Consider the following 111532-nt stretch of genomic DNA (forward strand, 5'->3'; position numbering starts at 1 on the left):
ATAGTTCCTCCGGCAACGTCGGATTCCGGGTCGCTGCCGACGTCTGACCCGCGCGGAACGTCGGTGGGCCGTACTCAGTGGGTGAGGACGACCTTGACGACGGTGATGACCGCCGCTACGGCCGCCACCCCGACCCCGGATGCGATTGTGCGCCACGACACCTTGCTCGACTGCAATCGCTCGACCACGAGTCCGAGGAACCCGATTCGGACGATGATGATGGCAGCCGCGCACAGTTGGGCGCCGGGTGGATCGAACAGGGCGATCACCTCGAACGACCCGATCACCAGGATGATGAACGGCAGTGTGCCCGAGGTGATGATGGGCAGCGCGTCTCGGAGGGCCGCCGGCACGTCCATCTTCGATGGCTCCGGGCCTTCCGTCTCGCCCGGTCGCCGGGCCGTGATCCCATGGGACAACCATTCGGCGAAGACGTGCGCGAAGAACGTCGACACCGTGGTCCCCAGCACGAGCCACGCCGCCTGTCGCTCCTCGACCGCGTGCGTTTCGGAGACCACCACCACCGACAGAACGAGGATGTTGCCGTACGCAAACGCCGACACCCTGCGCGCGGCGCGTTCCGGCGACAACAGCCTTCCACCCTCTCGCCTGGTCAGGGCGGTCAAGAATCCGGGTTCTCTCACGATCTCTGGTCCCTTGTCGTTCGAGTGTTCCGGCGGCGGCCATGGTGGACTCGCCCTGGTGAATGCCGACTCATCGTACAAAGCCTGCGTCGATGCGGGCACCTTTTCTCCCTGGGTATCCGTATCATCGCGGCATGGATCCCGGCGCCGCCAGCGAAGCACTCTCCGCCGAGCGCGCCGCTGCCTCGGAGTTGATCGAGACGATGTCGGTGCGGCTGCGGTCGGTGGTCGAGGCCGGGGCAGGGGAGAGCTCTGACGACGAGCACGATCCGGAAGGATCGACCCTGGCATTCGAGCGCGGTCAACTGGTCGCACAGATCGAGAGATCGAAGGCGTTGGTACTCGACATCGATGCCGCACTGGTCCGCGTCGATCGCGGAACCTACGGCATCTGTGAACGGTGCGGCAACGACATCGCCGACGCTCGGTTGGAGGCTCTTCCCGCGGCGCGGTTGTGCATCACCTGCGCTTCGTCGGCAGACTCGTCGCGCCGCTGGGGGATACGCTGAGACCGGCGTTGCGCCGGGCCAATCATTCGTGAAGACGGGGATCATGAACACATTTCAGAAGTTCGCAGCTGTGGTGAACACAGGTGTCGGAGTCATCGCGCGTATTCCGGTGCTCGACAAGATCATCGGCAAGACGATCGCCACCATCACCTACACCGGCCGCAAGTCGGGCAAGACCTTCTCCATTCCGGTCGCATACAAGCGTTCCGGGGACGAGGTGATCATCGGGGTGGCGATGGCAGACAAGAAGACCTGGTGGCGCAACTTCTCCGGCGACGGTGCTCCGATCTCGATCGAGCTCGACGGCGTCGAGCGCGCGGGCCACGGCGTCAGTCGCCGCAATGACCAAGGCCAGGTGTCGGTGAAGGTGACACTGACCCCGTTGGTTTGAGGAAACTCTTACCCCCCAGGTAATCGCTGACCCCAGGGTCGGCGGTGCAGCCTGGTCTCATGGACGACAGAGTGCACAAGATCGAACAAGTCCCCGGCCAACCCGCGATGCTGCGACACGCTTTCGCCGCCGCAGCCGCCGGGCGCATCGCGTGGGGTGTGGCCGCCTTGGTGTCGCCGGGTGCAAACCTGCGCGCCGCCGGGGTCTCGGAGTTGCAGACGCCGGAGGTTGCCTATCTGACGAGGGTCTTCGGAGCCCGTGCACTGGCCATCGGAGTCGGCTACCTCACCGGAGGTCCACCGGCACGGGCTCAGTGGCAGCGACTCGGTGCACTGGTCGATTCTCTCGACACGGTCAGCGGGCTCAATGCGCTGCGGACCATTGACGATGCACCACGTCGACGCGCGGCCGCGCTGCTGGTGGCGATCACCGGCGCCTATGCGGCACTCGGGATTGCCGGTTCGGTCCACGGGTTGGTGTCCGAACGCCCCTGAAAACTGACATATAGGCGGGCTCCGAGGGAGATCTACCCTCGGAGCCAAGCTATTTGCCGGTTTTCAGGGCCTGCTCAATCGAACGTGCAACCGGTGACCGGTGTGCCGGCGAAGCGGTCCATCAGATAGCCGATGACCTCGTTGGTGGCGAGGCCATCCATGACCTCGGGGCCGAAGTGGTTGGGGAGCACCAGACCCGGCCCGACCGGGGGTAATTCGTTGGTGCGGAACGTGACGTCGGCGCCGCCGCCGCACCAGGTGGTGGCGAGATCCCGGACCTGTCCGTAGGGAACGGTGTCGTCGTTGATGCCGACCGTGATGAGAACCGGGGTGGCCGGAGTGAGGGTGCCGATCCGCTGCCGTTCGAAGATCGGTGCGGCCTCGGGAATGGTGCCGAGGTTGTTCAGCAGTGATTTGCCGTCCCTGGTCAACGAACTCGTCTTGGTGAACGGATGCTTGAAGATGACATCCCCGATGCACTCCCCGGCGAGCTGGTCGAGCAGGGCCTGTCCGGCGGGGGTGGTGCGTTCGCGCAAAGGCTTCTCGAGCGCCGGATTGCGCGCCACGAAACCGTTGATCGCGAAGCCGATCGCGCCGCCGATCAGATTGCCGTCGATCTTCGCGAGGACGTCGAGCAGATCAGCCGGTGGGGCGCCGGACCACGTTCCTTTCAGATTCAGGTCCGGGCCGTAGGTCGGTTGCAGCTCGGCGGCGGCTGCAGTGGCGCCGCCGCCCTGCGAATAGCCCCAGAATGCGATCGGTGTCGCCGGGCCCGAGCCGCTGAGTGCGTTCGCGGCGCGCGCGGCGTCGATGACGGCGTGCGCCTCTTCGATGCGGTTGACGTACGTGTGCGTTCCGGGTGTGCCGAGTCCGATGTAGTCGGTGACGAAGACCCGGGCACCGACTGCGTTCCAGCGAAGCGTCGCCGGTGCTTCCTGGTTGGCCGAGAGCGACAGAGGATTCTGGGACAACGGATCGAGCTGGAGCGCGAGGCCCGCGCTGAACGCCTTCGACGGCGCACATTGGTCGCCTTGTCCCATGGTCCCGGGCGCGATGACAATCGTCGGCCGCGGCCCCTTGCCCTGCCACGGCACGGTCGCGTCGACGAAGGTACCGGTCACGACGGTGGGATCGCCGTTTTCCGTCTGCGAGGAATACATCACCCGTGTCGCCGTTCCGGGCCAGGGACCGTTGATGCCGGGTACCGAAACGAGCAGTGGCATCGGTTCGGTCCGGATCACCGCGCCGGGAGTCGCAGGAATGTCCGTGGGCGGTTGATAGAAGTCGGCGATCGGCGCTGCGACCGCCTGTGGAACCGCCACGATCGAACCGGCGAACGCGACCGCGAGCAGCACGGCAGCGGCCACGCCGCCCGCTTTGCGCCTGTGGTTGTGACGGGAGGTGTTCTGGCGCATCGTGTGTCCGTTCAGGTGTGGAAGTCGAAGAAGATCGAACATGGTCAGATCGTGGTGCCGACGTCGCGCGCGACGATGTGGTCGAGAGCGCGTTCGGCCACCGCGGCGATCGTCATCGATGGATTGCAGGCCGCCGAGTTCCCCGGCATCAGGGCGCCGTCGAGAACGTACAACCCGGGCTGGCCGTGTACTCGGCCTTCGAGGTCGCAGACCGAGCCCATGCTCGCCCCGCCGAGGGGATGCCAGGTGGACGGGAACGCCAGGTTCGTATCGGTGAGAATGCCTGCGGGTCCGGCGATCTTACGTACTGCGGGACCGATGTGGCCGTTCTGGATGGTCGAATCGGCATCCGTCGGCCAGCGCAGTCGCGCGTCGTCGGAGGCGGAGTCGTAGTAGAAGCGGCCGCGTCCCCGGCTGACGCCGAATCCGACCATCATCGTGCTGCGCGCATCGAAGGACAGCGGTGGGACGGAGGCCTGGATGACGGTGAACGCGGACTCCGGGTTGTCCCAGTTCTTGCTGCCGTAGACCACCGGACCACCCTGCGGTGCACCGAATTCGGTCTCCAGATTGGTCCAGACGTAGATCCGGTCGGCGTTCGAACCCCAGTTGCCCCCCAGATCGTCGGGCATGTCGGGTATCTGGCCCTTGGCAGCGGCGCGCATCAACAGTTTGGTGGTGTTCATGCTGCCCGCGGCCATCACCAGGGCCTTGGTGGTCAAGATCTTGTGTTCGAGTACTCGTCCGGAGGTGTCGGTCCGCTCGACGTGGACCACCCACCGGCCGTCCTTGGACCGCTCCACATCGGTGACCTGGTGCAGGGTCTGCACCGTCGCCAGGCCGGTGGCCTCCGCCGCGGCGATGTAGGTGACATCGACCGAGTGCTTGCCGCCGTTGTTGACCCCGAGCGCCCCGGAGCCGTTGGAGTACGACGGCTTCATCTTGCCCGCGACCTCATCGAGCGCGAAGTTCCAGTCGATGGGCATCGGGATCTTGGACACCGGCAGGCCCGCGCGCCGGACATGGTCGGCAAACACCCTGGGCGCCCGGTAGTTCCGGCTCGCGATCAATTCGTCCGGAGCGACCTGGAGCTGCAGCATCTCGGCGACCCGCGGGTAGTGCACCCGGTTCATCAACGCCCAGTCGAGCTCCTGCGGGAAGTGGGTGTTGAACACGGCCTCTGCAGGCTGCAGTGTCATGCCCTGATAGACCAGCGACCCACCGCCGACCCCGGCCGCGCACAACGTCGTCATGTTGTCGCCGACAACGGCTTCGAGGAGCCCGACGTAGGGGTCGAACACCGCGGGTTTGCCGAAGAGCTGCGGGGCGGACTTGTGCCAGAGAATGCGCTTGTCCGGGGCGGTGGCGTCGGGGAAAGTGTTGGCATTGGGGCCTGTGGGCCAGCGTTTGCCGCGCTCGAGCACTGTCACCGGGACACCGGCCTGCGCCAGGCGCAGGGCCGCGACACCACCGCCGAAACCGGATCCGATGATCACCGCTCGGTGATCTTCGCGGGTCAGCGGGATCGCGGCCGGATTCGGCGCCGCCTGCGCGAGCACCCGAGATCCGGCCAGCGCAACACCCGCGGCTGCCGCACCGGTCAGAAAGGTGCGGCGTTTGATGGCAGAAATGACATGACCCCCATTGGCTGGCGTACTCCACTGCGTCCGGAGATCTTTGTGATCCCGACCACCACAGCGTGCTCAAACCTAGACACTTCGAGCGTAGAGTGTCAAGAATTACTGTGTGCCCTGGATGGTGCCCGGTGTCACGACGGTGATCACGGGTGTGAGGGCAGCGCAGGTCCCAGCCAACGCGTCAGGAATGCGCGCAGATCATCGTCGGAATGGATGGCCTCGTCGTCGAACAAGACCACCGACAGTCCCAGCCGCAGCGAGATCTCGACGATCTCGTCGAGGTCTTCCTTCACTGCGGCGTTGCGCTCGGCGAGCGGCGAGAGGAGTTCGTGGGCAATGGGTCTGGCCCGGGTCATCATCCCGGTGTCGAAGAGCGGGTTGCCCTCGCCTGCCGTCCAGAGGGTGGCGAGGAGCCGATCGTCGCGGACGAACGCACGGCCATTGACGATGAGTTCGACGATGTACTCGACCGGTGACTCGATCGATTCCATCTTGGACCGGATGGCACTGAGCACGTCCAACGCGACCCCGGCGATCGCCTGCGACACCAGGTCCTCGCGCGACCCGAAGATCGAGTAGACGGTCTGTCGCGAGACCCCCGCGGCCGACGCGACAGCCGCGATGTTGACCGCCTCGAATCCACCGTTCCCGATCAGGCCGAGAGTGGCATCGAGGATCTTCTGGCGCGACCGCATCCGGTCATTATCAACCACGTGGGGCCGGATGAGATGATGCTCGCGTGGATGTGCGGGTGCGGAACAACGTGACGATCACCGGGGTGGCAGGGGCGCCGACGGTGATGCTTGCGCACGGCTTCGGCTGTGACCAGCAACTCTGGCGCTTGGTCGCCGAGCAGTTGAAGCCGCATTTCCAGCTGGTCCTGTTCGATCATGTGGGTGCCGGTTCGTCGGATCCGGCGGCCTGGGACGCCGAACGCTATGCCTCACTCGACGGCTATGCGCAGGATGTCCTCGAGCTCGTCCGAGATCTAGATCTGCGCGACGTCGTGTTCGTCGGTCATTCGGTGGCCGCCATGATCGGGGTACTGGCGGTGGCGTCGGATCCGAGCCGGTTCTCGAAGTTGGTGTTGCTGACGCCGTCGCCGCGGTACATCGACGACGACGGATACGGCGGCGGTTTCAGCAGGCGCGACATCGACGAATTGCTCGAATCGCTCGAGAGCAACTATCTCGGATGGTCGCGGCAGATGGCCCCGGTCATCATGGGTACTCCGGAGCGCCCCGAACTCGGCGACGAACTGACCGAGAGTTTCTGCCGCACCGACCCCACTCGGGCCCGCGTCTTCGCGCGCACCACCTTCTTGTCCGACAACCGGGCGGATCTCGCTCGCGTGACGGTGCCGACACTGGTGATCGAATGTGCGCACGACTCGCTGGCTCCTCGCGAGGTCGGCGCCTATGTGCACGAGCAGATCCCCGGGAGTCAGCTGGTGACCCTCGATGCCACCGGGCACTGTCCGCAGCTCAGCGCACCGGACGCCACCGCCGACGCGATCGCGGTCTTCGCCAGGTGACAGGCGACGTAGATTTCCGTGAGCTCGACGATCTTTTCGAGAACGCGCCGTGCGGCTTCTTGTCACTGTCGCCGGATGGTCGTATCGCGCGGGTCAACACCACCCTGTGTGGATGGTTGGACCGGTCGCAGCAGTCGCTCCTCGGCGCACAGTTCACCTCGCTGCTGACCGCCGGCGGCCGGATCCACTACGAAACCCACTTCGCGCCGATGCTGCAGATGAGTGGGGAACTCGATGCGATCTCGGTCGATCTGGTGCGTGCCGACGATTCTCGATTGCCGGTGTTCGTCGATGCCAACGCGAAGACCGACGCGGCGGGCAATGTGGTCCTGATCCGCGTCGCCGTCCAGGACGCCCGCGAAAGACGTTCCTACGAGAAAGAACTCCTCGAGGAGCGGCGACGCGCCGAGCGCGAGCGGGCGCGGGTGGGGGTTCTCGCCGCAACCTTGCAGCGTGCCCTGCTGCCTCCATCCCTGTCGCCGCCTTCAGGTCTGGATGCTGCCGCTTATCATCACCCGGCCTCGTCCGACGAGGTCGGAGGCGATTTCTACGACCTGTTCCCGCTGTCGTCCACGCAGTGGGGGTTCTTCTTGGGAGACGTGTCGGGCAAGGGCGCCGCGGCGGCGGCGGTGACGTCGCTGACCCGTTACACATTGCGCTCCGCTGCGGTGTACGACCCCGATCCCATCGCCGTACTGCACAACTTGGACACCGTCCTGAGCCACGAATACCACGGCGACGATCCACACTTTTGCACCGTGATCTTCGGGGTGCTGACCAAACGCGAGGACACGAGCAGTCAGAGCGGGGGATGGGACGTCGAATTGGCCAGTGGTGGTCACCCGCCGGCACTGCTGCTGCGGGCCGATGGCACGGCCGGGTATGTCAGCACCGCGGGCGGCCAGTTCGTCGGAATTCTGTCCGAGGCCCACTTCGTCTCCGCACGTTGCCAACTCGGCCCGTGCGACACCCTCGTGCTCTACACCGACGGGCTCACCGAGGCGCGGACCGGAATCGGATCGCAGCGATACGACGACGACGGTGCGCTGCTCGAGTTCGCGACGGCGCACGCCCCGGCATCCGCCGCCGACATCGTGGCTGCGCTCGAACAACTGCTCGCCGGTTTCGGATCTGGTCTGGACGACGACACCGCGATACTCGCGTTGGGTGCGCCGCCGGACCGGTGACGTCGGTCCGCCCGCTGCCGTTTGCTCGACGAGTGACGCGCGTAATCTTGGCCGATGACCTCCAAGAAAGAGCAGCCCGAGTCCGAAAAGCCCACCGACGAGCCCAAGGGCGGGCGTCCGGGGCCCGTCGACGAAGGTGGCACGGGCGGCATGGCGACCCGTGAGGTCGCGCCCGAGATCGTGCACAAGGACGACAGAAAAGACTGAAAGCTCCCGACACGAGCGCTCGTCATCACCGAACCCGGTCTCGTCATCCCCGGACCCGTCATCACCGGAGGCAGTAGCGTTCCCTCATGACCCAAGCGCTTGCGTCGGTGATGGAGTACGCCGTCGCCAGGATCAAGGCGGTCCCCGGGGGCTCATTGATCCTGCAGATCGTGGCCGACCTCGCGCGCAGCGAGATCGCCGACCGGGCGATGACTCTTGCGGGACAGGCCTTCACCTCGATCCTGCCCGTGATGATCTTGCTGTCCGCGATCCCCGGCAAAGGGGTGGTCGACGACGCCCTCGACGGCTACGACCTGACGTCCACCGACCTGGCGATCGGCCCCGCCGGGGTGCAGGATGCCGCGGTGACGTTCGGTTTGATCGGCGCCGTCATGACCCTTGTCAGCGCCACCTCGTTCTCCCGCGCGCTCGACAGGATGTACTCACGGGTGTGGGATGTCCCCAGGCTCACCATGAAGCAGAGCTGGCGGTGGCTGGTCGTCATCCTGGCCGTGGTCATCGGTGTGGTCATCCAGATCGTGCTGCCGTCGCTCCGGGATGTCTGGTCTGTCGGCGCGGCTGTCGACTTCGGAGTGGAGTTGATGCTCGGCTTCGCGCTCTGGGCTGTGTTGTGGTTCGGAATCGCCTGGCTGCTCACCTCTGGACAGGTCAACGTTCGCTGTCTGTTGGTCAACGCTGCGATCACGGCGGCCGGGTTGTCGGCGCTGGTCGTGGCCACCCACGTGGGGCTGTCCAAGGTGGTTGCCTCGGCCACCGCTCAATTCGGGGTGCTCGGGGTCATCTTCACCGTGATCAGCTGGTTGTTCGTCTTCTCCGCCATCGTCATCGCCGCCACGGTGATCGTGCACGCCATGGCGGTGGAGGAAGGCATCATCGGACGGTGGCTGAACGGCGCGGGCACCCCTGACTCCATCGGGGGCCGGCTGATCCCCGAGCCATCGACCGAGTGACCGCACAGAAAAGGCCGCCGACCAGATGGTCGACGGCCTTCTCGAGCAAGGGACGGTGCCCGCCAATGCGCCTCTCGGCAAGTGGCCGCTCTCGGCGGCTTAAGGGGTGGTACCCGGGGCTTGATCCGGACACCGTCACGTGATTCAACCACCCGCTCCTGCGATGTATTCCACGGGGGTGAAGAACTTTTTCGCCGCAGGTGGACACGGCTCCCAGCGCTCTCACAGGGTGTGCGCAGGTTGTGGCCGGGTTGCCTGGATATCAATGGACACACACGACAACAGCCCCTGAAGGAGTTTTTTGATGAGCAAGCGCCGGATGTTCGGTCGCGACCCGGAAGTACACGAGCACGACCTCGGCCTCTCGTACGACATGAAGACCATGTCGCGCCGCGGGGCCCTCGCACTGTTCGGTGCCGCAGGTGCCACCGCCGCGCTGGCGGCGTGCGGAGGTTCGTCCACCTCGTCGACGACGTCGTCGTCTGCGAGCGCCACCGCGGGGGCCGCCACCTCGACGGCGGCCGCGGTGGGGGAGTGCGTCGCCGCAGCACCCGGCGAAACCGCGGGCCCCTACCCGGGCGACGGCTCGAACGGCCCCAACGTCCTTGTCGAGTCAGGCATCGTCCGCACAGACATTACCAAGAGTTTCGGGACATCGACGGGTACCGCCGAGGGTGTCCCGATGACCATCACCATGGCGCTGCAGGACTTGACGAAGAACTGCGATCCCGGCACCGGTATGGCGGTGTACGTGTGGCACTGCGACCGCGACGGCGAATACTCCCTGTACGGACAGGCGATCGCCGACCAGAACTACCTGCGCGGGGTACAGGTCGCAGGCGCCGACGGGACGGTGTCGTTCACCTCGATCTTCCCCGCCGCCTACTCGGGCCGGTGGCCACATATCCACTTCGAGGTGTACGACTCGCTCGAGGTCGCGATCGCGGGTGACAATGCCCGGCTGACGTCACAGATCGCGCTGCCCCAGGAGGCCTGCGACACCGTTTTCTCCGGTGCGGAGGGTTACGAGAAGAGCGTCACCAACATGACCCGCACCACCCTGTCGTCGGACAACGTGTTCGGCGACGGCTGGGACGCCGAACTGGCCACCGCGACCGGCAGTGTCGCCGACGGTTTCGACATCGCCATCACCATCGGTGTGGCGGCGACGTCGGAGAATGCTCAGGCCGCGCCGCCTGCAGGCGGGGGTGGACCGGGCGGCGCAGGTGGTGCACCCCCGGCCATGCCGTAGCAACCGCCGACCGTGCCGAACGGCTCACGTCGCAAAGGACAGCCCGCGGTCTGCGAGTTCGTCGGTGAGAATGCGGATGGCCTTCGGGCCGACGCCGTGGATCTGCAGTAGTTCTCGGGCCGTGACCCCGGTCAGCTGGCCGAAGGTTGTGTAGCCGTGGACAGCGAGTTCGCGTCGAGCGACCTTGCCGAGCCGCAGCGGGAACTCGGTTGCCGGGACGGTGTCATCGGATGTCATCGCATGTGTCCTCTGCGGCCGAATGGACTGCGAACGTGGGCGGGTGCCACCATCGGAGTTTACGTTGGACGTTGCCGGCGCGGTGCCGGTCGTAGAAGGACTGGCCGGGCACCGGCATGGAGGCCACGATGCAGGATGTGCTCGCAGAGCTGATGGAGATCTGGCGCGGCGGCGGGACAGCAGGCGTCGGGACCGTCGTCCGCACCTTCCGCTCGGCGCCTCGTCCAGCTGGGGCGTCGATGGTGGTCGGCCCGGACGGCACCGTCAGCGGCTCGGTCTCCGGCGGTTGCGTCGAAGGGGCCGTCTACGAGTCGGCGTCCGAGGTCGTCGAGTCCGGGATCCCGTCGCTGGAGCGGTACGGGGTGAGCGACGACGACGCGTTCGCGGTGGGCCTGACCTGCGGTGGAATCCTGGACATTTTCACCGAATCCATCTCGCAGACAACCTTTCCCGAACTCGGCGACATCGCAGAGGATATCGAGCAGCACCGGCCGGTGGCCATCGCGACCGTGGTGTCGCATATCGACGCCTCATGGGTGGGTCGCCGACTCATCGTCCGCCCCGGGACCGTGCAGGGCTCGCTTGGTTCCGATCGGATGAACGACGCCGTGATCGACGATGCGCGTGGGCTGCTGGCCACCGGCCGCAGCGAGGTACTGACGTATGGCCCCGACGGCCAGCGCAGAGGTGAGGGCATGGCGGTGTTCGTCGCCGCTCACGCGCCACGCCCTCGGATGCTGGTGTTCGGGGCCATCGACTTCGCCGCGGCGGTCGCCCAGCAGGGATCCATCCTCGGTTACCGCGTCACGGTCTGCGACGCCCGCGCTGTATTCGCGACACCGGCGCGCTTCCCGACGGCCGACGAGGTGGTCGTCGAGTGGCCGCACCGCTATTTGTCCGCTCAGCTCTCGGCGGGGTCGCTCGACGCGCGGACCGTCATCTGCGTCCTCACCCATGATCCGAAGTTCGACGTCCCGTTGCTCGAGGTGGCGCTGCAGATCCCCGAGGTCGCGTTCGTCGGAGCGATGGGCTCGCGGCGTACCCATCTCGACAGACTTGATCGGCTACGCGAGGCGGGGCTCACGGACGAGCAGATCGGCCGGCTCTCCAGTCCGATCGGGCTCGACCTCGGTGCGAGGACGCCTGCCGAGACCGCGGTGTCGATCGCGGCCGAGATCATCGCCAAACGCTGGGGTGGCGGCGGTCGTCCGCTGACCGAGACCGACGGCCGGATCCACCACGAGTGAGCCACCCCGGTCTATCGGAACGTCTTTTTCAGGTGAGCAAGGAGGTCGTCGCCCGATGCCGCGCCCGCGCTGTATGCCAGATATCCATCCGGCCGGATCACGTAGAGCGAACGGTCCTGTGGGCCATAGGCTTCGGCGAAGGTCCCCGCAGTGTCCCGGATGACCGGCAGTACGGTGGCCGCCACCTCGGCGTCCGGGGAGGCCACCAGGTACACATCGAGTTCGCCGTGTGCGGTCGCGGTCGCCTGATCGGCGATTGCCTCGAGGTCGAGGAGAGCGTCGGTACTCGTCGCGCCGGCGAGGTAGATGACCGCCGTATGCCGCAGCCGATCGAACAGCGAGAACAATCGGATCGGGTCGGTGACGATCTCTCTGGTGAGACCTTTGGCGTCCGGGGCGCGCACCCCCGGCCGCAGGATCGCGTCGTCGGCGGATTTCTCGATGATGGGACTGTCTGCGTATTCGATGAGGAGTTGGGCCTCGCGGCGCATGACGTAGGCGGGGTCGGTTTCTCCTGCGCCGATGCCCTCACGGGCACTGCGGACGGTACGGCCGACGACTTCTTCGCCGACGGGCCTGCGCTCGGCGTCGTAGCTGGCGGTCAGTCCGTCCGAGGCCTTGCCCTGGACGGCAAGGGCCAGTTTCCACGCCAGGTTGTGTGCGTCCTGGATGCCGGTGTTCATGCCCTGGCCGCCGGTGGGTGGGTGGATGTGTGCGGCATCGCCTGCGACGAAGACCCGGCCGTGGCCGTAGGAGTCGACGATGCGGTGGCTGATGCGGAACACCGATGACCACCGGAGATTGCGCGCGGTGGTCGGTTCGGGCGAGAGCCGGTCGAGTACCGCCTGGATATGGGAGAGTTCGGGCTTCTTCTCGCCCTCGAACCCGTGGGCGATGGCGCCGCGTTCGGGTTTCGCGGTGGCGAGCTCGTCAGGGACCAGCATCGACATCCGGTACCGGCCGCGGCCGAACAACGGGATGCAGACGAGCAGATCGTCGGTCTTGCCATCGGTCTGGTGCATCGCCCGGATGCCGTAGCCGGCGGGCTGCGACCAGTCCACCTCGACATCGCCGAGCATGTACTGCTCCTCGAAAGCCGCACCCTCGAACGACAGACCGAGGGTCTTGCGGGTGACGCTGTGCGCACCGTCGGCGCCGACGAGGTACTGGACCTCGACCGTCTCTTCACCGTCCGGCGTGGACAGGGTCGCGGTGACGCCGTCGTCGTGCTGGGAGAATCCGGTCAGTGCCTTGCCTCGCTCGATCGGCAGGTCGAGGGTCGCAAGTCGTTCCCGCAAGATGCGCTCGGTGACGTACTGGGGAATCGAGGAAAATCCGAACGGAACATCATCCGGGAGCTCGAGGTCGAGGCGTCCTGCCTCTTCGCCGTTCACGTAGACCACCTGCCCACGCATCTGCGTCGACGAGTCGAGAATCTGGCGCAGGACGCCCATCCCCTCGAAGACCTCGAGGGTCCGAGGCTGGACCCCGACCGCCTTCGCGTACTGCGGTGGCTCCACGAGCGGGTCGATGATCCGGCAGCGGACGCCGCGCCTGCGCAGCTCGATCGCCGCGGTCAACCCGACCGGTCCGGCTCCGACCACGAGAACTTCTGTTTCAGCCACTGCGCTACCGCCTGTTCGATTGTCGCTTCCCCCGCCCCGGCTCAGATTATGCGCAGAAACGGACACCCGTCTGTGGTTCCGGTCACAATCCGCTTCTGTCTACGCAGGTCAGTGGATTCCGGGCTGCAGGTTCCGCCAGTCGGGAATGTATTCGGACCGAGGTCCGTTTAGACTCTCTGTAGACCAAAAACCGCAGTCACCAAGGAGCAATCATGAGCAGCACCCTCACCACCACCGATCTGGAAGCCGGCACCTGGACCATCGATCCGGTGCACTCGGCCGTGTCCTTCTCCGTACGCCACCTGATGGTCAGCAAGGTGCGCGGTAAGTTCGAGACCTTCTCCGGCGCCATCACCGTCGACGAGAACGGGGCTCCTTCCGTCACCGCCGAGATCGATGTCAACTCGATCAACACGGGCAACGAAGGCCGCGACGGCCACATCAAGTCCGCTGACTTCTTCGAGGTCGAGAAGTACCCGACCGCCACCTTCACGAGCACCTCGGTCAAGGCCGACGGCGACGACTACGCGGTCGAGGGCGACTTCACCCTCCACGGCGTGACCCGCCCGGTCACCCTCAAGCTCGAGTTCAACGGTGTCAACCCCGGCATGGGCAACGGCCCGGTCGCAGGATTCGAGGCCTCGGTTGTGCTCAACCGCAAGGACTTCGGCATCGACCTCGACATGCCGCTCGAAACCGGCGGCAGCGTCGTCGGCGACAAGGTCACCATCACCCTCGAGATCGAGGCCGGCAAGACCGCCTGATCTCGCCTCCAACTGCCTGATTCGATCCCCCCATCGGATCAGGTGTCAACGGCGGCCGCCGTACCGGAAGATCCCGGTGCTGCGGCCGCCGTTTCCATCTGCATCACAGACCCACCCGTTCCAGGTACACCCAGGTGCTGCAGTTCCTGGTTGTGCCTGGACCGGGTGGGTTTGTCAGTGAGTGACGAGTCCGGCGAGCACCATGTCGACGAGGTCGCCGAGATACTGCTCGTCGATGGGCTCGCGACTGAGCAGCACTCTCGTGTAAATGGGTGCGTGCAGCACCTCGAGCGCCAACGCGTGATCGAGATGCGCGGTGCCGCCGATCTCACCGCGGGCAACGGCCCGCGCGAAGATCAAGGCCAACAGGTCGATCCGAGCCTCCACCATGCGGCGTCGGGCTTCGTCGAGTGGATCGATGTCCACGGGCATCGCTGCGAGTCGCAGCAGGGCCTTCATCTGCGGACTCGTGAGCGAGGTGTGTACGTCGGTACACATGGCGATGAGGTCGCCGCGCAGGGAGCCGGTGTCAGGGGATGCGACAGACGGATCGAAATGGTCGATGAGCGCGTCCGTGACCAATTGTTCTTTCGTCTTCCAGCGGCGGTAGATCGAGGTGACGTGTACTCCCGCACGCTCGGCGACATGCGCGATGGTCAGCCCGTCGAAACCCACGTTGAGCAGCTCATGCACCGCGGCCGACATGACGCCGTCACGGACGGCGGCGCCGCGGCGATGCGACCGGGCGGTGCTCGTCCGTTCCGGCGTAGGTGAAGAGGGCTGCGTCATCTTCTCCACTCTAACGCAACTCAAGTTGCAATATGTATACTCACCGACGAGACTTCCGTTGCGATCGGGCCACCTCCGGTGCACCATCAGTGACGAGAGAAGGCGGACCTCGATGGCACGACCGAGCACTCGACGACCCGGGCTGTCCGGTGCGCTGAGTGCGGTCATGCACCTCGACGACTACTTGATCGGTGTGCCCGACCCCAGCCAAGATGGTCCGGACAGCCGCAGGCACGTCGCCAACCGGTTCATCATCTTGGCGGTGCTCGGCCTCGCAATCAGCAACATCATCGCGGCCATCGAGACCGTGGTGATGATCCAGCTCGTGATGACCGGCGGAGAGCTGAGCGTTTCGGGGATGATCGCCGACTCCAATCTGCCCGTTCTCATCGTCGCTGTGGTGGCGGCTCTCGCCGTCGGCGGCGCGCTGAGCGTCTATTTGCTCTACCCGCAGCTGACGTGGTTCGTGAAAGCAGTACCCGCCACCCCGGCCCAGCGTCGGTCGATCCAGCTGATGCCGCTGCAACAGGCGGGATCAGCACTGCTCACCTGGGCGGTCGGCGCCATCGTCTACATCCCGATCGGGCTGGGCGGCAGCGCGGTGGAGTTCGTCGTCTTCGGATCGGCGTTCCTGATGGCGGGGACGTCGGCCGGCTGTTTGAGCTACCTGTTCGTCGAGCGGATGTCGCGTCCACTGGTGGCCATCGCATTGCGTGACGGCGTGCTCGGCCGCGCGATACTCGGTGTGCGCGAACGACTGCTGGCGGTGTGGATCGTCTTCTGCGCCATTCCGCTGTTCGGCATCATCGCGATCAACGTCGGCCGGCTGGCCGGCTGGCTACCGGACAACCGCATGCTGATCGATACGCCGACGGTGGTGCTCGCCATCTTCTGTCTGCTCGGCGGTATCCGGGCCACGGTCCTGGTCTCGCGGTCTATCACCGACCCGCTCCGTGAGATCAGAACGGGAATGGAGCAGCTGCAGGCGGGACAGGTTCACCCCGTATTGGATGTCTACGACTCCTCCGAGCTGGGGATCCTGCAGCAGGGTTTCAACGACATGGTGGCCGGGCTCGCCGAACGCGAGCAGATCAGGGAACTCTTCGAACGCCATGTGGGGGACGGGGTCGCGCGGCTGGCGTTGGAACAGGGGGCGGGTTTCCACGGCGAGAACGCTTTCGTCGGCGTGCTGTTCGTCGACATCCAGGGGTCGACCAAGCTCGCCGAGCGGGAGAAGCCCGAAACCGTCGCCACCCTCCTGAACAGTTTCTTCGCCATCGTCGCCGAGGTCGTCGACCGTCACGACGGCTTCATCAACAAGTTCGAAGGTGATGCCGCGCTGGCCATCTTCGGCGCCCCCAGCGCGGTCGACGATCCTGCCGGTGCGGCGCTCGCCGCCGCCCGCGATCTCTACGCGGAGCTGGAAACCCTCAGGCCACTTCGCTTTTCGATCGGCGTCTCCGCGGGGACGGTGTTCGCGGGCAACATCGGCGCGGTCACCCGGTACGAGTACACCGTGGTGGGCGACGCCGTCAACGAATCGGCCAGGCTCTCCGAGGCCGCGAAATCCGTGCGCTCCCACGTACTGGCCAGCGGAGCTGCGATGGACGCCTCGGAAGACGAATCGTCGCAATGGAATTCGATCGGATCGCTGGTGCTGCGTGGTCGGGCGGTGCCGACCAAGCTCTACACCATCGCCACCGACGCCGCCGACCCGTCCTGGTGGAGCCTCAAATCGCTCGTCGGTACCGCGATCAAGATACCCGGCATGATGCTCGGAGTACGCGAGCAACGGTGACCACCTTCCAACACAAGGAGACATGCACATGAAGACAGGTACGTTGAAGCGATGACGTGGACCACAGCCGACATCCCGGATCAGACCGGACGCACCATCCTCATCACCGGGGCCAACAGTGGCCTGGGTAAAGAAGCCGCACTTGCGCTCGGCGCTGCGGGCGCCCAGGTCATCCTGGCGTGCCGCACCGTCTCCAAGGCGGAGCCGGTCGCCGCGCAGATCGGGCCGAACGCGTCCATCACCGAACTCGATCTCGCCGATCTGGGTTCGGTGCGGGCATGCGCCGAGCGCACCGGACCGATCGACGTATTGATCAACAACGCGGGCGTGATGGCGGTTCCCGAGGCGCGCACCGCTGAGGGCTTCGAAATGCAATTCGGCACAAACCATCTCGGTCACTTCGCGTTGACCGGACTGTTGCTGCCCAAGATCTCCGATCGGGTGGTGACCCTGTCGTCGACGATGCACCAGATCGGCAAGATCGATCTCGAGGACCCCAACTACCGTGAGCGCCGGTATAGCCGTTGGCCCGCATACGGGCAGTCGAAGCTGGCAAATCTGCTGTTCGGTTACGAACTCGCGGCCAGGCTCAGGGCGTCCGGGTCATCAATCAAATCGATTGTGGCGCATCCGGGTTACGCGGCGACCGAGCTGCAGTCACATACCGAGTCGATCTGGGACCGGTTCATGGGCATCGGAGGTTTGGTGGCTCAGTCCGCCGCTGATGGTGCGTTGCCGGAACTGTACGCCGCCACGTCACCGCAGGCCCGCTCCGGCGCGTACTACGGGCCAACGAAAATGGGCGGCATGCGTGGTGCACCGGGGCCGGCGAAATCGAACAAGCGCTCCCGCGACGAACTCGTCGCCGCCGGCCTGTGGGATCTGTCCGAGTCGCTGACCGGGGTGAACTACGCCTTCGAAGGTGACGCCGCCTGACCGGTGTCGCCTATTGGCTGGTGACGCTTTCAGCGCACCCCGTGCGGGCGGAACTGCACACTGATCCGTGGCCCGACGCCGGTGGTCTTCGGGACGGCGTGCTGCCAGGTGCGCTGACAGCTACCACCCATCACCAGCAGGTCGCCGTGGCCGACGGTGAACTTGAGCGATCGGCCACCGCCCGTGGGCCGCAACAGCAGTGGACGCGGAGATCCGAGGGAGAGGATCGCAACCATCGTGTCCTCGGTCTTGCCCCGGCCGATGGTGTCACCGTGCCAGGCGACGCTGTCATTGCCGTTGCGATACAGGCAGAGACCGGCTGAACTGAACCCCTCGGGCAACTCGTCGCGATAGAAGTCGGTGAGGGCGCCGCGGCAGGTCTCCAGCAGCGGGTGCGGGAACGCGCCGCGATCCTCGTAGTGACTGACCAGCCGCGGTACCGGCAGGACCCGGTCGTACATGACGCGCCGCTCCTCGCGCCACGCGGCGCCCGACTCCAAACGGTCGAACAGTTCATCGGCGCCGGTGACCCAGCCCGGCCGCAGGTCGACCCAGGCGCCGTCGGTGAGCGTCCGCCTCGAGACGGAGCCGACCAGCGGGAGTAACCCGGAGCCGTCGCCGCAGGCCGTCGCGTTCCGCGTCTGATCGTCTGCTGTGTCCTCCTCGAACAGCGAGGCCTGGCGACCGGGGTGCATGGTGACCAGGATAGCGGTTGTCGAACATACATGCGAACAGTTCGCCGATGAAGACTGTCGGCGGCTTCACCGGTGTGACGGTCCGGCACTGACCCCGGTGGTGACGCAATTGCAAAAAATCCTTTACCCTTGGCGAGTACATTTTCCGATCAGTCGTCTCCACAACAGAAAGAGCCATGGTCAGCGCACCGTGCAGTAGCACACCGCCCGCATCCCTCACCAGCACCGAAGCGGGGTCGAGCCCGCGTTGACGGTCCTGACCATCGCGTTCGGAATTCTTGTAGTACTTCTCATCACGGCACTCACGGGCTACTTCGTGGCCCAGGAGTTCGCGTACATGTCCGTCGATCGATCTCGGCTCAAAGCCAGGGCAGAGGCGGGGGATTCCGGGGCAGCGCGAGCTCTGACGGTCACTCGCCGCACCTCGTTCATGCTCTCGGGAGCCCAGCTCGGCATCACCGTGACCGGCTTGCTGGTCGGCTATGTCGCCGAGCCGCTCATCGGTCGAGGCCTCGGGGAGCTGCTCGGTGGGGTCGGGGTCCCGACCGCGGTGGGGATCGCGGTCGGCGCCATCCTGGCCGTACTGTTCTCGACCTTCGTGCAGATGCTCTTCGGCGAGTTGTTCCCGAAGAACCTGGCCATCGCCCGCCCGGAACCGGTTGCCCGGTGGCTCGCCTTGTCGACCACCATCTACCTGCGGTTGTTCGGTTGGCTGATCTGGTTGTTCGACCAATCGTCGAACCTGCTGCTGAAAGCGTTGCGCATCGAACCGGTGCACGACGTCGAGCATTCGGCAACCGCCCGCGACCTCGAGCACATCGTGGCGCAGTCTCGCGACGCCGGAGAACTGCCTGCTGAGCTGTCGACCCTGCTGGACCGGATTCTCGACTTCCCGACGAGGACCGCCGAGCACGCCATGATCCCGCGCTCCCGTGTCGACACCGTTCATGGCGACACCCTGGCCTCAGAGGTGCTGGCGAAGATGGGTGCAGGTCACACGCGGTACCCCGTGATCGGTGAAGGCGCCGACGAGTTGTGCGGTGTCATCCATCTACACGACCTGTTGGGCGACTCGGTCGACGGTACGGCGCTGGGCCGGATGCGGCCCGCGGTCGTGGTACCAACGACATTGCCGCTGCCGCAGGTGCTGGCGCAGCTGTCGGCGGCGTCCGAGGAGATGGCGCTCGTGGTGGACGAGTACGGCGGTTTCGCCGGGGTGATCACCACCGAGGACATGGCCGAAGAACTCGTCGGCGAGATCGTCGACGAACACGATCCCGAGGGTGTGCCCGAGGTGCAGGGTTCGCCCGAGTCGGGGTGGCTGATGCCCGGCGACATGCACATCGACGAAGTGCAGCGAGTTCTCGGATTCGACCTGCCCGAAGGCGATTACGAGACGCTGGCCGGTGCGGTGGTGGCCCGGTTCGAGGGTCTGCCCGCAATCGGTGAGGTCGTTCGGATCCCGCTGCCGACCGACCCGTCGGATCTGCTCGACGAGGACGGCGCCCCGCAGCGCACCCTGGTCGCGCAGGTGCGGGAGATCGACAAGCACGTACCCGCAGCGTTGTTCGTGACGCTGGCCATCGATGAAGGATCTGACGTTGAGTAATCCGTGGATCGTTCTCGCCGTCACCGTCGGACTCATCGGTGCCAGTGCGTTTTTCGTCGCGGTCGAGTTCGCGCTGATCGCCGCGCGACGGCATCGCCTCGAAGATGCCGCACCCGACAGCCGTTCGGCCCGTGCGGCGCTGCGTAGTTCCAGCGAGCTCTCGGTGTTGCTCGCGGGCTCGCAACTCGGCATCACCGTCTGCACCCTTGCGCTCGGTGCGGTGACCAAACCGGCTGTGCACCACTGGCTCACGCCGCTGTTCGACGACTGGGGTGCGCCGCTCTGGCTGGCCGACGTCCTGGGGTTCGTGCTCGCCCTGATCATCGTCACGTTCTTGCACCTCGTGGTCGGTGAGATGGCGCCCAAATCCTGGGCGATCGCTCACCCGGAAAGGTCGGCGACGATGCTCGCGATCCCGATGCGCGGGTTCATGTGGCTGACCCGCCCACTGCTCGACCTGCTGAACCGGATGGCCAACGCGCTGTTGCGGACGGTCGGCGTGACGCCGGTGGATCAGGTTGACACGGGCCAGGATTCGGCGGCCCTGAAACATCTCGTCGAACACTCGGCGACGGTCGGGACACTCGACGAGCGGTATCACGGTCAGCTGGCGGTCGCTCTGGAGCTCGAGCATCTGACCGTCGGAGAACTCGTCCCCGCCGCCGGTGCCCCGAGCACGGTCGATGCCGGAGCGAGCGCCTCAGACGTGCGCGCCGCCGGCCGCCGCAGTGGACACCTGCGGCTACTGGTCAGCGGAGCAGGCGGCATCGTAGGTGTGGTGCACGTCCGTGACAGTGTCGACGCCCCTGCACAGGCGACGGCGTCGGACCTGATGCGTCCGGTGCTGACGTTGACCGCGGCGACTCCCGTGTACGAGGCCCTCGGCACGATGCGGGAGAGCCGCAATCACCTCGCTGTCGTGGTCGACGACACAGGATTTCGTGGGGTGCTGACGCTCAACGATGTACTGACCAAGCTGATGCCCACCACCGCAGTTTCCGCATAGACCCCACCCCGGTCGCGTCAGGCGAGCGCTCGCAACCTGTCTGCGGCTTGCGCGATCACATCGTCCTGCTTGGCGAAGGCGAAACGAACCAGATGGTTCCAGGGTTGCCGGTGATCGACGAAGGCGCTCACCGGCACCGCGGCCACCCCGATGCGGCCGGGAAGATCGCGGCACAGCGCGGCGCCGTCGTGGTAGCCGAGCGGCCGGGGGTCAGCGCAGACGAAGTAGGTGCCCTCGCTGCGATGGACCCCGAATCCCACATCGGCCAGTGCCGCGGAGATCAGGTCGCGTTTGCGTTGCAGTGCCGCAGCCGATCCCGCAACCCAGTCCATCTCCGAGTTCAGGGCCACCGCGACCGCCGGCTGAAACGGGCCGCTGCCCACGTAGCTCATGAACTGCTTCGCAGCCCGCGCCGCGGCGACGAGTTCGGCAGGCCCGCTGATCCAGCCCACTTTCCAGCCGGTGACGTTGAAGGTCTTCCCGGCCGACGAAACCCGCAACGTGCGTTCTCTCATGCCGGGCAGGGCCGCCAGCGGCGTGTGCGTGCGACCGTCGAACAGCAGATGCTCGTAGACCTCATCGGTCAACGCGACCACGTCGTTGTCGATACACACCGCGGCGATGGCTGCGAGGTCGTCGGCGGAAAGGACGGTTCCCGTCGGATTGTGCGGACTGTTGATCACCACCAGCGCGGTATCCGGGGTGACGGCGGCTGCCAGCGCGTCGCGGTCGAGGGCGAAGCCGTCGCCGTCTGCGACCAGCGGCACGGTCACCCGGGTGGCCCCTGCCATCGCGGTCGCGGCGGCGTAGGCGTCGTAATAGGGCTCGATCATGACGACCTCGGAACCCGGTTCCACAAGGCCGACGATGGCGCCCGCGATCGCCTCCGTCGCGCCGACGGTGATCAGCACCTCGGTCTCCGGGTCATACTGCAGCCCATAGTGATCGAGTTGATGTGCGGCCACGGCAGCCCGCAGCGCGGGGATCCCGGGGCCGGGTGGGTACTGATTCTGCCCGGTGCCGATCGCGTTCTGCGCGGCGGCGAGCATGGCGGCGGGGCCGTCCGTGTCGGGGAAACCCTGGCCGAGATTGATCGCGTCATGCGTGGCCGCCAGCTGCGACATCTCGGCGAAGATGGTCGATGAAAACGGTTGGAGCCGTGCGACGGTCCGCATGGCACGCTCAGCACTCATCCAGCCAGCTTACCCATTTGCGAAAGCGTTCCACTGGTCAAGCTCAGCAGAATATGTGGGGCGACGCGGCGGAATCGACCGGCGTGAGAGCGGTGCGGACAGTACGCTCACACCGCAGGCATCCACGTCACCGGAGGTATCTCGTGTCCGATCAAGGCCCTTATCCCGGTGCGCCCGGGCCGTCCAATCAGCCCGGCGGCGGAAACCCGTACAACTCGCCCGGTGGCGGAAATCCCTACAATCAGCCGCCCGGACCGCAGCGTCAACCCGGTTACCCTCCGCCCGGGGGCCAACCGAACTACCCACCGAACCCGCAGCAGGGCGGGCAGCCCTACCCGGCCGGGCAGTACGGCCAGCCCTACGGTGGGCAGCCCCCGTACGGCGGCGGTCCACAGTACGCCGGCGGGATTCCCCAGTACGGCTCGAATTACGACGCCCCACCGCCCAAGAAGAAGACGATCTGGATCATCATCGGGTCGTTGGTGGCGCTGGTCGTCGCGGCCGTGGTGGCCCTCGTGGTGGTCGGGGTGGTGCTCACCGACGACATCAGCGATGTGAAGGCAGGTGACTGCGTGAGCGTCACCGGATCGAACTCCGATGCGGACTTCGACAAGGTCGATTGTGGCGATACGGCTTCGCTCACCTTCTATGTCGCCGAGAAACTCGATTCCACCGACGCCTCCTGCGGGGGAGAGCAGTACTCGGAGCTGACCCAAACCGGCGACGACGCCACCAAACTGTGTCTCGTCCCGAACTTCGAGCAGGGCAAGTGCTATGAGATCCCGATCTCGTCGCTCACCGGTATGAAAGAGGTCGCCTGCGGCGGAGGTGACATCAGTCAACTCAACCGGACGGTGAAGGTCACCGCTCGGGTGGACTCGGAGACCGTCCCGAACTGCGATGACCCTGTCACCTTCGACAAGCCCAAACCGCTGGGATACTGCCTCGGCGATCCGTCCGAGTAGCACCCGCCCGGGCGTCAGCCCACAGTCGGCCCGAGCAGGTCGTCGGCGTCGGTGATCCGGTACGCGTAGCCCTGCTCGGCGAGAAAACGTTGCCGGTGGGCGGCGTAGTCGGCGTCGACGGTGTCGCGCGAGACCACCGAGTAGAAGTGGGCTTGTCCACCATCGGCTTTCGGGCGGAGCAGGCGGCCCAGCCGCTGCGCCTCTTCCTGTCGTGAACCGAACGTGCCCGACACCTGGACGGCGACCGACGCCTCGGGGAGATCGATGGAGAAGTTGGCGACCTTCGAGACCACCAGCGTCTGGATCTCCCCGGTGCGGAACTGCGCGAAGAGCACCTCGCGCTCCTTGTTCTTCGTGGACCCCTTGATGACCGGCGCATCGAGGGCTTCACCCAACTCGTCGAGCTGGTCGAGGTAGGCCCCGATGATCAGGGTCTGAGAATCCTTGTGGTTCTTCAGGATCGACTTCACCACGTTGATCTTTGTGTGTGCGGTGGAGCAGAGCTTGTATTTTTCCTCCGGCTCGGCGACGGCGTACTCGAGGCGTTCGTTGTCGGTGAGGGTCACCCGCACCTCGATGCACTCGGCCGGCGCGATCCAGCCCTGTGCCTCGATGTCTTTCCATGGTGCGTCGTAACGCTTCGGACCGATCAGACTGAACACGTCACCTTCACGGCCGTCCTCACGGACCAGCGTCGCGGTGAGACCCAGGCGGCGGCGGGACTGCAGATCAGCCGTCATCCGGAACACCGGTGCAGGCAGCAGGTGGACCTCGTCGTAGATGATCAGACCCCAGTCGCGGGAGTCGAAGAGGTCGAGATTTCGGTACTCGCCCTTCGACTTACGGGTCATCACCTGGTAGGTCGCGATGGTGACCGGCCGGATCTCCTTGCGCTCGCCGGAGTACTCCCCGATCTCCTCTTCGGTGAGCGAGGTCCGCGCGATGAGCTCCCGCTTCCACTGCCGCCCGGCGACGGTGTTGGTGACCAGGATCAAGGTGGTGGCCTGCGCGGTGGCCATCGCGGCGGCACCGACCATCGTCTTGCCCGCACCGCACGGCAGGACCACGACGCCCGAACCGCCGGCCCAGAACGACTCGGCGGCGAGTTGCTGGTAGTCGCGCAACTCCCAGCCGTTCTCGTCGAGGGCGATCGCGTGGGCTTCACCGTCGACGTAACCGGCGAGGTCTTCGGCGGGCCAGCCGACCTTCAACAGGATCTGTTTGAGACGGCCGCGCTCGGAGGCGTGCACGATGACGGTGTCGTCGTCGACCCTCGCCCCGAGCATCGGCGCGACCTTCTTGTTGCGCATGATCTCGACCAGGACGGCGCGGTCATTGCTGACCAGCGTCAGGCCGTGGACGGGGCTCTTCACCAACTGGAGCCGGCCGAACCGACCCATGGTGTCGACGACGTCCATCAGCAGGGGCTGCGGCACCGCGTAACGCGAGAAGCTGACGAGGGCATCGACCACCTGCTCGGCGTCGTGTCCGGCCGCCCGCGCGTTCCACAGGGCAAGCGGGGTCACCCGGTAGGTGTGCACGTGCTCAGGCGCGCGTTCGAGCTCGGCGAAGGGTGCGATCGCCGCCCGCGCCCGCGCCGCCTGCGGGTGGTCGACCTCGAGTAGCAGGGTCTTGTCGGATTGCACGATCAGTGGTCCATCGGTCACAAGGGTCCATTGTCCTGAAAGTGTCCGACATCCGCCACGACAGCCGATTCTGGTGGCTTTTGGTGACAGCGACCTGGTGTTTTACTCGCCAGAAGCCACCAAGATCGGGATCTCAGTCGACGATCTCGACCGTGGTGATCCGGTGGAGCGAGAAACGGTGCTCCTCTTCGCTGTCCGGTTCGATCGCGACGAGGAGCCCTGCCCCGATCATCCGGGGCGCGACGATGTGCTTGCTCGCGAAGCCCTGCGCGTTGACGTAGCCGAGCCGGACCGTGCGGGAGGTGTTGAGTGCGGTCTGCAGCAGTGCCGCTGCGGGCGTTCCGCCCCCGGTGACGGCGGATCCTCCGGCACCGATCCGGGTGGCCACGGCGGCATTGGCCGCATCCTGGGACCGCATGTGCGTCACGACGGTCGCGAGGCGTTCGCGGGTCGGGGGTACCAGCGCCGACGTCCGCGGCGTCCGTCGTTCCCTGGGTGTCGGCAACCGGGCACCCCGAGTACGCAGATCCACCAGTTCACCGGTGGTGTCCTCACCCGCGGGGGCGAATCCCGCTGCCCGGAGAGCTTCGAGGACCTCGATCAGCGGATCGGTACTCACCGCGACGGTCGGCGCCAGTGCGCGCAGGGAGAGCTGCTCGGCGACGGGGGAGCGCAGGACCGAGGCCAGGATGGCCGCGTCTTCGCATCGGATGAACGAGGTGGCGACGCCGACGCGCAGCTGGCCGTGCTTGCGCGCCACATCGTCGATCAGATAGGTGATGGACTGTGGGACCGGCGTTTTCGAATGTGCGGTGAAGAAGGTGACCAACTCGGTTCCGGTGCGTCCGGCATCGAGTGCGCGCCGGACCGACGACTCGGACACGCGATAGACGGACGCGGCGCCACCGGATTCGAGGTCGGCGACCAGGGCGAGGTCGGCGGCGAGTTCGGGGGTCAGCGGCCCGGGTGCGGTGACCGTCTGATCGGCTTGGGCGAGAAAGAAATCGATGGACGGCGGAATCGACCGCGCCATCGCCGCCACGGTGTGTTTCTCCACCTCGTCGGCCGCGCCTGCGGTTGTCAACTGGCGTCCCGCCGACGTCAGCGCGCCGTGGGCGACCAGGCCCAGAGCCTGTGCCTCGGCAAGGGTTTCGGTGATCGTCGTGCGGGGCATGCGGCGCACCCACCGCGGGTGGCGCCAAGCGATGAACCGGGCCACCGACACCGGGGTGACGTCTGCGCCGGCCTTCGCCGCACCGAGGGCCTCCAGGACCAGCAGCCGTTCGGCGCGGGCCGCACCTTCGGCCATCTCTCCGACCAAGGCACCGATCGGTGTGCCGTCGGGGGTGCGGTCACCGATCTGCCACGGCCGTCGCTGCAGGTTCAGCCATGCCGATGCGACCGAGAACCAGCGCCGTTCGGCGGCCTGGTGGATCCAGCTGTCCGTCGACGAGGTGGGTGCCCACGACGGTTCGACACCGTCGGAGGTGTCGGGAACCGGGAATCCGGAGTCGATGAGCCGCAGCTCGGCCAGTGTTTCGAGCACCAGGCCGATACGTTTCTCGTCGACGCCGACGACTTTCGCCAGTCGACGGATCTCCCGCACGCCCATCCCGCCCGCCCGCAGCACCGCGGCGGGTTGCACTCCGAGGCTGTCGAGGGTGTCGCCGGCATGCCGGAGGAATTCCAGTGCTTCACCGGCTGCCGCGGCGTCGATCTCGCTCAAGGCGATCTTGCGGCCCCCGGCGCCGGTCAATTCTGGCGGCCGTAGTTCGGCCGGTTCGGAGGGGTCTTCGCCGCGGATCAGCTGGCCGACCACCACAGGTAACTCCACCGTCTGCTCATCCACGACCACCAGCAGGTCCTGGTGCACCAGTCGCGGCACCGGACGATCCGTTTCGGGGCCGAGCGCGGCGTCGCGGGTACGTCCGAGCCCCGGTCCCGACGCCAGGGTGCCGAGCAACTCGCGTTCGCGCTCGGGCAGGGCGGCTATCTTCTCCCGGATCTCCTCCAGGGTCAGCGAGTTGATCGCGGCCGTCGCCAGCCGGGAACGCCAGGGCCACGCGGCGGCCAGGTGCGGCCCGGCGACCAGGGCCTCGGGGGGTCCCCAGAGCAGGGCGAGGTCGATCAGGGAGTCGATCCGGGCGCCGATGTCCGCCGGTTCGGCGCGGCCGGACAGCGCGTCCACGATGGCCGCGGTGGATACCGGGGACGGCCCGAGTGCGCTCACCGTCTCGAGTACCGCGACGGCGAGCAGGTCCAGCTCTTCACCGCTGCGGTTGACCGATGCAGCCGAGAGGGCGCGCTGGGCGAGCACCGCGACCCCGGGCGGTGGTGGACTCGCCAGGTCAGGACGCGACTGCATGAGGTCGAGCAGCTGGTCGTCGTCGCGGCCCGCGAGGTCGTCGGCCAGACTGGTTGGCGCCTCGGTCTTCATCCAGCCGATGATATGCCGCTGGTCCATGGCAGAATGACGCCCGTGGCTGAAAAGAAGAAGTACGTCGACAATGGCTGGCCGGTAGTTCCCGAGGGCGAGCACGCCGTCAGTGAGTTCGCGGCCAACGTGTCCGGCTCGCTGTCGCCGTTCGGTGATGTGGAGTTCCCGCTCCCTGTCGAGGATCTCCCGTACATCCACCCGAAGACCTCCGTCAATCGCTGATCCGGTGACGTCCTCGCCCGAGGAGGGACGCCTCAGTCATCTCGACGATGCGGGGGCGGCGCGCATGGTGGACGTGGGCGGAAAACCCACCACCACGCGAAAGGCTGTGGCCACCGGTACCTTTCGGACCACAGCCGAAGTGATCACGTTGCTGTCCTCCAGCGGGTTGCCCAAGGGTGACGCACTCGCCACAGCCCGGATCGCCGGGATCATGGCGGCCAAGAAGACCCCCGAGCTCATCCCGCTCTGCCATCAGGTCGCGCTCAGTTCCGTCAGTGTCGAATTCGACCTCGGCGAGCAGTCGATCGGCGTCCGGGCCACGGCTGTGACCACCGATCGCACCGGTGTGGAGATGGAAGCGCTGACCGCGGTCGCCGTGACCGGTCTCACTCTCCACGACATGGTCAAAGCCGTCGATCCGCGCGCCTGCATGACCGACATCGGGCTGTACGAGAAGACCGGCGGTAAGAAGGGGCACTGGAAACGTGACGGCGACACCCCATAAGGCCGGAGCCGGGCGATGACCGACCCGAGCGCAGTGGTGGTGGTGGCCTCGACCCGGGCAGCCGGTGGCGTCTACCCCGACCGCTGCGGCCCGATCATCGCCACCTGGCTGCGCGAACGCGGCTACGCGGTGGCCGACCCGATCGTCGTCCCCGACGGAGATCCGGTGGGTGACGCCTTACGCGAGGCCATCTCGCAGCAGGCCACCGTCGTGATCACCACGGGTGGCACCGGATTGAGTCCCACCGATCGCACCCCCGAGCAGACGGCCGCGGTACTGGACCGGCAGATTCCCGGCCTGGCCGACGCCATCCGCCGCAGTGGGTTGCCGACAGTGCCGACCGCAGTGCTCTCGCGCGGCATCGCGGGGACGGTCGGTCGCACACTGGTGGTGAACCTTCCCGGCTCGACCGGCGGTGTGAAAGACGGACTGGGCGTACTCGACCCGGTGTTGGCGCACGCCGTAGACCAGATCAACGGAGGCGATCACTGATGTCTGCCGTCGTCGCTTGCGCTGCTGTCACCGAGGAACCGCTGTCCACGGCCGTTCATGAGCAACTTGCGGCCGACGCCGCCGGCGGCACAGCGGGGGCGATCGTCAGTTTTGTCGGTGCCGTACGCAATCACGATGGCGGCCGAGACGTGACCGCGCTGAACTACAGCGCCCACCCCACGGCCGCAGAGGTCGTCGCCAAGGTGGTCGCGGACGTGGCGGCAGGCGCTGACGGAGTGCGGGCGGTCGCGGTGTCGCATCGGGTGGGTGACCTCTCGATCGGTGACGCCGCGCTCGTGGTCGCCGTCGCAGCCGACCACCGCGCTGCCGCGTTCGCCACCTGCGCGCTCCTCGTCGATGAGGTGAAAGCGCAACTGCCCGTGTGGAAGCACCAGATCTTCGCCGATGGTTCCGACGAGTGGGTCGGCTCGGCCTGAGGTTGCTCGCCGCCCCTGGTGATTGAAGATCGAACGGTTGCCCGGTACGGTCCGAGCATGAAAACCAAGGCTGCCCTAACCCGCGCGCTGTCAGCCGCCGTTCTGCTGGCCACCGCCGGCTCGTTGTCCGTACCTGTCGCGTCGGCCGGTGGCGTCCCGGCAGGGGAGCGCATCGTCGTGCTGGTGCCCGGCCAGCAGGCCACGCCCGGGACCACGAGCCGGGACCAATACCGAGACATGGAGTCCGAGCTCACCGGACAGGGGTACACCGTGCATACGGTGGACGTGAAGGGCCTCGACCTGCCCGCCGACACCCGCGTCATCGAGGCTGCGGTCGCGAAGGCCACCGCCGGCGTCGACGTGGAATCGTTGGCGCTCGTCGGCCACAGTTACGGAGGGCTCTCCGGCCGCAGCTATCTGAAGACCCGCGGCGGGGCCGACATCGTCGACACCTACATCGCCATCGGGACGCCGCAGTACGGGTCTCCCGGCGGCTGCGTGCAACTGCCCGGATTCGGCTGGGACGGTTGCCCGGTGACGCCGTTCATCGCCGACCTCGTCGCCGGCGACGACACCCCGGGCGAGGTGGCCTACTACTCGATCCGCAGTGACGAGGAGCTGGCCGACGGCCGGCTCGACGGAGGCCAATACCGGCTCACCCCGATTCCAGACCTCGTCCACGAGGTCGAGCCCGCCGATCCCCGGGTTGTCGCCGCGGTGTCGCATATCCTCGCCGGGGACAGCTCGGCCGAATTCGTCGACGAGGCAGACGGCGACATCACCCTCGAGGAGACGCTCTTTCCGGCACCCACCGGCTAGCTCCGATAATGGGTCGTTGTGGCTCGGCCGACCTGGTCTTTTGTCCGCCATAGGGACCCATCATCGGGGGGTGGAGGAGACATGGAAAAGGGCCCCGCACGGACAGATGTCGCGTGCGAGGCCCTTCGTCTGGGTCTCCGAGATCAGGAGAGGGGCAGAACGTCCTTGTACTGGTTGAAGAAGGCGATCTGGCCGGCATCGAGATCGCCGGCAGCGTTGGCCTGATCGATCAGGGCCTGGATGGCCGGATCGGTGATGGCGGCCTTGAGCTGGTTCGCGATCTCATCGGTCTGGGCTGCGAGGTCCGGGAGCTGGACCGGCGGCAGGGCCGGGATCTCGAGGCTGGGGGCAGCCTCGGGAGCAGGCGCGCTGCGCTCGGTGGCGCCGCTGAGGCCGGTGCCACAGGTGGGCCATGCGCCCTTGCCCTGGCCGGCGAGCACGCGCTCGGCAACGACGATCTGCTCTTCACGGGTGGCCTGATCGGCGGATGGGGCGAACTCGCTGCCGCCGTGGCCGGCCCAGGTGCTCGGGGCGAACTGCAGTCCACCCTGGTAGCCGTTGCCGGTGTTGATGGCCCAGTTGCCGCCGGATTCACACGCGGCGACGGTGTCCCACTCGGCGTCGGTGGCTGCACCGGCGTTGCCGCCGCCTGCGAAGGCGAGGCCCGCGCCGCCGCCGATGACGGCAGAGGTGATGGCGATCTTGGCAAAGGTGCGACCGGTGCTGGTCGACTGACGATGACGTCCTGACATGATTTTGCTTCCTCTCTCCACGCGCCTACGAAGTCAGCTGTCGGGTTCGAGCGAGAGGTTGCTCGGTTCCAGTGGAACTACACCCCAAGGACTCCGTCGGATCGAAAGCGTGATGCTCTTCGTTCGTCGGCAGCCCGGTGATCTCCAGGAGATGTATGGGTCCCCCGTCCTCGTCCCTGAATAGCGTTTGTTGTGTTCTCGGTTCGCGGGACGAGGTTGGGCGCGGCGAGCCGGGAATATTCAATTGCGTTGCGGTCGATCAGATCAACCGAGTCAGACGGTACGTGTTAATTCGGGTCGACACACATCTTTCAAAGGCGAGGTGTTTGACGTGTCGGGAGGCCATTTCGCGTTCATTTCGCATTCGCGCTGCTCATCGCTATGACTGTCGTCCCGTGTCCGTACCGTGACCGTAACGTTATGTGATCAAGGTCACTGTGTCATCCGAAGGAATGAGGCGACGTAGAAGGCCGATCTATCCGATCGATGACCGCCCGTACGTGGCGTCAGCCGCCCGCGAAGGGCGGCAGGACGTCCACGGTGTCGCCGTTCGACAGCACGCGAGAGCGGTCCCGGACCGCGATCGACTCATGCAGATATGAGCATCGGTTCAGCACGTTGGCCAACTCTGGATTCTGTTGACCCAACACATTTTCCAGATCAGCAAGTGTGGCTTTGTCAGTGAGTTTCACCACACTCTGGTCGGTACCCGCAGCAGCTTGCGCCGCGGCGAAGAAGCGTACGCAGATTTCCACCTCAGCCACCGATCGCCGACATGGGCCGGGAGGGCTGCAAGAAGCCTGGTTCGTTCACGCCATGGCCGGGAAGTTTGCCCCAGGTGGACTCTCGCCAGCGCAACGCGATTTCTTCGTCTGAAGACGAAGTTGACTTGAGCAAATCGGCCAAATTGGTCTCGTTGGTCGCGAAGAGGCAATTGCGTAGCTGCCCGTCGGCGGTCAGACGGGTGCGGTCGCAGTCACCGCAGAACGGCCGCGTGACCGACGCGATGACCCCGACGCGCGCCGGTCCGCCGTCGGCGCCGAGGTACCCGGCGACGGTCCACCTCTGCGCCGGTGCGGCACCCCGAGGTGCCGAATCGGGCTGCAGGTCGAACTCGCGTTGCAGCCGCTCCAGAATCTGGTCCGCGGTGATCATGGTGGTGCGCGACCAGTGGTGCTCGGCATCGAGGGGCATCTGCTCGATGATGCGGAGCTCATAGCCTCGGTCCAGGCACATCCGGAGCAACGCGGCGGCGTCGTCGAGGCCGTGCTCGGTGTCGAGCACGGCGTTGACCTTCACCGGTAGCAGGCCGGCGGCCGCCGCGGCGTCCAGTCCGGCGAGGACGTCGGGGAGTCGGTCACGGCGCGTGATGGCGGCGAATCTGGCCGCGTCGACGGTGTCGAGCGAGACGTTCACCCGGTTCAAGCCGGCTTCGGCCAAGCGCGCGGCCTGGTGACGCAGACCCAGACCGTTGGTGGTGAGCGCGATCTCGGGGCGTGGGTCGAGGGCGGCCACGGCCTCGATGATCTCGGGCAGGTCTTTGCGCAGGAGCGGTTCGCCGCCGGTGAAACGAACGGCTTCGACGCCGAGATGACGTACGCCGATCGATACCGCCCTGACGATCTCCGCCGCGGTCAGCACCTTGTCCCGCGCGAGCCAATCGAGGCCCTCGGCGGGCATGCAATAGGTGCAGCGCAAGTTGCATCGGTCCGTCACCGAGACGCGCAGATCACGCACTGCACGCCCGAAGGTGTCGACCATGGGCCCGCTGGTGGGCATGGCGGCGTCGCGCAGAACGGCCTTTTGGGCGGACAGGCCGCTCGGCATGCCGAGAGCGATGACAGTCACAGGTCCCAGCCTACGGTTCGAGCCTGCGCAGGGTCGGGCCGACGGGGGCGTCGGCCCAGGCGATATCCGCAGATACGAACCCCTGGACCGTGAAACACCGCTACTGCGGAGTCGTTGCCTTTTTGCGCTCCAGGGCGCGGAAGGTGCTGGCGTGGAATACCAGCGGTTCCTGCACCGGGTCGGCGCGTAGAGCGTTCACCTTGAGCAGCACCAGGCTGTGGTCGCCTGCAGGGATCTCGTTGTAGATGGTGCAGGACAGTTGCGCCACAGCGCCGCCGATGAACAGTGCGCCGTCTGCGGTGGTCTCCAGATCCAAACCGGTGAAGCGGCGGTCGGCGGCACCGGCGAGCTGTTTGCACTCGGCGTCCTGGTCGTGGGCGAACACCGACACCCCGAGCACCGGTGCGATACGGAGTTTGGGCCACGTGGTCGACTCGTTCTGCACGCACAGAGACACCAGCGGAGGGTCGAGTGAGACCGTCGCGAACGAGCTGGCGGCCAGGCCGATCGATTGGTCGCCGGCCTGATGGCAGACCGCCACCACACCGGTCGGGAAACAGCTGTAGGCACGCCGCAGGGCCGATCCATCGCTGGTCGGGCTCAGGGCTCCGTCGATTGGTGTCGTCATGTCACCGTTCAGCCTAGTTCGCTGGAGTTCCGGGGTCGGTTCGAGCGGCGTCCGCGCGCTGCCGTCGGCCTGATCGCAGGGCAAAAATCAGGCCGCACAAAAATCCGAGCGGCGCGCACATCGTCAACAGATAGACGAACAAGGGGGCCGTCTCACCCGTGATCGGTGGCGTGAGGAACAGCGCGAACAGTGCGACGAGACCGATCGCGAAGAGGCCCAGTGCCACCCGCAGGAGCAAGCTGCCTTCGGCTTTGCGCATGTGGTCAACGGTAGTGCAGTCCGGCGAGCCCGGGAAAACCCGTGTGCTGCGCGCCGGGGCCAGGGGCTAGACTGGCTCAAACGCGTCTGGCTGGACCTACCGTCACAGCGGGCGCTTTCGTTTTGTGTAGACACGAGCAGATGAGGGTGAGCGCAGTGCCCAGCGGCAAGGTGAAGTGGTACGACGCGGAGAAGGGCTTCGGCTTTCTCTCGCAAGATGAGGGCGAAGACGTCTATGTGCGTTCGTCCGCGCTCCCCGATGGCATCGAGGCTCTCAAGCCCGGCCAGAAGGTCGAGTTCGGGATGGCTGCGGGACGTCGCGGCCCGCAGGCGTTGTCGGTGAAGGTGCTCGATCCTGCCCCGAGCGTCGCGAAGAACACCCGTGAGGCAGCTCGCAAGGATCAGCCGAAGAAGCACACGACCGACGAACTGCACGGCATGATCGCCGACCTGGTGACGCTGCTCGAAGGCAAGGTGCAGCCGGACCTGCGCAAGGGACGGTATCCCGATCGCAAGACGGCCCAGATGATCTCCGAGGTCGTTCGGGCCGTCGCCCGCGAGCTGGAGAACTAGCCCCGACCTCCCGATCTTGGTGGGTTCTGGCGAGCGTTTCCCCTGGTCACGCGCGCCACAACCCACCATTTTCGGTAGGTCCGGGGGGTTACTGAACCGGCGCGGGCACCTCGACACCGTCCGGAAGGGTGTCGATACCCCAGATTCCGCGGGGGACGAAGCCGAACTCGTCCTCGACCTGAGACGGTTGCTTGATCTCGACGGCCGCCAGGATCCTGTCGCGGGACGAGTGGAGCGTGATCGTCCGTGCCGAATCGCTGGGGTAGAAGACCTCGTCGCCGATGTCCGAGCCCTCCGCGGTGAGGTACTGCACCACCAGGGTCCAGGGGCCGACCGCCAGCTCCGCCGACAGCGACAACATCAAGGTGTCTCCGACCTTCACCGGGACCCGCACCGGTGGATCGAGATCCTCTTGGTTGCAGGACTTGAGGTCGATGCTGCAGTACTTGAGCGGCTCGACCCGCACGAGCTTGTCGCCGCTGGCCACCTGTACATAGGGGGTGTCGTCGGCCTCGTGTCCGGACGCCAGCACCGCCACCGAACCGGCGACGACGGCGACGAAGAGGACAGCGACGATCGAGAAGATGGCGAAGAATTTCTTTTCGCCGGAGGACAATCTCATGCGCCGTGTGCACCTTTGTTCCAGGCCTCGCGGGTCGCGGGATCGACGTGGATCGCACCGGTCGGCATTGTCATATCTGGTCGTTTACCACCGAAGCCGGGGACGAGTGTCGTCCCGCGGTTGGTGGCGAAGGTCTGGATGAATCCGAGTGCCAGCAGTCCGGCGACCACGCCGAAACCGATGGTGAGGTTGGGCGGCAACAGGACTCCGAGAGATGCGCCGAACACCCAGCTCATCTGCAACACGGTTTCGGAGCGGCCGAAGGCAGAGGCCCGGGACTCGTCGGGTAGGTCGTCCTGGATCGAGGAGTCGAGGCATACCTTGCCGATGGCGCTGGTGCCCGAGGCGATCAGCGCCGCGATGGCGATCAGGAGCAGGTTGCTGATGATGGCGGCCACGGCAGCGACGACCATGCAGGCGCCGGTGACCATCACGATGATGTTCTGCGGGTTCTTCAGCTCGAGGCGGGTGCCGGTCGCGTTGCCGACGAAGTTGCCGATCCCGGCCGCGGCGCCGACGGCGCCGAGCATCGCGACCTGTGCCCAGCCACTGCCCCCGCCCTGCTGCGACTTGGCGTAGAAGGCGATGAACAGTGTCAGGAATCCGGTGAGGATGCGGATGGTGCCGTTGCCCCACAGGCCCACCAGGACGTTGCGGCCCAACGGTTGACGCATGCTGGCCGCGAGCGCCTTGACCGGAGACTGTTTCTCACCGGGCGGTTCGGTGGCCGCGGGAGGGGAATCGGTCCGGTACAGGGGGTCTCGGGCGGGTTCGCCGTGGTAGGTGAGTGTGGTCGGGACCTCACCGGCAGTGACCTCCACCCACGACGGGATCCGCATGCACAGGACGGCGCCGACGACGGTGATGATGGCCAACCACACCATCGCTCCCGGAAGATGCAGCGGCAGCACCTTGCCGAGGAGGACCTCACACAGCGCTGCGACGCCGCCGCCGATGATGGTTCCGCCGACCAGCCCGAAGGTGGTCAGCCGAGAGTTCACCCGCACCAGGTCGATGGACGGGGGTAGTACGCGGGGCGTGACAGCCGATTTCAGGACACCAAAGGACTTGGACAACACCAACATTCCGAGTGCGCACGGGTAGAGGACCCAGGGGTCGTACGTCAGCTGCCCGGCTGCGGCGTCCCACCCGCAGTTGGCCATGATCAACACGGCCAGAAGCGTGCGTCCGACGAACGTCCCGGCCATCGCGATGCGCCTGCCCCGCTGCAACTTGTCGAGCATCGGCCCGATCAGCGGCGCGATGATCGCGAACGGTGCGATGGTCAGCAGGAGATAGAGCCCCACCTTGCCCTTGGACTCGGCGCTCGCGGCTGCGAAGAACAGGGTGTTCGCCAAGGCGATGGTCATGGCGGCGTCGACCGCGAAGTTGACCACGGTCGGATAGGTCAGTGCCGTCAGACCCGAGCGATCAGCACCATCGGCCGTGGCGGCCTGGTGGATCTTGCCGATGCCCTTGGACGTCAATTCGCGCCCGCGCAGTGCGGCCACCCGGGTGACCGTGAGCTTGCGGGGCATCGCTCGCTGCTTGTCGTCGCGGTGGTAGTCGGTCTCGTCGAGCGGCGGCAGGTGGTGATTGTGTGACGTCTGCTGCCGGGTGTCGTGGCGAGTCTGTGCGCCTGGTGGGGGATAGGCCGCGGTCGGTGGGTTGCCCGGCGGGGGGCCCGCCGGAGGCGGTCCCTGTGGTGCGGCCGGAGGTGGTCCCGGTGGTCGCTGCCGGGGCGCTGGTGGGCCCTGTGGTGATGGTGGGCCCTGCCGCGGTGGCCTGGGGCCCGGAGTGCTGTCCACCGGGTAGTTCGCCGCTCCTGGGTGCGCCGCCGGCGCGGGCCGGGGAGGCTGCCGCGGGTCCTGGCGCGTGGGTTCGTTGCGGGGAGAACCGGAAGGCTCTCGCGCGACTCTGCCCCGGTCCGAGGAGGTCGCACGAGGATCGCGTGGTGCATTTCCTCGGTTCACTTCCACGATTGTTCCCTATCTCCGGTAACCCGACCAACCCTCGGGCGCCTGCGGCGAGTTGCGATACGGCACACTGGAGGTGTGAACGCGGTAACCGAGCAGGCAGACACAGCAACTGATCATGAGCAGGCGGATCAGCAGCGCGTGGAAACGTTGCTGGCGGGGGCCGTCTCGCAGGCGCGTGAGGCCATCGACGCCGGCGACGACGAGGTCGGCGAACACCTCGACGCGGTGACCGAGGCGAGCTATACCGTCACCCATTACTTCGCCGCCGACGTCCCCGGCTACCGGGGATGGCAGTGGTGCGTCGTGCTCGCGGGCTGCCCGGACAGCGACGACGTGACCGTGAACGAGATCGCACTGCTCCCCGGCTCGCAGGCTTTGACTGCGCCTGATTGGGTGCCGTGGGCCGAGCGGCTCAAACCGGGTGATCTCCATCCCGGCGACCTGCTCGCCAGCCCGCCTGACGACCCTCGCCTGGAACCGGGTTACGTCGACAACGGCGATGTCGATCCCGTCGACCCGGCAACGCAGGTCGTCGCCGAACTGGGTCTGGGCCGCGACCGGCTGATGACCCGTGAGGCCCGCCTCGACACCGCGCAACGGTGGACCGAAGGCGAATACGGCCCGGACTCGCCGATGGCGCAAGGTGCTCGGCACAACTGTGTCAGCTGCGGTTTCTACATCCCGATCGTCGGCGCCCTGCGCGCGGCCTTCGGCGTCTGTGCCAACGAGTACTCCGCGGACGGACGGGTGGTGCACGCCGATCACGGGTGCGGTGCCCACACCGACGTCAAGGCGCCGACGGGTGCCGGGAGTCCGGCATACGACGCCTACGACGATGGTGCGGTCGAAATCCACGCCAACTCCTGACGTCCTTGCCTACATCGGGGCCGGATCCGTTTGGGATCAATGAGATCCGCGATTCGACCTTGCAATCCTGGCTCACCTCGCCGACGCGGTTGCGCGAAGACGTCGCTGCCGAATCGGATCTCGTAGGCGTCGGGTACCGGGACCGGCTGCTCACCGAGCTGGTGGCCAATGCCGCTGACGCCGCAACTGCTGCCGGGATCGTCGGCGTGGTGAAGGTGTGGCTCGACGGTCCGGATCTGCACATCGCGAACACAGGCGCACCCCTCGACGCGGGCGGGGCCGCGGCGCTGACCGCATTGCGTTCGTCGAACAAGACCGGCTCCGGCCTGGTGGGGCGTTTCGGGGTCGGGTTCACCGCGGTCGCCGCGGTCACCCATCACGTCCAGATCCGTTCGCGCAGTGGATCGATCGAGTTCTCTGCCGAACGCACCCGCAGTGAACTGCAGGCGCATGGCATCGAGACCGACGTGGTCCCGACCCTGCGCCTCGCCTGGCCGATCGATGCCGGGCCCGCGGCGGGTTTCGACACCGAGGTGGTGCTGCGCCTGGATCCCCACGTCGAGGTCGAGACCATGATGGAGGGGTTCGGTACCGAAGCGGTCGAGTTGTTGCTGGAGTTGCCTGCGGTCGACACGATCGTGATCGACGGCCACACCCATGTCCGTGAGCGCGCCGGCGACATCGTCGCGGTGGGGCCCGACAGGTGGCTGGAGTTCTCGGCGCCTCATGCGCGGTGGTTGCTGCCCATGACCGGTGACTGGTTGGTGGCCCGCCGCCGCGACGTGCTGCGCGCCCCGACGCGAACCGACGTCGAGCTCACCGTTCCCGCGATCTGTGTCGCGGACGTGCAGCTGACCGCAGACCGCCGCGGACTGCATCCAGACGCCGACATCGCCACTGCTGCAGTCGGATACGCGGATTTCGCCGCGTCCCTGCCCACCGACCAGCGGACGATTCTGGTCCCGGAGCCAGGGTTCGCGGCAAGCCGCACCGACGAGCGCCTGCGCAGCGCCCTGCTCGATGAGTTGTCCACTCGCCCTTGGCTCCCCGGCGCAGGCGGTGACGATCTGATCCCCGAGCGCGCAGAGGTGCTGGTCGACCTGACCGCAGGTCTGGCGCATCTTCTCGGCGAGATCATCACCACGCTGGTCCACCCCGAGCAGTCTGACCGCGGAAGCCTCACCCGGTTGCGCTCGGTGGGGGTCACGGAGATCGGCCTGGCAGAGATCGCCTCGCGCCTCACCGGGATCGAACGCGAACCCCGTTGGTGGGGAGAGCTGTACGCCGAACTGTCGGTGGTGGCCCAGGGGCAGGTCGATGAACTCGGTGCACTGCCGGTGCCGCTGACCGACGGCCGGACCATGCCCGGCGCACGGGGCACGGTGCTACCGCCGCCGCAGTCCGCCGAGTCCGGCACCGACGTCGTCGCGCCGTCGTGGCTGCCCACCGTGCACCCGGAAGCGGCGCATGAACTCCTCGAACGTCTCGGTGCCCGCCGGCTGTCGGTGTCCGAGATGCTGTCCGATCCGGCTCTGCGCGGCGAGGTCGAATCCGACCCGGAAGGTGACGACCTGGCCCGTAGCGTGCTGGGTCTGCTCCGCACGGCACCGGACGCATCGGTACCGGCCTGGCTGGGGCAGATGTTGCTGCCCACCGCTGACGGCGACGAACGTCCGGCGGACGAACTGTTGCTACCGGACAGTCCGCTGGCATCGGTGCTGGTCGACGATTCACCGTTCGGCGTCGTGGACCCGGAATGGGTACGCCGGTATGGCGCAGATGCCTTCCGCGCGCTCGGAGTGGGGTGGGGGTTCACCGTCACCCGCGAGGAATATCCGACCGGTCCCGACCACGATCTTCCCGATGAGGCGACGTGGTGGGACACCGTAGGCGATCCGCCGCAGACCTTTTCGGCGGTTCGCGACCTCGACCTCGTCCACCCGGACCGGTGGCCGCAGGCGCTGAGCCTGCTCGTCGAATCTCCGGACACTGCAGCGTTGCTGACCGATCGCGGCGGCTACACCGCGTGGTGGCTTCGGCACTACGCGGAGATCGGTGCTGCGCCGCTGGGTCACTGGCGCGCGCCGAGTGACCAGACGATGGCCGGTGTGCTGGATCCGCTTGATCATCCGCACGCCGATGAGTTGTCCGGAGCCCTCGGCACCGCTGACATCGAGGACACCGATCAGGCACTGATGGTTCTGACGCACCTGGCCGATGTGCACCGATCGATCAGCCCGTCGGTGGCCGCGATCGCTCACACCGCCCTCGCCACCGCGCTTCGGGACGGACGTATCGACCTCGCGCGGGTCGAGCCCCCGACCGGTCTGCGTACCCTGGCGGGATCGGTCGCCGACGACGCGGTGGTATTGGATGTGCCCTGGCTCGCGGCCGCGCTCGACCCCACCGACGTGGTCGTACTGGCGCCGCCCGGCTTCGGACTGGCCGCGCAACTGGCCGATCTACTGGACATCCCGACGGCGACCGAGGAGTACTCGGGTGGTCCCACGGAGCCGGGTGAGGCGTCGACGTGGCAGGCGCACCCGCGGGCACTGCGATCGGCGCTGATCCAGGACCGGGCCCTGCCCACCGGTCCCATCCGCGTCCACGAGGCGCTGACGGTCGAACTGCGGCGCGGCGACGAGCGCAGCGAGCACCGGGTGCCCTGGTGGCGTGATGAGCACGGGATGGTCCACGTGGATGCGGGGTTCGATGTCCTCGGTGGCTGAAGTCGTCGAAACCGACGAGGTGTTCGGTCCTGACCAGGCGGTCCTGGATTGGATGGTCGATCACCGGACCGATTTCTGGAACTGGGTGATGAAGGCGATCACGACTCTGGGCAACACCGGAGTGCTCACGGCGATCGCCGTTGTCGCCGCGGTGATCCTCGCCGGCAACCGGCAGTGGCGCCCGGCGTTGTTGGTCTCGATCGGCTCGTTGGTGGGGTCGATCATCATGTTCGGGCTCAAACAGCTCATCGAACGACCGAGGCCGCCGATCCCGGAGCGGATGGTGGAACTGTCGAGCTACTCGTTCCCGTCGGGGCACGCGATGTCGTCGACCGTGGTCTATGGCCTCATCGCGGTGTCGGCGTATTGGTGCAGCGCGTGGGTACGCGCTCATCGTTGGGTGTTGATCACCGCGCCGTTGCTGGCGCTCGCTATCGGCTTCTCCCGGGTTTATCTGGGCGCACACTGGATGACCGATGTGCTGGCCGGGTGGGCTTTCGGGGCGATCTATCTCGCGGTGGTCGCGTTTCTCGTGCTCAGGACAGACCCTGCTGGGCCGCCCGGCTCCCGCGGCGGACAGCCCACTTCTGCAGGGCCACCACGAAGCAGCCGAACAGACCCACCCCGAGGCCGACCAGACAGATCGTGAGGGTGTTGTCGGTCCCGACGCCCCAGCCCGCGACAACGATCGTGGCGACGAGCCATCCCAGCATGCCGACGACTATGACCGGCTCGGGGGCGGTCAACCTGTGCGGCAGTTCGGGTATGTGGGCGGCCATGATGATCAGCCTAATTCGACGAGCCGAAACGGCCCTCCCGCGGCCCCCGCAAGTACACCATTTCGGAAAAAGTGAACATACTTTTAGAGGCAAAGAATCGGGTGTGTGCAGGCACAGGAATGAGCACCTCCGGCATTAAGTTAACGAAGACTCGCTAGTGGGCCGAACAAATGAAGATCGCCGGTTTGGCATGTATTTGCCGCAAGCTGACTTATCCTGGCTGCGTGGACCAGAATGACGAGAAGCTCGCGAGTGACTTGGCGTTAGCCGTGGTCCGATTGACGAGGCATCTGCGAGGTCGCAGAAATGCGTCGCCGGTGTCGCTCACGCAGCTGTCCGCGTTGTCGACGCTGCGACGAGAGGGGCCGATGACCCCGGGAGCCATCGCCGCCCGGGAACGCGTCCAACCCCCGTCGATGACCAGGGTGATCGCGTCGCTGGCCGACCTCGGATTGGTGAAACGGGATCCGCACCCCACCGACGGCAGGCAGGTGATCGTCACCCTGTCGCCAGCGGGCGACGCGGTGGTCGTCGACGAGGCCAACGCCCGCGAAGAATGGCTCCGCGCTCAGCTCAAACGCCTCGATGACGACCAGCTCGCCACCCTGCGCAGCGCCGTCGGCATCATCGAGTCGATAGTCGCCGAAAGCGACTGAGTCTTTTGGGAATGCCCGCGATGGCGAGTCAGGCACACTCAACGGAAGCCGTTTACGTGAGGTGAGCAAGGCAAACTCGCACCGCTTGCCTGCGGACCCGCGTTGTTTGGACTAAGGATGAGCGAGCGAAGCGATGCGAAGACGAGGGAAAACGACGCGTTGAGGGCCGCGGGCCCGCGAGCGAAGCGAGCCAAGAACACAGGAGCTAGAAGAACGTTCCGGCGTGCGGTTTCTTGTCCGTGCTGAACGCCTGGTCGATCGCGTGCAAGGTGGGCGCATCGACCGTCCACAGACGCTCCGCCGCCGCAAAATCGACTGCGCGGTACCCACCCAGGTACAGACTGCCCAGCACGGAGATGTCCATCCGGACCGTCGGGTCGGCCTCGGTGACCGCCACGGTGGCCCGGCTGTCGGTGATCGAGACAGCGAACCTGCCGCCGGACTCGCGGTAGCCGTCGGAGACCTCGAGGACGAACTGGGTGTCGTGACCGTACTCGCGCAAGGCCAGGGCCTTCTCGACGTCGAGGATTCGTAGCCACATGCTGTCGCGGATACCGGTCACCGCCGGTGCCCGCAGATCCGTCAGCTTCAGGGGCAGCGGGTCGTCGACCGGTGTGGTGGCGGTGATGGCCGGGATGAGATCGAGTCCGACGAGAACCCGCCACAGGTCTGTATGCGCCTCGTCGGTGATCGCGAAGATCTCGTAAACCTCTGCAATGGAGGTGCTTTCGGTTTCATGATGGATCCGGTAGCTCGCGTACCCGTCAGCATGCAGCAGGTAGTGCAGACCGCTGCGACCATTCCTCAGCATGGGCCGGTCGGCGAAGATCATGTTCCACCACACCGGAGCTCGCATGATTGCCCCGGGCCTGGTCGAGACCCACCGGTTGTGCAGCTCCGGAACGCGCTCACGAATCTGGTCGGGATCGCCGAATCTCACGCGGGAATCGGCAGGCGCCTTGGCGCGAAAGACGGCGCGACGCAGGTCAACTCGGACCGAATGCTCGAACGCCGCCGGGCCGTAGCCGAAGCGTTCGTAGATGGTGCCCTCGGAAGCGGTGAGGATGGAGAAGACGGACTCTTCCCGTTTCCACTGTTCGAAGAGTTCGGTGATCATCATCCGGAGGATGCCGCGCCTGCGATGGGTGGACGCGACGGACACCCAGGACAGGCCGGGCAGGTTCGCGCGGTGTCCGCCGGGTACCGACATCACCATGCGGTAGAACATCGCGATGCCGACGAGTACCGGTCGGTCGGGGTCCACGTTGTCGTGAACAACCACCACGTCGCCGTCGTCGACCTTGGAGCGGATGTCGGCCAGCGCCTCGTCGTCGAGGGGTTCGATGAAGGCAAACGCCCGGGCGTCGGCTGTGGCGATGTCCTGCCAGTCCGAATCGATTGCGCGACGAAGAGTCAGGTTGCCGTTGCTCACCCATCCAACTTGTCATACCGGGCGTCGGGCAGACTAGCCGGATGCCCGGATCGCACCCTTCCCGTGCCGACGCCCTGCCCGATCTCGCGGTGACCGTGGTCGACATCGACGACCCCGGTGACCCGCGGGTGGACGACTTCCGCGATCTCAACTCGGTCGACCGGCGTCCTGATCTGCCGATCCTGCCTGGCGGTAGCCCCGGAAAGGGGTTGGTGATCGCCGAGGGCGTGCTGGTGGCCGAGCGGATGGTCGCCTCCCGTTTCACCACCCACGCGTTTCTCGGCGTCGACAAGCGGCTCCGTGAGCTCGCTCCCACTCTCACCGACGCATCGGTCTCGGGAGTCCCGTTTTATCGTGCGAGCGCCGCGGTGATGGCCGAGATCGTCGGTTTCCATCTCAATCGCGGCGTGCTGGCGGTGGCTCGCCGGCCGGTCCCGCTCGGTGTCGCGGAGGTGATCGAGACGGCACGGACGGTTGCGGTGCTCGAAGGCGTCAACGACCACGAGAACATCGGCAGTATCTTCCGTAACGCCGCCGGTCTGGGTGTCGACGCGGTGATCTTCGGCGGCGCATGTGCCGATCCGCTGTACCGGCGGTCGGTGCGCGTGTCGATGGGTCACGCCTTGCTCGTCCCGTTCGCGCACGCCGCGAACTGGCCGTCAGATCTGGACATCCTGCGCGAGAAGGACTTCCGCATCATCTCGATGACACCGGATGCTGCCGCGATTCCGTTGTCCGAGGCGGTGGACGCCGAGCGGGTGGCGTTCATGGTGGGAGCAGAGGGGCCCGGCCTGTCCGAGACCGCAATGCGTGCAGGAGATGTGCGGGCGCGGATCCCGATGGCCCGGGGCACCGATTCACTCAACGTGGCGACCGCGGCCGCACTGGCTTTCTACGAACGAGCGCGTTAGTTCTTGTGACCGAATCCGAACCAGCGAGCAACACGACCGGGCGTGCTGGGCGCCGGCGCCTGCGCCGTGGTGGCGTCGCCGGTTGGCGTGTTCGGCGTGTTCGAGGTCGAAAGTCCTAGTTCCACATCTGCTTCCGTCGGCTGGTAGCCCTTCGGCCGAATCGCGAACCCCGAGACTGTGATGGTGGCCGGGTCGGTGTCAGAGTCTTCGAGCGGCGTCGTGAAGCGGAATCCCAGCCACTCGCGGATCGCCTGTTCGGCGAACTCCTGCGGATGGAATGGCAGGGCCTGCGGATCGGGTTGTGCGCCATCGGCATACACCAGTGGATGTTCGCCCGACCAGAACGGACCCTCGAATACGAAGGGCAGTCCGTTGTTCTCGAAGATGTCGACGGGGTTCGCCGAGAACGACCGGCGCAACTCGCCGGCGTCCCAGCGGGCGAAGGCGCCGAGCGAGGTCTCCGGGTCGGTGTGGAGCACGATCGTCGAATCCGACGGCAAGGCGGCGATCCAGGACTGCGGCAATGTCGACGGCGTCGTCGAGGCCAGAACCGGACTGGTCACCACCGTCAGTGCACCGTACGTACCGACGAAGAGCTGGTCGGTGTCGGGATCGGCGGCGGCCGCCAGCGTGGTTTCGCCGATCGGTACCGCGGTCAGATCCGGGGTGAGTGCGGCCGCGATCGCACCGGCCGTCGCCGGGTCATGGCGTAGGCCCTGCCGGATCTCCGCTGCCGGATCGCTGGAATTGACGAACCAGAGCATGGATGCTGCTTTCGCTGCCAACTCAAGCCTTTCGTATGGTTCGACCGGTTTTGCGTACCGATCAACTTAGCCTGTGTCAGGTGTTCCCACTGCTGCGGACCCCGAGAAGTACGTCCTCCCACGCCGGGACGGACGGTTTCCGGTTGCCACGACCGCGTTTGCGGGAGGGCGGTGACTTCTCGTCGTGGACAGACTCGTCGTCGGTATCGTCCACCGGCACCGACTCCTCAGCGGATTCCACCTCCGCCGCCACCTCGGGCTCGGGTGGTGCCGGGCGAGGAGCAGGCCGCGGCGCGGTACGCCTGGCCTGGGCATCGGTCACCGAATCGGCATCGACGGTCACGGCCTCGGTGCCGTCTGACTTCAGAGTCAGTCGGGCCGAGCGTGAGACAGGGGAGATCGGAGCCACCTGGGAGGCCTGCGGAGGGGTGTAGTCGAACGCCAACTCAGGATGCTCGGAGTCGTCGTCCTCGATCGCCACCGGTGCGACCGGCTGTACACTGCGCAACGGCCTGCTGATATCCGGGTCGATGAGCTCGTCGGCGACTTCGTCGATCGCCTCGACGGTGCCGGAGTTGGACCCGGGTACATAACGCCAGTGCGCCCGGTTCACCGACCGGCCGACGCGCCAGCTGACCTGGACCACCCAGCGGTTGTCCTCGGCCTTCCACGCATCCCAGTCGGTGTCGTCGGGATTGTGTCCACGTGCCCCGAGTGCCGCGGAGACGACCTCGGACAGCGTCGACAGTGCTGGACCGTCGTAGCGCAGGGGGTGGGCCGCAGCGGCGAGTTCGGCGGCACGGGCACGTTCGAGCAACACGGGGTGGGCGAAACGCTCGACCCGGTCGATACCGACACCGGCTGCCGCGGCGACCTGGGCAACCGAGGCTCCCGCCCGGATACGTGACTGGATCTCGCGCGGCCGCAACGTGCTTTCCATTTCGATCTCTATCTGACCCATGCGTGTCAGGTCGCCGCGGGCAGCGGCGCGCAATGTGTCGTCAGCAGGGATACGGAACTTCTCGCCCGACTCGGTGTCCTGACAGATCACCTTTTTGCCGTCCGGCTCCAGGCCGATGACTCGAAGCTCACGCATCTGCTCCTCCTTCACGTCTCGGAGCCAGCCTCTACACTTGCGTCGGTCTGCATTAGCGTCAGCGTAATGCAGTGTTGTGAATTCGCCTGCCGTGACACGCGGAAAAATGCCAGCTCAGCAGGGGTGTTCTCCGGCCCGATCGGCGACTAGAGCGCCCCCACCACGTAGTCGATGCTCGCGGTGAGCTTGCTGATGTCATCGGGTTCTATGGCCGGGAACATGCCGATCCGCAGCTGGTTCCGGCCGAGTTTGCGGTAGGGCTCGGTATCGACTACTCCGTTGGCGCGCAACACCTTCGCGACCGCTGCGGCATCCACGTCGTCGTTGAAGTCGATGGTTCCGACCACCTGGCTCCGGTACGCGGGGTCGGCGACGAACGGTGTCGCGTACTCACTCTTCTCGGCCCAGGTGTACAGCCGCGAGCTGCTGTCGGCGGTGCGCGAGGTGCACCAGTCGAGTCCGCCCTGGCCGTTCATCCATTCGAGCTGGTTGGCGAGCAGCAGCAGAGATGCGACGGCCGGGGTGTTGTACGTCTGGTTCTTGCTGCTGTTGTCGACCGCAGTGGGCAGCGAGAGGAACTCGGGGCACCAACGATCGGACTTGCCGATGGTGTCGATGCGCTCGAGCGCGGCCGGGCTCATGAGGGCGATCCACAGGCCACCGTCGGAGGCGAAGCTCTTCTGCGGTGCGAAGTAGTAGACGTCGGCGTCGGCGACGTTGACCGGCAGGCCACCCGCTCCTGAGGTCGCGTCGATGGCGATGAGCGCGTCACCTGCCAGATCAGGCCTGCTCACGGGGACGGCCACGCCAGTCGACGTCTCGTTGTGGGCCCAGCCCACGAGGTCGACACCATCGAACTGTTCTGCGCCGATGGTCGACACCGACGGTGCGGTGCCGGGCTCGGTGGAGATCACCACGGGATCGTCGAGGAAGGGGGCGTTCTTGGCGACGGTGGCGAACTTGTTCGAGAACTCGCCGTAGGTGAGATTGAGCGAACGCTTCGAGATGAGACCGAATGCGGCGGCGTCCCAGAACGCGGTGGTGCCCCCGTTGGAGAGAACCACCTCGTAGCCGTCGGGGAGGGAGAACAGGTCGGCCAGACCGCTGCGGATGGCTCCGACGACATTCTTGACGGGTGCCTGCCGGTGGCTGGTGCCGAAGACCGAGGCGCCGGTGTCCACCAACGACTGCAGTTGCTCGGGGCGGACTTTCGAGGGGCCACAACCAAACCGGCCGTCGGAGGGCAGAAGGTCGGCCGGAATGGTTATCGATTCACTCATGGGTTCAGTCTAGAGACCGCGCGTGAGCGCCCTGACCACCCCCGGACTCTCCCGATGATGGGTCCTTACGGCGAACAAAACGCCAGGTGAGCGCCGCCACAACGACCCATCATCGGGGAGGGGCTACTTCGGGGCGATGGCGTCCCAGCCCTCGACGTCTTCGGGGCGACGGGGAGCTGCGCCCACGTACAGCGCCGCGGGACGGACCAGTTTGCCCAGTCGCTTCTGCTCCATGATGTGCGCGCACCAACCGGCGGTCCGGCCACAGGTGAACATCGCGGGCATCATGTGTGGCGGCACCTCGGCGAAGTCGAGGATGACCGCGGCCCAGAACTCGACGTTGGTCTCGATCGCGCGGTCCGGGCGACGCTCGCGCAGTTCGGTCAGCGCGGCCTGCTCGAGAGCGGCGGCGACCTCGTAGCGCGGTGCGTTCAGTTCCTGGGCGGTGCGGCGCAGAACCCGGGCGCGGGGATCCTCGGCGCGGTAGACGCGGTGCCCGAAGCCCATGAGCTTTTCCTTGCGGTCGAGGATGCCCTTGACCAGCGCTCGGGCGTCGCCCGTCTTCTCGACTTCTTCGATCATCGGGAGCACCCGGGCCGGGGCGCCGCCGTGCAGCGGTCCCGACATCGCGCCGATCGCTCCCGACAGCGACGCGGCGACGTCGGCGCCGGTGGAGGCGATGACGCGGGCGGTGAAGGTGGACGCATTCATGCCGTGTTCGGCGGCACTGACCCAGTAGGCATCGATGGCGCGGATGTGCGCCGGGTCGGGCTCGCCCTTCCAGCGGGTCATGAAACGAGCTGTGACCGTGTCGCATTCGTCGATGACCGCTTGCGGAACCGCGGGGCGGTGGATGCCCCGCGCCGACTGGGCGACGTAGGACAGGGCCATCACCGAGGCGCGCGCGAGGTTGTTGCGGGCGGTGGTGTCGTCGATGTCCAGGAGCGGCTGATAGCCCCAGATCGGGGCGAGCATCGCCAGTCCGGCCTGCACGTCGACGCGCACGTCACCGGTGTGGATGGGCAGCGGGAACGGCTCGGCCGGTGGCAGCCCGTCGCCGAACTTGCCGTCGACGAGCAGCGCCCACACATCGGAGAACGTGACCTGATTCTCGACGAGGTCTTCGATGTCGACGCCCCGGTAACGGAGGTTGCCGCCGTTCTTGTCCGGTTCGGCGATCTGGGTCGTGAAGGCGGTGACACCCTCGAGGCCCTCCACGAAACCTTCGGGTATTTCCACGTTGACTGCCATCGAACCGGACTCCTCATGCCATGTGCGCCATTGCCGTACTGGTTAGGACTGTAGTGGGCCGAAGAGATCCCGGTTACCCGGGAGTAGCGTTATTTGCCGTGGGTAGCGAACCAATTGATTTGGCGAACATGCGGGTGGCGTATTCCAGTTCGGGCGGGGACGACGCCGCGGGCAAGGACGGCGTGAAAGGCAACCTCGATCCGAGCTGGCTCGCCGGCGATCCGCCCTGGACTGCGCTGTTTTCGCAGTGGCTCACCGAGGCGATCGATGCAGGCGTTGCCGAGCCCAACGCGATGGTGCTCGGCACCGTCGATGCCCATGGTCATCCGTCGACCCGAACGGTGCTGTGCAAGGGTGCGGATTCCGGCGGCATCGTGTTCTTCACCGGTTATGACTCCGACAAAGGCAATCACCTCGCCGCGGTCCCTTATGCGTCGGTGACGTTTCCGTGGATTGCGATGGAACGGCAGGTGCATTTCCGCGGTGCCGTCGAAATGATCCCGGCTGAGCAGACCGAGAATTACTGGGTCAAGCGCCCGCGTGGATCGCAGCTGAGTGCGTACTCGTCCGAGCAGTCGGCGCCGATCGATTCGCGCCAGGCACTCGAGGAGAAGGCTGCCCGAAGCGCGGCCGAGTTCGGTGGCCCTGAGGGCGAGAAGCCGGTCCCGGTGCCGCCGCGCTGGGGCGGATATCGACTCGTGCCGACCGAGGTGGAGTTCTGGCAGGGCCGGGCCAACCGCTTGCACAACCGTGTTCGGGCCACCCTTGCCGACGGTCGGTGGTCCGCAGTGAGACTGCAACCGTAGGTGGCACGCCGCTTCCTCGCCGACACCACTCCGCTCCAGCAGCCTGATTTCCGGCGCCTGTGGTGGGCGAACATCATCACCGTCATCGGCGCCCAGCTCACGGTCGTCGCTGTCCCCGCGCAGATCTATCAACTCACCGGTAGTTCCGCGTACGTCGGATTGACGGGTCTGTTCGGGCTGGTACCGCTGGTGGTGTTCGGGCTCTGGGGCGGTGCCCTGGCCGACGCGATGGATCGCCGCATCCTGCTCATCATCACGACCATCGGCCTGATCGGCACCAGCGCACTGTTTTTCGTCCAGTCGTTCCTCGGCTTCGGCAATGCCTGGCTGATCCTGTGTCTGTTCGCGGTTCAGCAGGCGTTCTTCGCGGTCAATCAACCGACGAGGACCGCGATCCTGCCCAAGTTGTTGCCTGTTGCGCAGTTACCGGCGGCGAACTCACTCAACATGACGGTGATGCAGGCCGGAGCCATCGCCGGACCGTTGGTCGGCGGTGCGATGATCCCCATCCTCGGGTACTCACTGCTCTACTTCGTCGATGCACTGTTCCTGTTCGCGACGATGTGGGCAGTCATACGGCTGCCGTCGCTGCGACCGGGGGACGGCCTCACGAAGGCGAAGACACCCGGGCTCAAATCCGTGATCGACGGGTTCCGGTACCTGGCCGGGCACAAGGTGTTGATGGCGTCGTTCCTGGTGGACCTCATCGCGATGATCTTCGGTATGCCGCGCGCGTTGTTCCCGCAGATGGCGCACGAGAGTTTCGGCGGCCCCGACGGCGGCGGTGTCGCTTTTGCTCTGTTGTTCTCCGCGATAGCCATCGGGTCGGTGGTCGGCGGGGTCTTCTCCGGGTGGGTGTCTCGCGTCGAACGGCAGGGCCGCGCGGTCATCATCTGCATCCTGATCTGGGGTGTGGCGATCATCGGGGTCGGCGTCAGCGTCGGATTCGCCGGAGGCACAGCGATTCCGATGCTGCCGGTCGCGGTCACCCTGTTGATGATCGGTGGTGCCGCGGACATGGCCTCGGCGGCGTTCCGTCAGTCGATGTTGCAGGCCGCTGCCAGCGACGAGGTGCGTGGCCGACTACAGGGTGTGTTCATCGTCGTGGTGGCGGGCGGTCCGCGGATCGCCGATGTCGCTCACGGCGCGGCGGCAGCGTCGGTCGGTACGGCGGTGGCGACCGCGGGCGGCGGCGTTCTCGTCGTGGTCTTCACCGTCGTCGCGGCTCTGGCGATCCCGGCATTCGTGCGTTACCGCATCACCCGCTGACCGATTTTGGTGGGTTCTGGCGGTCGCGACCTGCGGAAATCCTCGTCGGAACCCACCAATTCCGGGGTTACCGGGCTGCGGCGCGGGCCCGGCTCGAGTCTTTGAGTAGGCCGGCGGTGTAGCCGACGACCATCGGATCCGACATCGCCTTCCACCGTGGGGCCAGCAATTTCATGTACCGCTCGACGTACAGCAACTGCTTGCCGACGAGTACCAGTTCGCGGGGGAGTCGGGCGTCATAGGTCTTGGCCATGTTCGCCAGCTGTCGGCCGAGGTTCGCGTACGACATGTCGCCGAGTTCGGTGCCACCGATCGGAGCGGCCACCCGGCGCAGATCTTTCGCCGTCTCGCGGACGGACCCGGGCTTGTTGAAGGTGCCCAGGGCGGCCAGTGCTTGACCGGCGGCCTCGTAGTCACTGCGCATCATGTTGCCGAGCAGCGAGCGCACGATCATGCGGGTCTCGTCGTCGAAGCGACCGACGATGCCCCAGTCCAGGAACACGATCCGGCCCTGGTCGTCGACCAGCACATTCCCGGCGTGCAGATCACCGTGGAAGATGCCGTCGGTGAACGCGGACTCGAGCAACGACATCAGCAAGGTCTTGACGATCGCGGCGGGATCGTGACCGGCGCGGCGGATCGCTTTGACGTCGTCGATGCGGATGGCATCAACGTACTCGAGCGTGAGTACCTTCTCGGTGGTGTAGTCCCAATAGACCTGGGGGACACGGACCTTGTCAGCGAATCGCGAGCCGGAGATTGCGCTGGTCCACTCCTCCATGGCTGCGGCCTCGGTGCGGAAGTCGAGCTCGGAGTTCAGATTTGCGGTGAAGTCCTCGATCACTGCCTTGGCGCTGAGCATCCGCCCGTACGACGAGAACTCCGCGACCGTGGCCGTGCGCTGCAGGATCTGCAGATCGGCCGCGAGCCTGGATTTGATCCCGGGTCGCTGGATCTTGACGACGACGGACTCGCCGGTCAGCAGGGTGGCGGTGTGCACCTGCGAGATCGACGCCGACGCGATGGGCTCGGGATCGAACTCGGCAAAGATCTCGTCGGGATCGCTGCCGAGTTGTGCGGTCAGCAGTGCCCGGACCTCGGCGGGGTCGGCGGCCGGAACCCGATCGAGGAGCGAGCGGAACTCGTCGGAGAGGACCTTGGGGAACACCCCCGGACTCGACGCGATGAGCTGGCCGAGCTTGACGTAGGTCGGGCCGAGCGCTGCGAAGGTGTTGCGTGTCTCCCCGGCGCCCTTGGACGCCAGGTCGCCTGACCCGGGCACGCGAGCGGCGAAGCGGGCTCCACCGCACACGGCCTGCCAGGCGGTGGCCCCGATGCGGGCCACCTCGGTGGTGAGCGACACCTTCTGCAGGGTCAGCGGTGCTTTCTCGGTCGTGATCGTCATAGGTCCTCCGCATGCGACTTCTCGTCTTGGCCGGCCCTCGTCGGGGCCACAGTTACTCGACTGCCGAAATGCTCCGCGTGAGTTTAGGGCATGAGGCCGATATCGCCAGGTCGATCCGTATCCGCAGGCCGTGGTTGTTACCACGCTGCGTTGTTCTCGTGCCGAAGGTGTGTCGAAATCGCAGGCCAGGATGTTAGCGTGCCACGCCGGAAAAAGCCTGTGTCGTCGCTAACACTTTGAGTGGCCGATCAGTGCGGGACGGGGCATTCCCCGGTCGCGTTGCTTTGCCAGGGGAGGTTCGCCCGGCGGGCTGTGGTGACGGGGCAGTAGTGCACGGACTCACCGCGCACGTCTTCGGGCGGGAGGTTCCGGGTCGGCGTTTCAAGCAAGGGAGCCTCGGTCGGCACCGTGCCGGCGAGCCGATCCCAGGCGTCGCGGCAGCGCGGATGTTTCCGGTAGCGCTCGGGCAGTGTGTGCATGAACGTGTTGACCGCAGCGCCGAATCGGCGGAATCTACGCTCGTCTTTCTCGGACCATTCGAAGCCCATCATCTCGCGCACGGCGGGGTGATACAGCCCCACGGTCAGCCAGGTGAAGAACTTCTCGGTGGGCTTGATCATCACCTTCCAGACGGGCCCGGGCAGTCCCGCAAGCCACGGCGGTGGCGGTAGCTCGGAGATGTCGAGCACGGTGCGCACCGCGGGGTGGTCTTCGAGGACGTTGCGGCACATATGATCCCAATACTCGAGGAATTCCTCGTAGGTGTCGGGACACGGTCTGGTGCTCACCCCGTACATGGAGTACCAGGTCCTGGACTCGGCGAACAGCGCACGCTTCTCGGCTTCGGTGATCGGCGGTCCGAATACTTCGGCGCATCGGATGTTGCCGTACCAGAAGGTGGCGTGCGCCCAGTAGAAGACGTCGGGATCGAGTGCGTGATAGCGGCTGCCGTCGGGCATGGCGCCCTTGATCTCGCGGTGGTAGTCGCGGACCTCGCGGCCGGTATCGGTGGTGCCGTCGAAGACCACCCCGATGATCGGATACAGCGAGCGGTTGAGGCGCTGCCAGCGTTCGCGGAAAAAGTCCGAATGCTCCCAGACCGCGGCACCCAGCTTGGGGTGCATGTTCTGCATCGACCCTGACCACAGGCCGATCAGCATGCCGTGCCATCCGCCGAAGAACTTCCACGTCACCGAGTCGGGACCCAGTGGTGCGGGTTCGGTCGGCTGCGGCTGGGCGATCTGGTCGGGCTCGTGGACGTCGGTCATGGCAGCACCTTCCATCGACAGGCTGTCTGAGACGAAACTCTAGATCCGTCTCAACCCGCTTGTCAACGGTCGTCGGACTCAAGGTGCCGGTGGCCCGACGATCGGAGAGACACAGGCGGGGTCGACCGCTCGGGGGCGGTTGGACCGAACGTCAGAGCATCGCCGGACCGGTGATTTTCGGTCCCCGTGCGTGTGTCCGAGGGGAATGTGCCCTCGGGCGCTCCCCTCGGGGACGAACTTCGCCGCGGCGCCGCGCGTCACGCGAGGTGGCATCGAGACCACGACCGCTAAGCTTCACCCGTGGCCGGTCACAGCATCGAAGCGAATGGATACAGCGCGCAGATCGCAAGTACGGGTGCCGGTCTGAGAGCGGTCCGGTGGGGTGATCAGTTGCTCACCGAGACCTGGGAGATCGAGCCGGGCGTCAAGCCGCCGCTGTCGTGCGGTCTGGTGCTGGCGCCCTGGCCCAACCGCACCGGCGACGGCCGATACACCTACGACGGTCGGTCCTACGAACTGCCGATCACCGAAGCCGCGCGCAACAATGCCAACCACGGTTTCGTCCGGATGGTCGACTGGAATGTGCTCGACACCACCGGGTCCTCCGTCACGCTGGGCGTCGCGGTCGGGCAGCATCCGGGCTGGCCGTTCGATCTGCAGTTGACCGTCACCTACTCGCTGGACGCCGGCGGCCTGACGGTCACCCACACCACCACCAACTCGGGTAAACAGAAGGCGCCGTACGCCTTGGGGCAACACACCTTTGTGCGCCGCGGAGACGTCCCCGCCGACGACTGCACGCTGCAACTGGCGGCTCGCCAGTATCAGCCCCTGGACCCCGAACGTCAGCTGCCTGCCGGTCCGCCGGTCGATGTGGCAGGCACCGACTTCGACTTCTCGACGCCGCAACCGGTTTCGGGTCATTGGCTCGACACCCCGTTCACCGACATGGCGGACGAGGCAGGGTTCATCACCCACCGGCTGATCGGTCCGGACGGCGATGCGACCGAGCTGTGGACCGACCTCAACTTTCCCTGGGTGCAGGCCTTCACCGCCGATCCCGCGCACGATCAGCCCTATCCCGGCCGCGGTCGTGCGGTGGCGATCGAGCCGATGACGGCGCCGCCCAACGCACTCGCGAGCGGCACCGATCTGATCGAACTCGAACCTGGACAGATCTGGACGGGACGCTGGGGACTGCGGTACCGCGCGGCTGTAGACCCTCTGGTGACGACTGGGAGCGACTCCAGTGGAAGGCGTGCCCGGTGAAAGAAATCGTGGTGTGCGGTGAGGGCCTGGTCGACCTGGTGCCCGCCGGCGACGACCCGCTCAGTCCCTTGGTCCCTGCGCTCGGCGGCGGGCCGTTCAACGTGGCCATCACCCTGGGCAGGCTCGGCTCCGCTGTGTCGCTGATCTCGCGACTGTCGGACGACCCGTACGGGGAAGCACTCACGCGTGCGTTGCGGGCGGCAGGAGTGAATCTGTCACTGCTGCAGCGCGGTTCTGAGTCCACCACCCTTGCCTTGACGAGCATCGCCGCGGACGGGTCGGCGCAGTACAGCTTCTACCTCGAGAACACCGCCGACCGACTCGTGGTCGACCCCGGAGAGTTGCCCCGCACGGTCGGGGCACTGGCATTCGGTACATTGTCGATGGTGATCGAACCCGGGGCGAGCGTGTACGAGGCGCTGCTGCACCGCAGTCACGCCGAAGGTCGGTTGACCCTGCTCGACCCGAACATCCGCGCAGGGGTCATCGACGACCCCGATGCGTACCGGACCAGGTTCACTTCCTGGTTGCCCTCCCTGGACATCGTGAAGGTCTCCGACGACGACGCGGAGTGGCTTGCCCTCGGCGGCGGCGCGGGCGGGCCCGAGCAGTGGATCGAGGCCGGGGTCGGCGCCGTGCTGATGACCCGCGGAGGGAGCGGTCTCAGTGTCCTCACCGAGCGGTTCTCGGTCGAGGTCCCGGCGCCGGCGGTGACCGTCGTCGACACCATCGGCGCGGGGGACACGATTTGCGGTGCGCTGCTGCATTGGCTCGATACGCACCGGCTGCTCGAGCCGGCGAAAGTGCGGCAGATGTCGCAAAGTGACTGGTCGGAGGGTTTGACTTTTGCTGCCAAAGCCGCGGCGGTGACCGTCTCGCGGCCCGGAGCGGACCCTCCATGGGCGGGCGAGCTTTAAACCGACTAGGTTGTTAAGCGGGTCGCGCGACCAGTTCGACGACCCCGGAGGTCAAACACCTGCACCGGTTCACGAGACCGGTGCAGCCCGTCGAAAAGGGGAGGACCAAGTGTCCGCCGAAACAGTGTCTGCCAACGGAAACGCAACCGAGGCCAGTGCCTCGTTCGTGTACCCCGGTGGCGAGATCAAGCTGCCTATCGTCAAGGCAACAGAGGGCAGCGACGGCGTCGGTTTGGGCAAGTTCCTTGCCGAGACCGGACTGACCACATTCGATGGTGGCTTCGTGAACACCGCGTCCACGAAGTCGGCCATCACCTATATCGATGGTGATGCCGGAATCCTGCGGTACCGCGGTTACCCGATCGAGCAGCTCGCGAAGGGCTCCAGCTTCTTGGAGGTCAGCTACCTGCTGATCAACGGCGAGCTCCCGACCCCGTCCGAGCTCGAGGGGTTCACCAACAAGATCCAGCGTCACACGTTGCTGCACGAAGATTTGAAGCGTTTCTTCGACGGGTTCCCGCGCAACGCGCACCCCATGCCGGTGCTCTCGAGCGCCGTCAACGCGCTGAGCGCCTACTACCAGGATTCGCTGGACCCGAAAGATCCCGAACAGGTCGAACTTTCGACGATCCGATTGCTGGCCAAGTTGCCGACCATCGCGGCGTACGCCTACAAGAAGTCGGTCGGACAGCCGTTCCTCTACCCGGACAACTCTCAGGGTCTGGTGGAGAATTTCCTGCGGATGACCTTCGGCCTTCCCGCCGAGCCGTACGTGGTCAATCCGGACATCGTCAAGGCGCTCGACATGCTGTTCATCCTTCATGCCGACCACGAGCAGAACTGCTCGACGTCGACGGTGCGACTGGTCGGTTCGTCGCAGGCGAACCTCTTCACCTCGATCTCCGGTGGCATCAACGCACTCTGGGGCCCGCTGCACGGCGGTGCCAACCAGGCCGTGCTGGAGATGCTCGACGAGATCAAGGAGTCCGGTGGCGACACCAAGGACTTCATGAACCGGGTCAAGAACAAAGAGGCCGGCGTCAAGCTCATGGGCTTCGGGCACCGCGTCTACAAGAACTACGACCCGCGTGCGGCCATCGTCAAAGAGACGGCCGACCAGATCCTGCAGATACTCGGCGTCAACGACGACCTGCTGGACATCGCCAAAGGGCTCGAGGAAGTGGCCCTGTCCGACGACTACTTCATCTCACGCAAGCTGTACCCGAATGTGGACTTCTACACCGGGTTGATTTACCGTGCGATGGGCTTCCCGACCCGGATGTTCACTGTGTTGTTCGCTCTGGGGCGGTTGCCAGGATGGATCGCTCACTGGAGCGAGATGAACGCCGACCCGACCGGAAAGATCGGCCGTCCGCGGCAGATCTACACCGGCTACACCGAACGCGACTACCCGAATATGGATCAACGCTGAACCATGACTAAACCTGAGATCGAGTTCCCGCAAGGCCCTGCCCCGACCGAGTTGGTCGCCACCGACATCACCGTCGGTGAGGGCGCCGAAGCCGTCGCAGGCGGCATCGTCGACGTCCACTACGTCGGCGTCGAGTTCGAGACCGGTGAGGAGTTCGACTCCTCCTGGAATCGCGGCCAGTCGGCCAACTTCCCGCTCGACCGGCTCATCCCCGGCTGGCAAGAAGGCATCCCGGGCATGAAGGTCGGCGGTCGCCGCCAACTCGTGGTGCCGCCGCTGCTGGCGTACGGCCCTGAAGGCGCCGGACACCGGTTGTCCGGCAAGACCCTGGTCTTCGTGATCGACCTGCTGGGCGTCGGCTAGACACTCAGCTCGACAACAGTTCTTCCACATGCCCTGCGCGGTTCACGCGCAGGGCATTTGGCGTCGGGATAGATTTGCGGGGTGATCGCAAACCCCTTCGTCTACGAGATCAACACCTGGCCATGGCTCCACGACGTCGGCGAGCGATGTGGCCGCGACGTGGCACTCGGTGACGTTCCGGCAGGCGAGTGGGACGCGATAGCGGCAACGGGTTGCGACGCGGTGTGGCTGATGGGGGTCTGGCAACGTAGCCCCGCCGGCGTCGCGATCGCGCTGTCAGACAACGGCCTCGTCGACACCTTCGCCGAAGCACTACCGGGCTACACCTCCGGCGACGTGTCCGGCTCCCCGTACGCGGTGCGCGACTACGTCGTCGACGACCATCTCGGAGGTCCTGCGGGGCTCGCCCTGGCGCGGGCCGAACTGGCGCGGCGTGGGCTGTCGCTGATCCTGGACTTCGTGCCCAACCATGTGGCCGCCGACCACCCCTGGGTTGCGCAGCATCCCGAGGTCTTCATCCACGGCACCACCGAGGACTTACAGCAGGACCCTGCTTCTTACCTCGAGGTCGATGGACAGGTGCTCGCCAACGGCAAGGATCCCTATTTCGCCGCGTGGACCGATGTGGTGCAGCTCAACGCGTTCTCACCGTTGCTCCGGACCGCGGCGATCGACACGCTGCTGCAGATCGCCTCGCAGTGCGACGGTGTCCGCTGCGACATGGCGATGCTCATGATGAACGATGTGTTCGCCCGTACCTGGGGTGACCGTGCCGGCCCCAGGCCGCGAAACGAGTACTGGCCCATCGTGATTCGTGCTGTCCGACGTGAACATCCCGACTTCGTGTTCATCGCCGAGGCGTACTGGGACCTCGAAGCCGGCCTTCAGGATCAAGGTTTCGACTACTGCTACGACAAAGGCCTCTACGACAAGCTGGTGGAACAACAGGGCGCTGACCCGGTGCGTGGCTTGCTGGCCGACGACAGGCGGTATCAGAGTGGGCTGATCCGTTTCCTCGAAAATCACGATGAGCCGCGGGCAGCAGCGGAGTTCGGCGATGGACGGCAGCGGGTTGCGGCCGTGACGGCATTCACGACGCTGGGCGCCCGCCTCATCCACGACGGGCAGCTGCGTGGGCTGACCACGCGCCTGCCAGTGCAACTCGGCAGGTATCCCCATCAGTCCGACGACACCGAGCTTGTCGATTTCTATCAGAAGCTGCTCGCTGTGGTGCGTGAGGAGACCTTCCGCACCGGCCGGTGGCAGCTGTGCGACACCCGGGGATGGCCGGACAACCCGACGTCGCAAGACCTGATCGCTTGGACATGGACCGGATCGACAAGGTGGCTGGTCGTGGTGAATCTGAGTGCCGAAACCGCGAGCGCGGCAGTAAGCGTTCCCTGGGATGATATGCGCGGCAAAGAGTTCGAACTGATCGACGACACCAGGGGCCTGCGGTTCACCCGGAAGGGCGATGACCTGCGGAACGGAATGTTCGTCGAGCTCGGCCCCTGGCTGTGGCATCTGCTGCGTGTCGACCCGATTGATACGCCACCATCTGAGGAGCGTTCGTGAACGAGCATCGCAAGCCGCCGACCGGCACCGTCGAGCACGGAAGACTCGCCGAGGCCACCGGCCGTCTCGAAGACGGATTGCATGACGCGAACCCCTGGTACGAATGGGGTCCATACCTGTCCGAACGCGCATGGGGCACAGTGCGTGAGGACTACAGCGCCGATGGGGACGCCTGGTCGTACTTCCCGCATGATCATGCCCGATCGAGGGCCTACCGCTGGAACGAGGACGGGATGGCGGGCATCTCCGACATCGCCCACGACTTCTGCCTGGCGCTGTCACTGTGGAACGGCGTCGACCCCATTCTCAAGGAACGGATGTTCGGTCTCACCGGACCGCAGGGCAATCACGGCGAGGACGTCAAAGAGTACTGGTGGTATCTGCAGGGGCTGCCCAGCCACGCTCTGCTGCAATGGCGCTACCACTACCCGCAGGTCGAATTCCCATACGCGGATCTGATCGCGGAGAACGGCAGGCGCGGCCGGGAGGACTTCGAGTACGAATTGCTCGACACCGGGGTCTTCGATGACAACCGATTCTGGATCGTCGACGTCACCTACGCCAAGGCGAGTCCGACCGATTTGCTGATGCAGGTCGATGTCACCAACAACGGTCCGGCTGAGGCAACCATCGATGTGCTGCCGACGGGGTGGTTCCGCAATTCCTGGCGGGCCGAGGCCGGTTCGGCGGTTCCCGGTTTGTCCTTCACCGGCGACGAGATGGTGCTCGACCATCACCGGCTCGGCGGATACCGGCTGCAGGCTGCGCCGGCGAGTGACGGAACCACACCGAGAGTACTGTTCTGCGACAACGAGACCAACATCCCGAAGATCTACGGCGGTGACCCTGTCACCGCATACCCCAAAGACGGGATCAACGACCACCTGATCGATGGCGCCGCGACGGTGAACCCGGATCTACGGGGTACGAAAGCGGCCTGGCATTACCGCTTGACGGTACCTGCCGGTCAGTCGGTACAGCTGCGTCTGCGGCTGTCCGATGCCGAGTCGGCGGTCCACGACACCGACTGGGCCGGCGGCGCTTTCGAGCAGACCCAGACGGCCCGGCAGCACGACGCCGACGAGTTCTATGCGGCGCTCGCACCGGATGACATCGACACCGAGCGAATGCGGATCGTCACCCAGGCGAGCGCCGGTCTCATCTGGAGTAAGCAGATGTACTCCTACGATGTGGGCCGCTGGCTCGACGGTGATCCCGCGGAGCCGCCGCCCCCGCCGGGGCGCGAGAACGGCCGCAACGCCGGCTGGCGCCACCTCGACGCCCGCGACATCCTCGCCATGCCCGACCCCTGGGAGTACCCGTGGTTCGCGGCCTGGGACCTGGCATTCCATACGATCCCATGGGCCCACCTCGACCCTGCGTTCGCCAAGTACCAGCTGGTCGTGTTGCTGCGCGAGTGGTTCCAGCACCCGAACGGTGCATTGCCCGCCTACGAATGGAGCTTCGACGACGTCAACCCGCCTGTCCACGCACTCGCAGCGCTACGGGTGTTCATCATCGACGGCGGCACCGATGTCCAGTTCCTCGAGCGGGTGTTCCAGAAACTGCTCCTCAACTTCACCTGGTGGCTCAACCGCGAAGATCCGCAGGGCAACAACATCTTCGGTGGCGGCTTCCTCGGACTCGACAACATCAGTCCCGTAGACCGGTCGCACCTACCGGCCGGCTGCACCCTGGAGCAATCCGACGGCACCGGCTGGATGGCGTTCTACTCCAGCGCGATGCTCAGCATCGCCCAGCACCTCGTCGACTTCGACCCGGTCTACGAGGACATGGTCATCAAATTCCTCGAACAGTTCGCGCTGATCGGGGAGGCTCTCGAGAAATCTGGGCTGTACGACGCCGAAGACGGCTTCTACTACGACCGATTCACCGACTCCGCAGGCAACTCCTCGGCCATCAAGGTGCAATCGCTCGTCGGGGTCATCCCGGCCCTGGCCGCGGCGACGGTACCGCTCGACGACACCGCTCGCGCGAACAAGCTACGCAAGCGCTTTCAGCGTCGCTTCACCAATGCCGCGAAACGCGAACAACGTTCGTGGCGGTTCCGCACCGATGCGACCGGTCACACCCGGGTGCTCTTGTCGGTGCTGGGCGCCAACCAACTGCGCAGACTGCTCCAGACCGTCTTCGACGAAGACGCCCTGCTCTCACCCTACGGTTTGCGCTCGCTGTCGAAGAAGTACGAGACCCCCTACGAACTACCCAACGAGGCAGGGGCCGTCATCGACTACGAACCCGCCGAATCCCGGACTGCCATGTACGGCGGCAACTCCAACTGGCGCGGACCGGTGTGGTTCCCGATCAACTACCTGGCCATCCGCGCAATGGTCCAATACGGACGCTTCTTCGGTGAAGAAACCAAGATGCCCTACCCGGCGGGATCGGACACCGAACACACCTTCTTCGACGTCGCCCACGACATGGCCGAACGCCTCATCTCCATCTGGCTACCCGACGCCCACGGTCGCCGACCAGTCTACGGTGGCACCGAAATCTTCCAGACCGACCCGGCATGGAAAAACAATCTGACGTTCAACGAGTACTTCCACGGCGACAACGGCGCCGGGCTGGGAGCCGGACACCAAACCGGGTGGACGGCGCTCGTGATCGATCTGCTCTTGCGGCCGCCGAGTAAGTCGCATCACTGAGGGCGGTTCGGGTTGGTTCGGTTCCGTTCGGGCCGTTTCGAGGGAGCTGAGCAGGGGTAACAGTCTTCTCATGAGCATTTTCGGCAGGATGGTGTGATGAGCGAACAACCGATCGTGCTGTGGCTACGCCGAGACCTGCGACTCAGCGATCTACCACCACTGCTGGCAGCCCAAGGACGACAGGTGCTGGCGTGTTTTGTACTCGACCCCACGCTCGAGGCGTCATCGGGTGATCGCAGACTGACCTTCCTGTACGACTCGTTGCGCGACATCGAGGATCAACTCGACGGTTCGTTGCTGGTCGTGCGCGGCGAGGCGGACAAGGTGATCCCCAAGATTGCGAAGTCGATCGACGCCGGCGCCGTCCACATCAGCGCCGACTACTCGCCCTACGGTGTGCGCCGCGACGACAAGGTCCGAAAGGCGCTCGGAGACATCCCTCTCCAGGAGGAAGGCTCCCCGTACGCGGTTGCGCCGGGCCGAGTCCTCAAGGACGACGGCGAGCGGTACCGGGTGTTCACCCCGTACTTCCGCAAATGGCGCGAGCACGGTTGGCGCGACCCCGCGGACACCGGGGTCAACAGCGCGACGTGGATGAAGCCGGGCGATGTCTCAGGGGTCCGTTCCACAGTCATACCGAAATCGAAGGGTGAGTTGGACATCCCCGCAGGCGAGCGGGCGGCATACGCCCGGTTTGCAGAATTCATGGCGGACGACATCGACGGATACGACGACGACCGGAACCGTCCCGACCACGCGTCGACCAGTCGGATGTCGGCCTACCTCAAGTTCGGCAACATCCATCCGAGGGCGCTGCTCGCCGACCTCGAGAACAGCGAAGGCACCGGCCGCGCCGCCTACATCCGTGAGTTGGCGTTCCGGGACTTCTACGCAGACGTCCTACATCAACGTCCTGACAGTAGTTGGTGGAATCTCAACAAGAAATTCGATGCGATACAACATGATTCGGGCAAGGACGCCGATGCGGACTTCGACGCCTGGCGCGAAGGCAAGACCGGATTCCCGATCGTCGACGCCGGCATGAGGCAGCTGTCGGAAAGCGGTTTCATGCACAACCGATTACGGATGATCGTCGGATCGTTCCTGGTCAAAGATCTACACCTACCGTGGCAGCGGGGCGCCGCCTGGTTCCTCGATCAACTGACCGACGGCGACATGGCCAACAATCAGCACGGCTGGCAGTGGGTGGCCGGCTGCGGCACCGACGCTGCGCCCTACTTCCGCGTGTTCAACCCGATCACCCAGGGCAAGAAGTTCGATCCGTCGGGTGATTACGTGCGGCGCTGGGTGCCAGAACTACGGGAGATCAGCGGCGCCGCTGTCCACGAACCGGGTGACGCGCGACCCGCCGACTACCCCGAACCGATCGTCGACCACAAAACCGAGCGACAGGTCGCGCTGGATCGCTACCAGAGTCTCGCCTGACGGGCACACACGGCGGCGCTGTCGGCACGGTCGGTCACTAGCGCGCTTTCCACTCCGGCGGGCGTTTCTCGAAGAACGCATTGATCCCTTCGCGCATGTCGTCGGACGCCAGAATTTTCTCCTGGGCCCGCCCAGTCGCCTCCCAACCTGTGGCGTCGGCTGCTGCGTACTGCTCGTTCAGCGCAGCCAGGGTCGCCCGCACCGCAACGGGTCCGGATGCGTTGATGTCCTCGGCGAGCAGCTGGGCGTCGGCCAGTGCCTGTCCCGGTTCGCTGACGACGTTCACCAGACCCAGATCGTAGGCCCGCTGCGCGGTCAGCCCGGCGCCGGTGATGAGTAGTTGGCGCGCGATGTTGGGCGGCAGCGCGCGAGTGACCCGGAACAAGGCGCCGGAGGTGGCGACCAGCCCACGCCGGGTCTCGGGCAGCGCCATCCGCGCTGCCGTGGACGCGACGATGAGGTCGCAGGCCAGCGCGATCTCCAGACCGCCACCCATGCAGGGACCCTCGACCGCCGCGATCAGCGGTTTGATCCGCTGACGCCGGATGATGCCGTACTCGCCGCCGCGATCGGTGCGAGCCCCTGCGCCGTCCTTCAGGTCCGTGCCCGCGCAGAACACCTTCGGCGTGCCGGTGATGACCCCGGCCCACAGCGTGTCGTCGTCATCGAGTCGGTCGAGGGCCGCGGAGATCCCCAGTGCCATCTCCACATTGATGGCGTTGCGCTTGTCCTCCCGGTCCAGGTGGACGATCAGCGTGCGACCCCGGACTTCTTCACGAATCGGCATCCATGAAACGTAGCAAGCACCCGCTGGACGGCCCCGTGTCAGATGGGCTTCTTGAGATCCGGATTCTCGGCGTAGACCTCCTGGATCAGCGACATGTCGAAGAGTTGCTCCGCGGCGATCTCGTAGCCGGCCTTGGCCAGTGCTTCGATGTTGAGGTCGATCAACGCGGGGGTCATGGTCAGCAGACCGTTGGCCTTGCTGTCGTCGTTGACGACCAACAGGTTCTGGGCCTCGGCCTCTTTGGTCTGCTCACCGAGCTCGAGCCCGAGATCCTTGCCGTACTTGGTGACGGCCAGCTCGGCGGACTTCGCCGGATCGGCCACTGCGTCGTACCAGCCCTGGATGTCGGCCTTGAGGAACGCCTTGAGCTTGTCGCGTTCGTTGTCGATCGTCTCCTGCCGGACCACAAGGGTCTCGGCGACGAGGGGCAGGTTGAAATCGGCGAACAGGAAGTTGGCGTTCGGGAACCCGCCTTCGGCGAGCGTGATCGGCTCGTTCGTCACGTACGAGACCCAGCCGTCGACCTCGCCGGTGGTCAGCGGCGTCGGGTCGTACTGGACGGTGATCTTCTGAACGTCCGAATCGACCATTCCGTTGGCCGTCAACAGCGCCTTGAAGACGTTCTCGTTCGACGCCTGGACCCCGATCTTCTTGCCTCTCATATCCTGTGGCGAGAGGATCGGGCTCTGCGCACCGGAGACGATGCAGAACGGATTCTTCTGGAACGTCGCGGCGATCGTCTTGAGGGCCGCGCCCTGCAGGATGACGGGGGCGGTGAGTTGCGGCGCGGTCATACCGATCCACACCTTGTTGGACGTCAGGCCGGTTTCGACGCCGGTGCCCGGGCCGCCGCCGGTGATGAGTTCAGGGGTACCGAGCCCCGCCGCCTCGTAGTACCCGTTCTCGATGGCGAAGTATTCGCCTGCGAATTCGATGTTCTTCTGCCACGACAGCTGCACCTTGGGGTTGGTGGCGCTGCCACCACCGCTGTCGCTGCTGCCGGAGCTACAGGCGGCGAGAACACTCGCGCTGCCCACGGCGCCGCCGGCGATCATCGAATACCGAAGGAACGACCGGCGGTCGAACGTATAGGCCATCTGAGGACTCCTTGTGTTGAGCGTGCTTCGCACGACGGTAGGGCGGCCTGGTTTCGGCCAGATTTCGCGCGCGGATTGCTTTGTTACGTAATCGGGTTCGCCACCGAGCGGGCCGTGATCAGGTGGGTTTGGTGCCCATCTGGGCCAGGACGAGCTTTTCCGCGACTCCGACGAAGGCGTAGAGCACGATCGAAGCGACCGTGATGACCAGCACCGAGGCCCAGAGTTCGTTGTAGGCGGCTGCAGGCAGGGCCTGCTGCAACGTGGCGCCCAGACCAGTGTTGGTGCCTAGCCACTCGGCGACAGTTGCGCCGATCATGGCGCCGGGTACGGATACTTTGGCCGCGGCGAACAGCGCCGGCACCGCCGAGGGCAGCGACGCCATCCGCATCGAGGTCATCCGGGTGCCGCCGTAGGCGACGATGACGTCGTTGATCTGCTTGGGTGCGTTGGCGAGTCCGGTCATGATCATCACCAGGGCAGGGAAGAACACGACGATGCCGCCCATGACGGCGACCACCGCGACCCCGCGGCCGACCACCAGTGTGATCAGGGGCGTCATCGCGACCAGCGGAACCGAACGGAGCAACATGGCGATGGGCATGAATGTCTGTGCGACAGGCCGGAACATCACGAACAGTGCCGCCGCGATGATGGCGGCGCCCATCCCGCACACAAAACCTATTCCCGCGTCTTTCAACGTGATCCAAAGGTTGTCCAGGATTTCGCTGCGGTTTGTCGCCGACGCCGGCTCGGTGAACAGATAGTGGAAGACGTCGATCGGGGTCTTGCCGATGATGGGGCCGATGTCGGGAAAGGCCAGCAGGAACAGCCACCAGATCACCAGGATCAGGAAGAACGAGATGATCAGGGAGCCGATGAACTTCGCGATCTCCCAGGAGATCGCCTTCGCGTTGCCCGAGTTGGCCTGCGCGGCAGCGGCGGCGGGGACCGGTGCCGACGGCGGTGCCTTGGTGGTGGCGGTCATTTGCTGCCTGCCATTCCGGTGCTGTAACGGGTGACGTAGGTCGAGATCACCGCGACGATCGCGTACCCCACACCGGCGACGGCGCCGGCGACGAGCGCGATGGCCCACACCGCCGGGATGTCGCCGCGCTGCTGGGCAACGATGAGTGCCGGTCCTGCCCCGCGTTCGGGCATGGCCAGGAACTCACCGAGCACCGCGCCGAGGACGGCTGCCGGGGCGGCGATCTTCAGGGCGGCAAAGGTACTGGGCAGGGCGGAGACAACCCGGACCCGGACGAGCTGGGCGATGGTCCCGCCGCCGTACACCTTCACCAGGTCGAGGCTGGCCTGGTGCGGTGACCGAAGACCGGCGAGGGTGCCGATCATCGTGGTGAAGAAGACGGAGATGGCAGCCAGGAAGATGATCATCGTCTGGACTTCGGCGAAGGCGACCTGGACGATCGGGGCGACCGCGATGATCGGGGTGCAGTAGCTGATGATCGCGAGCTGGGTCGCGACCCCCTCGATCAGCGGGATGATGACCACCATCAGGGCGAGCCCGATGGCGAGCACGTTGCCCCACATGAACCCACGGAGCGACAGTTCGATGGTCGGGCCGAAGTTGTTGGCGTAGTAGGTCCATCCCTGGTCACCGATGGTCTGCAGTACGGCCCAGGGGGTAGGGATGGTGCCCTTGAACCATTCGAAGTGCCCGGCGACGGACCAGAGCAGCAGGACCACGATGATGCCGGTCGCGCCGGCGCCCCAGCGTTTGCCGGCCTGCTGGGCACGACCGGTGAAAGGCGTTGTGGCTGCGAGGGTGCTCACGCCACCCCCGCCGTTCCCTTGCTGCCGAAGAGCAGTCCGCTGAGGTGATCGTGCAGTGCATGGAACTCGGGGGTGCGCATCATCTCGGGCACCCGTGGCCGAGGCAGGTCGATGTCCACCATCTCGAGGATGGTGCCCGGCCGCGGACTCATCACCGCGACCACGTCCGAGAGGAATACGGCCTCACCGATGCCGTGGGTGACCATCAACGTGGTCGCAGGCTTCTCTGTCCAGATCCTGAGTAGTTCGATGTTGAGGCGTTGGCGGGTCATGTCGTCGAGTGCGCCGAACGGTTCGTCGAGCAGCAAGGCGGTCGGCTTCACCACGAGCGCTCTAGCGATCGAGACCCGTTGGCGCATACCGCCGGACAAGGTCGCGGGTTTGGCCTTCTCGAAACCCTTGAGACCCACGAGCTCGATCAGATCCGCGATCGCGGTCTTGTCGATCGGGAGGCCCGCGACCTGCAGGGGGAGTTTGATGTTCGACTCCACGCTGCGCCAGGGCAACAACGCCGAGTCCTGGAACGCGATACCGAGGCCGTGTTGTGATTGCAGCTCTCTGGGGGAGCGCCCGTTCATCAGCGCGGTACCCGCCGTCGACTCCTCGAGCCCGGCGAGGATCCGCAGCACCGTCGACTTGCCGCAGCCAGAGGGTCCGAGCAGTGACAGGAAGGCACCTTCGGAAGTTTGCAGGTCGACGTCGTGCAGCGCGGTCACGGACGAACCACCGCGCAGGCCCGCGGACTTGAATTCCTTGGTCAGCCCGGAGATGTTGATCCCGGTGCCGAGCGGGCGCGCGGTCTTGACGGTGGCGACCGGATCGGTGTCCGGGATGTCGGTGGAGCTCATATTCCGCGACGCTAGGCGGCGCTGGTTTCTTGCGCGTTACGCACGCGTTACTGCCCTCGTACCCAATCCCCAGGTGATCATCGATTCGGCAGCAACGGTTTTCGGTGACTATCGTGCGGGCATGCAGATTGTGCTGATGTTCTACGGGAGCCGCGGCGATATCCAGCCCGGCATCGCAGCGGGCCTTGAATTGCAGAGACGTGGCCACGACGTCGCGATCGCCGTCCCGCCGAACTTCGTCGACTTCGCCACCGGCCTGGGGCTCCGGGCCTACCCGGTCGGTCTCGACACCTCATCGGTCTGGGACACCCCGAATGCGAAGAAGGTACTCGCGACGAAGAACCCGTACACCAAGTTCACGCTCGCGTCCGAGACGATCAAGGCCGGGTTCGCCGCGTTCGACGCGGACATGATCGCGCTGCTCTGCGGACCCGACCCGGTGTTGTCGGGAGTCGACGCGCTCGTCAGCGGTCCGCTGTGTCAGGAGCGTGTGTACGGCTTCGCCGAGAAACTGGGCATCGCGTTCTCGGTCATGAGATTTGGTCCGTTCTCGGAGAACGGGATCATCGGAGCGATTCCGGGGGTGACCCGAGACCTGCCTCCGCGGGTCAATCGGGCGTCGTGGCGGGTGTCGGATGCGCTGACCTGGACGTTCACCAGGGGAGCCGAGAACACCTTCCGGAGCAAGCTAGACCTCGAACCTGCGTCCGGGTCGCTGCAAGAGCGACTCACTCGCGACGGCGCGGTCCAGGTGCAGGCCTACGACCCAATCCTGTTCCCGGGGCTTGCCGAGGAATGGGGTGAGGCGAAACCGATCGTCGGCTACCTCGACCTCCCCGCCGCGGCGCGCGGCGGCCTCACCGAATCGTCCCGGTCCGACCCGGCGTTGTGGTCGTGGCTGACCGAGGGGGACCCGCCGGTGCACATCACGTTCGGCAGCGTGCCGGTGCGCGACCCCGTCGCATTGACCGACGTGATCGTCCGCGCCGCGCGGTCGGTGGGGGTCCGCACCCTGATCACGATGAAGGGCAGGTCCGACGGCCCCGACCCGGCGCACCCCGACGTCTATTTCGCGCGCGCACTCGATCACGCCGCCGTGTTGCCCCACTGCCGGGCGATCGTCCACCACGGGGGAGCGGGCACCACCGCCGCCGGTCTGCGCGCCGGACTACCCACGATGGTCTGCTCCGGCGGCGCCGACCAGGCCTACTGGGGCGCCCAGGTGACGCGACTGAAGGTCGGTACCGCCACTCGGCTCAAGGGCCTCGACGAGGCCACGCTGACCGCCGGTCTCCGAGAGATCCTGACTCCGGAGGCGGGTGAGCACGCGCGGTTGTTGGCGCAGCACCTCATCGCCCCGGACGTGGCGGTGTCGCGGGCGGTGGACATCCTCGAGAGGTCCGCGGCCGCCTGACGCACAATCCGAAATTGGGGCCTTTTGGCGAGCAAACCCGCAGGTGAGCTCCGCCAAAAGGCCCCATTTCCGGGTGGTCGGGGACTAGCCCTTGATTGCTTCCATCCACTTGACCCGCGCACCGGTGCGCAGGATGTTGCGCTGGTAGATGCGGGCGGCCAGCCAGGTGGCGATGGCGCAGGCGATGATCATCAACACGATGGTGGCGATCACCTGGAAGATCGATGCGTCGCCGGTCGCGATACGCATCGGCATGATCGACGCCGAGAACGGTGGGATCCAGGCGAGGGTCTGCATCAGGGTGCTGTCGAGCGCGTTGATGCCGAAGATGGCGGCATAGATGACGGCCATGGCCAGGATCGTCAGTGGCGCAGAACTCGATCCCAGCTCTTCCTGTCGAGACACCACGGCACCGGTGGCGGCGTACAGGGTTGCGAAGAACAGGAATCCGAGGATGAACCAGACGATGACGGCGGCGAACATGGAACCGGCGGTCGACGGTACGTCGAGCAGGCCGGTCGCCAGCGCCGTTATCAGGGCTGTGCCGCCGAGTAGGACCACCTGCGCAAACGCCATGAGCCCGATGCCGACGATCTTGCCCCACAACAGGTGCAGTGGCTTGATGGTGGCGAGCAGCAGTTCGACGACGCGCGATGTCTTCTCCTCCACCACGCCGGCAGCAACCATGGAGCCACCCTGCAACACCGCGAACATCAGCAGGGACACACCGGTCAGTGCGATGGCGATCCGTTGTCCCTCATTGGGTTTGGCCGGTTCGGTTTCGGTGACGTTGAGCGTGGAATCGGCTGTGATGGCGGCGAGGTCGACGTTTTCTGCGGCCAGCGCCTTGCTCAATCCGTCTTGGCTGACGGACGTGCGCAGCACGCCTTCGAGGGTGCCGTCCAGATCGTCTTTGGTGATCGCGTCGTAGCTGTTGCCGGTGCCGGTCGGCACGAGAGCGACCGCGACATCGCCCTTTTCGGCTTCCGTTCGAGCTTCGTCGGCGTCGGCAAGGGGCACGATCTCGATCTTCTCGCCCGATGCGTCACCGACCTCGACGATCGTCTGTGACATCTCCGGGTTGTCGCCGACCAGCCCCACCTTGGTGGCTTTGTCGTTGCCGGTGAAGATCGACAGGACGATGATGCCCGCGATGATGACCACCAGCAGGATGATGTTGGTGATGATGAAGGACTTGGTCGCGGCCCGGGTGGTGATCTCGCGACGGGCGACGAGGCTGATGGCCCGGCCGGCACCGAGGCGGCCAGAGCTGGGAGTCTGAGAAGAATTGAAGCTCATGCGGATACAACCTCTCGGAACAGTTCGGTCAGATCGGGCTTGGACAGGGCGAAGTGCGTGACCGGCCCGGTGGCGAGTGCGGCGGCGAGGATGGCTTGCTCGTCGGTGCCGGGGGTCAGGCTCACCGTCGTGAGGGCGCCGCGCTGCACGCTGCCCTGCACGCCGGGTAGATGGTCGGCCCATCCGGAGGGTGCGGCCGGGGCGCCCACGTCCAGCCGGATCTCGCCGGTGGATCGGAGGTCGTCGACCGTGCCGAGAGCTCGCATGGTTCCCTTGGTGATGATCCCGACCCGATCGCACAGTCGCTGGACCAACTCGAGCTGGTGGCTCGAGAAGATCACCGGTACCCCTTGCGCGGCCTTCTCTTTGAGCACGTCGCTCATCACGTCGACGGCGACGGGGTCGAGGCCGGAGAACGGTTCGTCGAGCACCAGGACGTCAGGATTGTGGACCAGGGCGGCCGCGAGTTGCACTCGCTGCTGATTGCCCAGGCTCAGATTGTTGACGTCGTCGTTGATCCGTTCGTGGATCCCGAGTCGGCGCACCCAGGTCTCGACCTGATCGTCGGCCTCGGCCCGCGACAACCCGTGTAGCTGTGCGAGGAACGAGAGCTGCTTGCCGACTTTCATCTTGGGATAGAGGCCCCGCTCCTCGGGCATGTACCCGATGCGGCGGCGCAGGTCGAGATCGATGGGCCTCTCGCCGAGGCGTACCTGCCCCGAATCCGCGCCGAGGACGCCGAGGATGATGCGCATGGTGGTCGACTTGCCGGCACCGTTGGAACCGACGAATCCGAAGATCTCGCCGGGCGCGACGGTGAAGCTCATGTCCTGCAGGGCCGTGAGCGACCCGTACCTCTTGGTCAGTCTGTCGACGATCAGCGGGGCGGTCACTGGTCCAATCCTCCTGTGTTGGTGGCATTCCTGGTTTCGTGCGGGGGTGCGTGGGTGTATTCCGGTTGGTCGTAGACGACGTAGTCCTCGGGGTCGGGGTCGTTGAGCCACCACGCGAGTAGGCAGGTGGGCAGGCAGGTGGCGCCGATGACGAGGACGATCAGCAGCATGCCGGCTCCGTAGACGACCTGACCGCTCACACTGTCGTCTGCGCCGTTCGAGATCACGATCAGCAGGAGATAGGGAACGAACATGCCGACCCAGAGGGCGGTGTAGGCAAGTGAGCGGGCAGCGTTGCGGGTGGACAGCTGGATTTCGTCGAGTGCCGCCGCGGGTGCATCACTCACATTCAAGGTGATGGCGCGCAGAACGTACAGGACCGGCAGGAAAACACCAACGATCAAGACGATGAACGGCAGACCGAACCACATCGTGAAGAACGCGGCGATGCTCGCGGCGAGGACGAGGACCCAGGTGATGATGAGCGCGACCACGAGTCGCCGGGCCGACGCGCGGTTGCGCAGACGCGGGAAGCGGCTTCCCCAGCGTCGTAGGAACTTCTCGTGACTCTTTGCCTGCCACCCCTCGTAGCCGCGCCACCAGCCGGGCTTGGCCGATTCAGGGATGGCGGAGTTCGGATGGTTCATGACGGACCTCCGTTGTTGCTGCGGTACAGCTGGGTTGACATCGCGCTGAACTCGTGGCGGCTGAAGACCGCCTCGACCGGGAGCCGGAACACGTCGCAGATCCGGAAGGCCAGATCGAGGCTCGGGTAGTTGTCACCCCGCTCCAGTGATCCGATGGACTGGACATTGACTCCGACCAGTTCGGCCAATTGCGCGCGCGACATCCGGCGTTCGGCGCGGAGTACGCCGATGCGGTTGCAGATCGGCAGGTGCTCTGCCTTCTTGACCGGACTCACAGAACTAAGTGTTGTGAAAACACAACAAGATGTCAAGGATTCTGCCCATATTGGTGGCCGAAACATTTAGCCAGAGTCGCTAACTTCCCAGTGGCGAGGAGTCGGCGGGTCGCGGTCAGGAGTTCTCGGCGATCACCATCTCGAGAATTCCGGCTCCGAGCGGCACCGCGGTGCAGGGTGCGGTGACCCCGGCGCCGGGGTCGAGCGCCGAGTGTACGAGCGCGATGGCGAAGTCGTCATAGGGCATGCGGAAGTGGCCGCTCTGGTTGACCGGGCAGAGGTCGGAGATCACCAAATTCGTGGCTCCGGGCCCCCGCAGGCCGGCGTTGCTCAGCGGCTGGATCACCTCGTCGACCCGCGAGGAGATGGTTGTGTATTCGACTCCGGGGACGGTGTCGGAGGGGTTGTTCAGCCCTTCGAGCAGCGGCGAGCCCTGCGACTGTTGCCACAACGCGGTCGAGACGACCTCGGCGGGCAGCACCGTCTTCGCCAGATCCATCGAACCGGGTATCAGCTCGGCCAGCGGGACGAGCCCATAAAGGGTGCCGCCATAGCTGGGCGATGCCAGGCCGACCCAGCGCTTCACCGCGTCGGCGCCGCCCAGTCGATTGGTGTAGTACCTCGACACCGTCGCGCCTTGCGAGTATCCGACCAGGTCGACCTCGGTGGCGCCGCTCGATCGCCGGACCTCGTCGACGAACACGCCGAGCTGCCCGGCGCTTGTCGGGATGTCTTCGGTGCCGAAGGTTCTCGCACCCGGCGCGGAGCCGTAGTTGAGTGCGTACACGCAGAAACCGGCGTCGGCGAGATACGGACCGATTGCCGCGTAGTCGGAGTATGCGGAGGAATCGGTGCCGTGCAGGAGTATCACCGGGCGTGGATGTGTCGCCGAAGGAACGCAGGTGAAGTCGTTGACCCCCGGCGGTACTGCGCCGGGGTGCGCGCGGGCGTATCGCGACGCATCGGGATGTGTGCTCTGGGAAGGGGCGATGACCCCGGGGACCTGCGAGATAGAGAACAGCACGGGCGGCGGGGTTGCTGCCGCGGGTGATGCGAGACAGACGGCAGCGATCGCGCTGATCCCCACGGCTGCGGTCCTGGACAGACGTTTGCGCATGCGCCACCTCTTCGAGTCGCCCGACCCCGCTGACCTGTACATCTCACCACCGGGGGCCACCGCGCGCACTCCGTCGGGAACATTACGTACGTTCGGGGGACCTCGAGAGCACGTCTTGGACGACCCGGGCGGCTTCGCGGCCTGCGCGATTGGCGCCGATGGTCGAGGCCGATGGCCCGTACCCCAGCAGCTGTACCCGGGGCTCGGCTGCGACCACGGTCGCGAGGCGGCCGGTCATCACGATGCCGCCGCCCGGCCCGCGCAGTTTCAGCGGCGCGAGGTGGTCGAGCGAGCTGCGAAAACCTGTGCACCACAATATGACGTCGACGTCGAGATGATCGGATCCGGCGTGGCCGGGGGTGCAGTCCCAGCACACGCCGGTGTCGGTGATGCGGGTGAACATCGGCCGCCACTGCAGGATCCCGTCGGCCCTGGCGCTCCTGATGGCGTCGTTGACCGGCAACCCCGTCACCGACACCACCGAGCCGGGTGCGAGTCCGGCGCGCACGCGTTGCTCGACCCGGGCGACAGCGGCGCGGCCCTGCTCGGCGGTGAACGACCTCTCGGTGAAGCGGGGCTCGGTCCTGCTGCACCAGAAGGTCTGCACCCCTTCGGCTTCACGCGCGATCTCGATCAGCAGCTGCACTGCTGAGATCCCTGCGCCCACCACCAGGACTCGCTGACCCGCAAAGGCGCCGGGGCCGAAGTAATCGTGCGTGTGCAGCTGGGTGCCTGTGTAGCTTTCGATACCCGGAACGTAAGGGATGAAGGGGCGATCCCAGGTACCGGTCGCGTTGATCACGGTGCGAGCCAGCAGGTGTGAACCGTCGGCCGCCGTGACCCGGAAGTCGTCGCCCTCCTTCGACACGGTGCGGATGTGCACCGGGCGCTGCACCTTCAGATCGAACTTGTCCTCGTACTGTGCGAAATAGTCCGGCACCGCGGTGCGCGCGGGCCACTGATCGCACTCCGTGCCGAGGGCCTCGGACAATCCCAGGCCAGGGAGGTCGTGCACATTGTTTGCGCCGGCCAAAGTCAGTGTCGGCCAACGAAACTGCCATGCGCCGCCAGGCCCGGGGGAGTGGTCGAGCATGACGGTGCGGTCACCGAGGCCGAATCGGTGCAGGTAATACCCGGCGGACAGACCGGCCTGTCCGCCACCGATCACCACTACGTCTGTGCGACCTCCGAGGACTTGGGCGTTCACATCAGAAACAGTAGCTGTACGCTGACTGCCATGATTGGGACCAGCCGAGATGGCGACGTGCTGACCATTGAACTCCAGCGTGAGAAGCAGCGCAACGCGCTCAACCACGAACTCGTGGAGGCGCTGTCGGGGGCGTTCACCGATGCCGTCGCCACCGGGGCGCGCGTCATCGTCCTCACCGGGCAGGGCACCGTCTTCTGTGCCGGTGCCGACCTGTCCGGTCCGGTGTACGAAGAGAACTTCCTCGACAAGCTGTTGGCGATGCTCGCCGTCATCGAAAGCGTCCCGGTGCCGGTGATCGCAGCTCTCAACGGACCGGCGATCGGTGCGGGTCTGCAATTGGCGCTCGCTGCCGATCTGCGGGTGATGGCACCCACTGCGTTCTGCGGAATTCCCGCGGCGAAAATCGGTGTCACGGTTGATGAGTGGACCATCAGGCGGTTGGTGTCCCTCGTCGGCGCGGGCGATGCCGCCGGAATCTTGATCGGCTGCGATTCGCTCACCTCCGAGCGTGCGTCCACTGTGGGCTTCGCCAATCGCATCGGCGATCTGGGCGAGGCTCAGCGGTGGGCGGCGATGATCGCAACGCTCGCTCCACTGACGCTGCAGCATTACAAACTGGTGCTCGGAGACGACGGCGCACGCGATCCGGCTCCCGAATCCCACCGTGCGGCCATGGTCAGGGCCTGGCAGAGCCAGGACATGGCGGAGGGTCGCGCCGCTCGGGCGGAGAAGCGTCAGCCTGTCTTCACCGGTCGCTGACAGGCACTCCCATCGGCCCGGGTGGGTCACAGCACCTGACGTTGCATCGTCATGTCCGAAATGTCCGATTTCTGTCGGTTTTCATATCGGTAACACAACTGCAGCCCCGCAGATACATGACGGCCATAGGTTCAGCCAGTCTTCAACAAAGAGGACGCGCGGGATGGTGCACGTGAGGGGATATGAATGTCAGTTGACAACACGGGGAAGGCGGCGGACCCGGTAGCGGGTGCTGCATTGCCCAGCAACATCAACGCGATGAGCGAGACGCTCGAGGATTACACCTTGAGATTCGCCCCTCGCAGCTATCGCAAATGGGGCCCCGCGGTTGTCGCGACCTCCGCTCTCGGCGGCATCGCCTACCTCGCAGACTTTGCCATCGGCGCAAACATCGGTATCGCGAACGGTACCGGTAACGCGTTGTGGGGCATCCTGATCTTTGCGGTGGTCATCGTCCTCACCGGGTACCCGCTGGCCTATTACGCGGCTCGCTACAACATCGACCTCGACCTGATCACCCGCGGAAGCGGCTTCGGTTATTACGGGTCGGTGGTCACAAACGTCATCTTCGCGTCGTTCACGTTCATCTTCTTCGCACTCGAGGGCTCGATCATGGCGCAGGGCCTCAAACTGGGTCTGGGTATCCCGTTGTGGCTGGGCTACCTGATCTCGTCCGTGATGGTCATCCCACTGGTGATCTACGGTATGAAGACCCTTGCGACCCTTCAGGTGTGGACCACCCCGCTGTGGCTCGTCATGATGGTGCTGCCGTTCCTCTACCTGGTCATCAAGCACCCCGACGCGATCGGCGACTTCCTCGCGTTCAGCGGCGGAACCGACGCGCAAGGCGGACACGGCGTGAACTTCGCGGGCATCATGCTCGCTGCCGGCGTGTGTCTGTCGCTCATCGCGCAGATCGCCGAGCAGATCGACTACCTGCGCTTCATGCCTCCCAAGACACCCGAGAACTCCCGTCGCTGGTGGACGGCTGTGATCATGGCCGGGCCGGGCTGGGTCTTCTTCGGTGCCATCAAGCAGATCGTCGGCTTGTTCCTGGCCGTCTACCTGATCATGAACTTCGCCGACCAGGCCGGTGTTGCCAACGAGCCTGTCGAGCAGTTCCTCGCCGTCTACGAAGAGTTCATGCCGCACTGGCTGGCCATGACCCTCGCGGTGATCCTGGTCGTCATATCCCAGATCAAGATCAACGTCACCAATGCCTACTCGGGGTCGCTTGCCTGGACCAACAGCTTCACCAGGATCACCAAGACCTACCCGGGCCGGCTGTTCTTCGTGTTCTTCAACGTCGCAATCGCGTTGATCCTGATGGAAGCCAACATGTTCAGCTTCCTCAACAACATCCTCAACTTCTACGCCAACATTGCCATCGCCTGGATCGTGGTCGTGGCCTCGGACATCGCCATCAACAAGTACCTGCTGAAGATCTCACCGAAGGTGCCGGAGTTCCGTCGCGGCATGCTCTACAACTTCAATCCGGTCGGCTTCGTCAGTGTGCTCCTCGCCGGCGGTCTCTCGATTCTGGTGTACTTCCACGCGTTCGGTGACAGCATCCAGCCGTACTCGCCCGTCGTCGCCACCATTCTGGGGCTGTTCCTTCCCCCGATCATCGCGCTGGCGACCAAGGGCAAGTACTACCTGCGTCGTACCGACGACGGCATCGATCTCCCGATGTTCGACGAGTACGGCAATCCCGCAGACGACAAACTCATGTGCTGTGTCACCGGCATCGAGTTCGAGCGCCCCGACATGCTGATGTCGAACAAGCCCGGTCCGAACGGGGAGAAGCAGTACATCAGCTCGCTGGCCCTCTCCTGTGACAAGACCGGGGAACACGTGCTGCCCGCCCAGAAGTAGTTCCGCCCCCCGCACAAACCCACCCACCCCAGGGAGAACCAGGTGTTGCAGCACCTGGGTATGCCCGGAGCGGGTGGGTTTGTGCGTGCTGGTTGCTAATCTCGGCCGTGTGGCAATCGCGGACGACGCAGTCGAGATCCGGGCGCAGGGCTGGCGCACGCTCGCGACCCTGCACGGTCTGCTCTACGGCGAATTGGAGCGAGCACTCCAGCGCGAACACACGTTGTCGGTCGTCGAATACACGGTGCTCGAGGCTCTGAGCCGTCAGGACGGCTGGCACATGCGCATGGCCCAGCTGGCACGGGCGGCGGCTCTCAGTTCGAGCGCGACCACTCGACTGGTGAATCGGCTGGTTGAACGAAACATGTTGCGGCGCCATCTCAGCGCCGACGATCGGCGTGGCATCTACACCGAACTGACCGACGAGGGCCGGACGATGCTCGACCAGGCACGTCCGACCCACGACGCGACACTTGAGATGGCCCTGGACGAGGCACGTCGAACCCCGGAGCTCGCCCCTCTGGTGGCTGCGCTGCATGAACTGCCTGCGAGACCGTAGCCGCCGAATCGCTCGTTCGCAGGCCGTGCCTCTCCATCGCGGGTGCTCCCGATGGTTTAGCAGGCATGACCTCGGTGGAATGCCATCGCTGATGGCCTTGTTGGAATCACAAGTGCCCTAGCAAGGGCGAGCCCATCAACGACGAAGGGATTCACATGTCACGTGTCGCCATTATCGGAGGCCACGGCAAGATCGCGCTCAAGCTGGCCAAGATCCTGACCGGCGAGGGACACGAGGTCAGTTCGCTGATCCGCAACCCTGATCAGTCCGACGACATCAGGGCAACCGGCGCGACACCGGTCATCGCCGATGTCGAGAATCTGTCCACCGACGAGATCGGTGAGGCGATCAAGGGACACGACGCGGTGGTGTTCTCGGCAGGTGCCGGCGGCGGCAATCCCGACCGCACCTACGCGGTCGACAGAGATGCGGCCATCCGCAGCATCGATGCCGCACTGAAGGTCGACGTACCCCGATACCTGATCGTCTCGTACTTTGGTGCCGGACTGGATCACGGCGTACCAGAAGACGATTCGTTCTACGCGTACGCCGAGGCCAAGGCCGAGGCGGACGACTACTTGCGCAAGACGACGCTGCTGTGGACGATCATCGGACCGGGCAAGCTCACCGACGACGCCGGCACGGGCCGGATCGCCACCAAGGAGCGTGGCGCTGAGTACGACGGGGTGCCGCGCGACGACGTCGCTGCCGTGATCGCCGCAGCCCTGCAGACCCCGTCGAGCGTCGGTACCACCATCGACTTCGTCAGCGGTGAGACGCCGATCGCCGATGCAGTCCAAGGGGCCGCACCCGCCTGACGAGTGTCAGTCGGGTAGTGACTCTGTCGCAGACGTCCAGTCGAAGTCGCCGTGGTCACTGCCCAGGCCGGTGGCCACCACCCCGGCGACCGCGCATCCGAGCTGCGCAGCCCGCAACGCACTGAAGTCGTTCAATCGGCCGGCTATGAACCCGGCCGAGAACGCATCCCCGCAGCCACTGGTGTCGACAACCTCGACAGCGGTGGCTGCGGCATGTTCAGCCCCCGCCGCCGTCACCACCCATGCGCCGTCGGCTCCCGCGGTCACCGCCACGCAGCCGACCCCGCGATCGATCAGAGTGCGGCATCCCTCGATGAGGTCGGTGGCCCCGGTGAGGCCGAGAACCTGTTCGTCGTTGGGCAGCAGATAGTCCAGGTGCGGCAGCACGGCCTCGATCCACGCCAGCACCCCGGGATCGCCGGGCGCCAGTATGTCGGCCGAAATCGTCACCCCCGCTGCGCGTATCCGTTCGAGCGTCGGCGCGAGCTCGGCCGGGCCCAGCAATTCGGGCGCCCCGATGTGGACATGGTCGGCCGAGGTCAGCAGTTCGATCGGAACCTGGTCCAGCGGGTACGCCAGGTTGGCGCCGGGTAGGTGCAACGCGGGCCGGTCGCCGTTGGTCCGGATGGGCAACACACTCATCGACGTTGGTTGATCATCCACGCGCAGAAGATGTTCGGTTACGACCCCGTGGCGTTGCAGTTGAGTGATCAACAGGTCGCCGGAATCGTCGCGCCCCAGCGCCCCGACGGTCGACACCGCAGCTCCCAGCTTGGCCAGCGTGATCGCCGTGCCGCCTGCGGGACCTGCGGGAACCAGCCTGATATGTGGAACCAGTACGGCACCTTGGCCTTCGGGGATCTCATCGACGGGGTGCACCACCACGTCGAGAACGTGAGCGCCGAACGTGACAACCTGCATGGTCCTACTTTCTCCGGAGAGGGGAGTAGCCACGCTCTGCGGCGGCCACCGCCACCTGGACGAGTTGCTCTTGGGTGAGGGTGGCCCCGGGCCCGACCGCTGCGGTCCGGAGGTAGATCTCGGCCTGCCATTCCACGAGTTCGATTCTCTCGCAGGCAGTTGCAAGTGACTCGCCGTAGGCCACCGAGCCGTGATTGCGCATGAGCGCAGCGGTACGTTCGGCGAGCGCGGCGGCCACGGCGTCGGTGAGGGCCTGGGTTCCGAAGATTTCGTGTGGGGCCACTCGTACGGCTCCGCCGAGCAGGGCGGCGGTGTAGTGCACGGCCGGCAGTTCGTCGACGAGATTGGCAACGGCGATCGAGGCGATCGGATGCGCGTGGACCACGGCTGCAGCGTCTGTCGAGCGATAGATCTCGAGATGGAGTAGCAGCTCGGACGTCGGCTTGTGGTCGGTGTCCTCGATCACTGTGCCGTCGAGATCGGTGACCACCATCTGATCGGCGGTCACTTGCGCGAGGTCGGCGCCGCTCGGGGTGGTGAACACCCGGTCGCCGTCCCGAACCGACAGGTTGCCGCCGGTGCCGATCACGAGACCGCGGGTGGCCAGTCGAGCGGCCGCGACCGCAAGTCCTTCCCGCACCGCCTCGGAGTCCATGACGATGAGGTTATCGGGCGGTGGCGGCGATCGGGTGAAGATCGCCGCCACCGGTGGTGCTCCGTGTCGACGTCAGACTGCAGGTTCGAGTGCCTTGTACTGCGACCGCGAGAACCGGCCCGCCGGAGCGAACTTCGCCAGGATGGAGTTGGCGTCCTCGCCGGTGACCTGCTTGATCAGCGACTTCGCGTCGTCTACCGAGTTGATGGAGAGCACCGGTGACGGGTCGGACAGCAGGCCGAACAGCGCAGACCCGAACTTCGGGTCGGTCGCCGCGGCAGGGAACAGCACCGAGGCGTACTCGGCGAAGAGGGGATCGCGTAGGAAGATGCGGGTGGCCAGGTTGGCCGCATCGACGCGGCTGGTGAGGAACTTGTCGTAGGTGCCGGTGATCCAGGCGTCGTCGAACTCGCCGTCATGATTTTTGGCGGCGGCCAGGAACTGGGCAGCCTGGATGAAGCCACTCTGGGCACCCTGTCCCGTGATGGGATCGTAAGATACGGCGGTGTCACCCAATGCGACGACGCGGTGGCCGCTTGCGGTGTGTCCCAATGCCTTCCGAACCACCGGCCGAACAGCGCCCTGGATCCACGAATGCGGGTCCTCTTCGATGACGCGGGTGCTGAGCACCTCGGGCAGATCCCAGTCGAAGTACTCGCGATGCAGGTCGATCACGACCTTGTGCGCCGAATGGGCGTCGGTGACCGACCGGAAGCGTCGCTCCCACTCGCTACCCGGCTGCGCCCAACCGAGGAATGACCATGACGGTCCGGCGTCCTTGTGCAGGTACGGACCCCACCAGCCCTCACCGTGATCGGCGAAGTTGAACGCCTGATGCTTGCCGCCTGCCGGACTCCGGTGCGCGAACACGTCGTCTCCGTGGCCGAGACCGGCGACGGTGACCAGCAGAACACTGCGCTGGGGGCTCTGGTACGGCGACCGCGACTCGTCGACCGAGAACAGACCGGAGAGACCGGCCTTACCGGTGGCGACGAAGGTGAGATCGTTCGCGCCGGCGATGGAGTCGAGGCGATCGGGATCGACGTTCTCGACGATGAAGCGTCCGCCCTTTTCCAGGAATTGCGTCAGGCGCTCATCGACCTTGAGGCGGGTGTCGACACCGACCGCCTCCCACCCCGGGAAGTCGGCATCGAAGTCGAGCAATTCCGCGTAGTCATGGCCGCTTCCGGTGATGGTGCGCGCGCTGATACCGGTGACCTGCGGTGCGCGACCCAGGAAGTTGTCCACTCCCAGTGCGGTTTCCGACTGCTGCGAGAGCCCGAATGTGACTGCGGTTCCGGTGGCGGGGATGTCGCGGAAGAGGCTCTGCTGATCTCTTTCGCTGTAGACGGTGACGTCGAATCCGGCATTCAGGAACCCCACGGCTGCTGAAATACCCGTCTGGCCGGCTCCGATGATGGCGACGGAACGGTTGGTGCTGGTCATTCGGCGATCTCCAATGCTCATTGTTTGTCTGCAAACGAATACGGTGAGCATCCGCCGGGAGTCCGATCAACGGAACCCTTCGGATCAGCGGGAGATTAACTACGGGTGCAGGTCGCGGAAGTGGTCCTCAGAAGCCCAGACGCTCGAACCCGTGGTTGACGGCTTCGACGTTGTTTCCGTCCGGGTCGCGCAGGAAGACACCGTAATACGTCGGGTGATACTCGGGCCAGACACGGGGTTCGTGCAAGATCTCTGCCCCGGCCCCGACGGCCAGTTCATGCACCTCGTCGACGACCTCGCGCGTTGCGGCTGCCAACGCCAGATGCACCGGCCTGATACCGGGGTCGACGAGTGGACCGAACCAGAGTTCCGGGAAGTCGCCGTCGCCGAGTGCGACCATCAGGCCGCCCGGCCCGTCGAATCGCATCACTTCCTTGACGCCGAGTGGCTCGAACACCCGGAGGTAGAACGCTGCGCTCGCGCCCGGGTCGGCGGACTGCAGACTCAGGTGGTCGATCATGGCCTGATCGTAGTCCGAGGTCAGCCGTGTCACATGCGAGTTCCGGCCTCGGCTGCAGGTATTTGTCAGCCCCGGTACTACGCCGGGATGATCCCGACCCGCGGATGAGTCTCGGCCGCCGCCATCGCGAACGCGGTCTCGATGTCGGTGAGGGGAACCGGAGTGCTCACCAACGCGGCGAGTCGGGCTTGCATCGGTGTGCGCCGCAAGAAGTCGACGGCTTCGATGAGATCTCTGAAAGCGTAGTTGTGGCTGCCGATCATCGACACGAGGTTGCGCACCATGAACTCCGGATCGATCAAAACCCCGGGGCCCGGGAACACAGATCCGACGAGAACCACTCGGCCCGCGATGCCGACGACGCGCAGTGCACCTGCGACCGAGTCCGGATGCCCGGACATCTCCAGCACCACATCGACGTCATGAGCGGCCGACGCATCGTCGAGTTCAGCAGGGTCGCACACCACGGTGGCGCCGAGTTCCGCGGCGCCGGCCCGCCGAACAGGGTTCGGGTCGCACGCGATGACCGTCGCGGCACCGCGATCGAGGGCGTAGGCGACCGCGGTCATCCCGAGCATTCCGCAACCGAGGACCACCACTGTTTCTCCCGGCCTCATCTCGGCGCGACGGACGGCGCAGGTGACGGTTGCCGTCGCACACCCCGCGGGTGCGAGGACCGCGGCCGCGAGGTCGTCCGGCACCGGGACCACACCGGTGCCGGACAAGAGGTGAACGTGTGTGGCGAACGACCCGTTGAGTGACCAGCGATCGGAGAGTGCCGCGTGTCCGTACTTGACCGCCGCGACGCATTTCTGGGGAATGCCCGCCCGGCAGCGGACGCAGGCGCCGCACGAGGTACCGATCGTCCAGACCACCCGGTCACCGATGGCTGCGGGAGCGCCGGCTCCCGCAGCGACGACGTGTCCGACAGCCTCGTGCCCGAGGACGGTGGGCAATGGTGTGATTCGATGCCCGGCCACGGTGTGCAGGTCGCTGCCGCACACCGTCGCCAGTTCCACCGCGACGAGCAGTTCGCCCTCGGCGAGTGTGGGTTCGTCGACCTCGCAGACGGTGAAGCCCTGCCTTGACCAGACGGCAGCCGAGAGATTCACGCGTTCAGTCGCTTCCGAACAGCACCGCTGAGCAGGTCGACTGCCACCACGAGGATCAGGACCATCAGGATGTACGTCATCATCTCGTCGAAGCGGAAGAGCGAGATGGACTGGTTGATGAGGAATCCGATACCTCCGGCACCGACCAGCCCGAGGACCAGCGACGAGCGGACGTTCACATCGAGCCGGTAGAGCAACAGTCCGACGAACTGCGGGACCACGGTCGGCAACACCACATGTGCGGCGATCTGTGTACTCGATGCCCCGGCGACGCGGAGCGCCTCGATGGGGCCGTCGTCGATCTCCTCCATCGCCTCCGACCACAACTTCGCCATCACGCCGGTGTTGTGCAGGATGATCGCGAGGACGCCGGCGAACGGGCCGAGTCCGACCGCGGTGACAAAGATGAGCGCGAAGACGATATCGGGAACCGCCCTCAGAAATGACATGATGCCGCGAGCTGCCTGGTACACAAACGGGTTGCGGCTCGTCGTCCGCGCTCCGAGAACCGCCAAGAGCACCGAGAACGGTATAGAGAACGTGGTTCCGACGAGCCCGATCGCCAGGGTCACCAGACAGGCCTCGATTCCGGGTTGCACCACGGTCGACCACGAGAGGTCTGGTGGCAGAGCCGATTGCAGAAACGAGACGATGCCGCTCCAGCCGGAGACGAGTGCGCTGATCGACACGTCCGTCTCCCGAATGGCCCAGATGTGAACCGCGATCAGGCCGACAGCGAGCGCGATGACGCCCAGGACCGTGGTGCGACGACGTGGCCGTTTGGGTACCGCCAGTCGCCGGATCGTCAGGGTTGTCACGTCGAAGGCCCCTTCGTGAGGTTCGCGGCGGTGGGGTTGTACAGCGCTGCGACGGTGTCGTCGTCGAGGTCGTAGGACGCGCACGAGAAGCTGATGCGACCGGCGTCGAGCCCGACGAGCCGGGTGCAGTGCCTGCGCGCGAGATCAGGCTGGTGCAGCACCGCCGCGACGGCGATGCCGTCTTCGGCCAGGGACAGCAGCAGCCCCATCACCTGCTCGGCGGATGCAGGATCGAGCGCGGACACCGGCTCGTCGGCGAGCAGTACCGGAGCCCGTTGGCACAGGGCGCGGGCGATGGCGACCCGCTGCTGCTGGCCGCCGGACAGTCTGCCCGCGCGGTCGTAGGCGCGGTCGGCCAGACCCACCCGGTCCAGACAGCCCATCGCCTCCTCGCGCAGGTCCCGGGGAAAGGCGAAACCTGACCACGATTGCCGCATCGTCAGCCTGCCCAGCGCGCCGGCGCAGACATTGTCGAGTACCGAACGTCGGCCGACGAGGTGGATCTGCTGGAACACCATCGCGGCGGCGAACGAGCGACCGCCGCGGTGGATGACCGGTTCGCCGAGGATTTCGATGGTGCCTGTGTCGGGTGCGGTGAGTCCCACCACGCATCGCAGCATGGTGGATTTTCCGGAACCGTTGGCGCCGAGCACGCCGACCAACTCGCCGGCGTGAACGTCGAGGTCGACACCGTGCAGGACAGTGCGGTCTCCGAAGGAGGTGCGCAGTCCCCGGATCGAGAGAGCCGGCGCGTCGCGTTCGCTCCCGTCGGCGTTCGGGCTGCTGGTGGTGGCACCCGTGCTGACCGGCTTCGACGTGGGATTCGCCGAGATCGCCGCTGTCGTACTCGCCGCCCCGGTGCTCATCCGGCGTCCTCGGCGGTCAGACCGAGCGTCGAGGCGAGATCGAACAGCGGTTGGTACGTGCTCTGATCAACGGCGAGCAGTGGACCGGCGGGATCGACGTCGAGCAGCGCACCGGCCTTCGCGACGGCTTCCGGCGGCAGCGTGAGAAGTGCATCGGAGACGGCTTTTTGGAACTCGGGGCTGGTGGCACCCGCGACTGTGATGGGGTCGTTGGGGATTGGGTCGGAAGTCCAGATCTGCCGGAACTTCGAGGTGTCGAATGCCCCTTCCCCTGTCGATGTGGCAAGCTGCTGGGAGTTGATTTCCGCGGCGTCGACCTTGCCGTTGCTCAATGCGAGCAACGCTTCGGGGTGGCCACCGGCGTAGGTGATGTCCAGGTCGGAATCCTGTAGACCGTTGTCGCGCAGTGCCATCTGGGGCAGCGCGTCGCCGGAGGTGGAACCCGGCTCGGACAATGCCAAGCTCTTGCCGCGCAGGTCGGCGATCGACTTGATCGGTGAGTCGTTGGGCACCCAGATGCCGGCGGTGTACGTGGAGAGCTGCCCGTCGGCGGTGCCGAACGACGCGAGAGGCCTGGCGTCGGCCTGCTGGCTGGCGAATACGTACCCGAGCGGCCCGAACACTCCCAGTTCGAGCTGTCCGTTGCGCATCGCCAGGACCTCCGCGGAGTAACTGTCGACGACGGTCACCTCGACCGGGCAGTTCAGTTTTTCCGAGAGCGCCTCGCCGACGACCTGGAAGGCGGGGGTCAATTTCGCCGGGTCCTCGAACGGCTCGACCCCGAACCGGATCTTGCCGTTGGGACAGGTGGGGGATGAGGCTGTGTCGTTGCCGTCGTCACCGCACGCGGTGAGTGCGACGGTGGAAGCAATGGCAGCGAGAAGTGCTGCCACGTGGCGGGTCTTGATGGACATGGGTTCTCCTGGGTGGGTGGGGGCGGTGGATCAAAACGAGTCGAGAACTGTGGGGGCGAGGCCGAGAGAGGTGGTCATGCCGATACCCGATGTGATGGACACGACCCGGACATCAGCGGAGGGGGCGGCGACGAGAAAGTCGGTGCGCGGGCTCGTCGCGTAGACGCCGCGCCAGCGCCGCAGCACCGTCAGCGGGGCACCGAACAATCGCGCGCCCTCGCGCAGCAGGAGTTGGGCATCGAGTTCTTCGTCGAACGGCAGGTGCGTTCGCGCGTGGTGGTGGGTGTCGCCGAGGACGATCGCACCGTCGGGACGCTGGGTGAGCATGAGATTCATTGCCACTTCAAGCAATTCCGGGGCGTCGGCAGCGAAGCGCTGCGCCACTGCTGTCGCCGACGGCATGGCCGACAAGCCGTTGTACCGCAGCATGGACAGGCCGGTGAGTATTGCCGGATCGATTCTGCGCCCTGCAGGTGGCGCCACCTCCAGCATTTGCAGGCGGCAGCGTTCGACCTGCCACTCCTCGGCGACCTGGGGGTACAGGCGGTCGACGTCGTGGCCGGTGGCGTGCACGAGTGTGCGGCCGCGGATGTCGCCACGCGGGGTCCGTGCGACGACCGAACCGCGTCCTTCATCGACGATCTCCCCGACGGTGGTGTTCCAGTGGAAGGTGGCGCCCTCCGTGGCGAGCCAGGCGGTGATCGCCGGTACCGCTGCCCGGGGATCCACTCGCAGGTCCAGGGGCAGGTGCGCCGCGCCGAGGATCTGGTGGAGGTCGAAGGGGAGGTCTTCGAGTCCCTGGCGGGGCAGGAGGGTGGCCTGCTCTGCTCCGCGTTCGCTGGCGAACTCCTCGAGTACGGCGAGTTCGTCTGCGCTGCGGGCGATCACCGTGGTGCCGCATTCCTCGACTCCGAAGCCTGCCTTGCGGCCCAAGGTCAGCCACCGGTCTCGGCCGGCGAGAGCGTACTGGAGTGCGGCGTCGGCCTGGGCGGTGATGCAGATGTGCCCGAAGTTGCGTATGGAGGCGCCGACCGCCTGGTCGTCGCGTTCGATGATGACGACGGACATCCCTCGGAGCACCGCATCGGCGGCGTGGGCGAGGCCGACGATGCCTGCGCCGACGACAACGAGGTCGGCTGTGTGTGGTGGGTTGTTTTGCTGCACGGCGACCACGGTTCCGTCCTTGTGGGTCGAAGTCAACGTCTCAGGGGAACTTGTACGAACAAGTTTGCCTGTTGTTTACCGTTGTTGCGCAGGGACCTTCGCGTCGTGCATGATCTGCTGTGTTGAACGAAGTCCAGTTGTTCAGTCAGGTCGGAGGAATGGTCGTGTCGCTCCCGCTCCATGTACGCGTCGCGGAGATCCTGCGCGCGCAGATTGCCGACGGCACCTTGCCGGTGGGGTCGGCGTTGCCGTCCGAAAGCGCGCTGTGCGCAACGCATCAGGCGTCGCGGGGCACCGTGCGGGCGGCACTGGCCGCCTTGCGGAACGAGGGGCTCATCGCAGGGGGTCGTGGGCGGCCGCCGGTGGTGCGCGACACCGCGGTCGTGCAGTCGTTCGAAACGTTCATGTCGTTCACCGCCTGGGCGCACGACATCGGCCGCACACCGGGTCAGCGGACGATCGAGATCGCACGGCGCGGGGCGAGCGCGATCGCCGCGGTGTCGCTGGAGATCGAGGAAGGCACACCGGTCGTCGACGTGCTGCGCATGCGGACTCTCGATGGTGTGCCCGCGATGATCGAGCGGTCGAGTTTCATCGAGCCGGTCGGGCGGCTGCTCTTCGACTTCGATTCCGACTCGGGCTCGATCTACGCCTACCTGACCGGGCAGGGCGTCGACCTGCATGAAGGTCGGCACACCATCGACGCTGTCGCGGCGACCGATGTCGATGCAGCCCATCTCGACATCGACCCCGGGTCTCCGCTGCTCCGTGAACGTCGCCGCGCAGTCGACCACTCCGGTAAGCCGCTGGAGTACGCCGATGATCGCTACCGCCCGGATCGGGTCGCGTTCACCATCGACAACACCCATCCAGCGGCCAACGGGGCCGCGCCCGACATCCGCATCGTCAAGGAGATTTCATGACCTCGCCAACCCCGTCCAACTCGTTCGATCTCGCCAGCCTCGATATGGCCGGGACCACCGTTGACGAGGGCGGACTCGTCTATGACGTGCTCTCGCGTGTGGTCGGCGACGCGGTCGGGGCGACACTGCCCGAAGACTTGTTGGCACGCTGGAAGGGCACGAGCAAACACGAAGCCATCGGGGGGCTGTTGGCCGCCATGGGGGCCGACCCGGCTCGCGTGGACGCGGTGTTCGCCGAGTTTCGCGAACGGCTGATCGAGGCCTATCGCGCCACGCCGCCCGCGCCGGTCACTGGGGTACCGGAAGCTTTGCGCGCGTTGCGATCCCGTGGTGTCAAGGTCGCGCTCCAGACGGGGTATTCCGCAGACGTCGCGGCTGCGATCCTGGCGGGCCTTGGCTGGACTGTGGGAGCGGGTGCGGAGGACACCGTGGACGCCCTCATCACATCGGACCTCGTGCCCGCCAGCCGGCCTGCCCCCTACCTGGTGTTCCGCAGCATGGAGGCCACCGGCGTCGTCGATGTGCGGCGGGTACTCGTTGCTGGCGACACCCCCAACGACGTTCTCGCCGGACATAATTGCGGTGCGGGGTTTGTCGTGGGTGTGTTGTCGGGGTCGTTCGGTGCCGACGTCCTCGAGCGGCAGCCACTGACCCATCTGCTACCGAGTCTGGCGTCGGTGGCCGACCTGTTGGACGCCTGAGGCGGCGTGCCGGTTCAGCCCTGACGGGCTTTCAGGCGCGGGTTCTTCTTGTTGATCACAAAGGTCCGGCCGCGACGGCGGACGACCTGTGATCCGGCTTGGTTCTTGAGCGACTTCAACGAGTTCCTGACCTTCACGATGCCTCCAGTTTAATGGAAATGATTACCAATAGTAGCGCACCGCGCAAGCCCACTACGGTTGACGGGTGAGCAACGGAACTGAGGGGCCCGAGAAGGTGCCCGCGACCGAGTTGTTGGCGAAGCTGGCCGACGAGGGCAGTTGGCAACCGTGGGACACCCAGATCACGGCATTGCCCGACGACCCCGACTATGCCGCGGACATCGTCGGCGCTCGCCGCAAGACCGGCCTCGACGAATCGATCATCTGTGGTGAGGCCACCGTGCACGGCGTGCGCGTCGCCGTCGTGGTGAGCGAGTTCGGGTTCCTCGGGGGATCCATCGGCCGGGACGCAGGCCGGCGGGTGGTGGCGGCCATCCGCAGGGCCACCGACGAGGGGCTTCCACTATTGGCGCTCCCTGCCTCGGGCGGGACCCGCATGCAGGAAGGTACGGCCGCATTCCTGCAGATGGTCAACATCACCGCTGCAGTGGTCGCCCACAAAGCGGCGAAACTTCCCTACCTGGTCTATCTGCGGCACCCGACCACCGGCGGTGTCTTCGCGTCCTGGGGTTCGCTGGGGCACGTGAGCATGGCCGGACCCGGCGCGCTCGTCGGGTTCCTCGGCCCACGCGTTTTCGAAGGTCTCTACGGCGCGCCCTTCCCGTCGGGCGTGCAGGTGTCGGAGAACCTACGGTCACATGGGCTGATCGATCTTGTTGTGCCCGTTGCGGAACTCGGCGCAACCGTGGCGAAGATCGTTCGGATCCTCGCCGAACCGGTGCGCGCGGTCGACGGCGAACCGACGCGGCCATCCGCAGCCGTTGTCGCGGAGTCGTCGGCGTGGGACGTCGTTGAGGCATCCCGGCGTCCGGACCGTCCGGGCGTCGCACAGATGCTCAGGGTGTCCGCTGATGAGGTGGCCGAGCTCGCCGGGGGTGGTGAGCCCGACGCCCGGAGCGGAGTCGTGCTGGCGCTGGCGCGCTTCGGCGCTCACGCGGCGGTGGTCGTCGGGCAGGACCGCAATCGGCAGGTGCCGGGAGCGCTGGTCGGTCCAGCGGACCTGCGGCTGGCCCGTCGGGGAATGCGCATGGCCCAGAGCCTTGGCCTGCCGCTGGTCACGGTGATCGACACCCCGGGTGCAGATTTGTCGGCCGATGCAGAAGAAGGCGGGCTCGCAAACGAGATCGCGCATTGCATAGCCGAATTGACCGATTTGAGCGTGCCGTCGGTGTCGGTGCTGCTGGGCCAGGGCGCCGGCGGTGCCGCATTGGCACTCTTTCCCGCAGACCGGGTCATCGCCATGGCGAACTCGTGGCTCTCGCCGCTCCCGCCCGAGGGCGCGAGTCTCATCGTGCACCGCGACGTCAACCACGCGCCCGATATGGCTGAGCGACAGGGTATTCGAGCCACCGATCTGTACGCCTCCGGCATCGTCGACGTGGTGATCGCCGAAACCGGCGCAGCAGGGGGATTCCTGCCCGACCTCGGGGCACAGCTCGCCATCGAACTCGCGGACCTCGCTGCGACGGACGGGTCCGAGCGCGCGCACCGCCGCCGGGAGCGCCGACACCGGATCGGCGGCGGCGACTGATTGTCCGCGATGAGTGTGGAGACCTCTGATGGCGGAGTGTGGATGGTCGTCCACTCTGTGGACAACTGTCGACGACGGCTGCGGTCCGGGACGGCCCGTCGGCAGGCAGCGATAACCTGCAGTCAATGACCACCGACTGGGCACACCTGATCACCCCGGCATCGCTCAAAAGCGACTTCGATGCCGGGACGATTCAGCGTGGCTCGGCGTACGCCCGCCAGCGGCGACTCGTCGGTGTGTCCTGGGACGAGGGTAAACGGCGGTTGACGGGCCGATGCCAGGGCTCGGGCGTCTCCCAATATTCGATGAAAGTCGTGTTCAGCCACCTCGGGCAGGGGTGGAAGATCGCCGACGCCTCGTGCACCTGTCCGGTCGGCTACTTCTGCAAGCACACCGTGGCGCTGTTGCTCGGCTTCGCCCGGGACTCGGGCACCGCCGCGTCGCATGTGCTTCCCCAGTCTCCGCCGCGCCCTCCGGATTGGGAGCAGCGGCTGCGGCCACTGCTGACCGGCCCTGCCGAACCCACGGCCAAGCTGGCGTTGCAACTGTTCGTCTCGACACTCGACCCTCTGCGCCGCCGAAGTGCACCACAGATCGCGTTGCGCCTGATGCGCCCGGGGACGCGCACCGAATGGATCAGAACGGGCATCGACTGGCCGGGGCTGATGCAGGCGAGTTTCTCCACCTTCGACCCTCGTCAGCTCTCGATCCTGCGCATGATGGCACGCGACTCGACGCAGACCAACCGCTACGGGTTGCCGAACGGTCTGATCTTGGAGACGGCGCCGATGACCATCTGGCAGCAACTCGATGATGCGCTCGCCGCGGGGATCCCCATCCTCGGCGACCCTGCCTCGGGCATCGCCGAGGTTCGACTGGTCACACAGGCCGCGCTCACCGTCGACCTCAGCGGTGACTACGGGGAGGACGCTCATCTCACCGTCGAGATGGCGATCGACGGCACGGTACTCGCGCCGGACGAAGTGACCTTGTTGGGAAAACCTGATCCTCATGGCCTGTGCTGGATCGACGACGCCGGGATGTTGACGCTCGCGCCATTCGATCCGCAACTTCGACACGTCGCAGCCCTGATACGGACCCAGCCCGTCGTCATTCCCGCTGCCGACGCCGCCAGGTTCACTGCTGAGATCCTGCCGCGACTGGTCGACTCGGTCCCGACCCGCGTGCGCGATGGGCTGTTCAGCCCTCCGACGGTCATCGGCCCGGTCGGGCTGTTGACGGTGTCGTTCACCGAGGCTGTCGCCCACACCCACTGGGCTGTCAGGTATCTGGTCAACGACCAGCCCTACGACTTCGACACCGAATCGTCCGGTGGCGCGGCTCGCTGGCGGAACCCGGATGCAGAGCGCGCGTTGTGGCAGCAGCTGCGGGGTGCGATGACATCGCTGGTGATGATCGACGATCGCGCAGTGCTCAAGGCGCTCGCCGCGTATACCGGCGGCGGATATCCGGTCGGAGTGATTCCTCCGTTCGATGAGATCGAGCAGGCGCACAACGACGAGGCGGTGGCGGCCATGACCACCGAGGCCCTTCGCCGTGACGCTCACCTCAACAGGATCCAAACCGCGCGCCTGTGCGGTGAGGTCTTGCCCGCCCTTCAGGGTCGGGACGACCTGGTCGTCGAAATCGGCGACACCCCTGCGCGATTCCGGCTGGTCACCGAGCAGACGCGGGTGCGGTTCAGCGCGTCCGAATCGAGCGGGTCCGACTGGCTCGGGCTCGACGTCACCATGGACGTCGACGGCGAACAGGTTCCCTTGGCCGACCTCATCGCCGAACTGTCCACGAACGCAACCCACATGCTGCTGCCCTCTGGCGTGTACTTTCCCTTGGATTCACCCGAATTGACCAGGCTCAAGGCGCTGATGGAAGAAGCGGAAAAACTCGGCGAGCTGAAAGAAGGGCGCGCAAACCCGGCGCCGCTGAACGTGACCCTGTGGGAAGACCTTCTGCATCTGGGGGTGGTCGATGAACAGCTCAAAGGATGGCAGGAGCGGATCGCCAAGCTCAGTGCCGCCGAACCCCCGGTCGCTGTCGAACCGCCGCTGATGCTGCGCGCGACGTTGCGCGACTATCAGCTGGAGGGGCTGACCTGGCTCTCGTTCTTGTGGGACAACGGGATCGGTGGCATCCTCGCCGACGACATGGGGCTCGGCAAGACTCTGCAGACCCTCGCCTTGTTCGGCCGTGCCAGAGAACGAGGTGAAACCGGTCGGTTCCTGGTGGTGGCGCCCACCAGCGTCGTCAACAATTGGGTGGCCGAATGTCATCGCTTCACCGATCTGACCGCGGTGGCCGTGACCGCCACACAGAAGAAGAGTAAGACGCCATTGACCGACGTGATCGCGGGCGCCGACATCGTGATCACCACATACACCTTGCTCCGCCTGGACTTCGATGCCCTGGATGAACTGGACTGGGCCGGAATGGTCCTCGATGAAGCACAATTCGTCAAGAACCACACCTCGAAAAACCACCAGTTCGCCAGACGTCTCGACACCGCGTTCAAGCTCGCCATCACGGGCACGCCGATGGAGAACAACCTGATGGAACTGTGGTCGTTGTTGTCGATCACGGTACCCGGGCTGTTCCCCAGCCCGAGGTCGTTCGCCGACTACTTCCGCAAACCCATCGAAAAGGGGGAAGATCCCGACAGGTTGCCGATCTTGCGCAAACGCATCAAACCGGTGATGTTGCGCCGCACCAAAGACCAGGTGGCACGGGACCTGCCGGCGAAACAAGAGCAGACCATCGATATCGAACTGTCGCCCAAGCACCGCAAGATCTACGACACCCGGTTGGTGCGCGAACGGGAAATAGTCCTCGGGCTCCTGGGGGACTTCGAGAAGAACCGTTTCCAGATCTTCCGATCGCTGACAATGCTGCGGCAACTCAGTCTGCACGCCGGACTCATCGACTCCGCCGACGCCGACGTGACGTCCGAGAAGATCACGTTCATCCTCGAGCAGCTCAAAGAACTCATCGCCGAGGGGCACAGTGCGTTGGTCTTCAGTTCCTTCACCGGATTCTTGGGAATTCTCCGACAAGCGTTGGACGCGAACAGTATCAGGTACAGCTATCTCGACGGATCACTGTCTGCGCGCGAGCGGGCCGCGGCCATCGAGAACTTCACCGGCGGTAAGACCCAGGTTTTCCTGATCAGCCTCAAGGCAGGAGGGTTCGGCCTGAACCTCACCGAGGCCGACTACTGCTTCGTCTGCGATCCGTGGTGGAATCCCGCCGCCGAGGCCCAGGCGATCGACCGCACCCATCGTATCGGGCAACGCCGACCTGTCACCGTGTACCGCCTGGTCTCGGCGGACACCATCGAGTCGAAAGTGGTTGCCTTGCAGGAGCGCAAACGTGCGTTGTTCACCGCAGTGGTCGACGACGGCGAGATGTTCTCGTCCGCGGTCGCAGCCGACGACATCAGGAACATGCTCGAATAATCGCGGGTCTTCCTGGATCCATCAGGCAGGGCCGCGCGTCCGATAGGTATGTCAACGGGCGTCTTCAGTGCTGCCGAGCTTCGGCGATCAGGTTTCGACGACAGTGATGTGCGCAAGGAGGTTCGGGTCGGGTCGCTGATCCGGCTGCGTGCCGGCTGGTATGCGATACCGACCGCAGATCCGGCCGCGATGCACGCGGTTCGAATGGGCGGCGCGCTGGGTTGTGTATCGGCCCTACGGTGGCACGGGCTGTGGATCGCACCCGGTTATGAAGGCGTGCATGTGCGATTCAGCAAGCACGGCAAACACACACGTCGACCAGGTTGCCAGGGCTATGGCGCTCAGGCGCCAGTCGCCACGGCCGTTGATCCGGTGGCGTCGGCGCTGAAATACGCGGCGAAGTGTATGAGCGCCGAGGACTGGATCACGGCGTGTGATTCAGCCCTGAACAAAGCTCGCCAGACAGTTTCGGGCCTGCAGGATGAGATGGGCCCCATCCCGAAGAAGATGCACCTGCTGATGGAGAAGTGTGATCGGAACTCGCAGTCGGGAACCGAATCGCTGACTCGACTCCGGTTGCGGGCCGCTGGTTTCAAGGTCATCACGCAACCGCCGATCCCCGATGTCGGCAGAGTCGACTTGCGCGTCGGCCGCTTGCTGATCGAGTGCGACAGCAAAGACCACCACACAAGCTTGGCGGACTACCAGAATGATCGTCGCCGCGACCGGGCTGCTCTCAGGGGCGGGTGGCTGACCATGCGGATCACGTACGACGACGTCCTCTACGGATGGGATGGGGTACTCGATGACGTGCGGGCGATCACCCGGCCGGATCGTCATCGGATACGCCGCTGAGATCGCCCGATTCAGGGGGTGCAAAGGGCTATTTACCCTCGGCCACCACTGAATCGGGCGATCCCGGCGCGATCCCATCGGTCACCGTCTGCAATCCTGACTCACGACAGTGCGACATGAGGGGGACGACATGATTCTGATCAGTGTTTCGGAGTTGGCCGAAGGCCTCGCGTCCGGGCGCCGCGACTTACGGGTACTCGATGTCCGCTGGTCATTGCCCGCGCCCGACGGCCGTGAGTCGTTCGAGGCGGGCCATATTCCCTCCGCTGTCTACGTCGACCTCGAGACGGAACTGAGTGATCACTCGGTCTCAGGCCGTGGACGTCATCCATTGCCGACAGGATCTGCACTGCAAGACTCGCTGCGACGATGGGGCGTCAACAGCGGAGATTCTGTTGTCATCTACGACGATTGGAACCGCGCGGGCTCTGCGCGTGCCTGGTGGTTGCTTCAGGCGGCGGGCATCACCGACGTCCGGATTCTCGATGGTGGCCTCGGTGCCTGGACCGCCGCCGGGCAGCTTTTGGTCGCAGGCAGTGACATTCCGCCGACCGGTGACGTGGTCGTCGCGCAGGCCGACCTCTACTCAGGATCGCTTCCCACCTTGACCGCCGAACAGGTCTCGAACTTCGGGGGCATCCTCGTCGACGCCCGAGCGCCCGAGCGCTACCGCGGTGAGGTCGAACCGGTCGACCCGGTCGCGGGCCACATTCCCGGCGCCGTCAATGTTCCTGCTACCGCAGCCCTGGACGAAAACGGATTGTTCCGGGTTGCCACCCAATTGCGTAGTCTCTTTGCCGCCGCCGGTGCAGACGGGTCGACCGCGGTTGGTGTCTACTGCGGATCCGGGGTCACTGCGGCTGTCGACCTCGTCGCCCTCCACCTCGCCGGCATCGAGGGAGCGTTGTTCCCGGGATCGTGGTCGCAATGGAGTTCGGATCCGAACAATCCCGTCGCGACAGGCTCCGACGGGTAGAGTCCGCGGGCTTGTGTCGATGTGCCGGTCGCGGCGGCCGCTCTAGAATGGCGTAGGTGCACACGTCAGACGTAGCTGTCATCGGCGCCGGCATCATCGGATTGTCGGCGGCTCACGCCCTGCAAGAGACCGGCTTGTCGGTCACCGTCTATGACAGGGGCTCACCGGGCACCGGTCAGTCGACCGGCACATCGCGGCTTTTCCGGCACGCTCACGATGACGCTCGCATGATCGATCTGGCCGTTCGGGCCCGCCTGCTGTGGGACGCCTGGTCGGCGGAGTTCGGAACAGAGTTGGTGTCGACCGACGGGGCTGTTGCGCTCGGTGAGTCCGCCGCACGCCGGTTCGTTGCACTCGGCGCGCATCCGGGCACGACGGTCCGGGCTCTCGATGCCGCCGAATTGCGCTCGGTGATGCCGGTTCTCGCTGACTACGAGGGACCTGCGATGTTCGATGAACGTGCCGGTGCAATTCGTACTCACGCAGCCATCGATGCGTTGGCAGGCAAGCTGAGAGGGTCGCTGATCATCGATCCGGTCCTGGCCATCCGCCCGCTCGGTACCGGCGGGGTAGAAGTGCGGACCGGCGCGAACGTCAGCTCCCATGGCGCGGTGGTGGTGTGTGCAGGTCAGGGGACAGCAGCTCTGGCGGCTGCCGCGGGGATCTCCGTGCCTGTCCGCGTGACAGCACATGCGCGATCTTCGTTCCGGGTGCGCGAGCCGGGCCTGACGACCCTCCCGAATTTGCAGGACGGCAGCGGCGCGTTCGGCGAGACCGGGGTGTACGCCGCCGCCTACCCGGACCGGTCGGCCATGGGGCTGGGCACGTCCGCGGAGGTCGCGCCCAACGAGTTCGGGGGCGTGTCAGATCCGGGCATGCTTGCGGCAGTGGCGGATCAAGCGGCAGCGTACGTGTCGAGAGCTCTACCCGGCCTAGACCCCGAGCCCATCGGCTACGTCCACTGCTGGGTGACCACGCTGCCGTGGGGCGACGACGGCGTCGCCATCTGGCAGGCCGACAACACGTTCTTCTTGATGGGCCACAACCTCTTCAAGCATGCGCCGGTGCTCGGCGAAGCCCTCGCGCAGTCGGTGACCGAGTCGGCGGTACCAGAACTCTTCAGGCCGGAGTCGATGCTGGGGGCGTCTGACACCGATCAGGCCTGAGGCAACTCCGGTGTCCGCGGCGGCACCGGCCGACGATCGGCCGATCCCTCGAACGCCGACGCCATCGCGAGTAGGTGGTTGTCGTCATACGCCCGCCCGGCGAACGTAAGGCCGACCGGCATCTGTGTGTCCACCATCAGTCCCATCGGCACGGTGACCGTCGGGATGCCGAAGTGCCGGATGGCGAGATTGCCGTTGGAGTACCGCACCCCGTTGGCCCACGCGATGTCTGCAGAGGCCGGATTGACATCCGAATCGGCGGGCCCCACGTCGGACTGCGTAGGAAAGACAACCGCGTCGAAACCATTGGCGTCCAGCCAATCCTCGTAGTCGGCCCTCCTGGTCTCCTCGAGCCCGGTCAGCGCCCACTTCAGGTTCGGTATGTCCTCGAGCGCCGGGACGCCCTTCTTGGCTCGCTCGACCGTCACCGAGAAGTCCTCGTCTTCGACGTCGTAGCGGTCGGGTAAGGCACCGGGTGGAAGCGGAAAAATCTGTGGCCCATCGACATCGGCGAGTGCATGGAGGGTCGGATCACCGTTGGCGTCGAGGAAGTCGTGCCAGCCCCACATCATCAGCACGCCCATCTCCCACGAGTAGTAGTCGTCGGGCACCAGTCCGCGACTGACCATGTTGTGGGCGCCCTCGCGATCTTCCTCGTGGTTCTCGACGACCGGGAAATCGCTCTCGACCACAGTGGCACCGAGCGCCTCGAGATGGGCACGCGCGCTGTTCCAGAGGTCGATGATGGATTGCCTGGTGCGTATCGGATCCTTACCGGTGTCGTCGAGGTTGATGTACATCCGGGGGACGGCGATCGTCTTACCTTGCAGTGCTGTGGAGTTGGCCACCGCGCGGTAGTCATCCGGACGAAGTGCGGACGCCTTCGGGATGGCGACATGTCGCTGCATGCGCCAGAAATCCCCTCGCGTCCTGTCATCGTCCGCGACAATGACATCGAGCAGTTGTAACATGTCGTCGACTGTCCGGGTATGTGGGACAACGACATCCATCGTTCCGTAGAGAGGCCAGTTGCCGCGCATCGAGATGACGCCACGGGAAGGCGTGTATGCGACCAGGCCGTTGTGCGACGCCGGGGCACGCCCCGACGACCACGTCTCCTCGCCCAGGCCGAAGGCCGCGAAGCTCGCCGCGGTGGCCGTGCCGGAACCGTTCGAAGAGCCCGACCCGAACGACGAGGTGAGATAGTCTGCGTTGTAGGGGCTTTCAGCGCGGCCATATACCCCACGCTGCATGCCGCCGGCCGCCATCGGGGGCATGTTGGTCAATCCGAGGCAGATCGCACCGCCGGCCCGCAACCGGGAGATCACGAAGGCGTCGTCACCTGCCACCAGATCCGCGAACGCGGGGGAGCCGGCGGCAACGGTCAGTCCGCGCACCTTGTAGCTGTCCTTGGCGGTGTACGGAATGCCGTCGAGAGGACCGAGCAGCGTGCCTTGCCCGCGCCGCTGATCCGACGCCCGCGCCTCGGCGATCGCGTCAGGGTTCATCACCACCACGGCGTTCAGCTTGATCCCGCCGTGGTCGTAGTGCTCGATCCGGTCGAGATACCGCTGGACGAGGTCGACGCTGGTCACTTCACCGGAGTCCAAGGCCCTACGCAGATCAGCGATGGACGTTTCGACGACACTGAATCCTGCGTTGCTCATGAATCTTGCTCCCTACCTGGGCGGATCGCTTCGAACCGCGCCTCGACGTCGGCCGAGACCGTGATCCGGTCGGGCGTCAGCTCGATCATCGGGATCTCGTCCGAGGGCAGAGCCGACATCGCCCGTGCGGCGGGGATCCCGCCCGGAGCCGACAGGTACTGCTGACCGCCGGTGGACAGGCCGAGCATGCCCGGATCCGCGATGGCGATGGCGTGGAACTCGCTGTAGCCCAGACCTTGCGTGTATTCCTGGGCCTTGGCGAGGGCATCCTGCACGGCCAGGTCACGGACGTGGGCGGTCTTCTTTGCCTCGACCTTTCGGGTGAGCCACCACTGCAGATGGCCCACGCTGACCGCCTCGACATCAGCCACCTCGTCGATGAAGGGTCCCAGGGCTGCGAAGTCCTTGAACGTGACCGTTGCCGACGCCGACGACCGGTAAACCCACGGTCGCTGCTTGCCGTCGCGGTGATAGGGCCGGGATCTGCTGTGCTGTATCTGATCGAGGGACCACCGCGCGACCGGGCTGCGAGGTTGTTCGACCAGGGCCGTCACCGCATCGGTGATGCTCACCGCGGCAGCGGTCACCTGATCGGCGGCGGCCTGTCGATCGGAGCCGTCGGCATGAAGGCCCAGATGCACCGTGCATCGGTTGGGCGAGTAGTGCCGTTGGGCGCTACCGCTGACGGTGATCGTGACCGTGCGACCGGTCATGACGGGTCCTCGTCCAGCGCGTACAACTCCGGCAGGTTGACGACGATCGCCTCCTGCGTGCTGCGCGCGATCACCACCACCGCGGGATGATCCGGATCCGGGTTCTCTTCGCGGTGAGGCACATACGGCGGCACGAAGATGTAGTCGCCGGGTTCGGTGCTGATCCGTACTTCCTCGGCACCGTCGTGAAAGACGAACTCCGGGTGTCCGCTACGGATGAAGATCGCGGTTTCCGATTCGCCGTGACGATGGTTTGCCGAGGCGGTGTCCGGTGCGACGTGGGTCTCGCCCATCCACAGCTTTTCCGACCCGACTGTCTCACCACTGATCGCCGCGAGTCGCCGCATCCCATAGGTCTGCGCGGTGTCGCCGGTCACGGCGGATGCCCTGACGTGATGCAGCCGGGACCGAAGCGACTGCCGGCCGTACTCGACACCGGTCGTCTCGAGATCAGGATGGAATCCGTCGTGTTGGCTCATGGCAACGATTCTGCCTGTGAACACCCGTCACGAGTGCGATGTGCAGAAACGATGTGAGAAAGTGGTCCATGTGCTGCTGTTTCCGTCGTTGACCCAATCCGCCCTCGCGAACGGAGCGGACAAGTCCGCGGTCGTCACGGTCGGCGACGTCACCCTCTCGCGCAGCGATCTGATCGGTGCGGCCACCTCGGTCGCCGAACGCATCCGCGGCGCTCGACGGATCGCAATCCTGGCCGAGCCCACGGCACAGACCGTGGTCGCGGTGGTGGGTGCGCTCATCGCGGGCGTGGTGATCGTTCCCGTCCCACCTGACACCGGTACCGCCGAACGTCAGCACATGCTCGACGACTCAGGGGCACAGGCCTGGCTCGGTGCCGCACCCGACGAGCCCACTCTGCCTGTGCTCCCGGTCCGGATGTTCGCCCGGTCGTGGCACAGCCACCCCGAACCGCATCCGGACTCGGCTGCGTTCATCCTCTACACCTCCGGTACCACCGGACTGCCCAAAGGCGTCCCGATGACCCGGCGCGCGATCGCCGCCGGACTCGACGCCCTTGCCGACGCCTGGGCCTGGACGTCCGATGACGTTCTGGTGCACGGGCTTCCGTTGTTCCACGTCCATGGCCTCATTCTCGGGCTCCTGGGGCCGCTGCGGGTCGGCGGCTCGGTGATCCACACCGTCAAACCCACCCCAGCGAACTACGCGGCGGCGCGGGGCACCCTGTACTTCGGTGTGCCCACCGTCTGGACCCGTATCGCGGCAGACGCAGACGCCGCCCGCGCACTGAGCTCTGCCCGGCTGCTCGTCTCGGGTAGCGCGCCCCTACCCGTCCCGGTGTTCGACACCATCGAACAGCTGACCGGGCACCAGATCGTCGAGCGCTACGGCATGACCGAAACCTTGATCACGATAAGTACCCGCGCAGACGGCGAACGCCGACCCGGTTGGGTCGGGTTGCCGGTGGCCGGTGTCGAGACCAGGCTCCGCGCAGATGACGGCACCGATGTACCCCACGACGGCGAAACCATCGGTGAACTGCAGATTCGCGGCCCGATGCTGTCGCAGGGCTATTTGGGTCGGCCCGAGGCGACGGCCGAGTCATGGCTTGACGATGGCTGGTTCGTCACCGGCGACGTCGCCGTCATCGACGCCGGCGGCATGCATCGGATCGTCGGCCGTTCGTCCATCGACCTCATCAAGTCCGGGGGCTACCGAATCGGCGCGGGTGAGATCGAGACGGTGTTGCTCGGACACCCGAGCGTGCGTGAGGTGGCCGTGGTCGGTGTTCCCGACGACGATCTCGGCCAGCGCATCGTCGCCGTGGTGGTCGGAGACGACATCGATGAGGCGCTGCTCATCGACCTGGTGGCCACCGAGCTGTCGAATCACAAACGGCCCAGGGAAATCCGGGTTGTCGACGAGTTGCCACGCAACGCCATGGGCAAGGTTCAGAAGAAGCTGCTCCTCTAGCACTCAAGTGCCCGAGTGACGAGCCCGAAAGTCTGTTCTGCGCGTGCTAGGCGTCCTGTGCCGTTAGCGTGGGGGGACCCGTGACGAGGAGGTCGAGGATATGCACGCATTCCGTTCTGCAGTCGAGTCGAACAAGGTCGACGACATCGCATCTCTGCTGGATGAGAAGGTGACGTTCAACAGCCCGGTGGCGTTCAAATCTTTTGACGGTCGCGAGACGGTAGCGTTCGTCCTGCAGACCGCATTCGAGACCTTCGAAGACTTTGAGTATGTGCGAGAACTGGATTCGCCACTCGACGGTTATACCGGTCTGGTGTTCAAGGCCAAAGTCGATGGACTCGACATCGAGGGCTGTGACTTCATCCATGAGACTCCTGACCGTTTGATCGACGAGTTCACCGTGATGTTGCGGCCGATGAAGGCGACCCAGGCTTTCGCGGAGAAGATGGGCGCCAAACTCACGCAGAAGTGACCAGCAGGTCGGCTGGGCGCGCATGATTGGACCGTGATCTGGGTACGTCCCGCAGCATGGGTCTCACAGTTGCGGTCACCGGTCCGACGGGTGAAATAGGAATTTCTGCCGTCACTGCTCTCGAGGCGGACCCAGGGGTCGATCGAGTGCTCGGGATGGCGCGGCGCGAATTCGACCCCGCGGCCCACGGGTGGACGAAGACCGAGTACCGGCAGGGCGACATCCTCGACACCGATGCGGTGCAGGCGCTGGTCAGCGAGGCTGACGTCGTCGTCCACCTCGCTTTCCTGGTTCTCGGGTCGAGGAAAGAAGGCCAGCGTGTCAACCTCCAGGGGACCAGGAATGTCTTCGAGGCGACCGTGGCGGCGCAGCGGCCCACGCGCATCGTCTACACCTCGTCGGTTGCGGCGTACGGGTACTACGCCGACAACCCGGTGCCGTTGACCGAGGACACACCCGTCCGTGGATCGAGCGAGCACTATTACTCCGAGCAGAAGGCCGAGGTCGAGGCTGCGGTCGCCGACATCGTCGACGGCACAGATCTGGCGGTCTACATTCTGCGGCCGTGCATCGTCGCCGGCCCGAAGGCGACGGCATTGGCCGACGTCATGCCCTGGAATTGGTTTCCTGGCGTCGTCCGTAAGGCGGCGGGTGCGGTGCCCGGCCTGAAGATGCCGATCCCGGACCCCGGCACTCCGGTACAACTGGTCCACCATGACGATGTTGCCGCCGCAATTGCCCTGTGTGCCACCACCGATGCACCCCCGGGGGCCTACAACATCGCCGGGACCGGCACGGTCTCGATCTCGGACGTCGCATCTGCTCTGGGTGGTCGGCCGGTGAAGGTCCCGTCGGCCACGGTGACCGTCGCCGCGGAGGTGATCAAACGGTTGCCGAGGGTCCCGTCGGACGCCGAATGGATACACATAGGCAAGACGTCCGTGGTGATGGATATTTCCAAGGCCACAGATCAATTGGGCTGGACGCCGAAGTACTCGTCCACCGAGACGCTGGAGGCGTTGGCGGCAGGAGTCGGCAAGTAGGCGTTGTTCACCTGTTCGACGCGATCATCGATCGATTCTGCTCACCGAATAAAAGGTGGGCGCGATCAACCCCTTCATAAGCATTGTTACGTTTTGGACGCTTGGTGAGAAACGAAATGTGTTCCGCCCGAATTAGTCCCGCTAACGATGGTTGTATTTCTCTTGACCAAGGTGCATTATCAGTTACCTACTGAAGAGTAGGGTTCGGCCGCAATCACAGTCACCCGAGTTGGTGACGCTCTTGTGCGGAACCCGATTGTGTAGATGCTGCGCCAGGTGAGGGGTTTTCGCAGCGCCTACCCACTCGGGTTCCTGCCGGCTTTCGTTCGATAACACGCCTGGCATTTACCATTCGGGGTGTGATGGCATCGAACAAGGGCAACAACCGCAAGCGTCGCGCCGACAAGCAGAAGGCTCGCGACCAGCGTCGTGCCTCGTCGAGAACAGAATTCGTACTCAATCCGACGTTGGAAAAAGCGTTCATCGACTGGCTTCCGGAATCCGAGTTCGCGGATGAAATGACCCCTGAGCAGGCGGTCGGCGGAATCGGACCGGTGCTGGGGATGATCGCCCACGGTAATCCGCGTTTCAGTGCGACGGCGTGGACAATGGCCGATCTCGACGTGTTCGCGGCTTTCCTCGACGACGTGGAAGCGAACGGGTCAGAGGTCGATCTCCAGGTTTCCGACGGTCTGCAGCTCGCCGCCATGGCGTGGCTGCACTTCCTCGACAAGACCGACCGGTGGACGGGCACCGATGCGAATTGGGATTACTGCACGGGCATGCTGGGGTTCGATCGGCTTGATGTCCCACCGATTCGGACACCGTCGATGATCGAACTCGATCTGGTGGAACCTGAGGTCGAAAGCGAGGCGCTGGGCGCTCTGCCCCTGATGGCGCGCCTGACGACCGTGCTCGAATGGGTCGGCGCCGGGGTTGACGTGACGGAGTCCGGTGCGCTGTCCGTAGACGACACCGTCGAACTGGCTGCCGAACTCGGGTTCGACATCGGCGACCGTCCCGACTCGATGTACGACCTGTCCGGGGTTGCCATCCCGTGGACGGTGCTGACATCGGTGGGGCTTGTCGCCGTCGAAGGTCAGCGGGCGGCGGCGACCGACCGCGCGACGCTGTGGTCGGACGGCGATCTCCAGGTGCGGCGCGAGACGCTGACCGAAACCATCGGAGCGGAGTTGATGGACTACCTGTCGACGGACATCTCCAGGGACGGCGGCTTCATCGTCCTGCAACTGCTCCTTGCCGGAATGACTGACGAGCCACTGTCGCCGGTCGATCCTGTGGACGACGAGTATGACGACCAACAGACGGTCTTCGCGAAGACATTCGCGAGCGTGCTTGCGAGACGCTTTGTCGATGACGGCTACTTCGTGCTGGTCGACGGTTTACTGGAGGTTCCGGCGCCGCTGCGTCCGGCCATCCTCGCGGGTATCCCTGATCTGAGTGACGACGACGAGTTCGCCGACCTCGACGACGTCTAGGTTCTCGACGCCAGGTCGTCGAACCGATCTCCTCGGCTGCGCCGCTGCGCCACCATGAAAGGTGGGGCGTCACCCCCGACGCCCGGTGAGGAGCAGGTGTGTCGACTGTCGAAACCGTTCGAGGCCCCGTGGACAGCGCCGATCTCGGGAGCACGCTCATGCACGAGCACGTCTTCGTACTGGGGGAGGAGATGCGGCAGAACTATCCCGACTATCCGAACTCCTGGGACGAGGAGCGCCGCGTCGAGGATGCGATCCAGAAGCTGTCCGAGCTGCCGTCGCGCGGGATTCGTACCATCGTCGATCCGACGGTCATCGGATTGGGTCGCTATATTCCTCGTTTGCAGAGGATCAACGCCGAGGTTGATCTGAACATCATCGTCGCCACCGGCATCTACACCTACAACGAGATTCCGTTCCAATTCCATTACATGGGACCGGGTTTGCTCTTCGACGCGCCTGAGCCCATGGTGGAGCTGTTCGTCAAGGACATCCGGGAGGGTATCGCGGACACAGGTGTGAAGGCGGCATTTCTCAAGTGCGCCATCGAGGAGCAGGGCCTGACTCCCGGTGTCGAGCGGGTGATGCGGGCGGTTGGCGCTGCTCAGGCCGAGACGAAAGTGCCCATCACCGTGCACACCAATCCCCATACCGGGTCGGGACTTGTGGCGCAGCGGGTCTTGAAAGAAGAGGGCGCCGACCTGACGAAGGTCGTGATCGGCCACTCCGGCGACACCACCGACCTCGACTACCTCTGCAAGATCGCTGACGCCGGGTCGTATCTCGGGATGGACCGATTCGGCTTGGATGTGTTGCTGCCCTTTGAACAACGCGTCGACACAGTCGCCGAGATGGTGCGCCGAGGATATGCAGAAAAGATGGTGCTGGCCCACGACGCTTCGTGTTTCATCGACTGGTTCGACGAACACGCCAAAGCCGCGGCGGTGCCGAACTGGATCTTCACCCACATCAGCGACGACGTATTACCTGCACTACGCGAGCGTGGGGTGTCGACCGAACAGATGACCACCATGCTCGTCGACAATCCGCGGCGGTACTTCGAGGCGACGTAGCCGGAAACCACACCATTTTCGGCCCCATAAGAGGGTGCCGAGGGAAATGTGCCCTTGGGCCCGCGTGCGGGGGCTGAATGTGGTGCGCTACGACACGGTCGGCGCAAAATCGATCGGCGCGAGGCAGCTCAGAGAGGGTTCCGTAGGATCTGCAGGTCATGAGCACGTCTGAGCCGCGGATTCTCGCCACCACATCGCGCATGCCGTTCGCGGTGGACGAGATTCGCAAACTGGGCGAAACTGGCCGGGACGTGACGGCGGTGGACACCTTCAAGGCGTCGCCGGGTAGCCATTCGCGGGGAGCGGCACGGCATTCCGAGGTGCCCGCGCCCGCGCAGAACCCCTCCGCGTTCATCGCTGCCGTCGACGAGTTGATCGACAAGCACCGGATCAACTGGCTGATCCCCATGTTCGAGGAAGTCTTCTACCTGGCGGCATACAGAGAGCAATTCGCCGGACGGGCAGAGTTGTTCTTCCCATCGTTCGAGACCTTGGCGCAGGTGCACGACAAGGTGACCTTCAGCGATTTGTGCGAATCGCTCGGCCTACCCGTGGCGCAGTCGGTGACTGCGACCTCGAATGCCGAGATCCGGCAAGCTGTCGAGAAGTGGGACCACTGGTTCGCGCGCGCCGCATACGGGCGCGGTGGCCTCGACGTCATCACCAACACCGGTCCACTCGCCGGGGAGTCCAGTCTCGACGACATCGAGCCGACACCCGCCGAACCCTGGCTCGTGCAGGAGTACCTGAAGGGCGTCGACCGCTGCAGCTGGAGCGTGGTCCACCACGGCGAGGTGGTGTTGCATTCCTGCTACGAACATCCGCTCACCATCGATGACCGTGGCGGCATCATCTTCGAATCGGTGGACTCACCCGAGTCGCTGCATGCGGCGCAGACCATTGCGCGCGAACTCAACTGGCATGGCCAGCTGAGCTTTGACTACCTCGTCACCGAGGACGGCGTGCATCACATGGTCGAATGCAATCCCCGCCCTACATCGGGCTGTACCGTCGCGACTGCCGCGGAGTTCGACGCTGCGCTGTTCGGGCCGCGACCGCAAGCTCCGGTGGTGGTACCCGCCGGGCGAAAACGGTCGATCAAGGTCGCTGTCCTCCGGGACGCGCTGCTGCACCCGAGCCGGGCCCGGGCCAACCTGCGCGCCGCGCACGGCGCGAGCGACGTCTACGGACCCAAGCACGATCATCTGCCGCTGCTCTATACAGCGTTGTCCCTACAGCACGTGCTGCGATACCGGAAAGCGTTGGGAGTCGACCGCAATACGCGCGAGCAACTCGTGGCGTCGCAGTTCTTCGACGTGTCGTGGAACGGTGCGCCGATTCGCTGACTTGTCCACAGAGTTGCCGGCGATCCACAGACCTTCTCTTCGCGCCTCGGTAAACCCTCATGCCGACTCGGCCGCGTCCTAGCGTCAACCTCGAACACTCGAGGATCTGGGGGAACTGAGATGGCACCGGTACTGAGGGCGGATCTCGAGGCAATCCGCACGCTTGCAACAGATCTCGGCAATGCCGCGACCGATATCCGCGGCATCGATGTGAACCGCACGTTCGCGGGCTTGCTCGCGGGCCTGAAGGGCTCCGATGTGGCCGCCGCGTTGACGACAGCGGAGATCCAGATCGAAGCGGCATTGACAGCAGTCGCGACGCGAGTGGACGCGCTGGCGCAGAAGAACAAGGAGGCGGCACGGACTGTCGGAATCACCGACGAGCAGTATGCCGACTCGATCAGCGGCCTGCTGAAGCTGTGAGCCGGTGAGCAAACCCACTGTGTCCCAGGCGCGTACCTGGGCGTCCAACGCGCACTTCCTGGCCACGACAGCGACCGGGATCGACACCGCGGTCGACACCTTCGACACCGCCATGAACGACATCGCCACATCGGTGGCGACGACCATGGACAGTTGGCGAGGAGATGCTGCCGAAGCCTCCCAGGCGCAATCGGATTCGGAGAAGCAAGCGAGCAATCGGCTCGCGATCACAATTCTCGACATCGCCGACGCCATCACTCGGCTGGGACCGGACGTCCTCCATTCGACCGAGGTCGTCCGCAACTGGGCAGACAGCATCATCGACGCGGGATTTCTCGTCTCCGAGGACGGCAGCGTGGCAGCGCCGGCCGACTCTTGTCCAGGGCATCCGAGAGAAATACCAGCCGATATGGAGTACGAAGACGCCCGCGCCTTCGCTGCTCGCAGGGCGGCCGAGTACCAGTCCTACCTGACAGGCGCACTGGCGACCGCGGGCAGCGCGGATGCGATCTTGGCCGCCGAGATCACCACAACCTTGGGCGAACTCCTTCAGAATGCCGACCGGGCCACCACCGTGGTCCCGCTCGGTCCTGCAGTCCGGGACATCCTTGCCGGCCGCAGCCGATTGCCCGCGGATCCGCAGGCACTGAATGAGTTCTGGGACAGCTTGACCTCGGCCGAGAAGGCGGCGCTGTGGGATCACAATCGAGCGATCGGGGGCATGGACGGAATCCCGGTGGCCGATCGTGACCACTTCAACCGCAGGTATCTCGGCGAGCTGCAGAACGATGCGCGCGGCAAGGTCATCGAGCTCGAAGGCCTCAAACCGGACCCCGCCGAGTATCCGACCCGAAACGGGCCAGGTGAGCAGGGGAACCCGAGCGGCTACCGCCGGCGTCTCGAGGACTGGCAGCGACTCCACGATTCGGCGACAGCTGACCTGGCGGCACTGATCGGACTGCAGAACACCGTGACGGGGCAACCGGGCGCCAAGAAGCGCCACCTGATGCTGATCGATCGCAAAGGCCTTGCCGCGGTTGCGGTCAACAACCCCGACACGGCCGACAACGTCGCCACGTACGTGCCCGGCACCGGCGCGAATCTCGCGGGGATCGGTGGCGGAGTCGACCGGGCCGAGAAGATGGTGCAGTCCGCCGCGGATGTCGACGAGTCCGCGCAGACGGCGGTGGTCACCTGGTTCGGTTACGACGCGCCGCCGAATCTCATCGAGGCAGGGGCCGGCGTGTACGCCGCCCGAGGCGCCGACCCGTTGGCGAAGTTCCAAGACGGATTGCGAGCGACCCACGAGGGTGCGGGCCGATCGCACAACACGATCATCAGCCACAGCTACGGCACGGTCGTCGCTGCCGAGGCGGCGTCGGGGCGACGTGCATTGAATGTCGACGACGTTGTGTTCGTCGCCAGTCCCGGGCTCGGTGGACCCGATGACGTGGGAGATCTGAACCTCGCCGGTCCCGACGACCGCGCCAACTCGCGGCGAGTATGGGCGACGGTGTCCACCGACGACGTGATCAACCTCATCGAGGTGGTGCACGGGGCTGACCCGCATGACGGTGGTTTCGGCGCACAGGTATTCGCGTCGGAGCGAGGACCGGGCGTGAGTCTCGAGGCGCACAGCAACTACTGGGACGAGAACTCGGTGTCGTTGCTCAACATGGGCCGCATCATCGCGCGGAAGTATGCGGATGTGCAGTGATGCGGAAGCTCTCCGGTCGTGGTGCTTTGCGTGGGCCGGAGAAGACCGGCCGGGAAGCGGCACTAGTGCTCGGTGCTCGTGTGTCCCTCCAACTTGCGTTGGATGGTCCTGGTGGTACCGCCAAGGGTGACCGTGGCCGCGAGATGTTCGATCCCTGGTTTGCGCGCGGTGGACGTGCCGATTCGCCAGGTCCATTCGACCCAGCCCGTACCGTCGGAGCGTTTGGGTGCCAAGCCTGATGCACTGCTGCGTCGTCCGCTGGGGTACCGGATCTCGACCGAGCACTCGGCGTTGGGCGCCGTTCGTGCCAGCACCCTGCAAGTGCCGCCGATCCACGCGGTACTCACCGCAAGACCGTCGAAGATGAGGACCTTGAGTTTCGAGGTGACGGCATTCATTCGAATGGCGGTGGCACGTTCGGTTCCGCCGGCGACCGATTCGTCGTTGCCCGCTCGATGAAGGCCGACAGCGAGACTGTCCGAGCGGTTGATCCAGACGGAACCGGAGTCGCCGCCGAGGCTGATCTCCGGCATGGCCGGGTCGTCGGGAACGATCGTGAAGGTGGTGGCGGTGACCCCGTCGACGACACCCCAGGTGACCCCGGTGTTGAGGCCCGATTTGATGACCTTGGCTCCCAGCCGTGGTTCGCTCTGGCCACTCGCGGAGCCGAGTTCATGGAGGTCGAGCGACCAGGTGCGCCCGCCGAGCACACAGACGGCGCAATCGAGCGCCTTGTCGTATCGGAGCACACCGCCCATGAGGTCGGCTCCCGACGGTTGGGCCATGACGTCAGCCGGCATCGCCGGGTTTCGTAGCATGACATGCCAATTGGATAATGCGAGGGGCTGCAGGCTGTCGCGGTCGAAGACGATCATGCCCAAGGTGCCGGCCGAAGTCTTCGACGTGTTCATCATCTGCACGCCGCCTCGGACGGGATCGAAGCGGTCGGTGCGGGCGATGTGAGGTGTGGGGTTGTAGGTGATGACATCGACCGGGGTGCCGTCGATCTCTTCGGGAACCCGTTCGGCGCGTTTGAGTTCGGTCGTCGGCTTCTTCTCTGTGACGTGAACGCGCAGCGCGAGCCGGCCGGTGGGGCAGCCGTCGGCGTACTCGAATCCGACGTCGACGTTGTGCACGTTGGGGAGAGCGGACAGAGACTTCCGGTGCTTGCGCAGGGCCTTTTCCAGCCGCGCCTGTTCGTCTGCCGAGATCTCGTCCATGTGGCCACCTCTGGCTCTCGCGGTTGATCCGATGTACGATTGTGCGCCGTTCGATACAGATTTCGCTTGGGTAGTCGACTACCTGTTTTCGCTGCTCCCGCTCACTGTTCTCGGTCCCGCTCGCTCCACGGAGCGAGCGGGACCAAGTTTTGCGAGCGGGACGTTATCGCCGACGGGTGATGCTGCGAACGTTCCTGTCGGTACCCGGCGCTATGTTGTGTTCGGAAGCATGTTGTGTTCGGAAGCGACGAGAGGAGGACCACGATGGATGAACCCGACAAGAAGTCGGACGTGCACGAGTGGTCCGACATGGCTGCTTGGCTCGTCGAGTCTTTGACGGACAAGCCGGTCGGCTTCATCCTCGAGATGGGGCCCAGCGGCTACATCGACTACGACGATGACCACGAGGACGAGGTCGTCTGTGCGCAAGTTCAGATGCTGGCCGACGGCGTGATGATGCTGCGGCGATCCCGCTCCGTACTCGGTCACCTGCTGATCGCCGACTACTCCTCGGACAAGCTGCCGCTCAACAAGTGGCTGTACAACGACAACTTCGATGACTGCACCGACGGCTACCTGTTCAGTCGTGACCCGGAGCTGCTCGCCGACATCTGTGTGACCTGGTTCCGGGACAACTGGGCGACCGAGTCCACCGACGCCCTCGGCTGCGAATATCGCTACCCCGACGATCTGCTACCTCCCGACGACGACTGAGCGCGGCCCACCTCTTCCTGGCGCGCAGTCTCTGCCGGCGACTCAGACTCGTCGGCAGCTGCAAACTGCCGAAGTACTGCTCGCAAGGAGCGCTCATGGAATTGCTGATGCATGCAATGTGCAGGGCAACAGTCGAATTGCCGGGACCGGTTATCGGGTGGATGGCCGCCACGGCCCACCCCCTGTTTCAGCCGTGGCGTGATCTGCTGCGCCGATCCGACCTCACCGACCAGCAGGCCTGGGACTGCCTGTGGCGCGACGACGCGCTGATCAAATCGGCGTTGAAGATCCCCGGTAAGTGGTCTGCCAATGCAACGTCGGACCAACTCGCCGCCACGGTCTCGCTGTACCTGTCCCGACCCGAGGTGCCGGCCGGACGGATAACTTTGCTGCGCACCAGGCTCGATCCCGATCAATTACGTCGCATAGATCTGCTGCGGTACGTGACCAAGCTCGGCGCCAGTGACCTGGTGTGCCGGGAGATCGTCGGCGAACCGCCGCGGGGATCGTCCCGTGAGGATCACGTGGGTCCGCGCGAGCTGGCGTTGATCGAGAGATACCGCAGAGTTGCCGCGGAGCAAGCCGCCGAGCGAGAGAGCAAGACCAGGCATATAGAGAGGCAGATCATCCGAGAGGACGGGCTGATCGCTCGGGCGGCAAAGGCGCGGACGCTCGAGCGGGTCGATCAGTTGAGAACACTCCGGGCCTGCCTGTTCGGGATGGGGAGTGCGGCTGCTCGCCCGCAAGACGCCGACTTCAACACTGCGACCTACCTGCTGGAGCTCGGCCGTGTCGCCTCAACCTCCGGGCATGCCGACCCCGGGCTGGGTGAGGCGTTGTCGGCGCTGCGCCCGATCCTGCGGGCGTATGTCAACCCCGGCTACACGACACCGCGGAGTCCGGTCACCAACCGACTCCTGGTCTTCGGGGAAGCCGGAGCCGCACCACTGGGTAGCTCCATCAACGATGAAGAAGGCGACTACCTCGATCGCAGGTTCGGATCCAGCGTGAGCAAGTACCAGGCCCTGGCAAACATCGTCGGACACAACCGCGATGTGCCACTGCGGGAGCTCTGTGACCGAGTCGACGCCGCCGAGCTGGCCAGACACAAGTGGATCATCGAAAAGGCGCAGCGAGCAGAGCCCCATCAGTGGAAGTAGCGAGAAGGCAGATGGAGGATCGCACCCGAAACGGGCGGCATCGCGACGTTGCCTCCCGGACAAGCTGCCGCAACACGCCGTTAACCAGGCGATTTGACTCCTGGCACGGTAGTCCCGTAACTTTCTTCAAGTCAGCGAGTGAGGCGCCGGAGAGCGAGAGTCCGGAGCGGCCCTAACACCGACAGGAAGTTTCCTGAAGGAACAACGCTGGCCGCCCACGACAGTTACGAGTCCACTTCAGTGTGGAGCGTATTGTCGCGGAGACAACAAAATATCTTTGCCGGGATGGCGCTGCGTGTGTGGTGTCGAAGTCGGTGGGGGTGTGTTCTTTGAGAACTCGATAGTGTGTCGATGGATTGTTAGTGCCACTTTAGGTGCTGCGTTCTGTCACGGTGACGAAGCCTTCCTGTGTGGG

109 protein-coding genes and 1 riboswitch (1 of these 110 only partly in view) are annotated in these 111532 nt (G+C 65.6%); of the genes, 58 read left to right on the forward strand and 51 right to left on the reverse strand.

Annotation, left to right across the window (positions count from 1 at the left end):
• Nucleotides 1-47, forward strand: the end of a protein-coding gene (locus DFR67_RS12005; RefSeq protein WP_110469755.1) for a formylglycine-generating enzyme family protein. Its footprint begins 889 nt before the window's first position; only the last 47 of its 936 coding nucleotides appear in the window; its start codon lies off the left edge, out of view; the stop codon is at nucleotides 45-47.
• A 27-nt stretch (nucleotides 48-74) separates the two neighbouring features.
• Here the strand turns inward: DFR67_RS12005 and DFR67_RS12010 are convergent, their stop codons facing one another.
• Nucleotides 75-746, reverse strand: a complete 672-nt coding sequence (locus tag DFR67_RS12010; protein ID WP_146240431.1) for a hypothetical protein — start codon at nucleotides 744-746, stop codon at nucleotides 75-77.
• A gap of 32 nt (nucleotides 747-778) precedes the next feature.
• On the opposite strand from DFR67_RS12010, the gene DFR67_RS12015 reads away from it, so the two are divergent.
• Genes DFR67_RS12015 through DFR67_RS12025 form a run of 3 tightly spaced genes read left to right on the forward strand, consistent with a single transcriptional unit; the run spans nucleotide 779 to nucleotide 2038 of the window.
• A complete protein-coding gene (locus tag DFR67_RS12015; RefSeq protein WP_110469757.1) occupies nucleotides 779-1153 on the forward strand; it encodes a TraR/DksA family transcriptional regulator in 375 nt (124 codons plus the stop codon).
• Between the two features lie 43 nt (nucleotides 1154-1196).
• Nucleotides 1197-1544, forward strand: a complete 348-nt coding sequence (locus tag DFR67_RS12020; RefSeq protein ID WP_110469876.1) for a hypothetical protein — start codon at nucleotides 1197-1199, stop codon at nucleotides 1542-1544.
• A 59-nt stretch (nucleotides 1545-1603) separates the two neighbouring features.
• Entirely contained in the window at nucleotides 1604-2038 is a 435-nt protein-coding gene (locus DFR67_RS12025) for a hypothetical protein (protein ID WP_110469758.1), read from the forward strand.
• A gap of 74 nt (nucleotides 2039-2112) precedes the next feature.
• On the opposite strand, the gene DFR67_RS12030 is transcribed toward DFR67_RS12025, so the two are convergent.
• From DFR67_RS12030 to DFR67_RS12040, 3 genes are all read right to left on the reverse strand, one after another.
• Nucleotides 2113-3453, reverse strand: a complete 1341-nt coding sequence (locus DFR67_RS12030) for a lipase family protein (RefSeq protein WP_110469877.1) — start codon at nucleotides 3451-3453, stop codon at nucleotides 2113-2115.
• A 44-nt stretch (nucleotides 3454-3497) separates the two neighbouring features.
• Nucleotides 3498-5084, reverse strand: coding sequence for a GMC oxidoreductase (locus DFR67_RS12035; protein ID WP_110469759.1), 1587 nt, complete (start codon nucleotides 5082-5084; stop codon nucleotides 3498-3500).
• A gap of 149 nt (nucleotides 5085-5233) precedes the next feature.
• Nucleotides 5234-5785 carry a TetR/AcrR family transcriptional regulator gene (locus DFR67_RS12040; RefSeq protein WP_110469760.1) on the reverse strand — a complete coding sequence of 184 codons (552 nt, stop codon included), beginning with the start codon at nucleotides 5783-5785 and terminating at the stop codon, nucleotides 5234-5236.
• A gap of 44 nt (nucleotides 5786-5829) precedes the next feature.
• On the opposite strand from DFR67_RS12040, the gene DFR67_RS12045 reads away from it, so the two are divergent.
• The 5 genes from DFR67_RS12045 (at nucleotide 5830) to DFR67_RS12060 (ending at nucleotide 10241) form a co-directional block, all read left to right on the forward strand.
• Nucleotides 5830-6624 carry an alpha/beta fold hydrolase gene (locus DFR67_RS12045; RefSeq protein ID WP_110469761.1) on the forward strand — a complete coding sequence of 265 codons (795 nt, stop codon included), beginning with the start codon at nucleotides 5830-5832 and terminating at the stop codon, nucleotides 6622-6624.
• Nucleotides 6621-7811, forward strand: coding sequence for a SpoIIE family protein phosphatase (locus DFR67_RS12050; protein ID WP_110469762.1), 1191 nt, complete (start codon nucleotides 6621-6623; stop codon nucleotides 7809-7811). Before DFR67_RS12045 ends, DFR67_RS12050 begins: the two co-directional genes overlap by 4 nt.
• A 54-nt stretch (nucleotides 7812-7865) precedes the next feature.
• The gene (locus DFR67_RS30790; protein WP_170135214.1) at nucleotides 7866-8018 is read left to right on the forward strand and encodes a hypothetical protein; all 153 of its coding nucleotides are present in this window, start codon (nucleotides 7866-7868) and stop codon (nucleotides 8016-8018) included.
• A gap of 86 nt (nucleotides 8019-8104) precedes the next feature.
• On the forward strand, nucleotides 8105-8989 hold the full coding sequence (locus DFR67_RS12055; protein WP_110469763.1) for a YihY/virulence factor BrkB family protein: 885 nt from the start codon (nucleotides 8105-8107) through the stop codon (nucleotides 8987-8989).
• A 304-nt stretch (nucleotides 8990-9293) separates the two neighbouring features.
• Nucleotides 9294-10241, forward strand: coding sequence for a dioxygenase family protein (locus tag DFR67_RS12060; protein WP_245937900.1), 948 nt, complete (start codon nucleotides 9294-9296; stop codon nucleotides 10239-10241).
• Nucleotides 10242-10265: 24 nt separating this feature from the next.
• On the opposite strand, the gene DFR67_RS12065 is transcribed toward DFR67_RS12060, so the two are convergent.
• Complete coding sequence (locus DFR67_RS12065; protein WP_110469765.1) at nucleotides 10266-10478, reverse strand: helix-hairpin-helix domain-containing protein; 213 nt, start codon at nucleotides 10476-10478, stop codon at nucleotides 10266-10268.
• A 128-nt stretch (nucleotides 10479-10606) separates the two neighbouring features.
• On the opposite strand from DFR67_RS12065, the gene DFR67_RS12070 reads away from it, so the two are divergent.
• On the forward strand, nucleotides 10607-11725 hold the full coding sequence (locus DFR67_RS12070) for an XdhC family protein (protein ID WP_170135215.1): 1119 nt from the start codon (nucleotides 10607-10609) through the stop codon (nucleotides 11723-11725).
• Between the two features lie 11 nt (nucleotides 11726-11736).
• On the opposite strand, the gene DFR67_RS12075 is transcribed toward DFR67_RS12070, so the two are convergent.
• The gene (locus tag DFR67_RS12075) at nucleotides 11737-13350 is read right to left on the reverse strand and encodes an FAD-dependent monooxygenase (RefSeq protein WP_110469767.1); all 1614 of its coding nucleotides are present in this window, start codon (nucleotides 13348-13350) and stop codon (nucleotides 11737-11739) included.
• Between the two features lie 212 nt (nucleotides 13351-13562).
• On the opposite strand from DFR67_RS12075, the gene DFR67_RS12080 reads away from it, so the two are divergent.
• The gene (locus DFR67_RS12080) at nucleotides 13563-14114 is read left to right on the forward strand and encodes a YceI family protein (RefSeq protein ID WP_110469768.1); all 552 of its coding nucleotides are present in this window, start codon (nucleotides 13563-13565) and stop codon (nucleotides 14112-14114) included.
• Between the two features lie 174 nt (nucleotides 14115-14288).
• Here the strand turns inward: DFR67_RS12080 and DFR67_RS12085 are convergent, their stop codons facing one another.
• Entirely contained in the window at nucleotides 14289-14903 is a 615-nt protein-coding gene (locus DFR67_RS12085; RefSeq protein WP_158539954.1) for a TetR/AcrR family transcriptional regulator, read from the reverse strand.
• A gap of 112 nt (nucleotides 14904-15015) precedes the next feature.
• Here DFR67_RS12085 and DFR67_RS12090 point away from each other — a divergent pair, with 112 nt between their 5' ends.
• A complete protein-coding gene (locus tag DFR67_RS12090) occupies nucleotides 15016-16701 on the forward strand; it encodes an adenylate/guanylate cyclase domain-containing protein (protein ID WP_110469878.1) in 1686 nt (561 codons plus the stop codon).
• Nucleotides 16702-16752: 51 nt separating this feature from the next.
• Nucleotides 16753-17637: an oxidoreductase gene (locus DFR67_RS12095; protein ID WP_110469770.1), complete on the forward strand. Its 885-nt coding sequence runs from the start codon at nucleotides 16753-16755 to the stop codon at nucleotides 17635-17637.
• 29 nt (nucleotides 17638-17666) lie between these two features.
• On the opposite strand, the gene DFR67_RS12100 is transcribed toward DFR67_RS12095, so the two are convergent.
• Nucleotides 17667-18332: an alpha-ketoglutarate-dependent dioxygenase AlkB gene (locus DFR67_RS12100; RefSeq protein WP_110469771.1), complete on the reverse strand. Its 666-nt coding sequence runs from the start codon at nucleotides 18330-18332 to the stop codon at nucleotides 17667-17669.
• A gap of 247 nt (nucleotides 18333-18579) precedes the next feature.
• Here DFR67_RS12100 and DFR67_RS12105 point away from each other — a divergent pair, with 247 nt between their 5' ends.
• Entirely contained in the window at nucleotides 18580-19941 is a 1362-nt protein-coding gene (locus DFR67_RS12105; protein WP_110469772.1) for a hemolysin family protein, read from the forward strand.
• Nucleotides 19934-20947, forward strand: coding sequence for a hemolysin family protein (locus DFR67_RS12110; protein WP_110469879.1), 1014 nt, complete (start codon nucleotides 19934-19936; stop codon nucleotides 20945-20947). Before DFR67_RS12105 ends, DFR67_RS12110 begins: the two co-directional genes overlap by 8 nt.
• Before the next feature lie 17 nt (nucleotides 20948-20964).
• Here the strand turns inward: DFR67_RS12110 and DFR67_RS12115 are convergent, their stop codons facing one another.
• Nucleotides 20965-22122: a pyridoxal phosphate-dependent aminotransferase gene (locus tag DFR67_RS12115; protein ID WP_110469880.1), complete on the reverse strand. Its 1158-nt coding sequence runs from the start codon at nucleotides 22120-22122 to the stop codon at nucleotides 20965-20967.
• A 161-nt stretch (nucleotides 22123-22283) separates the two neighbouring features.
• On the opposite strand from DFR67_RS12115, the gene DFR67_RS12120 reads away from it, so the two are divergent.
• Complete coding sequence (locus DFR67_RS12120; RefSeq protein WP_110469773.1) at nucleotides 22284-23105, forward strand: LppU/SCO3897 family protein; 822 nt, start codon at nucleotides 22284-22286, stop codon at nucleotides 23103-23105.
• Between the two features lie 14 nt (nucleotides 23106-23119).
• Here DFR67_RS12120 and DFR67_RS12125 read toward each other — a convergent pair whose 3' ends face one another.
• Together DFR67_RS12125 and DFR67_RS12130 are read right to left on the reverse strand one after the other, a co-directional pair.
• Nucleotides 23120-24772: a DNA repair helicase XPB gene (locus DFR67_RS12125; RefSeq protein WP_110469774.1), complete on the reverse strand. Its 1653-nt coding sequence runs from the start codon at nucleotides 24770-24772 to the stop codon at nucleotides 23120-23122.
• Nucleotides 24773-24884: 112 nt separating this feature from the next.
• On the reverse strand, nucleotides 24885-27188 hold the full coding sequence (locus DFR67_RS12130) for a helicase-associated domain-containing protein (protein WP_211325020.1): 2304 nt from the start codon (nucleotides 27186-27188) through the stop codon (nucleotides 24885-24887).
• A 33-nt stretch (nucleotides 27189-27221) separates the two neighbouring features.
• On the opposite strand from DFR67_RS12130, the gene DFR67_RS12135 reads away from it, so the two are divergent.
• The 5 genes from DFR67_RS12135 to DFR67_RS12155 are packed head-to-tail and all read left to right on the forward strand — an operon-like array spanning nucleotide 27222 to nucleotide 29663.
• Complete coding sequence (locus DFR67_RS12135; RefSeq protein WP_110469776.1) at nucleotides 27222-27410, forward strand: hypothetical protein; 189 nt, start codon at nucleotides 27222-27224, stop codon at nucleotides 27408-27410.
• A 4-nt stretch (nucleotides 27411-27414) separates the two neighbouring features.
• Complete coding sequence (moaC, locus tag DFR67_RS12140; RefSeq protein ID WP_281268337.1) at nucleotides 27415-27915, forward strand: cyclic pyranopterin monophosphate synthase MoaC; 501 nt, start codon at nucleotides 27415-27417, stop codon at nucleotides 27913-27915.
• A gap of 15 nt (nucleotides 27916-27930) precedes the next feature.
• Nucleotides 27931-28407 (forward strand): MogA/MoaB family molybdenum cofactor biosynthesis protein, encoded by a 477-nt coding sequence (locus DFR67_RS12145; RefSeq protein ID WP_110469778.1) that lies wholly within the window; start codon nucleotides 27931-27933, stop codon nucleotides 28405-28407.
• Nucleotides 28407-28844 (forward strand): molybdenum cofactor biosynthesis protein MoaE, encoded by a 438-nt coding sequence (locus DFR67_RS12150; protein ID WP_110469779.1) that lies wholly within the window; start codon nucleotides 28407-28409, stop codon nucleotides 28842-28844. Before DFR67_RS12145 ends, DFR67_RS12150 begins: the two co-directional genes overlap by 1 nt.
• 57 nt (nucleotides 28845-28901) lie before the next feature.
• Nucleotides 28902-29663 (forward strand): esterase/lipase family protein, encoded by a 762-nt coding sequence (locus DFR67_RS12155; protein ID WP_110469780.1) that lies wholly within the window; start codon nucleotides 28902-28904, stop codon nucleotides 29661-29663.
• A 143-nt stretch (nucleotides 29664-29806) separates the two neighbouring features.
• Here DFR67_RS12155 and DFR67_RS12160 read toward each other — a convergent pair whose 3' ends face one another.
• The 5 genes from DFR67_RS12160 to DFR67_RS12180 all read right to left on the reverse strand — a co-directional run bounded on the left by DFR67_RS12160 (nucleotide 29807) and on the right by DFR67_RS12180 (nucleotide 33150).
• Nucleotides 29807-30415 carry a transglycosylase family protein gene (locus DFR67_RS12160; protein ID WP_110469781.1) on the reverse strand — a complete coding sequence of 203 codons (609 nt, stop codon included), beginning with the start codon at nucleotides 30413-30415 and terminating at the stop codon, nucleotides 29807-29809.
• A 6-nt stretch (nucleotides 30416-30421) separates the two neighbouring features.
• Nucleotides 30422-30611: riboswitch (cyclic di-AMP (ydaO/yuaA leader) on the reverse strand.
• Nucleotides 30612-30921: 310 nt separating this feature from the next.
• Entirely contained in the window at nucleotides 30922-31170 is a 249-nt protein-coding gene (locus tag DFR67_RS12165; protein ID WP_110469782.1) for a MoaD/ThiS family protein, read from the reverse strand.
• A gap of 1 nt (nucleotide 31171) precedes the next feature.
• A complete protein-coding gene (gene moaA, locus DFR67_RS12170; RefSeq protein WP_245937909.1) occupies nucleotides 31172-32194 on the reverse strand; it encodes a GTP 3',8-cyclase MoaA in 1023 nt (340 codons plus the stop codon).
• A 169-nt stretch (nucleotides 32195-32363) separates the two neighbouring features.
• Nucleotides 32364-32891: a flavin reductase family protein gene (locus tag DFR67_RS12175; protein ID WP_110469783.1), complete on the reverse strand. Its 528-nt coding sequence runs from the start codon at nucleotides 32889-32891 to the stop codon at nucleotides 32364-32366.
• 13 nt (nucleotides 32892-32904) lie between these two features.
• Nucleotides 32905-33150: a hypothetical protein gene (locus tag DFR67_RS12180; protein ID WP_110469784.1), complete on the reverse strand. Its 246-nt coding sequence runs from the start codon at nucleotides 33148-33150 to the stop codon at nucleotides 32905-32907.
• Nucleotides 33151-33305: 155 nt separating this feature from the next.
• On the opposite strand from DFR67_RS12180, the gene DFR67_RS12185 reads away from it, so the two are divergent.
• Nucleotides 33306-33722 (forward strand): cold-shock protein, encoded by a 417-nt coding sequence (locus tag DFR67_RS12185; RefSeq protein WP_084893485.1) that lies wholly within the window; start codon nucleotides 33306-33308, stop codon nucleotides 33720-33722.
• Nucleotides 33723-33810: 88 nt separating this feature from the next.
• Here DFR67_RS12185 and DFR67_RS12190 read toward each other — a convergent pair whose 3' ends face one another.
• On the reverse strand, nucleotides 33811-34344 hold the full coding sequence (locus DFR67_RS12190) for a DUF2771 family protein (protein ID WP_110469785.1): 534 nt from the start codon (nucleotides 34342-34344) through the stop codon (nucleotides 33811-33813).
• On the reverse strand, nucleotides 34341-36152 hold the full coding sequence (locus DFR67_RS12195) for an MFS transporter (protein WP_245937902.1): 1812 nt from the start codon (nucleotides 36150-36152) through the stop codon (nucleotides 34341-34343). The genes DFR67_RS12190 and DFR67_RS12195 overlap by 4 nt, the downstream gene beginning before the upstream one ends.
• A 246-nt stretch (nucleotides 36153-36398) precedes the next feature.
• Here DFR67_RS12195 and DFR67_RS12200 point away from each other — a divergent pair, with 246 nt between their 5' ends.
• The 3 genes from DFR67_RS12200 to DFR67_RS12210 are packed head-to-tail and all read left to right on the forward strand — an operon-like array spanning nucleotide 36399 to nucleotide 40568.
• Nucleotides 36399-37190, forward strand: coding sequence for a DUF3027 domain-containing protein (locus DFR67_RS12200; RefSeq protein ID WP_425451270.1), 792 nt, complete (start codon nucleotides 36399-36401; stop codon nucleotides 37188-37190).
• 5 nt (nucleotides 37191-37195) lie between these two features.
• Nucleotides 37196-39919: a sacsin N-terminal ATP-binding-like domain-containing protein gene (locus tag DFR67_RS12205; protein WP_211325022.1), complete on the forward strand. Its 2724-nt coding sequence runs from the start codon at nucleotides 37196-37198 to the stop codon at nucleotides 39917-39919.
• The gene (locus tag DFR67_RS12210; RefSeq protein ID WP_245937910.1) at nucleotides 39903-40568 is read left to right on the forward strand and encodes a phosphatase PAP2 family protein; all 666 of its coding nucleotides are present in this window, start codon (nucleotides 39903-39905) and stop codon (nucleotides 40566-40568) included. Before DFR67_RS12205 ends, DFR67_RS12210 begins: the two co-directional genes overlap by 17 nt.
• Here DFR67_RS12210 and DFR67_RS12215 read toward each other — a convergent pair.
• Nucleotides 40456-40698 carry a DUF2530 domain-containing protein gene (locus tag DFR67_RS12215; protein WP_110469787.1) on the reverse strand — a complete coding sequence of 81 codons (243 nt, stop codon included), beginning with the start codon at nucleotides 40696-40698 and terminating at the stop codon, nucleotides 40456-40458. The two genes, DFR67_RS12210 and DFR67_RS12215, sit on opposite strands and share 113 nt — an antisense overlap.
• Before the next feature lie 224 nt (nucleotides 40699-40922).
• Here DFR67_RS12215 and DFR67_RS12220 point away from each other — a divergent pair, with 224 nt between their 5' ends.
• Nucleotides 40923-41354 (forward strand): Rv0880 family HTH-type transcriptional regulator, encoded by a 432-nt coding sequence (locus DFR67_RS12220; protein WP_245937903.1) that lies wholly within the window; start codon nucleotides 40923-40925, stop codon nucleotides 41352-41354.
• Nucleotides 41355-41559: 205 nt separating this feature from the next.
• Here the strand turns inward: DFR67_RS12220 and DFR67_RS12225 are convergent, their stop codons facing one another.
• The gene (locus tag DFR67_RS12225; RefSeq protein WP_110469789.1) at nucleotides 41560-42786 is read right to left on the reverse strand and encodes a GNAT family N-acetyltransferase; all 1227 of its coding nucleotides are present in this window, start codon (nucleotides 42784-42786) and stop codon (nucleotides 41560-41562) included.
• 74 nt (nucleotides 42787-42860) lie between these two features.
• Here DFR67_RS12225 and DFR67_RS12230 point away from each other — a divergent pair, with 74 nt between their 5' ends.
• A complete protein-coding gene (locus DFR67_RS12230) occupies nucleotides 42861-43697 on the forward strand; it encodes a TrmH family RNA methyltransferase (protein ID WP_110469885.1) in 837 nt (278 codons plus the stop codon).
• Here the strand turns inward: DFR67_RS12230 and DFR67_RS12235 are convergent.
• From DFR67_RS12235 to DFR67_RS12250, 4 genes are all read right to left on the reverse strand, one after another.
• A complete protein-coding gene (locus DFR67_RS12235) occupies nucleotides 43694-44461 on the reverse strand; it encodes a DUF6928 family protein (protein WP_110469790.1) in 768 nt (255 codons plus the stop codon). The two genes, DFR67_RS12230 and DFR67_RS12235, sit on opposite strands and share 4 nt — an antisense overlap.
• A gap of 76 nt (nucleotides 44462-44537) precedes the next feature.
• Nucleotides 44538-45557: a septation protein SepH gene (sepH, locus tag DFR67_RS12240; RefSeq protein WP_110469886.1), complete on the reverse strand. Its 1020-nt coding sequence runs from the start codon at nucleotides 45555-45557 to the stop codon at nucleotides 44538-44540.
• 146 nt (nucleotides 45558-45703) lie between these two features.
• Nucleotides 45704-46837, reverse strand: coding sequence for a phosphoserine transaminase (gene serC / locus DFR67_RS12245; protein WP_110469791.1), 1134 nt, complete (start codon nucleotides 46835-46837; stop codon nucleotides 45704-45706).
• 123 nt (nucleotides 46838-46960) lie between these two features.
• Complete coding sequence (locus DFR67_RS12250; RefSeq protein WP_110469792.1) at nucleotides 46961-48088, reverse strand: citrate synthase 2; 1128 nt, start codon at nucleotides 48086-48088, stop codon at nucleotides 46961-46963.
• A gap of 128 nt (nucleotides 48089-48216) precedes the next feature.
• Here DFR67_RS12250 and pdxH point away from each other — a divergent pair, with 128 nt between their 5' ends.
• A complete protein-coding gene (pdxH, locus tag DFR67_RS12255) occupies nucleotides 48217-48894 on the forward strand; it encodes a pyridoxamine 5'-phosphate oxidase (RefSeq protein ID WP_110469793.1) in 678 nt (225 codons plus the stop codon).
• Nucleotides 48895-50163: an MFS transporter gene (locus tag DFR67_RS12260; protein WP_110469794.1), complete on the forward strand. Its 1269-nt coding sequence runs from the start codon at nucleotides 48895-48897 to the stop codon at nucleotides 50161-50163.
• A gap of 67 nt (nucleotides 50164-50230) precedes the next feature.
• Here DFR67_RS12260 and DFR67_RS12265 read toward each other — a convergent pair whose 3' ends face one another.
• Nucleotides 50231-51568 (reverse strand): ABC1 kinase family protein, encoded by a 1338-nt coding sequence (locus DFR67_RS12265; protein WP_110469795.1) that lies wholly within the window; start codon nucleotides 51566-51568, stop codon nucleotides 50231-50233.
• A gap of 248 nt (nucleotides 51569-51816) precedes the next feature.
• The gene (locus tag DFR67_RS12270) at nucleotides 51817-52836 is read right to left on the reverse strand and encodes an oxygenase MpaB family protein (protein WP_110469887.1); all 1020 of its coding nucleotides are present in this window, start codon (nucleotides 52834-52836) and stop codon (nucleotides 51817-51819) included.
• A 300-nt stretch (nucleotides 52837-53136) separates the two neighbouring features.
• On the opposite strand from DFR67_RS12270, the gene DFR67_RS12275 reads away from it, so the two are divergent.
• The 7 genes from DFR67_RS12275 (at nucleotide 53137) to DFR67_RS12305 (ending at nucleotide 62510) form a co-directional block, all read left to right on the forward strand.
• A complete protein-coding gene (locus tag DFR67_RS12275) occupies nucleotides 53137-54105 on the forward strand; it encodes an aldose 1-epimerase family protein (protein ID WP_110469796.1) in 969 nt (322 codons plus the stop codon).
• The gene (locus DFR67_RS12280; protein ID WP_110469797.1) at nucleotides 54102-55022 is read left to right on the forward strand and encodes a carbohydrate kinase family protein; all 921 of its coding nucleotides are present in this window, start codon (nucleotides 54102-54104) and stop codon (nucleotides 55020-55022) included. The genes DFR67_RS12275 and DFR67_RS12280 overlap by 4 nt, the downstream gene beginning before the upstream one ends.
• 109 nt (nucleotides 55023-55131) lie before the next feature.
• Complete coding sequence (locus tag DFR67_RS12285; protein ID WP_110469798.1) at nucleotides 55132-56454, forward strand: citrate synthase; 1323 nt, start codon at nucleotides 55132-55134, stop codon at nucleotides 56452-56454.
• A gap of 3 nt (nucleotides 56455-56457) precedes the next feature.
• Nucleotides 56458-56817 (forward strand): FKBP-type peptidyl-prolyl cis-trans isomerase, encoded by a 360-nt coding sequence (locus DFR67_RS12290; RefSeq protein WP_110469799.1) that lies wholly within the window; start codon nucleotides 56458-56460, stop codon nucleotides 56815-56817.
• Nucleotides 56818-56898: 81 nt separating this feature from the next.
• Complete coding sequence (locus DFR67_RS12295) at nucleotides 56899-58392, forward strand: alpha-amylase family protein (protein ID WP_110469800.1); 1494 nt, start codon at nucleotides 56899-56901, stop codon at nucleotides 58390-58392.
• Complete coding sequence (locus tag DFR67_RS12300) at nucleotides 58389-61064, forward strand: MGH1-like glycoside hydrolase domain-containing protein (RefSeq protein WP_110469801.1); 2676 nt, start codon at nucleotides 58389-58391, stop codon at nucleotides 61062-61064. The genes DFR67_RS12295 and DFR67_RS12300 overlap by 4 nt, the downstream gene beginning before the upstream one ends.
• 96 nt (nucleotides 61065-61160) lie before the next feature.
• Entirely contained in the window at nucleotides 61161-62510 is a 1350-nt protein-coding gene (locus tag DFR67_RS12305; protein ID WP_110469802.1) for a cryptochrome/photolyase family protein, read from the forward strand.
• 37 nt (nucleotides 62511-62547) lie between these two features.
• Here the strand turns inward: DFR67_RS12305 and DFR67_RS12310 are convergent, their stop codons facing one another.
• From DFR67_RS12310 to DFR67_RS30235, 5 genes are all read right to left on the reverse strand, one after another.
• On the reverse strand, nucleotides 62548-63297 hold the full coding sequence (locus DFR67_RS12310; RefSeq protein WP_110469803.1) for an enoyl-CoA hydratase-related protein: 750 nt from the start codon (nucleotides 63295-63297) through the stop codon (nucleotides 62548-62550).
• 38 nt (nucleotides 63298-63335) lie between these two features.
• Nucleotides 63336-64394: an ABC transporter substrate-binding protein gene (locus DFR67_RS12315; RefSeq protein ID WP_110469804.1), complete on the reverse strand. Its 1059-nt coding sequence runs from the start codon at nucleotides 64392-64394 to the stop codon at nucleotides 63336-63338.
• 118 nt (nucleotides 64395-64512) lie between these two features.
• Nucleotides 64513-65382, reverse strand: a complete 870-nt coding sequence (locus DFR67_RS12320; protein WP_245937904.1) for an ABC transporter permease — start codon at nucleotides 65380-65382, stop codon at nucleotides 64513-64515.
• The gene (locus tag DFR67_RS12325; protein ID WP_110469805.1) at nucleotides 65379-66188 is read right to left on the reverse strand and encodes an ABC transporter permease; all 810 of its coding nucleotides are present in this window, start codon (nucleotides 66186-66188) and stop codon (nucleotides 65379-65381) included. Before DFR67_RS12325 ends, DFR67_RS12320 begins: the two co-directional genes overlap by 4 nt.
• Nucleotides 66185-67036: an ABC transporter ATP-binding protein gene (locus DFR67_RS30235; protein ID WP_146240432.1), complete on the reverse strand. Its 852-nt coding sequence runs from the start codon at nucleotides 67034-67036 to the stop codon at nucleotides 66185-66187. The genes DFR67_RS12325 and DFR67_RS30235 overlap by 4 nt, the downstream gene beginning before the upstream one ends.
• A 121-nt stretch (nucleotides 67037-67157) precedes the next feature.
• Between DFR67_RS30235 and DFR67_RS12330 the strand changes: the two genes are divergently transcribed.
• A complete protein-coding gene (locus tag DFR67_RS12330) occupies nucleotides 67158-68450 on the forward strand; it encodes a glycosyltransferase (protein ID WP_158539955.1) in 1293 nt (430 codons plus the stop codon).
• 84 nt (nucleotides 68451-68534) lie between these two features.
• Here the strand turns inward: DFR67_RS12330 and DFR67_RS12335 are convergent, their stop codons facing one another.
• From DFR67_RS12335 to DFR67_RS30925, 6 genes are all read right to left on the reverse strand, one after another.
• Nucleotides 68535-69749: an ABC transporter permease gene (locus tag DFR67_RS12335; RefSeq protein WP_110469807.1), complete on the reverse strand. Its 1215-nt coding sequence runs from the start codon at nucleotides 69747-69749 to the stop codon at nucleotides 68535-68537.
• Complete coding sequence (locus DFR67_RS12340; RefSeq protein WP_110469808.1) at nucleotides 69746-70642, reverse strand: ABC transporter ATP-binding protein; 897 nt, start codon at nucleotides 70640-70642, stop codon at nucleotides 69746-69748. Before DFR67_RS12340 ends, DFR67_RS12335 begins: the two co-directional genes overlap by 4 nt.
• Complete coding sequence (locus DFR67_RS12345; protein ID WP_211325024.1) at nucleotides 70639-71289, reverse strand: hypothetical protein; 651 nt, start codon at nucleotides 71287-71289, stop codon at nucleotides 70639-70641. Before DFR67_RS12345 ends, DFR67_RS12340 begins: the two co-directional genes overlap by 4 nt.
• Nucleotides 71286-71564, reverse strand: coding sequence for a helix-turn-helix transcriptional regulator (locus DFR67_RS12350; RefSeq protein WP_110469809.1), 279 nt, complete (start codon nucleotides 71562-71564; stop codon nucleotides 71286-71288). Before DFR67_RS12350 ends, DFR67_RS12345 begins: the two co-directional genes overlap by 4 nt.
• 115 nt (nucleotides 71565-71679) lie before the next feature.
• Entirely contained in the window at nucleotides 71680-72681 is a 1002-nt protein-coding gene (locus tag DFR67_RS12355) for an esterase/lipase family protein (protein ID WP_110469810.1), read from the reverse strand.
• An 82-nt stretch (nucleotides 72682-72763) separates the two neighbouring features.
• Nucleotides 72764-73888, reverse strand: coding sequence for an NAD(P)-binding domain-containing protein (locus tag DFR67_RS30925; protein ID WP_211325026.1), 1125 nt, complete (start codon nucleotides 73886-73888; stop codon nucleotides 72764-72766).
• Nucleotides 73889-73918: 30 nt separating this feature from the next.
• Between DFR67_RS30925 and DFR67_RS30930 the strand changes: the two genes are divergently transcribed.
• From DFR67_RS30930 to DFR67_RS12375, 4 genes are all read left to right on the forward strand, one after another.
• On the forward strand, nucleotides 73919-74650 hold the full coding sequence (locus tag DFR67_RS30930; RefSeq protein WP_211325028.1) for an enoyl-CoA hydratase: 732 nt from the start codon (nucleotides 73919-73921) through the stop codon (nucleotides 74648-74650).
• 186 nt (nucleotides 74651-74836) lie between these two features.
• Nucleotides 74837-76525 (forward strand): purine-cytosine permease family protein, encoded by a 1689-nt coding sequence (locus tag DFR67_RS12365; protein WP_110469812.1) that lies wholly within the window; start codon nucleotides 74837-74839, stop codon nucleotides 76523-76525.
• A 109-nt stretch (nucleotides 76526-76634) separates the two neighbouring features.
• Nucleotides 76635-77084 (forward strand): MarR family winged helix-turn-helix transcriptional regulator, encoded by a 450-nt coding sequence (locus DFR67_RS12370; RefSeq protein ID WP_110469813.1) that lies wholly within the window; start codon nucleotides 76635-76637, stop codon nucleotides 77082-77084.
• 155 nt (nucleotides 77085-77239) lie between these two features.
• The gene (locus DFR67_RS12375) at nucleotides 77240-77902 is read left to right on the forward strand and encodes an NAD(P)H-binding protein (RefSeq protein WP_110469814.1); all 663 of its coding nucleotides are present in this window, start codon (nucleotides 77240-77242) and stop codon (nucleotides 77900-77902) included.
• Between the two features lie 6 nt (nucleotides 77903-77908).
• Here the strand turns inward: DFR67_RS12375 and DFR67_RS12380 are convergent, their stop codons facing one another.
• From DFR67_RS12380 to DFR67_RS12420, 9 genes are all read right to left on the reverse strand, one after another.
• Nucleotides 77909-78823, reverse strand: coding sequence for a carbohydrate kinase family protein (locus tag DFR67_RS12380; protein ID WP_110469815.1), 915 nt, complete (start codon nucleotides 78821-78823; stop codon nucleotides 77909-77911).
• 4 nt (nucleotides 78824-78827) lie between these two features.
• Complete coding sequence (locus tag DFR67_RS12385; protein ID WP_110469889.1) at nucleotides 78828-79478, reverse strand: class II aldolase/adducin family protein; 651 nt, start codon at nucleotides 79476-79478, stop codon at nucleotides 78828-78830.
• 72 nt (nucleotides 79479-79550) lie between these two features.
• The gene (locus DFR67_RS12390; RefSeq protein WP_110469816.1) at nucleotides 79551-80924 is read right to left on the reverse strand and encodes a styrene monooxygenase/indole monooxygenase family protein; all 1374 of its coding nucleotides are present in this window, start codon (nucleotides 80922-80924) and stop codon (nucleotides 79551-79553) included.
• Between the two features lie 127 nt (nucleotides 80925-81051).
• Nucleotides 81052-81444, reverse strand: a complete 393-nt coding sequence (locus DFR67_RS12395) for a VOC family protein (RefSeq protein ID WP_110469890.1) — start codon at nucleotides 81442-81444, stop codon at nucleotides 81052-81054.
• A 77-nt stretch (nucleotides 81445-81521) separates the two neighbouring features.
• The gene (locus DFR67_RS12400) at nucleotides 81522-82556 is read right to left on the reverse strand and encodes a zinc-binding dehydrogenase (RefSeq protein ID WP_110469817.1); all 1035 of its coding nucleotides are present in this window, start codon (nucleotides 82554-82556) and stop codon (nucleotides 81522-81524) included.
• Nucleotides 82553-83374, reverse strand: coding sequence for a phosphonate ABC transporter, permease protein PhnE (phnE, locus tag DFR67_RS12405; RefSeq protein ID WP_110469818.1), 822 nt, complete (start codon nucleotides 83372-83374; stop codon nucleotides 82553-82555). The genes DFR67_RS12400 and phnE overlap by 4 nt, the downstream gene beginning before the upstream one ends.
• Entirely contained in the window at nucleotides 83371-84240 is an 870-nt protein-coding gene (locus tag DFR67_RS12410) for a phosphonate ABC transporter ATP-binding protein (protein ID WP_110469819.1), read from the reverse strand. The genes phnE and DFR67_RS12410 overlap by 4 nt, the downstream gene beginning before the upstream one ends.
• Entirely contained in the window at nucleotides 84237-85154 is a 918-nt protein-coding gene (locus DFR67_RS12415) for a phosphate/phosphite/phosphonate ABC transporter substrate-binding protein (RefSeq protein ID WP_110469820.1), read from the reverse strand. Before DFR67_RS12415 ends, DFR67_RS12410 begins: the two co-directional genes overlap by 4 nt.
• A gap of 30 nt (nucleotides 85155-85184) precedes the next feature.
• The gene (locus DFR67_RS12420; protein WP_211325030.1) at nucleotides 85185-86354 is read right to left on the reverse strand and encodes a TIGR03364 family FAD-dependent oxidoreductase; all 1170 of its coding nucleotides are present in this window, start codon (nucleotides 86352-86354) and stop codon (nucleotides 85185-85187) included.
• Between the two features lie 122 nt (nucleotides 86355-86476).
• Here DFR67_RS12420 and DFR67_RS12425 point away from each other — a divergent pair, with 122 nt between their 5' ends.
• Nucleotides 86477-87241 carry a GntR family transcriptional regulator gene (locus DFR67_RS12425; protein WP_110469892.1) on the forward strand — a complete coding sequence of 255 codons (765 nt, stop codon included), beginning with the start codon at nucleotides 86477-86479 and terminating at the stop codon, nucleotides 87239-87241.
• On the forward strand, nucleotides 87238-87942 hold the full coding sequence (locus DFR67_RS12430) for a phosphonatase-like hydrolase (protein ID WP_110469821.1): 705 nt from the start codon (nucleotides 87238-87240) through the stop codon (nucleotides 87940-87942). The genes DFR67_RS12425 and DFR67_RS12430 overlap by 4 nt, the downstream gene beginning before the upstream one ends.
• 14 nt (nucleotides 87943-87956) lie before the next feature.
• Here DFR67_RS12430 and ykgO read toward each other — a convergent pair whose 3' ends face one another.
• A complete protein-coding gene (gene ykgO, locus DFR67_RS12435) occupies nucleotides 87957-88079 on the reverse strand; it encodes a type B 50S ribosomal protein L36 (protein ID WP_084835712.1) in 123 nt (40 codons plus the stop codon).
• Between the two features lie 68 nt (nucleotides 88080-88147).
• Here ykgO and DFR67_RS12440 point away from each other — a divergent pair, with 68 nt between their 5' ends.
• From DFR67_RS12440 to DFR67_RS12460, 5 genes are all read left to right on the forward strand, one after another.
• Nucleotides 88148-89653 (forward strand): carboxyl transferase domain-containing protein, encoded by a 1506-nt coding sequence (locus DFR67_RS12440; protein WP_110469822.1) that lies wholly within the window; start codon nucleotides 88148-88150, stop codon nucleotides 89651-89653.
• Between the two features lie 125 nt (nucleotides 89654-89778).
• On the forward strand, nucleotides 89779-93123 hold the full coding sequence (locus DFR67_RS12445; RefSeq protein WP_110469823.1) for a DEAD/DEAH box helicase: 3345 nt from the start codon (nucleotides 89779-89781) through the stop codon (nucleotides 93121-93123).
• Nucleotides 93124-93171: 48 nt separating this feature from the next.
• The gene (locus DFR67_RS12450; RefSeq protein ID WP_110469824.1) at nucleotides 93172-93978 is read left to right on the forward strand and encodes a type IV toxin-antitoxin system AbiEi family antitoxin domain-containing protein; all 807 of its coding nucleotides are present in this window, start codon (nucleotides 93172-93174) and stop codon (nucleotides 93976-93978) included.
• A gap of 130 nt (nucleotides 93979-94108) precedes the next feature.
• A complete protein-coding gene (locus tag DFR67_RS12455; RefSeq protein WP_110469893.1) occupies nucleotides 94109-94954 on the forward strand; it encodes a sulfurtransferase in 846 nt (281 codons plus the stop codon).
• Between the two features lie 56 nt (nucleotides 94955-95010).
• Nucleotides 95011-96120, forward strand: a complete 1110-nt coding sequence (locus tag DFR67_RS12460; protein ID WP_110469825.1) for an NAD(P)/FAD-dependent oxidoreductase — start codon at nucleotides 95011-95013, stop codon at nucleotides 96118-96120.
• On the opposite strand, the gene DFR67_RS12465 is transcribed toward DFR67_RS12460, so the two are convergent.
• From DFR67_RS12465 to DFR67_RS12475, 3 genes are read right to left on the reverse strand one after another with little or no spacing between them, the layout of a single operon-like run.
• Complete coding sequence (locus DFR67_RS12465) at nucleotides 96111-97787, reverse strand: amidase (RefSeq protein ID WP_110469826.1); 1677 nt, start codon at nucleotides 97785-97787, stop codon at nucleotides 96111-96113. The two genes, DFR67_RS12460 and DFR67_RS12465, sit on opposite strands and share 10 nt — an antisense overlap.
• Nucleotides 97784-98500 (reverse strand): SIMPL domain-containing protein, encoded by a 717-nt coding sequence (locus DFR67_RS12470; protein WP_110469827.1) that lies wholly within the window; start codon nucleotides 98498-98500, stop codon nucleotides 97784-97786. The genes DFR67_RS12465 and DFR67_RS12470 overlap by 4 nt, the downstream gene beginning before the upstream one ends.
• Complete coding sequence (locus DFR67_RS12475; RefSeq protein ID WP_110469828.1) at nucleotides 98497-98979, reverse strand: cupin domain-containing protein; 483 nt, start codon at nucleotides 98977-98979, stop codon at nucleotides 98497-98499. Before DFR67_RS12475 ends, DFR67_RS12470 begins: the two co-directional genes overlap by 4 nt.
• A 73-nt stretch (nucleotides 98980-99052) precedes the next feature.
• Between DFR67_RS12475 and DFR67_RS12480 the strand changes: the two genes are divergently transcribed.
• The 8 genes from DFR67_RS12480 to DFR67_RS12515 all read left to right on the forward strand — a co-directional run bounded on the left by DFR67_RS12480 (nucleotide 99053) and on the right by DFR67_RS12515 (nucleotide 108023).
• Nucleotides 99053-100450: an acyl-CoA synthetase gene (locus DFR67_RS12480; RefSeq protein ID WP_110469894.1), complete on the forward strand. Its 1398-nt coding sequence runs from the start codon at nucleotides 99053-99055 to the stop codon at nucleotides 100448-100450.
• Between the two features lie 100 nt (nucleotides 100451-100550).
• Complete coding sequence (locus DFR67_RS12485) at nucleotides 100551-100922, forward strand: nuclear transport factor 2-like protein (RefSeq protein WP_110469829.1); 372 nt, start codon at nucleotides 100551-100553, stop codon at nucleotides 100920-100922.
• A 56-nt stretch (nucleotides 100923-100978) separates the two neighbouring features.
• On the forward strand, nucleotides 100979-101965 hold the full coding sequence (locus tag DFR67_RS12490) for an NAD-dependent epimerase/dehydratase family protein (protein ID WP_110469830.1): 987 nt from the start codon (nucleotides 100979-100981) through the stop codon (nucleotides 101963-101965).
• A 359-nt stretch (nucleotides 101966-102324) separates the two neighbouring features.
• Nucleotides 102325-103464: a hypothetical protein gene (locus tag DFR67_RS12495; RefSeq protein ID WP_146240435.1), complete on the forward strand. Its 1140-nt coding sequence runs from the start codon at nucleotides 102325-102327 to the stop codon at nucleotides 103462-103464.
• 98 nt (nucleotides 103465-103562) lie between these two features.
• On the forward strand, nucleotides 103563-104537 hold the full coding sequence (locus tag DFR67_RS12500; RefSeq protein ID WP_110469832.1) for a phosphotriesterase family protein: 975 nt from the start codon (nucleotides 103563-103565) through the stop codon (nucleotides 104535-104537).
• Between the two features lie 158 nt (nucleotides 104538-104695).
• Nucleotides 104696-105883 carry an ATP-grasp domain-containing protein gene (locus tag DFR67_RS12505; protein WP_110469833.1) on the forward strand — a complete coding sequence of 396 codons (1188 nt, stop codon included), beginning with the start codon at nucleotides 104696-104698 and terminating at the stop codon, nucleotides 105881-105883.
• A 120-nt stretch (nucleotides 105884-106003) separates the two neighbouring features.
• Entirely contained in the window at nucleotides 106004-106306 is a 303-nt protein-coding gene (locus DFR67_RS12510; RefSeq protein ID WP_110469834.1) for a hypothetical protein, read from the forward strand.
• Nucleotides 106307-106310: 4 nt separating this feature from the next.
• Nucleotides 106311-108023 (forward strand): alpha/beta hydrolase, encoded by a 1713-nt coding sequence (locus DFR67_RS12515; protein WP_110469835.1) that lies wholly within the window; start codon nucleotides 106311-106313, stop codon nucleotides 108021-108023.
• Nucleotides 108024-108085: 62 nt separating this feature from the next.
• Here DFR67_RS12515 and DFR67_RS12520 read toward each other — a convergent pair whose 3' ends face one another.
• A complete protein-coding gene (locus tag DFR67_RS12520) occupies nucleotides 108086-109243 on the reverse strand; it encodes a chymotrypsin family serine protease (protein WP_110469836.1) in 1158 nt (385 codons plus the stop codon).
• A 264-nt stretch (nucleotides 109244-109507) separates the two neighbouring features.
• On the opposite strand from DFR67_RS12520, the gene DFR67_RS12525 reads away from it, so the two are divergent.
• Together DFR67_RS12525 and DFR67_RS12530 are read left to right on the forward strand one after the other, a co-directional pair.
• Entirely contained in the window at nucleotides 109508-109957 is a 450-nt protein-coding gene (locus DFR67_RS12525) for a hypothetical protein (RefSeq protein WP_110469837.1), read from the forward strand.
• A 95-nt stretch (nucleotides 109958-110052) separates the two neighbouring features.
• A complete protein-coding gene (locus tag DFR67_RS12530) occupies nucleotides 110053-111117 on the forward strand; it encodes a hypothetical protein (protein ID WP_146240436.1) in 1065 nt (354 codons plus the stop codon).
• Nucleotides 111118-111532 lie beyond the last annotated feature (415 nt).

This window comes from Williamsia limnetica, from assembly GCF_003217475.1.
Lineage (GTDB): Bacteria > Actinomycetota > Actinomycetes > Mycobacteriales > Mycobacteriaceae > Williamsia > Williamsia limnetica.

Coding starts and splice junctions, on each gene's coding strand:
- DFR67_RS12415 (WP_110469820.1), bottom strand. CDS start 85,154: ATGTCCATCAAGACCCGCCACGTGGCAGCACTTCTCGCTGCCATTGCT.
- DFR67_RS30235 (WP_146240432.1), bottom strand. CDS start 67,036: ATGAGCTCCACCGACATCCCGGACACCGATCCGGTCGCCACCGTCAAG.
- DFR67_RS12270 (WP_110469887.1), bottom strand. CDS start 52,836: ATGACCGACGTCCACGAGCCCGACCAGATCGCCCAGCCGCAGCCGACC.
- DFR67_RS12355 (WP_110469810.1), bottom strand. CDS start 72,681: ATGCGCAAACGTCTGTCCAGGACCGCAGCCGTGGGGATCAGCGCGATC.
- DFR67_RS12485 (WP_110469829.1), top strand. CDS start 100,551: ATGCACGCATTCCGTTCTGCAGTCGAGTCGAACAAGGTCGACGACATC.
- DFR67_RS12465 (WP_110469826.1), bottom strand. CDS start 97,787: ATGAGCAACGCAGGATTCAGTGTCGTCGAAACGTCCATCGCTGATCTG.
- DFR67_RS12115 (WP_110469880.1), bottom strand. CDS start 22,122: ATGCGGACCGTCGCACGGCTCCAACCGTTTTCATCGACCATCTTCGCC.
- DFR67_RS12235 (WP_110469790.1), bottom strand. CDS start 44,461: ATGCTCTGGTTCGTCAATTCCAGCGATCCGGCAGCGGAGATCCGGCAG.
- DFR67_RS12190 (WP_110469785.1), bottom strand. CDS start 34,344: ATGAGATTGTCCTCCGGCGAAAAGAAATTCTTCGCCATCTTCTCGATC.
- DFR67_RS12475 (WP_110469828.1), bottom strand. CDS start 98,979: ATGAGCCAACACGACGGATTCCATCCTGATCTCGAGACGACCGGTGTC.
- DFR67_RS12520 (WP_110469836.1), bottom strand. CDS start 109,243: ATGGACGAGATCTCGGCAGACGAACAGGCGCGGCTGGAAAAGGCCCTG.
- DFR67_RS12305 (WP_110469802.1), top strand. CDS start 61,161: ATGAGCGAACAACCGATCGTGCTGTGGCTACGCCGAGACCTGCGACTC.
- DFR67_RS12145 (WP_110469778.1), top strand. CDS start 27,931: ATGACCGACCCGAGCGCAGTGGTGGTGGTGGCCTCGACCCGGGCAGCC.
- DFR67_RS12375 (WP_110469814.1), top strand. CDS start 77,240: ATGTCACGTGTCGCCATTATCGGAGGCCACGGCAAGATCGCGCTCAAG.
- DFR67_RS12265 (WP_110469795.1), bottom strand. CDS start 51,568: ATGACGATCACGACCGAGAAAGCACCGCTGACCCTGCAGAAGGTGTCG.
- DFR67_RS12155 (WP_110469780.1), top strand. CDS start 28,902: ATGAAAACCAAGGCTGCCCTAACCCGCGCGCTGTCAGCCGCCGTTCTG.
- DFR67_RS12385 (WP_110469889.1), bottom strand. CDS start 79,478: ATGGACTCCGAGGCGGTGCGGGAAGGACTTGCGGTCGCGGCCGCTCGA.
- DFR67_RS30930 (WP_211325028.1), top strand. CDS start 73,919: ATGATTGGGACCAGCCGAGATGGCGACGTGCTGACCATTGAACTCCAG.
- DFR67_RS12345 (WP_211325024.1), bottom strand. CDS start 71,289: ATGAACCATCCGAACTCCGCCATCCCTGAATCGGCCAAGCCCGGCTGG.
- DFR67_RS12290 (WP_110469799.1), top strand. CDS start 56,458: ATGACTAAACCTGAGATCGAGTTCCCGCAAGGCCCTGCCCCGACCGAG.
- DFR67_RS12250 (WP_110469792.1), bottom strand. CDS start 48,088: ATGGCAGTCAACGTGGAAATACCCGAAGGTTTCGTGGAGGGCCTCGAG.
- DFR67_RS30790 (WP_170135214.1), top strand. CDS start 7,866: ATGACCTCCAAGAAAGAGCAGCCCGAGTCCGAAAAGCCCACCGACGAG.
- DFR67_RS12380 (WP_110469815.1), bottom strand. CDS start 78,823: ATGCAGGTTGTCACGTTCGGCGCTCACGTTCTCGACGTGGTGGTGCAC.
- DFR67_RS12100 (WP_110469771.1), bottom strand. CDS start 18,332: ATGCACCCCGGTCGCCAGGCCTCGCTGTTCGAGGAGGACACAGCAGAC.
- DFR67_RS12330 (WP_158539955.1), top strand. CDS start 67,158: ATGCAGATTGTGCTGATGTTCTACGGGAGCCGCGGCGATATCCAGCCC.
- serC (WP_110469791.1), bottom strand. CDS start 46,837: ATGAGTGAATCGATAACCATTCCGGCCGACCTTCTGCCCTCCGACGGC.
- DFR67_RS12450 (WP_110469824.1), top strand. CDS start 93,172: ATGTCAACGGGCGTCTTCAGTGCTGCCGAGCTTCGGCGATCAGGTTTC.
- DFR67_RS12175 (WP_110469783.1), bottom strand. CDS start 32,891: ATGACGACACCAATCGACGGAGCCCTGAGCCCGACCAGCGATGGATCG.
- DFR67_RS12390 (WP_110469816.1), bottom strand. CDS start 80,924: ATGACCAGCACCAACCGTTCCGTCGCCATCATCGGAGCCGGCCAGACG.
- DFR67_RS12490 (WP_110469830.1), top strand. CDS start 100,979: ATGGGTCTCACAGTTGCGGTCACCGGTCCGACGGGTGAAATAGGAATT.
- DFR67_RS12530 (WP_146240436.1), top strand. CDS start 110,053: ATGGAATTGCTGATGCATGCAATGTGCAGGGCAACAGTCGAATTGCCG.
- pdxH (WP_110469793.1), top strand. CDS start 48,217: ATGCGGGTGGCGTATTCCAGTTCGGGCGGGGACGACGCCGCGGGCAAG.
- DFR67_RS12525 (WP_110469837.1), top strand. CDS start 109,508: ATGGATGAACCCGACAAGAAGTCGGACGTGCACGAGTGGTCCGACATG.
- DFR67_RS12060 (WP_245937900.1), top strand. CDS start 9,294: ATGAGCAAGCGCCGGATGTTCGGTCGCGACCCGGAAGTACACGAGCAC.
- DFR67_RS12455 (WP_110469893.1), top strand. CDS start 94,109: ATGATTCTGATCAGTGTTTCGGAGTTGGCCGAAGGCCTCGCGTCCGGG.
- DFR67_RS12395 (WP_110469890.1), bottom strand. CDS start 81,444: ATGATCGACCACCTGAGTCTGCAGTCCGCCGACCCGGGCGCGAGCGCA.
- DFR67_RS12055 (WP_110469763.1), top strand. CDS start 8,105: ATGACCCAAGCGCTTGCGTCGGTGATGGAGTACGCCGTCGCCAGGATC.
- DFR67_RS12310 (WP_110469803.1), bottom strand. CDS start 63,297: ATGCCGATTCGTGAAGAAGTCCGGGGTCGCACGCTGATCGTCCACCTG.
- DFR67_RS12320 (WP_245937904.1), bottom strand. CDS start 65,382: ATGACCGCCACCACCAAGGCACCGCCGTCGGCACCGGTCCCCGCCGCC.
- moaA (WP_245937909.1), bottom strand. CDS start 32,194: ATGCCCACCAGCGGGCCCATGGTCGACACCTTCGGGCGTGCAGTGCGT.
- DFR67_RS12030 (WP_110469877.1), bottom strand. CDS start 3,453: ATGCGCCAGAACACCTCCCGTCACAACCACAGGCGCAAAGCGGGCGGC.
- DFR67_RS12150 (WP_110469779.1), top strand. CDS start 28,407: ATGTCTGCCGTCGTCGCTTGCGCTGCTGTCACCGAGGAACCGCTGTCC.
- DFR67_RS12090 (WP_110469878.1), top strand. CDS start 15,016: ATGGCACGACCGAGCACTCGACGACCCGGGCTGTCCGGTGCGCTGAGT.
- DFR67_RS12015 (WP_110469757.1), top strand. CDS start 779: ATGGATCCCGGCGCCGCCAGCGAAGCACTCTCCGCCGAGCGCGCCGCT.
- DFR67_RS12425 (WP_110469892.1), top strand. CDS start 86,477: ATGGTCGTGTCGCTCCCGCTCCATGTACGCGTCGCGGAGATCCTGCGC.
- DFR67_RS12020 (WP_110469876.1), top strand. CDS start 1,197: ATGAACACATTTCAGAAGTTCGCAGCTGTGGTGAACACAGGTGTCGGA.
- DFR67_RS12445 (WP_110469823.1), top strand. CDS start 89,779: ATGACCACCGACTGGGCACACCTGATCACCCCGGCATCGCTCAAAAGC.
- DFR67_RS12130 (WP_211325020.1), bottom strand. CDS start 27,188: ATGAAGACCGAGGCGCCAACCAGTCTGGCCGACGACCTCGCGGGCCGC.
- DFR67_RS12070 (WP_170135215.1), top strand. CDS start 10,607: ATGCAGGATGTGCTCGCAGAGCTGATGGAGATCTGGCGCGGCGGCGGG.
- DFR67_RS12040 (WP_110469760.1), bottom strand. CDS start 5,785: ATGCGGTCGCGCCAGAAGATCCTCGATGCCACTCTCGGCCTGATCGGG.
- DFR67_RS12335 (WP_110469807.1), bottom strand. CDS start 69,749: ATGAGCTTCAATTCTTCTCAGACTCCCAGCTCTGGCCGCCTCGGTGCC.
- DFR67_RS12180 (WP_110469784.1), bottom strand. CDS start 33,150: ATGCGCAAAGCCGAAGGCAGCTTGCTCCTGCGGGTGGCACTGGGCCTC.
- DFR67_RS12160 (WP_110469781.1), bottom strand. CDS start 30,415: ATGTCAGGACGTCATCGTCAGTCGACCAGCACCGGTCGCACCTTTGCC.
- DFR67_RS12505 (WP_110469833.1), top strand. CDS start 104,696: ATGAGCACGTCTGAGCCGCGGATTCTCGCCACCACATCGCGCATGCCG.
- DFR67_RS12085 (WP_158539954.1), bottom strand. CDS start 14,903: ATGACGCAGCCCTCTTCACCTACGCCGGAACGGACGAGCACCGCCCGG.
- DFR67_RS12470 (WP_110469827.1), bottom strand. CDS start 98,500: ATGACCGGTCGCACGGTCACGATCACCGTCAGCGGTAGCGCCCAACGG.
- DFR67_RS12510 (WP_110469834.1), top strand. CDS start 106,004: ATGGCACCGGTACTGAGGGCGGATCTCGAGGCAATCCGCACGCTTGCA.
- DFR67_RS12410 (WP_110469819.1), bottom strand. CDS start 84,240: ATGAGCACCGGGGCGGCGAGTACGACAGCGGCGATCTCGGCGAATCCC.
- DFR67_RS12430 (WP_110469821.1), top strand. CDS start 87,238: ATGACCTCGCCAACCCCGTCCAACTCGTTCGATCTCGCCAGCCTCGAT.
- DFR67_RS12135 (WP_110469776.1), top strand. CDS start 27,222: ATGACGCCCGTGGCTGAAAAGAAGAAGTACGTCGACAATGGCTGGCCG.
- DFR67_RS12365 (WP_110469812.1), top strand. CDS start 74,837: ATGTCAGTTGACAACACGGGGAAGGCGGCGGACCCGGTAGCGGGTGCT.
- DFR67_RS12215 (WP_110469787.1), bottom strand. CDS start 40,698: ATGGCCGCCCACATACCCGAACTGCCGCACAGGTTGACCGCCCCCGAG.
- DFR67_RS12080 (WP_110469768.1), top strand. CDS start 13,563: ATGAGCAGCACCCTCACCACCACCGATCTGGAAGCCGGCACCTGGACC.
- DFR67_RS12315 (WP_110469804.1), bottom strand. CDS start 64,394: ATGGCCTATACGTTCGACCGCCGGTCGTTCCTTCGGTATTCGATGATC.
- DFR67_RS12210 (WP_245937910.1), top strand. CDS start 39,903: ATGTCCTCGGTGGCTGAAGTCGTCGAAACCGACGAGGTGTTCGGTCCT.
- DFR67_RS12065 (WP_110469765.1), bottom strand. CDS start 10,478: ATGACATCCGATGACACCGTCCCGGCAACCGAGTTCCCGCTGCGGCTC.
- DFR67_RS12025 (WP_110469758.1), top strand. CDS start 1,604: ATGGACGACAGAGTGCACAAGATCGAACAAGTCCCCGGCCAACCCGCG.
- sepH (WP_110469886.1), bottom strand. CDS start 45,557: ATGCGTGAGCTTCGAGTCATCGGCCTGGAGCCGGACGGCAAAAAGGTG.
- DFR67_RS12095 (WP_110469770.1), top strand. CDS start 16,753: ATGACGTGGACCACAGCCGACATCCCGGATCAGACCGGACGCACCATC.